We start from the raw sequence: 113918 nt of genomic DNA on the forward strand, positions 1-113918 counted from the left end.
GCGCGAGATCCTGTCGGTCGGCGGCAGCCGCCCCGCCATGGATTCCTTCGTCGCGTTCCGCGGCCGCGCGCCGCAGATCGATGCGCTGCTGCGCCACGGAGGCATGGCAGCATGAGCGCGGCGCTGCCCACCGCCGGCCCGCTGCGTATCGCAAGCTGGAACGTCAACTCGCTGAAGGTCCGGCTGCCTCAGGTACTGCAATGGCTGGCCGAGCAGGAGCAGGCCGGCGCGCCGATCGACGCGCTGTGCCTGCAGGAACTGAAGCTGCCGGACGACAAGTATCCGCTCGCGGAACTCGAGAATGCCGGCTTCCACAGCGTCTACACGGGCCAGAAGACTTACAACGGCGTTGCCATCCTCGCGCGCGATGCCAGCATGCCGGGCGCGACCGATGTGGTGCGCAATATCCCGGGTTTTGAAGATGCGCAGCAGCGCGTCGTGGCCGCCACGTACGGCGACGTCCGGTTGGTCTGCGCCTATTTCCCGAACGGGCAGGCGCCGGACTCGGACAAGTTCGCCTACAAGCTGAAGTGGCTCGACGCCATGACGGCATGGCTGCGCGAGGAGCTGGTCAAGTATCCGCGGCTCGCGCTGCTCGGCGACTTCAATATCGCCCCGGAAGACCGCGACGTGCACGACCCCGCGAAGTGGGAGGGCCAGAACCTGGTCTCGCCGCCGGAGCGCGCGGCTTTTGCCGCGCTGGTCGAACTGGGCCTGGCCGACGCCTTCCGCAAGTTCGAACAGCCCGAGAAGACCTTCTCCTGGTGGGATTACCGCATGTTCGCGTTCCGGCGCAACGCCGGCCTGCGCATCGACCATATCCTGCTGTCACCGGCCCTGGTCGACCATTGCTCCGGCTGCGTGATCGACCGCGTCCCGCGCACCTGGGAGCAGCCGTCCGACCACACGCCGGTCGTCGCCACGCTCCACTGCCGCTGACGCGCGCACCACGCGCACGCAAGTCCGGGCAAGCCCGGCTCGCAGCGCGTAGCGGGGGCGGCTACACTGCCGCCATGCCCTTGGCCCGCCCCCGCCATCATTCCCTTTTCAAGTTGCCACGGCCGACCCGCAACTCCGCACCGGCCGGCGTGCTCACGGCTCGGCACGGCGCCGTCGCCACCCAGTACACCCGCCCCGACCGATGACTGCCTCCGCAACCAGCCCCTTCCAGCGGCTGCAGCGCCTGCTGCCCTGGACCCAACGCGTGTCCCGCACCACCCTGCGCGCGGACGTGGTCGCGGGACTGCTCGGCGCCGTGCTGGTGTTGCCGCAGGGCGTGGCCTTTGCCACGCTGGCGGGGCTGCCGCCCGAGTACGGCATCTATACCGCGGTAGTGCCGTGCATCATCGCCGCGCTGTTCGGATCGAGCTGGCACGTGATGTCCGGTCCGACCAACGCCAACTCGCTGGCACTGTTCGCCATGCTGAGTCCCGTGGCGTTCGCCGGCAGCCCCGCTTATATCGGCCTGGCGCTGTCGGTCACGATCCTGGTCGGACTGATGCAGTTCGCGGTCGGCACGTTGCGCCTGGGCACGCTGGCCAACTTCATCTCGCCGTCCGTGCTGCTCGGCTTCACGTGCGGCGCGGCCACGCTGATCGGCCTCTATGCGCTCAAGGACCTGTTTGGCCTGGCCGTGCCCACCGGCACCAGCGCATTTGGCGTGCTGCGCTTCCTGTTTGACAACGTGGACGCCATCAACTGGGGCGCGGCCACCGTGGGCGCCGTCACGCTTGGCGCGACGCTGCTATGCAAGCGGCTCGGCAAGCGGCTGCCCTTCATGCTGCTGGGCCTGATGGCCGGCTATGGCGTGGCCTGGCTGCTGAACCGGACCGGCTGGGGCAGTGGACACCATGTCAATGTGGTGGGATCGATCCCGTCGGCGATCCCAAGCTTCCATGTGCCGGACATTTCCTGGCGCAGCGTGCCGGACCTGCTTGGCATTGCCTCGGCGCTGACGATCGTCGCGCTGGGCCAGTCCATCTCGATTGCCAAGGCGGTGGCCCTGCGTTCCGGCCAGCATATCGACGCGAACCGCGAGTTCATCGGGCAGGGACTCTCGAATATCGCGGGCGGCCTGTTCTCCGGCTATATCTCGTGCGGATCGCTCAACCGTTCGGTGCCCAATTTCGAAGCCGGTGCGAAGACGCCGCTGGCGAGCGTGTTCTCCGCCTTGTGGCTGGTGGCACTGGTGGCAGTCAGCGCGCCGTTGCTGGCGCAGATTCCGCTGGCCGCGATCGCGGCCATGCTGCTGCTCGTGGCGTGGGGGCTGTTCGACTTTGCACGCCTGCGCCGCATCGCCGCGCTGAGCCGCACCGAGTTCGCCATCGCGGTAGGCACCTTCGCCGCCACGCTGGTGATCCGCCTGGAGATGGCGGTGCTGCTCGGCACCATTCTTTCGCTGGTCGCCTACCTGTATCGCACGTCACGGCCGGCAGTGCGCAGCCTGGTGCCCAATGCCGACGACCCGGGCCGCCGTTTCACACCGCTGGACGAGCTGCAGCGGCCGCAGCCGGAATGCCCGCAGCTCAAGCTGCTGCGCATGGAAGGCGCCATCTATTTCGGTGCGGTGCAGTACGTGACCGATCGGCTGCACTGGCTGCGCACGGTCAACGCCAGCCAGACGCATCTGCTGGCCATGACCAAGAGCATGAACTTCATCGATCTCGCTGGCGCAGAGATGTGGGAAGCGGAACTGGCGGAGCGGCGCGCCGCTGGTGGCGACCTGTACTTCCACCGCCCACGCACGCAGGTGCTGCAGACCTGGGAACAAACGGGGTTCACCGCCAAGCTGGGAACGGATCACGTCTTCCTGACCAAGCGACAGGCGCTGCACACCATCATCGCGGAACTTTCCCCCGACGTCTGCGCGCAGTGCCAGGTGCGGATCTTCGAGGAATGCGCGCAGCGCCCCGGCGCGCCAACGCACGCGGAAGCGCTGTGACGGCAGCGTCAAAATGACAAGTCGATGAATTGAGGCGGGAAGGTAAGGCTTGGGGTCAGGCGGATTGGCAGCGGCGGAGGATCGCGCTACCGGAATGAGGCTGATGCGGGATGGGCGCCCGCGGCTTGCCTGTGGCTGGCCGGGGCATCCATCCGGATCAGACCGGCGCCACGTGCGCGCGCTTGACAACGACCGGCTGCGGGACGCCCTGCTCGATCAGGACCACCGCTGCACGCTCGATCGTGTCGCGGCCAGCGCGGAAGGCTTCCTCCAGCGACAGGACCTGGTCCGCGCTGAATCCTTCCCACAGTGCTTCGCGTGTCACGACGCACGTTACCTTTTCGCCATTGACGATCGCGTGGAACAACAAGCCTTCGTTATTGATGTCGTAGCGCTCTTGCTCTTGGAACTTGATTTCCATCGGTGCAGCCCTCCATATGCAAGTGGAGAAACATCCTAACATGGCCGGAGCGATATCGTACGCGCCGACCTTCGCTGATCCACTCAATCCAGTGACCTCCGAACCGGTGCACCGGTTCCCTCCGTCCATGGAGCGATGCCGACGCCGCAAGCGGCTTCGCTTGCTCGCACCAGAACTTCCCTGATGCACGCAGGTGTTTGACAAATTCGGAAATCATGTTAAAATCTTTTTCTTCGTTGGGGCGTTAGCTCAGTTGGTAGAGCAGCGGACTCTTAATCCGTAGGTCGAGTGTTCGAGTCACTCACGCCCCACCAGCGAATACAAGGCAAAAGGCCGGAAGCATCTGCTTCCGGCCTTTTGTTTTTGGGCGCGCGCTTTTGAAGCCACGCTTAGGCGCCCGCCGTAGCGCGCGCCGCGGCCCGCTCAGGTGCCGCTGTCGCGGGCGCGCTCGAACAGCGTCCGCGCGAGCACGCGATGCTGCGACAGCACGACCGGCAAATCGGTCGTCAGCAATTCGCCATCCCGAACCACCTCGCGCCCGTTGATGACGCTGCTCGCCACATTGGTCGGCGTGCAGAACACCAGCGCGGCAACCGGGTCATGCCCACCCCCGGCAAAGCCGACAGTCGACATGTCAAAGGCCACGAAGTCGGCCGACATGCCCGGCGCCAAAGCACCGATGTCATCGCGATTGAGCACGCGCGCACCGCCAAGCGTGGCAATCTCCAGGGCCTCGCGCGCACTCATGGCCGCGGGACCAAACCCGACGCGCTGCAGCAGCATGGCCTGGCGCGTCTCGCCGAGCATATGGGCGCCATCGTTCGAGGCACTGCCGTCCACGCCCAGGCCGACCTTGACGCCGGCATCGCGCATCGCGCGCACAGGCGCGATGCCTGATGCCAGCCGCATGTTGGAGCACGGGCAATGCGCGACACCCGTACCGGTGCGCGCGAACAGCGCAATCCCCTCGTCGTCGAGCTTCACGCAGTGGGCATGCCAGACATCGTGACCGACCCAGCCGAGATCCTCGGCGTACTGCGCGGGCGTCAACCCGAACTTCTCGCGCGAATAGGCAATGTCATTGTCGTTCTCGGCCAGGTGCGTGTGCAGCGACACGCCGTAGTGGCGGGCCATGACCGCGGATTCGCGCATGAGGTCGCGCGACACCGAAAACGGCGAGCACGGTGCCAGCACCATGCGCAGCATCGCGTGACGCGAACCGTCGTGGTACTGCTCGACCAGGCGCTGGCTGTCGCGCAGGATGGCAGCCTCGTCTTCCACCACGACATCCGGCGGCAGGCCGCCCTTGCTGCGGCCGACGCTCATCGAGCCGCGCGCTGCGTGGAAACGCATGCCCATCTCCTGCGCGGCGGCAATGGAATCATCGAGGCGCGATCCGTTCGGATAGAGGTAGAGGTGATCGCTCGTGGTTGTGCAGCCCGACAGCATCAGCTCGGCCATCGCGGTCTTGGTCGAGACGCGGATCATCTCCGGCGTCAGGTGCGACCACAGCATGTAGAGGTTGGTCAGCCAGGAAAACAGTTCGGCATCCTGCGCCGCGGGCACGGCACGGGTCAGGCTCTGGTACATGTGATGGTGCGTATTGACCAGGCCGGGAACCACCACGCGGCCGCGCATATCGATGACCTGCGCGGTGCCGTCGTCGACCATGCGGCGATACTGCGGCGGCAAGTCCGCCGTGGCACCAACCCACTGCACGGCGGGGCCGTCGGCCACCAGCGCGCCATCGGGGATTTCTCGCCGTTGCGCGTCCATGGTGACGAGCACATCGGCATTCAGGGCAATCAGGGTCATGGCGGCAGGCGTCTGGCAGGTGGATATGGCGCGAGTCTAAAACCCGTGCCGCCGAACCGAAAGCGCAGAATTCCGCTAATCCTGTCCACAAAATGTGGACACCCAGACCGCAACGTACGGACGCGCTAGCGCACCTGGGCGAACAGCGCCGCCAGCGTCGTGCCGATACTCCCCGCCATCAGCTCGGCCGCCGGGCTCGGTACGCCGTGCGCGCGACCGACCAGCGCCAGTGTCTGGCGCCGCAGGTAACGGTCTCGCAGCGGCACCAGCACCAGCGCACCGCGGGCTCGCTCCTCCATGATGTCCAGCGGGTTGAGCAAGGCAATGCCGCTGCCGAGCATGACCAGGCGCTGGATCAGCGCCATCGAGGTCGACTCGGCCGCCGGCGACACGTCGATGGCATTGCGCGCGAAGGCATCGTCAAGAATGGCGCGGATGGAGAGGGATGGCGCCGGCAGCACCAGGGGATAGCCGACGCATTCGCTGAGCAGCACGGACGGCTGTGCAGCCAGCGCATGGCCTGGCGGCACCACGGCACCGATCTGCCAGTCGCTCGTCGCCAGCACGCGCAAGGTTGGCGCGGCGGGCAGGTCGTAGCCGAGGCCAAGGTCGGCGTCGCCCTGCTCCACCGCCATGACGATCTCGGCGACAGGCAAGTCCACGACGCGCACCACGATGCCTGGGTACCGCTGGCGGAATTCATGCGCCAGCGACGGCAGCAGTGACCCGGCCAGTCCCGCGGTGGCCGCCACCGTTACCTCGCCGCGCCGCGCACCCTTGAAGTCCTCGATCCGCTCGCGCAGCGCTTCGTGCTCGCGCAATGTCTGCCGGACGTGGGCGAGAACCATCTCTCCAAGCGGCGTGAGGCGCAGACGGCGGTTGATACGCTCGAAGACTGGCGCCCCCAAGTCGGCTTCCAGGTCGAGGATCTGCCGGTTGATCGCCGTGGGCGCCACGTGCAGGTGCTCCGCCGCCTTGCGGATCGAGCCGCGACGTACGACCTCGTCTAGATATCGCAGAATCCGGGCATGCATGGCGGTGGTATGGGTCATCGCGCAAGGGCATGGCCCATGCGCATCAGGAAGCTCGGCATTGTAGCGGCGAGTGCCGGAAAAGAAAGTTCAACATCCCTATTGCGTCTTACTAGATACCTTGCTACAATCTTTTTCTTCGTTGGGGCGTTAGCTCAGTTGGTAGAGCAGCGGACTCTTAATCCGTAGGTCGAGTGTTCGAGTCACTCACGCCCCACCAGCGAATTCCCAAAAAGGTCAACCGCACGGTTGGCCTTTTTGCTTTGGGGCGCGTCCCTCCATACCCGAATTCCTTCACGGCGACACGGCAGCCTGCGTCATTTCTTGATACGCGGGTTCTTCCCGATATCCCTTTCCGCCCTTTCCCTGTTGAATTGCGCACGGCGCACAACACGGAACGTAGTTCCGTATCGCGGAACCAAAAATCTTTCGCGACGTTGTTTGGCTGGCTTCGCACAACGAGCCCCGCCCGCCAAGCCAGGACCGGGGAATTCACCGACAAGCGCAGGCGATACATAATCGCCCCGAAGAACGCCCCAGATGCCCGGCCCGGCACCAATCAGTGAATGAAGAACGGAGGCACTCCTTGAAAGCAGTTCTCAAAGCAGGCGCAGCAGCCTGCATCGCGGCCATCGGCCTGTTCCATAGCGGCGCGCAGGCGCAAAGCTACCCCACCAAGCCGATCCGCCTGATCGTGCCGTTCGCGGCAGGCGGCACCACCGACATCGTGGCCCGCGCCGTTTCGGACGCGCTCGGCCGCGAATTGGGCCAGCCCGTCGTGGTGGAAAACCGCGGCGGCGGCGGCGGCGCCATTGGCGCCGATGCGCTGGCCAAGTCCACGCCGGACGGCTATACGCTGGGCATCGCCACCGTCAGCACGATGGCCACCAACCCGGCCACCAATGCCCGCAACCCGTATGACCCGATCAAGGATTTCGCGCCGATCACCAACCTGGTGAACGTGCCGAACGTGCTGACGGTCAACCCGAAGGTCCCGGCCAAGTCGCTGAAGGAATTCATCGCGCTGCTGAAGTCCAACCCGGGCAAGTACAGCTACGCGTCGGCCGGCAAGGGCAGCATTTCGCACCTGGATGGCGAGCTGTTCAAGGACATCACCAAGACCGACATGGTCCATATCCCGTACCGTGGATCGGGTCCGGCGCTGAATGACACGCTGGCCGGCCAGGTCAATGCCCAGTTCGACAACTTGCCGTCCTCGATGCCGTTCATCCAGGCTGGCAAGCTGCGCGCGCTGGCCGTGGCCGCGCCCAAGCGCGTGGAGGGCCTGCCCGACGTGCCGACCTTCGCCGAAGCCGGCATGAAGGACATGAACAACATGGCATGGTATGGCCTGGTCGCTCCGGCCAACACGCCGGCCGCCATCGTCACGCGCGTGCACGACGCCGCCGTCAAGGCGCTGCAGGACCCGGCCGTCAAGCGCCGCCTGGCGGACAGCGGCGCGTACACCGACGGCAATACGTCGGCCCAGTACGCTGCCCAGATCAAGCGCGAACTGGACCTGCGCAAGAAGATCGCCCACGACCAGAACATCACGCTCGAATAAGGGTTATCCTGACCCAGCAAGAAGCCGGCTGCGAACCAGCCGGCTTTTTTGCGCCTTGTTACGCACAATTTCCCGTTATCGAGGACATGCAATGGTTATTCTGGGTCAAGCTTGACCCTGCACAGGACGGGGCTGGCCAAGAAGGCGTTCAATACCTTTAGAAGAAAGTTTCACTTTGCGGACCAGCGCCGACTCGGTACATTGCCGGGAAGGATCCGCTAAACTCGGCCCCAACCGGATCGCGCAGGCGCTGCGCGACCGCCACTCGCGAGGATGAAGATGCTCAAGAAAACCGTTCCGACCCTGATCGTTGCCGCGCTTGCTACCCTGGGTGCAACCCAGCTCGCGTATGCGCAGAAGAACTACACGGACGGCGGCGACATACACAGTGGCAGCCACACCAAGAAGAAGGCGAACCCGAACCAGAGCGCGGCCAAGTCGGGCAAGTTCGACCCGTACACGGACGGCGCCAAGCAATCGACGCAATCCGACCTGGCTGGCAAGAAGGTCGACCCGAATACCGATGGGGCCAAGTCGGGCAAGTTCGATCCGTACACGGATGGGGCGAAAGCCGGCAAGTACGACCCGTACACCGATGGTGCCAAGGCGCCCGCGGCAAAGTCGCAATAAGTTCGCATCGCCGGCTCCGGAGCCGGCCGCAAACAGAAACAGCCCGCGTATGCGGGCTGTTTGCTTTGGAATACTGGCCTTCAGGCGGCCATCGCCTCCTGCTTTGCGGATTCGCGCATGGTGCGCTGGTCGCGGTAGCGCACGTGCCAGGACAATGCCTCCTCCAGCAAGTGCGGCGTTTGGCCGCCAAGTCGGCTGGCGCGCCGGAAGTAGTCGTTCAGCACGTCGCGATAGATGGGATCCGCGCAGTTGTCGATCACCTGCCGCGCGCGTTCGCGCGGCGCCAGGCCACGCAGGTCGGCCAGGCCGTGCTCGGTCACGATGATGTCGACATCGTGCTCGGTATGGTCGACGTGCGACACCATCGGCACGATGCTGGAAATATCGCCTCCCTTTGCCACCGACTTGGTGACGAACACCGACAAATGCGCATTGCGCGCGAAATCGCCGGAGCCGCCGATGCCATTCATCATGTGCGTGCCACCAACGTGCGTCGAATTGACGTTGCCGTAGATGTCGCACTCGAGCGCCGTGTTGATGGTGATGAGCCCCAGCCGGCGCAGGATTTCCGGATGGTTGCTGATCTCCTGAGGCCGCAGCACCAGGCGCGACCGATACCGTTCCACGTTCGCAAGGAAATGCTGGTAGACCGGCTTCGACAGCGTCACCGACGATGCCGAAGCGAAGGTGAGCCGGCCCGAGTCGAGCAATTCGATCGTGCTGTCCTGCAGCACCTCGGAGTACATCTTGAGATCGTGGAACGGTGAATCGATCAGCCCATGCAGCACGGCGTTCGAAATCGTGCCGATGCCGGCCTGCAGCGGCTGCAGCGACGGCGACAGGCGCCCCATGCGCACCTCGCGCCCGAGGAATTCGCTCAGGTGGCCGGCGATCTGGCGCGTGCCTTCGTCGGGTGGCAGCGCGCTGGACGGGCTGTCGTCCTTGCCGGTGATGACGATCGCCGCAATCTTCTCGGGATCGATCGGGATATACGGCACGCCGATGCGCTGCTCGGCGGAAATCAGTGGGATCGGCTGCCGGTACGGGCGCTGCACCGGGAAATAGATGTCGTGGAGGCCTTCGAGCTCCAGCGGCATGTTCAGGTTGATCTCGACGATCACCTTGCGCGCGAGCATCGCGAAGCTCGCCGAGTTGCCGACCGAGGTACTCGGCACGATACCGCCCTGCTCCGTAATCGCGACGGCTTCCACCACGGCCACGTCGACGGGAGCGATCTGGCCCGAGCGCAGTTGCTCGACCGTCTCGGACAGATGCTGGTCGATGAACATGACTTCGCCCGCGTTGATCTTGCGGCGCAGCGTCTCATCGGACTGGAACGGCAGGCGACGTGCGATCACGTCGGCCTGTGCCAGCACCTTGTCGATGTCGTTGCCGAGCGACGCGCCGGTCATCAGCGTGATGCGCAGCGGCTCGGTGGCGGCGCGGCGCGCCAGGGCGAATGGCACTTCCTTGCAGTCGCCTGCACGGGTGAAACCGCTCATGCCCACCGTCATGCCATCGCGGATGAGTTCGGCTGCCGTATCGGCCGAGACCACCTTGTCCAGCAGCCTTGGCAGGCGAATGCGTTCCTTGTACATCTTCATCTCCGGTTGCCGGGCGGATCCGGTCCGTCCGTGCACCGCCTGTGCTCGTGGCACAGGGGTTGGAAAAGCAGTGTAGCCATGCCAATACATTCCCACCTCGATTTAAATTCATGAAAACCATTCAATTTTTTCATAGATTCGCCAAACGGAGGCGCGGCGTCTCATGCCCCTTTGCGAACCTGCCCGGAAAATGGAGCAACACCCGGCATAACAGGACAAACCCTATAGGACATACAAAAGACATTCGGTTCTGTTAGTGTCTGCGGCATCAGGAAAGACCGCCCCGAAATGACCCTGATTTCGAGGCGCGGCGCCTGTGCCGCCCGGGCCGGCCAAGCTCCGGCCCAAGAGCGTTGTAATGTCGGCGACAGACATCGGGAGACGCCAACTCATGCATACCAAACCACTCGAACCCAACGAGCCGGTGGTCCTTGCCCTGGTAGACGCGGTCATGGCCTGGCAAGGTGCTTTGGAACAGACCCTTTCGGCCTCGGGCCTTAACTACGGCAAATGGGTCCTGCTGCGGGCAATCTGGCAGAACGCGTTCGTGCGTCATGAACCGCTTGCCGGCGCCATGCTGATCGATGTCGCGTCCAGCGAACGCATGCTGGGCGAATTGCATGACGACGGCTGGGTGGAATACTCGGGCACCGGCGCGCCGCGCATCCCCGCAGCGGCGGAGGCGCGAGTCGAACGCGCGTGGGGAGCGGTAAAAGCCCTGCACTCGGTGTCGGTATCGCCCTTCAATTCGCATGAACGCGTGGCGCTGGGCACGCTGTTGCAGCGCATGAAGCTCACCCTGAGCGACCATTCCGCCCGCCGCAGCCGCGGCACGGCTGCCGACCCCATCACGCCGCCCTCTGCGGCCGTTCGCGCGACAGCGGTCAACGCCCCCGCCATGCAGTCTGTTTCCGCATGATCCACTGCCACTGAAGGCAGTGGAGGCCACCTGAAGGCGCCATCCGGCGCCAGTCGGTGCCATGATCGCGGGCGAACACGCCTCCGCAGACTTTTCCCTCGCACCGTGCAGTTTTTTCCTAAAGTATGAGCATGCACCGGCACATGCACCGCTTGCGTCCAGACGCGCGGCATCGGCCGCCCGCGCCTGATACCGCAAGGAGGCACCATGCCGCAGGAGAACGAAGAAAAAGTCGCACACCTGCAGGAAGAAATGCTGGCGTTCGCGCGGGAACGGTTGCCCGCGGCGGGGTTCGAGCTGCTCGAACCGATTCTGCGGCATTACTACGACCAGACCGATTCCGATGACCTGATCCATCGGGAAGTTGCCGACATGTATGGCGCCGTGATGGCGCATTGGCAAACCGCGCAGAAGTTCGTCCCGGGTACTGCGCGTATCCGCGTGTACAACCCCAACCTCGAAGAGCATGGCTGGCACTCGGACCACACCGTGGTCGAGATCGTCAACGACGACATGCCGTTCCTCGTCGACTCCGTGACCATGGAGATCAACCGATTGGGGCTGGTGCTGCACTCCGCGATTCACCCGGTGTTCCGCGTATGGCGCGGCGCCAAAGGCGGCATTGAGAAAATCGAGCTCGGCGGCGCCAACAGCGATGGCGATTCGCGCCTGGAATCCTTCATCCATTTCGAGGTGGACCGTACCGGCGAGCAAGCGCGGCTTGAAGCGCTGCGCACCGGGATTGCCCGCGTACTCGGCGACTTGCGCGCCGCAGTGGAAGACTGGCAGCGCATGCGCGACATCACCGAGGCCACCATCGGCACCATGGCGCAAACTTCGGACGCCAGCAGTGCCGACAGCATCGAAGGCCGGGCCTTCCTGCAATGGATGCTCGACAACCACTTCACGTTCCTGGGCCAGCGCGACTACCAGCTCATCTCCCAGGACCAGCGCTATTTCCTGCGCGGCGTGCCGGATACCGGATGCGGGATCCTGCGCGAAAGCCTGCGTCCGCCCGAAGCGGAAGACCTGACGCCGCTGCCGGCCGCAGCGACCTCCATCATCCAGGGCAGCTCGCCGATTTTCCTGACCAAGGCCAATTCGCGCTCCACCGTGCACCGGCCGGGCTACCTCGACTACATCGGCGTGAAGTTGCTCGACGCCAACGGCAAGCTGTTCGGCGAACGCCGCTTCGTCGGCCTGTACACGTCCACCGCCTACACTTCGCCGATCGCCGAGATTCCGCAGGTGCGGCGCAAGTGCGCGAACATCCTGGCCCGCGCCGGGTTCCTGACCAAGGGCCACCTGTACAAGTCGCTGGTGACGATCCTCGAACAGTATCCGCGCGATGAGTTGTTCCAGATCGACGAAGACGATCTGTTCGATATCGCGATCGGCATCCTGCGCCTGCAGGAACATCAGCGCACGCGCCTGTTCGTGCGGCGCGACCGCTTCGACCGCTTTGTCTCGTGCCTGGTGTTCGTCCCGCGCGACAAGTACAACACCGACCTGCGCCAGAAGATCCAGAAGATCCTGATGGGCGCCTTCCACGGCAATGCTTGCGAATTCACGCCGCTGCTGTCGGAATCGCCGCTGGCGCGCATCCAGCTGACCGTGCGCGGCGATCCCGGCAGCATGCCGCAGGTCGACACGCAGGAACTGGAAGCGCGCATCGTCCAGGCGAGCCGCCGCTGGCAGGACGACCTGGCCGAAGCGCTGCACGAAAGCCGTGGCGAGGAACAGGGCAACAGCCTGCTGCGCCAGTACGGCAGCTCCTTCCCGGCCGGCTATCGCGAAGACTACCCGGCCCGCACCGCGGTGCGCGACATCGAACTGATGGAGCAGGCCCTCCATGGCCAGGGCATCGCCATGAACCTGTACCGCCCGATCGAGGCCGTACCCGGCGCATTCCGCTTCAAGGTCTATCGAGCCGGCGAGCCGATCGCGCTGTCGCATAGCTTGCCGATGCTCGAACACCTTGGCGTGCGCGTGGACGAGGAACGGCCCTACCTGATCGAACCCGACAGCGGCGCACCGGTCTGGATCCATGACTTCGGACTGGAGATCGCAGACAGCGCCAGCGGCGCCGATTTCGATATCGAACGCATCAAGGCACTGTTCGAAAACGCCTTCGCCGGCGCGTGGAACGGCGAGATCGAGAACGACGACCTCAATCGCCTGGTCTTGCGTGCCGAACTGGCCGCGCGCGATGTGACCGTCCTGCGCGCCTATGCGAAATACCTGCGCCAGGTCGGCTCGACCTTCAGCGACGCCTACATCGTGGGCGCTCTGACCGGCAATCCCGGCATCGCGGCCACGCTGGTGGCACTATTCGCCGCACGCTTCGACCCGGCCGCGACCGCCACGCGCGAAGCGCGCTGCCAGCAGTTGCTGGCCGACATCGAGGCCGCGCTGGACCAGGTCCCGAACCTCGACGAGGACCGCATCCTGCGCCTGTTCCTCGGGGTGGTCAACGCGACCGTGCGCACCAACTACTTCCACCGCGATACCAGCGGGCAGCCGCGGCCCTACGTTTCGTTCAAGCTCAATCCCGCGCTGGTTCCCGGCCTGCCCGAGCCGCGCCCCATGTGGGAAATCTGGGTCTATTCGCCGCGCGTCGAAGGCGTGCACCTGCGCGGCGGCCGAGTAGCCCGCGGCGGCTTGCGCTGGTCCGACCGGCGCGAGGATTTCCGTACGGAAGTGCTGGGCCTGATGAAGGCGCAGATGGTGAAGAACACCGTGATCGTGCCGGTCGGTTCCAAAGGCGGCTTCATCGTGAAGCGGCCGCCGCCACCAACGGATCGTGACGCGTTCCTGCAGGAAGGCATCGCGTGTTACCAGACCTTCTTGCGCGGCCTGCTCGACCTGACCGACAACCTGGTGGCCGGCGCGCTGGTGCCGCCGCCAGACGTGGTCCGTCTCGATGACAACGATCCCTATTTTGTCGTGGCCGCCGACAAGGGCACCGCCACCTTCTCCGATTTCGCCAACGCGATCTCGGCCCAGTACGGCTTCTGGCTTGGCGATGCTTTCGCATCCGGCGGCTCGGTCGGTTACGACCACAAGAAGATGGGCATCACCGCGCGCGGCGCGTGGGAATCGGTCAAGCGGCATTTCCGCGAAATGGGCATCGACACGCAGGCGACGGACTTCACCGTGGCCGGCGTCGGCGATATGTCGGGCGATGTGTTCGGCAACGGCATGCTGCTGTCGCCGCATATCCGGCTAGTGGCGGCATTCGACCATCGCCATATCTTCCTCGACCCCGATCCCGATCCCGTATCCAGCCTGCAGGAACGCACGCGCATGTTCGATCTGCCGCGTTCGAGCTGGGCCGACTACGACACCAGGCTTATCTCCGCAGGCGGCGGCGTGTTCCCCCGCACGGCGAAGACCATCGCGCTGTCGCCGCAGGTGCAGGCCGTGCTCGGCATTTCCGCGAGCACGCTGTCGCCAGCCGAACTGATCCATGCGATCCTGATGGCTCCCGTGGACCTGCTCTACAACGGCGGCATCGGCACCTATGTGAAATCCAGCCAGGAGACCCATCAGCAGGCTGGTGACCGCACCAACGACGCCGTACGCGTCAATGGCGCCGAACTGCGCTGCAAGGTCGTCGGCGAAGGCGGCAATCTCGGCTTTACGCAACTCGGCCGCATCGAGTTCGCGCGCCGGGGCGGCCGCATCAATACCGATGCCATCGATAACTCGGCCGGCGTGGATTGCTCGGACCACGAGGTCAATATCAAGATCCTGCTCGGCCAGGTCGTGGCCGAAGGCGAGATGACCGAAAAGCAGCGCAACAAGCTGCTGGCCGAGATGACCGATGAGGTCGGCCTGCTGGTGCTGCAGGACAACTACTACCAGACCCAGGCCTTGTCGGTGGCCGGCCGCAACAGCGGCGCACTGCTCGATGGCGAAGCTCGCCTGATCCGCTCGCTCGAACGCGCCGGCCGCCTCAATCGCGCGCTGGAATTCCTGCCAGGCGACGAAGAGATTGCCGAACGCAAGGCCGCAGGCGAAGGGCTGACTTCGCCCGAGCGCGCCGTTCTGCTCGCCTATAGCAAGATGTGGCTCTACGACGAACTGCTCGCCTCGGATGTCCCCGAAGACACGCTGGTCGCGGACCTGCTGGTCGACTACTTCCCGGTGCCGCTGCGCCAGCGCTATGGCGATGCCATGCAACGGCATCCGCTGCGCCGCGAGATCCTGGCCACGCACTTGACCAACCTGCTCGTCAACCGGATCGGCGCAACGTTCGTGCATCGGATGCGGGAGGAAACCGATGCCCTCCCCGCCGATATCGTGCGCGCCTGCCTGATCGCGCGCGACGTGTTCGGGTTGACGGCCCTTTGGCAGGAGATCGATGCACTGGATAACCGAGTCGCCGATGCCGAGCAGGCGCGGATGTTCAGCGCCGTCGGCCAGCTGCTCGAGCGGGCCTGCCTCTGGTTCATCCGCTACTTGCGTACTGGCGGCACCGCCCAGGCGGGCATGGCTCGCTTCACGCAAGCGGCCCAATGGCTCACGCCGCAGTTGCCGACCGTGCTGCCGCAAGCGGATGCCGCGGCATTGGCCGAGCGTACGCAGGCCCTGACCGGTGCCGGCGTAGAGCCGGCGCTGGCCCAGCGGGTCGCCGGCCGCGATATCTCGGCGGCCGCGCTTGATATTGCGGAAGTGGCGGCTTCCTCCAACCGTTCGCTGGAACTGGTGGCGGGGGTCTATTTCGCGCTCGACACGCAACTGAGCTTCAACTGGCTGCGGGAGCGCGCGCAGGCCCTGCCCGCCGATACGCATTGGGACCTGCTGGCGCGCACCACCACGCTCGACGACCTGGGACGGCTCAAGCGCGCGCTGATGACCAGCGTGCTGGCGCAGTCGGGCGACTATGACACCGCCGAAGCGCTGATCGATGCCTGGCGCGCCAGCCGGCAAGGCGCGCTCGAACGCTTCACCCGCATGCTGACCGAGCAGCGTGCATCCGGCGCGACGGGACTGTCGATGCTGTCAGTCGCCATTCGCGAGATCGGCATGCTGGAATGACGCGGAAGCGGCGCGGCGCGCCGCTCAGTCTTCGTCCATACCCTGCATATCCGGCTCGCGCGGACGGAACTCGATGCCGAGCAGCACCAGCAGTTCGAAGGCATCCGCGAGCAGGTGCTTCTGCCTGGGCAGGAGGCTGGCGTACGGCATGTCATAAATCGACTGGTGCGCCGCACGCTGGCCCTTCAGCCCCCGGTCCCGGGCGATGTCCGAAAGCAGCGCCGCAAAGCCCGACAAGTCCTGGGCTGACAGCGCGGAGTTCAGCACCCTGGCAATGACCTCGGGTGATGCGCCTGCCCAGCCGATCAGTTCGGCGTTGGAGGCTGAATTGGGAGGGAGATCGGAAATTTCCATGGGCAGTCTAACGGTCCGTGCCGCAACTCCTTGAGCGCGAAGTGACGTAGAAATTTACCCTACATGCGTGGGGTTCAACCAATCCCTCCCCGCCTGCAAGGCCACGCAGCGGCCCCATCTTCGACATATCGATGGGACCGGACTCAGCCATTGTGCTGCACCCACTGGCGTGCCCACGCAATCGTTGCCAGCCGCGCCTCTTCTGCGGTGGGATAAGCGGCAGGCGGCCCACCTCCTTCCAGCACGACGGCTCCCGCCTCCCAGATATCGCACACAGCCTTGAACCGGCCGACACCCAGCGCGTGGCAAAACACGTGGACCATGAAGCCACCGTATTCGATGATATCGCTGGCCGCTTCAGGCAATGGCTCCGGGTCCAGCGCCGGCTCCTGCGCAGCGAGCGCGGCTTCGGCCGCCCTTGCTCCCGCCTGCCGGCACGCGCTTCTTGCCGCCCACGTACCGAGGCAAGCCAGCGCGGCGCCGGACAGCAAGCCCAGCCCAAACCAGCAAGCCCTGCTTTGACAATGCGCCATGGCAGCCCCCAGGGTAGGTAGAGCAACGCGCAGCGGCATTCCCGCCAGTATCTGGTTCAGGTTATACCAATGGCGGCAATACGGACGGCGCGATGGCACGTCAGCCACACCGGCACATTCTCGCCCGGACCGGATGACGCAGACGCGCCGGACCTTTATACTGTACATCCATACAGTATCGATAAGGGCACTGCCATGCCGCTCTACCTGTCCGATTCCATCTTGCTGGAAGCGCACTATTTCGGTGACGATGCGGAATTCATGCGCCTCAGTTGCGCACAGGTCAGCGTCGGCAACGGCGCCATCGTCGTGCAGGGCATCGAGCTGCGGCACCTGCAAGGCTTGCGCTGGACGCCCGACTTCCTGTCGTTCGACGCCAGCGGCGATCACCACCGATACCCGGTAGGCCGACCAGCCCTCATTGGTCCCGACCGCGCGCAGTTCGCGCTGCTCTGAAGGCTCCGGCCGCTGAACGCTGGGTCGGTGGAAGCTGCGCGCTTGCATGCTACGATGCCTCGCAGACTCCGGGAGAGATCCATGGTCCAGAAGCGCTATCACGAACTGCCCGTCGTGGAACGGGACGCCTTTGAAGCCGCGTGTGGCCGGCATGGTTTTGTCGCTGACGACTTTGAGGTGAGCGTGAAAGAAGATGCCGCCACTGCGCGCAGGATCATCAACGTCGGGCGTATTGTCGGCAGCCAGTTCGGGCAATACGCGACTGCGGATGGCATCGCATGGGTGGCCTTGTTCGAACGTGATCTGGCTGGCGATGCGTTTGGGTTTCCGTTGGCGGATTGAGCCGGGCAGCGACTTCAACCGGCACGCATCCGGCCCACGCATCTGGCCCACGCAACTGACCTGAGCAACGCGGCGACGGCTGCGAAAGATAAGCCGCCTAATCAACCAGCATAGAGAAAAGCATATTGACGGCGGCGGTCAGGTCCCACGAACGGCCGCTGTATGCGTCCGCGGCCAACAGGCCCACCACGCACACTGAGCGAGCCAGCGTCGTGTGATGCCCCAGCCAGCCCCGGCGCTCCGGGACGGACACCAGCATATCGTCGGCATAAAACGACGAATTGACCTGCGACACCTGCACGAGATAGTTCCGGAACCGTATAAAGGCGCCCATGTCGACCGCACCCGGGTCATTCCAGAAAGCATCCAGAGGACCCTGGAAGGTCAAACCCGGTTTGGCATAGAAGCAGCGCCCCAGCGCTATCACGGGCACGCGGTGAAACAGCGCCTGCAATCCGGTGGTCGAGTTGACCGTCACCAGACCCATGCAGCGATGCAGAAGCGAGGGTAGGTGCGCGTCATGGATGTAGAGCACCCGACCGGCGACGCCGAATCTTGCCGCACAGGCGTCAATGGCAGCCGCGTAGTCCGTATGCCCGCGATCCATCGGATGATGCTTGATCACCAGCAAGCTGTCCGCCGGCGCGCGCGCCGCAAAAGAGTGGATCGTCCACTCAATAAAGTCCCGCATGTGCCGCCACGGACTATGTACGCGGATCTGGCTATCGTTGTACACCTGCAGCGCGACCAGAAAGAAATGCGGGTGATCGCTGCTCAGCAGGCGCTTGCGCAGGCCCTTCTCCTGCCAGTGATAACGCGTCTTCCGCCAAGCGGCCTTCACCCACTGGGACAGTTCGTGCCATCCGAAGGGTTTGTGATGCCGGTAGCGCGGGTAGTGGCGAGCCCCTGCCATCCCTGCGGCAAAGTAGCCGAACGAGTACAAGGCCATGTTGCGGAAAGAGTGCGGAAACCTGCACGGCTTCGGCGGGCCTGGCACCCTGGGGATATCCGGGATCGCAAGCCGTCCCAGCGGCGAGTCTGCGTTGACGCCATCGCGCTCCAGCGTAATGTAGTCCGGACGGACATAGCCTTCCTCGAACGCCCAGAAAGCAATACCCATCGACGCGGCCACCTGCGCGGCGACGCGATGGTGGCGCCGGCACATGCCGAAGACCACCACTGCGTCGATGCGGCGATCGCCAAGCAGTTTGCGCAGGAAACTCCGCCAGGTCGCCATTGGCTCGGTAAACCGGACGATGTCGCCTTTGCGGTAGAACAGGTCGTCCCCGCCATTGAAGTTCACCTTGACGACCTGCCGCCCGGCTGCCAGCAGGCAATCACGCAGGCGCGCGAAGAATGGGCCGTTCGGGCCCTGGAGAAGCAAGACGCGGCGATACTGCGCAATCTGCGCGAACGACGCCTCTGCAGGCAATGCTTCACTGCGCAACATATGGCTATCGGGCCCAATATCGCAACAATGGCTGCATGATTCGTCGCCACGAGTTATTGCCGGCTGGTGGCCCCTCTGCCTTCCATGCCATGAGGTCGGCCACAGCCTGCTCCGCGCAAGCAAAGCCGGCTCCTTCATGGCGCGATATATAGCGGGGATACAAGATCAGCGTCCCCGCCACCAGCATGTCCAGCGATAGTGTTCGCCGCCGACGTGGCGCGTGGCAGAGGTCTTCGGTCAGGCCCCAACCGGCATAGAAAGGCAAGCCATGCGTCGTCACTGGTTTGCCTCGCAGCAAGGCCTCGAAACCAGCCAGCGAAGTCAGAACATGGATGCGGTCCACGGCTTCGATCAACTGGTGCATTGGGTAGCCGGGAACGATTTCATCGCACAAGGCGCGCAGCTCGAACTCCGCTGCCAGATTTTCCCGCAGGCCAGCCATCACATCCGGATGCGGCTTATAGAGAATGTAGGCATTGGGCTGGCGCTGGCGCACCGCCTCCAGCAACGCGCGATTGGTGGAAATGCGGACTGCACCGTAACGCAGCGAAGCGTCTGACTCGACCTGGCCGACGACCAGCACGACGTGGCTCGCCCCGGCTGGCCGTGCCCATGCGCCGCGCCCGACGTTGTACTTGGTGATCTTGGCGCGCACGATGGATTCACGCAACGCCGCAGCGCGCGCCAGCGTGTCGTGATCGAAGCCGGCATCGTTCAGCAGGGATTCGAGATCCGATGGCCGCGTCGCGTCGTAGTAAATGCCGCTTTGGTCAAACACCCATGACACGGGGCGAATCAATTGCGCCCCCAGACCCACGGAGCGCAGGAACCCGTCCTCGACTGTGATGACCGACAGGTCGGGCCTGTCAGCCGTGTCGATCGCCCTGCCCCAGCGCAAGATCGTTGCATGCCGCGGGACCTTTGCAAGCCTCCGATGGAAACGAATCTCGTGTCCTGCCAGGAACTGCCTCAGGAACGGGCGTTTCCAGCGCGAGAATCCGACCGCATGCAGACGAGCGGCAAACTGCAGGCGCAAGCGCCGCTGCAACGCCAGGTGCGAGATGGCATCTTCCACCTCGCAGCGCTGGCCGGTATCCGGCAGCACGTAGCGGGTGTACCGGATCAAGGCCGCATAAACCAGCTGCTCGAGCGGCACGGCCGTTCGCCGCGATGGCGCCGGCATCTGGTCGCGGGTCAGGCCCCAGCCGGCATAGAACGGCATGCCGAAGGCGTAAACTGCCTTGCCATGCATCAGCGCCTCGAAGCCGACCTGCGAGGTCACGACGAACACCGCGCTGGCATCTCGAAGCAGCGGAACCACATGCACATCGTCGCGCAGCCGCAAGACTTGCGGATAGCCTCCGGCATCGAGAATCTCGCCGAGATATCCGCGCTTGCGCCCGAGGGCGACCTCGGGATGCTCCTTGACCACGACCTGGCACGCCGGGTGGGCCTTCACCGCAGCGTCCAGCATGCGCCGAAAACTCGCGGCGTCCGCTTGCCCAAAGTGCACGGACGCATCGTCGACCGTCTGGTCGATGACAAGCAAATAGCCTTTCGCAGGCAATGCCTTTGAATCGGGAGCGTAGTTGTACTTGGAGACGCCGGCGGCACGCCACTGCCCGATCAGGCGCTGCGCTCGTTCATGCTCGGCCGCGCCAAGCGGCATCGCAATCATTTCTTCGAGTCGTGACGGCCCTGAAGCATCGTAGTAGATGCCCAGGTCGTCCACCACCAGCGAGCAGCTTCGCGATTTTGCGCCGGGATGCACGGATCGCAGGAAGCCGTCTTCGAGGCACAAGTAGCGATCGATGCCGCGTGACTTCGCGTAGGCCTGCGCCTTGAGTGCGCTCGGCCGCCGTCCCCAGCCGGCAACGCCGTTCAGGCGGCGCGTCGCGCGCCTCAATGGATGCACCGCCACCACCTCTTCGCCGAGGAAGGTGGCAAGGTGTTCAATGCGGCGTATGCCTGCGGAAAGAATGCCTATGGCACTCTCAGACGGCTGGTTCATCGCTTCCCAGGTCGTGGATCTGCAGAATGCCGACCACGCGGCCTGCGTCATTGCGGACCACGAGCGCGCTGATGCGCGCGGCATGGATGCGCGCTTCGGCGTCGGCGAAGCGTTCGTCGGGCGATGCCAGTTTCGGCTCCTTCGACATGATGTCGCGGGCCTGGATCGATTTGTAGTCGCAATCCGAATCGAAGGCGCGCCGGACGTCACCGTCCGTAATGACCCCGTGCAGCGATTCCCCATCCATCACCAGTGCCATGCCCAGGCGCCCGCGGTTAATCACGTGCACAACATCGCGGAAGGAAGAGTCGGAGCGGCAAATCGGCAGGTTTTCCTTGTGCATCACGTCCGCGACGCGCGTCAGCAGGCGCCGGCCAAGGCTGCCACCGGGATGGAAGCGCGCGAAGTCTTCCGGCTGGAAGCCGCGATTTACCGACAGCACCACGGCGAGCGCATCGCCCATGACCAAGGTTGCCGTGGTCGAGCTGGTCGGCGCAAGATTGTTGTTGCAGGCCTCACGGTCGACCGAAATATCGAGGACGACATCCGCGTGCCTTGCCAGGGTTGAACTGACCTTGCCCGTCATTGCGATGACGGGGTTCTTCTGGTGCTCCAGGAACGGCAGGATGCGAATCAGTTCCTCGGTTTCCCCGCTGTTGGAGATCATCAGCACCACGTCGATGGGCTTGATCATGCCGAGGTCGCCATGGAACGCCTCGCCCGGATGCACGGAAAATGCCGGCGTTCCGGTCGATGCCATGGTCGCGGCGATTTTCTTGCCCACCAGCCCGGACTTGCCCATGCCGACCAGCACGACACGGCCACGCGCGTTCAGGATGATGTCGACCGCCTTCCCGAATCCGGCATCGATGCGGCCGGACATGCGGTCCAGTGCCTGGATTTCCTGCGCAACCACATTGCGAGCGAGTCTGATTGCTTCTGTCATTTCTGTTCCTGCGTTCCAACTGCGTACTGCAACGCGATCCGTCTTTTCATTGGCCATGACGCCAGGTCATGGCATTCAACTTGCATGAGAAATTTCTGCGACTTTCCTTTCGGATCGAATCTTTTTTAGATCTTCTATTGCAAACGCCACATTATCAAATCTTACTGACGAAAGCTCAGTCATCGAAAGGCTCCACCAATCCAAAGACAAAAGTTGCTCAATTTCATTTGATGAAAATCTATACCTGATATGTCGCGCCGGCACCCCTGCGACAATGGAATACGGGGCAACGTCCTTTGTCACTACGGAATTAGCAGCAATAATTGCGCCATTCCCGATCGTTACCCCCGCAACTACGATAGCCTGAGCACCGATCCAGACATCATTCCCGATTACTGTGTTCTTATGGGCGATAAACCTGGCCCTTCTTTTCACATCCCGGTACTCTGGCCAACTCCGAAAAAGCGCGGAGTTATACTGAAACGAATGCGTAGACAAAAAATCAACCGGATGTGCGGCAACCCCAATTTCGCAATTTCTTGCAACACTGCAATATCGACCTATCTCGACATTTGGATAAACCACGCTTCTGATATTCAGATACGCGCAACGTCCGAGCCTCGATCCGTTGTGAACCTCACTTTGCGGGCCTAGATGCACCGGATGTTCCAAAACGGCCTGAGGTTGCACCGTCGCCGATGATGCAATGGATGACCACTCTTCATAACGCGGGTTTTCTTCATTCATGGACGGAAGCTCCTCAAGCCAGGTGCTTGCGAAGTGCATCAGCAAAGAAAAGCTTTGGATCACGAACCAGCTTGGCGAACTTCCGACTCGCATTGCCACGCCCAACTGCCCCGTTCCTGGGCGTGGCCGGTGTCGCTGGCACAGGCGCCGCAGCGACAACTGCCTTAGTCACCCCCACGGCGGCACTCTTTGAGTTACTGGACGTCGCTTTCCCCATATTCGAAATATAGGATCGATAGAAATCGTAGACGGGCGAATTCTTCTTGGCCGGCTCAGTACGCCAGACGAATACGCGTCTTTCCTGGCCCGGCAACCTGAGATGGGTAAAATCAAGATTCGTGGCAACATTTCTCGAAGAATTTTTCTCTGATATTTCTTTGTAATCCGTATCAGCAAATGAATAAAAGTCCTCGACAAGGTAGCGCGTGAAACGCAATACAGCTTCACGAGAAGGGCGCTGAAGCGCGAGCAATGCTGAAAGAGCACTGTCCACATCCCCGACTTGGGTGGAAAGCCCCTCGTGACAATAGAAAGCCCTCCCCATGTTCAGTGTTGGCTTCCCAAAGAGCAGCGATAACAGCCCAACCCCAGAATTAATGACAAGAACCGCATCAGCCGCCGCCAACGCATCATAGACATGAGTGGATGGATCGAGAATGGTTGCCCCGGGAGTCGGAGGCATCTCCGTCTCCAGCGGATGCCTTTTGACCACTATCTTCCAATCCGGCGGAAGCCTCAAGGACATCTGCGACAGAATGAAACAGAAATTCGCGACACTCTCTGCAGGGCCCGCAAAAAACTTTATGACTGAATCTCCGGGCCGCTGCATCGGCACGAAAAGAACCTTCTTGCCCTGTAAATTGTACTTTACGCGGAGATTGTCCGAGCCCACGCGATCGCCATTCTCCTCCAAAGTGCTCTCTGAAGAAATCAGCTCACTAATATAACGCTCGGTTCTTTCTTTTGCCGCAATGGAAATTTCATCATTCCATTTCGATTTCGAGTACGACTCACTGTCAGCGTTGAAGCCGCATGAATCGAAGAACCATGATCGGGGCAAGGCACCGCGGTCAAATACCAGATATGGGATGCCGTTCTCCCGACAGGCAACATAGAGCTCAAGTCGCCGTTCGTTTCCGTACGGAGTCAGGAAAAGCACCCGATCGACCCGGTATTCTCGCAAAAAGGCAAGGAATGAAGTCCCGTCTTCGAAGTCCGTCGGCTCCATGTAGATCACGTCCCCTAAATGCGCAATCGCCATGCGGATACTTTTCATCGGGATGGAGGTCCGACTGGATAGCGCTAACGTACGCACCCCTGATGTCCGGTCGCCCAGTGCCGGCGGAAGCTCCGAGTCACTGTCCAGGGCCTTCGCAAAGCGCTCAAAGAGGGCTCTATTGGCGGCGTTCCGCTTGGAGTACCCGACTACGGGCGGCGTCGGGTGATGCAGGTGGCTGAAGAACACACCCGCCGCCATGTTTTGGCGACCAAACAGAGAAAAGAACGTTCGATAACCCTTGTACTCAAGCGATGCGTATTTATGGTCATGAGAATAATAATCATGAGACCGAATGAACCGCCTCGACTTCCACGCAAGACGATTCATCATCTCAAAATCTTCATATCCATGGCCAAAAAACTCCTGCCGAACCCCGCCCATCGAAAGATAGAACGCTCGACGAACCACAAGCGCAGATGTGGCCGGGGCATACATCTGGATCCGGGCCGAATCAGACTCCACGAAGTACTGCTGAAAACGTGATTTTGCCGCCTCCGAATCCATCCCCACATATTCGTCCGTACCAGCCTCGGTGAGATAGAGGCAGGGAATACATTCGAGGTGATTGAAATACGGTGGAGCGGTCCGCAGATTCTCTAACAGTTGCATATACACAGAAGCTGGCGCGGTCAGGTCTACGTCCTGAAACGAGATGAATTCGGTTTGAGCATACTGAGCCCCAGCATTTCGGCAAGAACCAATCGAGAAAGGTTCGCCATGGCGGTTCAACGCAAGGAACTCCACATCGGTGACAGAACAGCGTTCGGCAAGTTCTTCGGCAATATGAGCGGGAGAACCAAAATCAACAATAAGCCTGCGAAGACCGGCGACGATCGGCTCTTTCCTAATGAATCGAAGCACTCTCTCGTAAAGATAGTCTTCCCGATTTCTGGTGTAGAACGGCGTAATGATGGTCAGCATGATTCTTCACTCTTAATTCAAAGACCCAGAACAACCTTCGCACTAATCGCAATCTGATAAAGAATCTGGAACACATCCTTCGCAAACTGCCGCGTCTTGAAGTCGATCTTCGGCAGAATCATGATCTCGTCGCCAGGGCGCACCGCATCATCCTTCTTGCCGTCCGAAAAGCTGCCGTCCCGATGGGCGATGATGACGCGCGAGGTATCGGCGTTTTGCGAGAACCCGCCGGCCTGCCTGATAAAGTCATCCAGGTCCATGCCCTTTTCATAGGCCACGGCGTTCGGAAAGAGCACTTCCCCGCTGATCAGCACCAACCCGTCCTTAACCGGCACGCGCAGCACATCCCCATTTTCGAGAAGCAAGTCGTTGCGGACCGCGGATTTGGCGACGAGGGTCTGCCCGCTAGGCTCGATCTTCCTGGCGCGCTCCACCCACTGCAGTACCTGCGCCGCTTCTTCCTTGCGCAGCTGGGCTTCCTCGACAGTGCCGGAACGCGCCGTCAGCACACTGGACTCCAGGCTTCTGAGCGTGGTCGCCAGCAACGTCCTCTGCCGCTCCTTGACGCTCTGACGGAACAACTGAATGCTCTCGGCGTCGGATTCCCGCGTGAACTCCACCTGGCTCAGCAGCTGGCCCATGCGGCTACCGTAGGGCAGCACATACTCCTGCGGCCCCGTATGCTCGCCTTCCACACGCACCGTGATCGTCCCTGGCCGCTTGTCCGCCGTGAATTCGATCTCGTCGCCGTCGCACAGGTTGATCTGGTTGCCCTGCGAGATCGGGAAATACTCGATATTCCTGATCGTCCCGGTATTGCGCGTGACGCGCACATTGGTCGCAGCGGGAAGCGGCTTCGCCAGACGCATGATCTGGTCAAACCTGGCTTCTTCACCCGGGAATTCAAAGCGCCTGGCATTCTCCGCAAGCCCGCTGACCTTGATGGTTTTCTTGCGTGACTGAACGAAGATGACGTCCCCGTTGTTCAGTTGCCGTGACGTCAGGTCGCCCTTCAGCAGAAAATCGTAGAGATTCACGATATCCAGCGTCTGGTTTCCTCGCTTGATCGCAACATCAAGGAAGGAGCCGCGGTCGGGATCAATGCCGCCGGCCTGATCCAGGTAGCGCAGCACGCTATCGCTGGAAGTTCCGTCGTACATGCCTGGCCGGCGCACCGCACCCGTCACGTAGACGCGCACGGGTTGCGCCGCCAGCAAGTTGGCATAGATTGACACCTTGCTGGCAAATACCCGGCGCAGTGCATCACCGATCGCCTTCTGCAAACTTCCGTTGGTAGTGCCTTGCACGCGGAAGGGTCCTACCTCGGGCAGGAGGATGTTCCCACCAGCATCGACGGTCAGTACCGTATCAACGTTGTATCCATTCCAGATGCGCAATTGAATGCGATCCCCAACGGAAATCACATGGCTAGGATTGAAAACCGACGCACTGTCGCGGCTGAACGCTCCCGTGAACAGTTGGGCGCCAAAGGCGTCGCTGTCCATGTTCGCCGAGTAATCATTATTCTGCGGCGCAGTGACCGGAAGTGGCTGATCCGTGTGCGCCGGCACGACCGCCGCATTCGCATTGGCAGGAACCGACGAAATGTTGGTAGCTGGGAGGAAATTCCCCTGGGCCGCCTGGACGGCAAAGTCCGGCTGGCTCATAGCCGCAAGCTGCGCGGCACGCATGCTGGACTGAGCCACGGCGCCATGACTGCACGAAAGGCCCATAAGAATGAATAAGGCAAGAAATCGGCGACACATGTTCAGTCTCGGTGATCGCGAATAATGGCGCTTAGCAGTTGCACGAGACCGGCCAGCATTGCGGTCACCAGCACGAACACCACGATGTTGTAGACGCGTCGCGGCTGGAGGGGATACTCCGGCCGAGTCGGGCTCTGCACCACCGCAACATTCTTGAGCTTGCGCGTCGCATCGATACGCGCCTTCTCCAGCGCGCCAAGCGCCGTCTTGTAGATGTCGAAGGCGAACTCCGCCGCCGCCTGCAGGCGGTCATGCTCTTCAACCACCTTGTTCAGCCCCTTACCCTTGCTGGAAACCATGCGTCCGCGCTGCGCTGCGATCTGCCGTTCCACGGCGGCGATCTGTGCGTCCAGTTGCTGGATCGCCGGAGATTGCGGCGTAAATACGTCCGTCAAGGCATTGCGCTTGACGTTCAGCTCAGTCAGCGTGCCCTCGGCATTCGCCACCACCGAAGAAAGGCTTTCCACCTCTGCACGCGGCGATACCAGTCCATTGGCATTCTCGAAAGCCAGTAACGCCTGGCGCGCAGCCTTGAGACGCTCACCCTGCTCGCGCGCCTGCTTTTCAATGTAGACGACCTGCTCGCTTGCGATGCGATGCGTCATCTCGTTCATGAATCGCTCGCCCTCGCTGACCAGTTCGCACGCGATCGCGTGCGCCATCTCCGCCGTGTAGGCTTCGGCACGAATCTGCAGAACGTGCGAGAAGTCGTCGTACTCGACGCTGACGCGCCGCAGGTAATAGTCATGGAAGCGCTCCATCGAGGCATCCTCGAACCACAGCCTGGACAGCGGGTCCCTGTGAGAGTCGGCGTAATGCGACCGCAGAGGGAGTCTGGCTTCGAGCTTCCTGAGCATGTCGACGGACTGCAGGTAGTCCCTTAACAGCAACAGGTCCTGCGGCGCAGTATTGCCCAGCAGCAGTGACGAGAAATCGCTGGCGTTGCTGCCCACACCATCACTGCGCTCCACTACCACGCGAGCTTCGGACACATAAAGATCAGAGGCGACCAAGCCCCAGTAGACAACGGCGGCCATGCATAGCCCCGCCGCGACCCGCCATACAAGGTTCAGCGCACGAAAGCGGCGGAGTCTTGCCGCGCTACCCAACTTCAACGTCTCGATCATGCTGCAATGCTTTCGCTGTATGCACGCAGGGCATCGTCAACCGAATCAAAGAAAGTTGCGTGTCCGTGGTGCAGCCATAGCGCCGACTGACAAAAATTTCGCAGCGTGGATTCACTGTGAGACACCATCACCAACCCTGCCCTGCCGGCCAGATCTTCAAATGCCTTTTGGGACTTTCGCTTGAAGGCCGCATCACCGACTGCAGTCAGTTCGTCGACGAGATAGGTATCGAAATCGAATGCCATCGACATGGCGAAGGCGAGCCTGGAACGCATGCCGGATGAATAGGCTTTCACCGGTTCGTCGAAGGCGTCGTGCAAATCGGAGAACGCTTGCACAAACTCCAGCTTTTCGGCCAGATCGCGATCGACGCCATGGATCCTGCAGACAAACTTGGTGTTCTGCCTGCCACTGAGCGAGCCCTGCAAACCACCGGACAGGCCGAGGGGCCACGACACACGGCAATTTCGGATAATGCGGCCGCTGCTGGGTTGATCGATGCCGCCCACCAGCCTCAGTAGCGTGGATTTTCCTGCGCCATTTGCACCAATCAAGGCGAGCCGGCTGCGCGCGGGAATATTGATCGTCACGCCATGCAGCACCCACTTCGAACCATGGGTGGTGCGATAGCGCTTATGGATATCGCGTATCTCGATCATTGCGAAACCAATCTGGCCGAGAAGCGCAGATGCAGCGCCAGGCCCAGGAACGTTGCCGTCAGGGCACAAAAGCCCAGATAGCCCAGGCTGACATGCTCATCGCCGCGATACGCGGCAAAGTAACCGGCCCGCATGGACTCCAGCCCATGCACGATCGGATTGGCTAGCACGGCATTACGCATGCCAACAGGCAAGCCGGATACCGGGTACATGACGGCGGAGAGAAAATACAGGGGCGTAAAGGTAAGACGGATGAGCTTGCCCGCTTCCGGAAGCAGTGTTCCCACTACGGAGAAGCTGAGCCCGAGGCCCAACCCCAGTGCCCACAACAGGAAAACTGCGCAAGCGACGAGAAGGGGGTTGCTCGGCAGCACATCGATGTGGAACAGCGCCAGGGCCCCGAGCAGCACTGCGCCGACAATCATGCCGAGAAAAGCCTCCAGCGCGGAACGTACCAGCACAGTGTCCACGGGCCTGACCTGGCGATAGGCAAACAGCGCATGATTCGCATTGATGGATTCCATGCAACGACCCGCCACATTGCGCACCAGAAAGAACCCCCACACGCCAACCAGAATGAACACCTCCATGTTTGCATCCGGCCTGGACTGATGCCGGATGACACCCAGCACAACCATCAGGAAAACGATGTGTGTGGCAGGCTCGAGCAAGATCCACAACCAGGCAGCACGCCTTTCCGCAAGCCGGGCGCCCGCCTCCCGCAGGAACAGCGCTTTCCATACCGACACCGCGACGAAGAGGTCGGACCGGACGGCCGTCCGGGTCATTGCCTGTAGCCCGGGCCGTCGAATCCGAAGACGGAGGCCCACCGGCTTGCGCCACAAACATTGCGCGCGTGAACTGCTCCGCGGCTGCAACGGGCACACGCAACGGAATTGCGAAATAGGGTCATGAAGGAAAGCAAACACGCAGTATTGAACAGAAAAGACTAGCGTCGGATCGGCTACGGATCCATGACACGAAGCAAAGATGCAGTGACTGGCAGAGATTAGCGGCGGATCGGCTGCTGCCAGATAGGAGGAATCCGAAACTCTGTGACGACGTGCTTACCGTATCAAATAGGTGCACGCCAACTGGTGTCAGCGCTATGGATTCCCGGCGCGAAGCCGGGTGGATGACATTTCGTCAACCTTGGGCCGTCCCACTTGCCACGGCACGTGCGTGCGCTGGGCGCTGAATTCACCGAAGAGATCGGGCCTAAAGGTTCGACCATGGCAGCCGAGGAAAAGCGCAAGCTCGGCACCTTCACGGAAGACCTGGCCGCTGCATCCCAAACTCGGTTCAGACTGGCTCCAGGGGATCAGGCGGGCGGCGCGCCGCGCGAACGTAGTGGTGTGCAGCCACCCGTATGGCCGCGGACGCGCATCCGCGCTACGAGACGATCCAGAAAGTATTGCGGGCGCTTCGCGCACGCATGAAGTTTTCGGCTGCGCATTGAGCACGGGGGGAAGAATCAAAACCCGGCCGCTGGTTTTCTAATTGGAATGGCGTCGCACCACCATAGGCAAGCTCCCCGTGTTGCGTGCCCCTCGCGAGACGCGAACAAGCTCATGAAAGCTCCTTGAGCGAACCATTCCGATCGTCATAGCAAGCGGACAAACACTCACTCACGAGTGCTTGCATTCGACCTTCTCTTTGTAGTCACCGTTGCTTTTCCACTCGCGCTCGATCATGCAAGGGCCTTCGCGGTACTTCTGCTTCTGCTCATAGCCAGGAGGACCGCCCTTGCATTTGCGCTCCTCCTTGTACTCGCCGTCTCGCTTTTGCTCGCGCTCGACCTTGCAGGGGCCGCTACGGAATTTTTCTTTGTAGTCGGCGCCGTCGGCGCGTGCAACTGGCGAGGCCAGTACGCAAGAGAGGACTAGCGACAGAGCGGCGATTGGGATTCGGGACATGAGGCAGTTGTGTTGCATTGAGAGGGCCAGAATAGCGACACCGACCTCGAACTTCTGTATCAAAGCGTTACGGTAACGCCCCTTCCTGGAACTCTGCGCGCGTGACGGATTCCGGCAACTATCACAAGGAGCTCTTCAACGCAGCAAGAAAAACGTGAAGACTCCGAGTGCGAACAGGATTAAAGCGACCCCGGAGATGCGTTCGAGCCAGGGCAGAGTCCGTGCGAAGCGACGCAGCACTTCCTGGCGGCCGATCAGGACGGCAATCACCACGTCCCATAGCAGCACGACACTGAACATCCACGTGCCGTAGAGCGTCTTCCATCCTGCACTGGCGTGAGGGCCTGTCAGCATCGCCGCCAGGCTGGCATAGAACAGCGCATTCTTCGGGTTGAGGATACCAGAGAGAAAACCCATGCCGGCGGCCCGCCGCCAAGCGTCGAGTGGATGCGTGGGCGGATTGTCCCGGCCTCCGGATGCTGCCATATTGAGGTCATTGCTGCCGGCATAGCGTACAAATAGCACGCCGAGATAGAGTAAATAGGCGCAACCAACCAGCTGCACGACGACGAACAATGTCGTGTCCGGCCGCAACGCGGCGGTGCCAGCAAAGGCAGCGGCGATGAACAACCCATTGGCAATGGCGACCCCCAGGCAGGCGCCGCTCGCGACGCGCCAGCCGGCGGACAAGGACGTTCTGGCGATCAGGAAAAAATCTGGGCCGGGAGAAAGCAGCGCCAGGAAATGCGCTGCGGCGATCATCAGGAACTGCTGCATTTAAGGTACACATACGAGTTTTTTTCGCAGTGTGCCCGGCGCCGCGCGTTCTGTATTGAAGGAAATTGCAGTCGTACCGTTTCCGACGCTAAGCGCCGAAGCATCCCGGTGTGACGCCCGCATACGCCTTGAACACCCGCTGGAAATGCGCTTGATCGGCAAAGCCGAGGTGCTGGGCCACGTCCGAGATGCGGTCTCCACCCCGGATCCGCTCCTTGGCGAGATTGATGCGCTGGTTCAGTTGCCAGGCATGCGGTGTCATGCCGGTGACAGCACGGAAAGCGCGGATCAACTGGTAGCGACTCATGCCAGCCAGCTGCGCCAGTTCGTCCAGAGCAATGCCGGAGGCAGGCGCGAAGTGAAGGCAATCCAGAGCCGGCCGGATTTGCCCGGCCAGGTTCGACGGAACGCCAGGCGCCTCAATGCGCAAGCCCTGCCTTGTGTCGCAGTCGCCGATGAACTCGATCAACGCTGCCTCCTTGTCGCATGGGCGGACCTCGGAGAACAGCAATGCGTTGAGCTGGCAGAAGCGCGCGTAGACCGATGGGTCGGTCACAACCCGTATCGGCTCGGCATCCAACGGACGGACCTGCGCGTACGCCCTCCGGACGTCCAGGAACCAGGCCGCGTCCAGGTGCAGCATCTGGTAGCTCCAGGCGGTGTCGGGAGACGGGTTGCAGGCATGCACGCGTGCCGCAGGCACGAATACGAGCATGCCGGGATGCAGCGCGACCGGACCGTCGGCGGTGCCGGTGAAGACGCTACTGCCTTCATCGACGGCGCCGATGGAAAAGGTCGGATGGTGGTGCGGCTTGTAGCAGGCTCGGCTATGACAGGCGCGGCGGCTCTCGACAAAGGGCAGGGCCGGGTCGCGCCAGAACGCTTGGGTTGGATCCCTGCGCAGCGCCGCACGAAAAGGCGAATGGGCTGACATTCAGTGCGCTTCGGCGTTGATTGAATCGCATTCCAGAAGATGCTCAATGTGCAGATGCTACTCTGCGCCGAAGCTTCACGGCAAGAATTCCGCCGGGTGCCAACGGCGCTTGATAGCGCCAAGGCCGGCAAGATAAAGGCAATGGCGCCGGTGATCTGCACGCATACCTGGAATCGGTTCACGTACAGCGGCGCAGAGACCGCTTGTAAGAGAACGTGCCAGCGAGCGCGGCAGCGGTATGAGAAACATTGCACGGAAGGCGACAAGACACTCGCCCTCAAATGAGACAAAAGGCCTGACAGGTAAAACCTGTCAGGCCTTCTATTTACTGGTCGGGGCGAGAGGATTTGAACCTCCGACCACCTGCACCCCATGCAGGTACGCTACCAGGCTGCGCTACGCCCCGAAGAAAAAGATTATAGCAGACGCATTTCGCGGATGACCAGCGGTTCCACTGAAATTTATGGCCGCCGCGCGATCTGCTGAAGTTGCGCAAGCAGGTGCTGCACCTCGACGAGTTCACTACGCAAATTGGCGATATCCACCGATGGCAGTGCGGTCTCGGCCGCAGCTTGCGCAGGCAATTCCTCTTGCTCCAGACTCGCCTGGTGATGAACATGCCGGCCCTCGTCGAGACGATTGCGCGCACCGTTGATCGTGAAGCCCTGCTCGTACAGCAACTCCCGAATGCGCCGGATCAGCAGGACTTCGTGGTGCTGGTAGTAGCGTCGGTTGCCACGGCGCTTGACTGGCTTGAGCTGGGTGAATTCCTGCTCCCAGTAACGCAGCACGTGCGGTTTGACCGCGCACAGTTCGCTGACCTCGCCAATGGTGAAGTAGCGCTTGGCTGGGATGGGCGGCAGCGCTACGCGCTCGCTGGATTTGTCCGACATGTGTGTTGGTGACAGGCGTCAGGCCATGCCGGCTGATTTGGGTTGGCGCGCCGACCAGCGCGCCATGAAGCATACAGAGGCCCGCTGCGGCAAGCAATCCGCCGTTCGGGTGGTGCCTCCGATCAACCGGGAACGCTCAAACCGGCGCGCTCTTCTACCTGGCTCTTGAGCTTCTGGCTGGCATGAAACGTCACCACGCGACGTGCGGTGATGGGAATCACCTCGCCGGTCTTGGGATTCCGACCGGGTCGCTGCGGCTTGTCGCGCAACTGGAAGTTGCCGAAACCGGACAGCTTGACGCTGTCGCCCTGCTCCAGCGCTTCACGAATAACGTCGAAGAAGGCTTCGACCATGTCCTTCGATTCGCGCTTGTTCAGGCCCACCTGGTCGAACAGCATCTCGGCAAGTTCGGCCTTGGTCAGTGTCGGCACTTCCGTGCCACGGATGTCCGGCATGGAGTCGTCGTCGCGGGAGGAAGGCTGCCGGTCGCTCATCTCGCCCAAAGCTGCTGCGGTCATGGAGTTCGCGTCTCGATCTGTCATGTCGATCGCTCAAGGAATGCTGTCTGGCGATCCGCCCGGGTGCATTGCCCGGGCGCCCTGTCTTGTATGCGTGGTGGCAGGCTGGTGGTCAGCCGCGCAGGCGAGCCTGGAAGGCTTCGCCCAGTGCGTCGACCATGCAGCGCACCGCGCTGTCGACGGTCTCGTCCTGCAGGGTCGACCCAGTATCTTGCAAGGTCACCCGGAACGCAAGGCTTTTCTCGTCGTCGCCAATCGAGGCCGACGCAGCCTTCGGACGGAACTCGTCGAACAGCACAAGGCTCTGGCAGAAGCGGCCATAGCCCTGCTTGTCGAGCGCTGCACGCATGGTGTCCAGCAGGTCCTGCACGCGCACCGACTGCTTCACCACCACGGCCAGGTCACGCACGACGGCCGGGAACTTCGAGATCTCGGTGTAGGCCGGCAGACCGGTTTCACGCAGCGCATCGAGCTGAAGCTCGAACACCACCGGAGCCTGCGTCAGCTCATACTCCTGCAGCCAACGCGGATGCAGTTCGCCGACCACGCCGACCGGCTTGCCATCGACCAGCACGCGCGCTGCACGGCCCGGATGCAAGGCCGGATGCGCGACCGGCTCGAAGCGCGCCACACGCGGATGGAACAATGCTTCCACGTCGCCCTTGATATCGAAGAAATCGACATTGCGCGTGGCGATGCCCCACTGCTCTTCGAACGCCGGTCCATAGGCGATGCCGGCAGCAACCATCGGCTGATGATAGCCGGCAACCGTCAGGCCACCATCCTTCACATCCGCGTCGCGATGGAACACGCGACCGACTTCGAACAGACGCACGCGCGCAGCCTTGCGGTTCAGGTTGTAGCGCACCTTGTCGAGCAGCCCGCCGATCAGCGAGGAACGCATCACCCCTAGCTGGCTGGCGATGGGGTTCAGCAGTCGGATCGGATTGTCGTTGGCCGCGAAGTCGCGCTCCCACTTCTCTTCGACGAAAGCGAAGTTGATGACTTCCTGGTAATCGCGCGCCGCGACCGCGTGCCGCACGACGTGCGTGGAACGACGGCCTTCGTTGGTCGGACGCATTTCGCTTTCCGCGACGGGCGGACGCGCAGGAATGCGCTCGAAGCCGTAGATGCGCGCGACTTCCTCGATCAGGTCTTCCTCGATCTCGATGTCGAAGCGGTAGCTCGGCGGCGTCACCTCGAACACCTCGCCTTCTGCACCCTGCTTACGCGTGAACGGCAATTGCAGGCGCTGGAACACGTCGGCCACCACAGCCGACGACAGTTCGATGCCCAGCACTCGTTCCGCCCGCGCGAGGCGCAGGCTCACGGGCTTGCGCTGCGGCAGGTTGACGACATGGTCATCGACCGGGCCGGCCTGGCCGCCGCAGATCTCGAGGATCAGCGCGGTGATGCGTTCGATATGCTCGACCGTCGTGGCATAGTCCACGCCGCGCTCGAAGCGATGCGCCGCATCGGTCGAGAAGTTGTAGCGGCGCGCGCGACCCTGAATGGCCGACGGCCACCAGAATGCAGCTTCCAGGTAGATGTTGGTCGTGTCCAGCGTCACGGCGGTGCTGTCGCCACCCATGATGCCGGCCAGGCTCTCGATCTCCCCAGCGCCACCCATGTCAGCAATCACGCCGACCTGCTCGTCCACCTCGATGGTGTTGCCGTTCAGCAGCTTGATCTGCTCGCCCTTGCGGCCCCAGCGCACGTCGAGTCCGCCGTGGATCTTGTCCAGGTCGAACACGTGCGACGGGCGGCCCAGTTCGAGCATGACGAAGTTGGAGATATCCACCAGCGCCGAGATGCTGCGCTGGCCCGAACGCTCCAGACGCTGCACCATCCATCCCGGCGTGGCGGCGTGGGCGTTCACGCCGCGAATCACGCGGCCCGAGAAGCGGCCGCACAGATCCGGCGCCGACACCTTCACCGGCAGCTTGTCATCGATGGTCACCGCGACCGGCTTCATGTCCGGCAGCGTCAACGCCGCGCCGGTTAGCGCCGCGACTTCGCGCGCCACGCCGTGGATCGACAGGCAATCGGCCTTGTTCGGGGTCAGCTTGATGACGAAGACCTGGTCGTCCAGGTCGAGGTATTCGCGGATGTTCTGGCCGACCGGCGCGTCTTCCGGCAGCACCAGCAGGCCGCCGTGTTCTTCCGACAGCTTCAGCTCGCGCGCGGAACACAGCATGCCGTAGCTTTCCACGCCACGCAGCTTGCCCACCTTGATTTCGAACGGCTTGCCATCGGGCTCAGCCGGAGGCAGCACGGCGCCGACCATCGCGCACGGCACCTTGATGCCGGGCTTGACGTTGGGGGCGCCGCAAACGATCTGCAGCGTCTCGCCGGTACCGACATCGACCACGCATACGTTAAGGCGGTCGGCGTTGGGATGGCGCTCGGTCGACAGCACGTGCCCGACCACGACCTTGTTGAACGGGGGCGCGACCGGGCCGACCTCTTCCACTTCGAGCCCGGCCATGGTCAGGCAGTGCGACAGCGCGTCGGTGGAAATCTTTTCAGGGTTGGCGAAGGTGCGAAGCCAGGATTCCGAGAATTGCATGGCGCTTCTGATCCGGTAAGTATTCTGTGATGTCTTTGACGAAGGGCTGGGCGGCGCTGCGTGTCAGGCGAACTGGCGCAGGAAGCGCACGTCGCCTTCGAAGAACAGGCGCAGGTCGTTGATGCCATAGCGCAGCATCGTCAGGCGCTCCAGGCCCGAGCCAAAGGCGAAGCCGATATAGCGCTCCGGATCCAGGCCCATATTGCGCAGCACGTTCGGATGCACCTGGCCGGAGCCGGAGATCTCCAGCCATTTGCCGTTGCCGAATGCCATGTCGATCTCGGCCGACGGTTCGGTGAACGGGAAATAAGACGGGCGGAAACGCACCTGGATATCGTCGCGCTCGAAGAACTTGCGCAGGAAATCGGTGTACACGCCCTTCAGGTCCGCGAAGCTCACGTCCTCGCCAATCCACAGGCCTTCGACCTGGTTGAACATCGGCGAGTGCGTGGCATCGCTGTCGACGCGGTAGGTGCGGCCGGGGCAGATTACCTTGATCGGCGGCATCGGCTTGCCCGCGTACTTCTCGACATGCATCTTCGCATAGCGCACCTGCATCGGGCTGGTGTGCGTACGCAGCAGCAGGAGCTTGTCGTCGCTGTCGCGGCCGTCGATATAGAACGTGTCCTGCATCGAACGCGCCGGATGGTTGTCCGGGTTGTTCAGCGCGGTGAAGTTCATCCAGTCGGTTTCGATCTCGGGGCCATCGGCCACGTCGAACCCGATCGAGCCGAAGATCTGTTCCACGCGCTCCCACGTGCGCATGACCGGGTGCAGGCTGCCGCGGCTGACGGCACGGCCCGGCAGGGTCACGTCGATCGCTTCGGCGGACAGGCGCGCGTTCATCAGCGCGTCGGCCAAGGCCTGGCGGCGCGCCGTCAGTGCGGCTTCGACTTGCTGCTTCACCTGGTTGATGCGCGCGCCTTCGCTCTTGCGCGTTTCCGGGTCGAGCTTGCCGAGGCCCTTGAGCAGCTCGGTCAGCGCGCCGGTCTTGCCGAGGAACCTGGCTTTCTCGTTTTCGAGCGTGGCGTTGTCGTTGGCGGCGGCGAAAGCGGCCTGGGCGTCGGCGACGATTTGATCCAGATCCTGGGACATGGCGGTCGTGGAAATAGCTTGGCGCCGTGACACGACGTCTGTCGCGGCGCAGGTTGGAGTTCGTTTCGAATGGCGTTTCGGCACTGCCCGTGCGGGGCGTTGGCACAATCGGGACAATCGCCGAAGCGGCATTCGAAAATGAAAACGGGGCCCCGTGAGAGCCCCGTTTCAGCAGACCTTGCGGTCGGTGCTTGCCCGGCAACCCTTACGGGTTGCCGCAGCCGGCATCAGGCAACGGTGGCTTTCACCTGGTTGACGATGGCAGCAAAGGCAGGCTTGTCGTGAATAGCCATGTCCGACAGCACCTTGCGGTCCAGTTCAATCGAGGCCTTCTTCAGGCCGTTCATGAACACGCTGTAGGTCATGCCATGCTCACGCGTCGCGGCATTGATACGCGCAATCCAGAGCGCGCGGAACACGCGCTTCTTGTTGCGGCGATCGCGGTACGCGTACTGGCCAGCACGCATGACCGCCTGCTTGGCGATACGGTAGACATTATTGCGACGGCCGCGGTAACCCTTGGCAGCGTCGATGACTTTCTTGTGGCGGGCCCGTGCAGTAACCCCACGCTTAACTCGAGGCATTGAATACTCCTTTCGCTGTCGTTAGAGGTTATGCGTACGGCATCATTGCGCGCACCGACTTGACGTCCGACTCATGGACGTCCAGGGTGCCACGCAGGTGACGCTTGTTCTTGGTGGTCTTCTTGGTCAGGATGTGACGCTTGAAGGCCTGGCCGCGCTTGAACGAACCGTTCGGACGGGCAGTAAAGCGCTTGGACGCGCTTTTCTTCGTCTTCATCTTCGGCATGAAAAACTCCAGCTCTATGACATGCATGCAGGTGGACGGCTGTCGCCGACGCTTGCAAGACCCGCATCCACTTGTTTTTGCACGGTTCCCAGAAAGGGTTCCGCGCTACTTCCACGCGACACAACGCCGGAATGCCTTGGCATCCCGGCCGCCGCATCGCGCAAAAATTACTTCTTCTTCTTGGGGGCGAGCACCATCACCATCTGGCGCCCTTCCATCTTCGGCATCTGCTCGACCTGGCCGATTTCCTCCAGGTCCGCCTTCAGGCGTTCGAGCACGCGCGCGCCGATTTCCTGGTGCGCCATCTCGCGGCCGCGGAAGCGCAGCGTGATCTTGGTCTTGTCGCCGTCTTCCAGGAAGCGCTTCAGGTTGCGCAGCTTGACGTTGTAGTCGCCGTCATCCGTGCCAGGGCGGAACTTCACTTCCTTGACCTGGATGATCTTCTGCTTCAGCTTCGCCTCGTGCGCGCGCTTGGCTTCCTCGTACTTGAACTTCCCGTAATCCATGATCCGGGCGACGGGCGGAGTCGCGTTCGGGGCGATCTCCACCAAATCCAAGTCCTTATCCTCAGCCAGGCGAAGCGCGTCCATGAACTTGACGATGCCAAGCTGCTCGTTATCAACCCCTACCAGGCGCAGTTCGGGCGCGAGGATCTCACGGTTGATGCGGTGACCTTTGTCCGTAGCGATGTTCCGTTACCTCAAGAAGACAAAAAAACAAGCCGTGCTTCCGACCCATCAGGCTTTGCTGGCAACGTCCTGTTGCAGACGCTCCACAAACGCGGAGACGGGCATCACACCCAGATCCACGTTGCCTCGGGCACGCACGGCCACTTGATTTCCATCTCGCTCCTTGTCGCCCACCACCAGCAGGTAGGGAATCTTCTGAAGCGAATGCTCGCGGATTTTATACGTAATTTTCTCGTTACGCAAATCGGCCTTCGCCCTAAACCCTTGTTTTAGCAGCGATTGCACGACGTTTTCGGCATATTCAGCCTGGGAATCCGCGATATTCATGACCACCACCTGCTCCGGCGCCAGCCAGGCGGGCAGCGCACCTGCATGGTTTTCCAGCAGGATACCCAGGAAGCGCTCGAACGAACCCAGGATCGCCCGGTGCAGCATCACGGGACGCTTGCGCGAGTTGTCCTCGGAGACGTACTCGGCATCCAGGCGCTCCGGCAGGACCAGGTCCAGCTGCAGCGTGCCGCACTGCCACGAACGGCCAATGGCGTCCTTGATGTGGTACTCGACCTTCGGGCCGTAAAAAGCACCTTCGCCTGGCAGCTCTTCCCACTCCACGCCACAGGCGCGCAGCGCCAGGCGCAGGCCGTCTTCGGCGTGATCCCAGACTTCGTCGGAGCCAGCGCGCTGATCCGGGCGCAAGGACAGCTTGACCGCCACATCCTTGAAGCCGAAATCGTCGTACACCGAGAACGCCAGTTCGTTGAAGGCCTTCGCCTCGGCCACGATCTGCTCTTCCGTGCAGAAGATATGCGCATCATCCTGCACAAAACCACGCACACGCATCAGCCCGTGCAGTGCACCAGACGGCTCGTTGCGATGGCAGGCGCCGAATTCGGCCAGGCGCAGCGGCAGATCGCGGTAGGAGCGCAGGCCGTGGTTGAAAATTTGCACATGGCCCGGGCAGTTCATCGGCTTGATCGCGTAGTCGCGCTTTTCCGATTCCGTGACGAACATGTTTTCCTTGTAGTTCTGCCAGTGGCCGGACTTCTCCCACAGCGAACGGTCCATCACCTGCGGCGTACGCACTTCGTCGTAGCCAGCTTCCGTCAGGCGGCCGCGCATGTACTGCTCGACGGCCTGCCAGACCTGCCAGCCCTTCGGGTGCCAGAACACCATGCCGGGCGCCTCTTCCTGCAGGTGGAAGAGGTCGAGCGATTTGCCGAGCTTGCGGTGATCGCGCTTCTCGGCCTCTTCAAGCATGTGCAGGTAGGCTTCCTGGTCTTCCTTCTTCGCCCAGGCCGTGCCGTAGATGCGCTGCAGCATCTCGTTGTTGGCATCGCCGCGCCAGTAGGCGCCGGCCACCTTCATCAGCTTGAAGACCTTCAGCTTGCCCGTCGACGGCACGTGCGGGCCGCGGCACAGGTCGACGAACTTGCCTTCGCGGTACAGGCCGATCTCCTGGTCCGCCGGAATCGAAGCGATGATCTCGGCCTTGTACTTCTCGCCCATCGATTCGAACAGCGCCACCGCTTCGTCGCGGTTCCACACCTCGCGCGTGACCTTCTCGTCCTTGCGCGACAGCTCCGTCATCTTCTTTTCGATGGCGGCGAGATCTTCCGGCGTGAAGGGGCGCTTGTAGGCGAAGTCGTAGTAGAAGCCGTTCTCGATCACCGGCCCGATCGTCACCTGCGCTTCCGGGTAGAGTTCCTTGACCGCATAAGCCAGCAAGTGGGCCGTCGAGTGGCGGATGACATCAACGCCGTCGGCATCCTTGTCCGTGATGATGGCCAGCGCCACATCGCGATCGATCGAGTAGCTCGTATCGACCAGGTTGCCATCCACCTTGCCAGCCAGCGCGGCCTTGGCCAGGCCCGTACCGATGCTCTGCGCCACTTCGGCAACCGTTACCGGGCCGGGAAACTCGCGACGGGACCCATCCGGCAGCGTGATTGCGATCATTTCGACTCTCCAGGATTCCACCCCGGCGCCTGACGCTCGCGGGCGGATCAAACTGCATCTTTTGTAGCACCGGCCCGCCCTGAAACAGGCGGCGTGCCGGCAACGTTCTTGGTGCTGCCCACAGCAGGCGGCAAGCTTATCAGGCAGCTGGCAGGCGACAGACGAAAAAAAACGCGGCCAAGGCCGCGTTTCTCTTTGTCAAATCCGGATTCAACCGGGACGGAGGCGCACCTCGACTACTGTCGCTTGCCAGCGGTAGTAGTTCGCGGTGTCATGAACATGATGCCTTTCCGTTCCTTGCGAGGTTGAATCGGACTTGCCGCACTGTGTTGTTGTACTGCTGTGGTACTGCCGTACTGCAATTCGTTGGTAGGCTCGATTGGACTCGAACCAACGACCCCCACCATGTCAAGGTGGTGCTCTAACCAGCTGAGCTACGAGCCTAGCGAAGCAGCAATTATAGCCTTACTTTCTTCGCGCTTGCAATACCCCCTGTACATCTTCGATCAGGGACAGTGCGCGCTGCAGTTGCGTGGCCTCCGATACCTCAGCCGTGAACTGCATCCGCGCCACGCCCTTGCTCGACAGCGTCTTCACGCCCGTGACGTTGATCTTTTCCCGCGACAGCACTTCGGAGATATCGCGCAGCAGCCCCTGGCGATCCACGGCCTCGACCTGGATGTCGACGGGATACACCGCATCGCTCTTCTTGCCCCACTCGGTCTGGATCACGCGCTCGGGCGCGCGCGCCGAAAGCTGCTGGAACGTATGGCAGTTGCGCCGATGGATCGATACCCCGCGCCCGCGCGTGACAAACCCCACGATCTCGTCCGGCGGCGCAGGCTTGCAGCAGCGCGACATCTGCGTCATCAGCGAATCCACGCCGACCACCAGCACGCCGGTCTTGGCGCCGCGCGCCACGCTGGTGGCACGGCTCTTCTTGGTGACGGCGTCTTCTTCGCTGAGGGGCGCCTGCACCTCGCCCTCGGGATGCCGCAGCGCCTGCTCGACATGCCGCAGGCTGAATTCGTCCTTTGCCACGGCAGCGAACAGATCGTCCGGGGCCTTGAAGCCGAGCCGCGTGGCCAGGTCTTCGAGCTTGACCGCAGTCTTGCCTTCGCGCTGCAGGGTCTTGTCGATCAGCGCGCGACCCTGCGAGATGGTCTCCTGCGAGTCCAGCGCATTGAACCATGCGCGCACCTTGGCACGGGCGCGGCTGCTGGCCAGGTAGCCCAGCTCGGGGTTGAGCCAGTCACGCGATGGCCCGCCCTGCTTCACGGCGATGATCTCGACGGTCTGGCCGTTTTTCAGCGGCGTATTCAGCGGCACCATGGTGCCGTCGACGCGCGCACCGCGGCAACGGTGGCCGAGATCGCTGTGCAGGTAGTAGGCAAAGTCCAGCGGCGTGGCCCCTTGCGGCAGCGCGATCACGCGCGCCTGCGGCGTCAGGACGTAGATGTGGTCATCGATCGCCGCATGCTTGAGCTGCTCCCACGGCGATTCATCGTGGGTCACGCTATGGTCGGCGTCGTCCTTCCACGCCAGCAACTGCCGCAGCCACGCGATCCTTTCGTCGTAACTGTCGCTCGCCGCGAACTGTCCGCTATAGCCCTTGCTGCCCGCCTCCTTGTAGCGCCAGTGCGCCGCCACGCCGTATTCGGCGAAGTGGTGCATTTCATGCGTGCGGATCTGCACCTCGAACGCGCGGCCGTCGTCGCCGATCACCACCGTGTGCAGCGACTTGTAGCCATTGGACTTCGGCCGCGAGATGTAGTCGTCGAACTCGCGCGGAATCGGCTGCCAGATATGGTGGACGATGCCGAGCACCGTGTAGCAGTCCTTGATGTCGTCCACGATCACGCGGAACGCGCGCACGTCATACAGGTCGGCAAAGTCGAGCTCCTTGCCGCGCATCTTCTTCCAGATGCTGTAGATATGCTTGGGCCGCCCGCTTACCTCGGCGCGGATGCCAGCCTCGGCCAGCTCCGCTTGCAGGCGTGCGATGGCGCTGGCGATATACCCTTCGCGCTCGATGCGCTTTTCGTCGAGCAGCTTGGCGATGCGCTTGTAGGTCTCGGGCTGCTCGAAGCGGAAAGCCAGATCCTCCAGCTCCCACTTCATCTGCCAGATACCCAGCCGATTGGCTAGCGGCGCGTAGATGTCGAGCGTCTCGCGCGCCAGGCCGGGCAGCGGCTCGCGCTTGTGCTGCGCCAGCCAGCGCAGCGACTGCAGCCGCGACGCCAGGCGCACGAGTACCACGCGGATGTCCTGCGCGAATGCCAGCAGCATCTTGCGCAGCGCTTCCACCTGTTCGTGCCGGGCCTGCGCCACGTTGCGCGAAGCCTCCTGCACGTCGTGGCCGCCGGCGATGGCGCCGATGCGCAGCAGCTGTCGCACGCCCTTCACCATCCTGCCGACGTCTTCGCCGAATCGCGCTTCGATGTCCGCTTCCGCCGCGGGCGCGAACTCGGCTAGCGGGAACAGGCAGCAGGCGGCGCGCGCAGCGTCGTCCACGCGCAGGCCGTCGAGGATGCGCAGCATCCCTTCCGCATGCGAAAGCACCGGCTCGCCGGTCGGCAGCAAGGCATCACCCGCCTGCTCGCGCACGTACGCCAGCGCACGCCCGACCATGTCGGCGTCCGGGACGCCGGCAACCTGGCCGGCCAGGTCGGTAGACGTCACCATAGGATCACCATGTCACGACGCCGTCTTCAGTTGAGCGCAGCGGTCACCACCACTTCGATCAGGTAGTCGGGATTGGCCAGCTTCGCTTCAACGGTGGCGCGCGGCGGCGTGTTGCCCTGCGGCACCCACGCGTCCCACACGTCGTTCATCTCGCCGATCATCCCGATGTCGGTCAGAAAGATCTGGCACGACAGGATGCGCGTCTTATCGCTGCCGGCCTCCGCCAGCAGGCGATCGATGTGGCCCAGCACTTCGCGGGTCTGGCCCTGGATATCGGCCTTCGGGTCGACTTCGGGGACTTGGCCAGCCAGATAGACCACGCCGTTGTACACGGCGTATTCGGACAGGCGCTTGCCCACGTGGGCGCGCTTCAGTTCATTGCTGCTCATGACAAATCAAACGAATTCAGGTTGATACGACCGATCCGGCTTCGCGCCGCTCATGCACCGCCCAGGAAAAACTGGCGGGCCACGGCGATCTGCGCCGGATCGACAAAAGTCGGTGCGTGCCCCACATCGGGGATTTCCACCGAACTGACATGCTTGCCACGCGCCACCATTTCCGCCACGGTGTCGCGCAGCAGCAGATCCGATTGCGCGCCACGTACGACGAGCACCGGCGCCGTGATGGCCTCGAACATATGCCACAGGGAGGCCTCGCCCGCGACAAGCTGTTCCGGCGTGGCAGCGCGAAACGGCACGGCCAGCGCCGGATCGTAATGCAAGCCCCATTCCAGGCCCTGTGCGCCTTGCACGGGCTTAAGGATCGCGCCATTCAGTTCGCGCCACTGTTCCGGCGTATGGCGCCCGAATGAAGCGCTGATGGTCTGCAGGTAGGCCAGGCCTTCTTCAAAGGTCTTGAAGCGCACCGGCAGCCCGAGATAGGAGCCGATCCGCTCCACGGCCGACGCCGTGATACGCGGCCCCACGTCGTTGAGCAGCAGCTTGCGCACGGGCGAGTTGGGCAACCCCGCCAGGCCCATGCCGATCAGGCCGCCCATCGAGGTGCCGAACCAGTCGACCTTCTCCACGTTGAGCCTGGCGATCAGCGTCACCATGTCCGCCACGTACTTCGGCACCACGTAGTTGCTGGGATCGGGCAACCAGTCGGAACGCCCGCGGCCCGCCACGTCGGGACACACCACGCGGTACTCGCCGCACAGCGACTGGGCCAGCATGTCGAAGTCGCGGCCCGTGCGCGTCAGGCCATGCACGCACATCAGCACGCGTGGATTGGCCGGGTCGCCCCATTCGTGATAGGCCATGCGGTGCAGGCCCGCCGGACTGATGCACTGAACGAAGCCGAGGCGCGGAGTGGCAGACATCTGAACTCCCTGACGAACCGGCCGCCGCACGGGGCGTTGCCGGAGGTTGAGCAAAGCAGGATTGTACGCCGCAGCGGTTACAATGCCACAGCACTACGCGCGCTACGACGCACGCCGCCGCCCCGCCTCGCGCAGCCATCCGCGCAGCGTCGTATGGCACGGGCGGAGCGGTTCGGCCGGCCGTGTCCGGCCATCCATTTTCTCGACTCTCGATCTCGACGGAGGCTTACATGCTCAAAGGCAAGACGGCACTGGTGACTGGCTCGACCAGCGGCATCGGACTCGGCATCGCGCAGGCGCTGGCAGCGCAAGGCGCCAACATCATCGCCAACGGCTTTGGTGACGTGGAGGACGCAAAGCGCGAGATCGCGCAGGCTGGCACCGGCATCAAGGTGGGCTACCACGGCGCGGACATGAGCAAGTCGGCCGAGATCGAAGACATGATGCGCTATGCCGAGTCCGAATTCGGCGGCGCCGACATCCTCGTCAACAATGCGGGCATCCAGTTCGTGGCGAATATCGAGGACTTCCCGACCGATCGCTGGGACGCCATCATCGCCATCAACCTGACTTCGGCCTTCCACACCACGCGCCTGGCCTTGCCCGGCATGAAGCAGAAAAACTGGGGCCGCATCATCAATATCGCCTCGACCCACGGGCTCGTGGCATCGGCGCAGAAGTCTGCCTATGTCGCGGCCAAGCACGGCATCGTCGGCCTGACCAAGGTCACGGCGCTCGAAACCGCGCAGACCGGCGTGACCGCCAACGCGATCTGCCCGGGCTGGGTGCTGACGCCGCTGGTGCAGAAGCAGGTCGACGCGCGCGCGCAGAAGGAAGGCATCCCGGTCGAGCAGGCCAAGCGCGAGCTGGTGATCGAGAAGCAGCCGTCGGGCCAGTTCGTCACGCCCGAGGAACTCGGCGCGCTGGCGGTGTTCCTGGCTTCCGAGGCGGCGCGCCAGGTACGCGGCGCGATCTGGAACATGGACGGCGGCTGGGTCGCGCAGTAAGTCCGGCCCGCCCGAACGAAAAAGCCCCGCTTCGCAGCGGGGCTTTTTGCATCCAGACGGCGACGCTTACAGCAGCGTTGCGCCGGTCTTGCTCTGGATTTCCTCGCGGCTCACGCCCGGAGCGGTTTCGACCAGCTTCAGCCCGTCCGCCGTCACGTCGATGACGCCGAGGTCGGTAATGATGCGGTTGACCACGCCCAGGCCGGTCAGCGGCAGGTTGCATTCCTTCAGGATCTTGATGTCCTCGGTGCCGTCCTTCTTCTTGGCGGTGTGTTCCATCAGCACCACGACGCGGCCCACGCCGGCGACCAGGTCCATCGCGCCGCCCATGCCCTTGACCATCTTGCCCGGAATCATCCAGTTGGCCAGGTCGCCCTTCTCGCTCACCTGCATCGCGCCCAGGATGGCCAGGTTGATGTGGCCGCCGCGGATCATCGCGAAGGAATCGGCCGACGAGAAAATCGACGAGCCCGGCAGCGTCGTCACGGTCTGCTTGCCGGCGTTGATCATGTCGGCATCCACTTCGTCCTCGGTCGGGAACGGGCCGATGCCAAGCAGGCCGTTTTCCGACTGCAGCCACACTTCCATGCCTTCCGGCACCCAGTTGGCCACCAGGGTCGGCAGGCCGATACCCAGGTTCACGTAGAAGCCGTCCTGCAACTCGGTCGCGGCGCGCGCGGCCATTTCGTCACGTGTCCATGCCATGATGTGTCTCCCTCTTACTTGGCGGCACGCACGGTGCGCTGCTCGATGCGTTTCTCGGGGTTGGTGTTCAGCACCAGGCGCTTGACGAAGATGCCGGCCAGGTGGATTTCATCCGGGTCCAGTTCGCCGGTTTCAACGATGTGCTCGACCTCGGCCACGGTGAATTTGCCGGCCATGGCGCACATCGGGTTGAAGTTGCGCGCGGTACGGCGGAACACCAGGTTGCCGGCCTTGTCGGCCTTCCAGGCCTTGACCAGCGACACATCGGCGGTCAGCGAGCGCTCCATGACGTATTTTTCGCCATCGAATTCGCGGATTTCCTTGCCTTCGGCCACGATCGTGCCGACGCCGGTCTTGGTAAAGAAGGCCGGGATGCCCGAACCGCCGGCGCGCAGCTTCTCGGCCAGCGTGCCCTGCGGCGTGAATTCCAGCTCGAGTTCGCCGGCCAGGTACTGGCGCTCGAATTCCTTGTTCTCGCCCACGTAGGACGAGATCATCTTCTTGATCTGGCGCGTGGCCAGCAGCTGGCCCAGGCCGAAGCCGTCCACGCCGGCGTTGTTCGAGATGCAGGTCAGCTGTTTGACACCGGTGTCGCGCAGCGCGGCGATCAGTGCCTCGGGAATGCCGCACAGGCCGAAACCGCCCACGGCGATCGTCTGGCCGTCGCGGACGACGCCTGCAAGCGCCTCCGCGGCGCTGGCGTAGACCTTGTTCATGCTTCGCTCCTTCCTCGGTAGTCCCCTGTCGCCTGGTCCGCCGCCGGGTTGTGCGGCGGACGACGCAAGGAAATTGTAACGGTACAATCGGCGGCGGGCGCCGCGCTCTCGTCCGACCGAAAGGATACGCAACCCGCGCCAGCTACGCCATTACGTAAAAATACATAAGTAGATGCCCGCCATCGATTACCAGACCGCCTTCCAGCTCGCCCCCGTGGGCCTGGTGCTGTCGCGCGAACGCATGATCGAGGACTGCAACGACGAGGTCTGCCGCATCTTCGGCACCACGCGGCAGGCCCTGATCGGCGAATCGTTCCAGGTGCTATACCCCACCCCAGACGAATTCGAGCGCACCGGCGCACGCATCGTACCGATCATGAACAAGCGCGGTATGTACTCTGACGAACGGATCATGAAACGGGCCACTGGGGAACTGTTCTGGTGCCACGTCACGGGCCGGTCGCTGGAGCGCTCGCAGCCGCTCGGCGCAGGGATCTGGACGTTCGAGGACCTGTCGCAGAAGCGACAGGTCACGGCCGAGCTGACGGCACGCGAGCGCGATATTGCAGCGCAACTTGTGGAAGGCAAGACCAGCAAGCAGATCGGCAAGCTGCTGGCGATCAGTCCGCGCACCGTCGATATCTATCGGGCGCGGCTGATGAAGAAGTATGGAGCGAGTACGTCGGTGGATCTGGTGCAGCGCCTGGTGAACCACTGACTTGGTAGCGAGGGGCCTTATTTCCTCGCAAGCCTCAACGCGTCAGTCTTCAACGATCGCCCGGATCTCCGGCGGCACCGGCACCGACTTCTCCACCGCGTAGTCGCACCACACCACCTTCGCCCCGCCTTCGGCCCACACCACGTCAGGCATATCGGTACGCACGATCTCCATGCGCGTCTCGAAGCTGGTGCGCCCGAGTTGCCCCGCATAAACGCGGCATTCGATCGTCCCCGGATAGCGCAACTGCTTCAGGAACGTCATGTGCGCATTGATGATGACCGGCCCCTGCCCCTTCGGATCCTTGCCGCCGCGCCCGAGCGATGCAAACCACTCGATGCGCGCCTGCTCCAGGTACTGGAAGTAGACGGTGTTGTTGACATGGCCCATCGCGTCCATGTCGCCCCAGCGGATCGGCATGACCGCCGTATAGACGTGCTTCATCACGGGTCTCCAACGCAGCAGGCCCGCCGTCGCGGGCGGGCCTGTCCGATGATTTAGCGCTTGGCGATCGAGGCTTCGGCCTTGGTCACGAGGTCAGCGCCGATCTGCTTCTTCCACTTGTCGTAGACCTTGGCGGTCGCCTTGCGGAAGGCATCGTGCTCGGCCGGCGTCAGGTGCGTGACCTTGACGCCGTGACCTTCCATGTCCTTCCAGGCGGGTGCGCCCGGCTCGGACAGGCCCTTGCGGGCCAGCGCGATTTCCTGCTTGCCGGCGTCGATGGCGGCCTGCTTCACGATTTCGCGGTCAGCCGGCGTCCAGCTTTCCCAGATCTGCTTGTTGACCACGAAGATCAGCGGGTCGGCCACATAGCCCCAGGTGGTCACGAACTTCTGGCCCACCGTGTACAGCTTGGCGGCGGCGAACACCGACTGCGGGTTCTCCTGGCCATCCACGGCGCCCGAGGCCATGGCCGGCTGCGCATCGGCCCAGCTCATCTGGGTCGGGTTGGCGCCCAGCGCGTTGAAGGTCTCGATGTACAGCGGCGAACCCACCACGCGCAGCTTCATGCCCTTGAGGTCGTCCGGCTTGCGGATTTCCTTCTTGGAGTTGGAAACTTCGCGGAAGCCATTCTCGCCCCAGGCCAGCGGCACCACGCCCGCCTTTTCCAGCGTCGTGAAGATCTGCTTGCCGACGTCGCCCTGCGTCAGCGCATCGAGCGCCTTGTAGTCGGGCATCAGGAACGGCAACGAGAACAGGTTCAGTTCCTTGACCTGCGGCGACCAGTTGATGGTCGAGCCCACGGCCATGTCGATCACGCCCTGGCGGATCGCCGAGAACTCGCGCGTCTGGTCGCCGGCCACCAGCGAGGTGCCCGGGTACAGCTTGATGTTGATGCGGCCGTTGGTGCGCTGCTTGACCAGGTCGGCCCAGATCTCGCCGCCCTTGCCCCACGGGAAGGCCGGGCCGAGCACCAGCGACATCTTGTACTCGGGCTTGTAGGTCTGGGCCATGGTGGCGGCGGGCGCGAAGGCGGAAGCGGCGATCGTGGCAGCGATCGACAGCATCAGGGCACGGCGTTTCATCAGGTCTCTCCTCTTGGATCGTTGTTGGTTGCGTGTTGCTTGTTGTTTTGTAGTGGCTACGCTTGAATCAATAGCCCAGGTAGTTCGGCAGCCAGGTCGCCAGCGGCGGATAGGCCAGCACCATCAGCATGGCGACGAACATCGCCAGCAGCATCCAGATCACCCAGGGCACGGTCTCTTCCATGCGCACGCGGGCAATCCGGCACGACACCATCAGGTTCACGGCCAGCGGCGGCGTGAACTGGCCCAGCGCCACCTTCAGCGTCAGCACCACGCCGAACCACACCGGGTTCCAGTGGAAGGCGTTGGCGATCGGCAGCAGCAGCGGCACGAAGATCAGGAAGATCGAGATGCCGTCCAGGAACATGCCAACCGTCATCAGCAGCAGCACGATCAGCGCCAGCACGCCGTACTCGCCGAGCCCGGAGTTGGCAATGGCGTGCGCCAGCGGATCGATCACGCCCAGCGTCGACAGCGCATACGCAAAGATGCCCGCCAGCGCGACCACGAGCAGGATCACCGCCGACGTTTCGGCCGCTTCCTGGAAGATCACGAACAGGTCCTTCATGCCGATGCTGCGGTAGATCACCATGCCCACGAACAAGCCATAGACCACCGCCACCACCGCGGCTTCGGTCGGCGTGAACCAGCCGGCGCGCATGCCGCCCAGGATCAGGAACGGCGCCACCAGGCCCCAGGCCGCCTCGCGCAGGCTCTTCCAGAACGGCGGACGCGGCAGCGAGGCTTCGATCGCGCCCATATTGTGCTTGCGCGCGAGCCACACCGCCGGCACGATCAGCGCCACGCCGGCGAGCACGCCCGGGATCATGCCGGCCGCGAACAGCGCCGGCACCGATGCGCCCGGCACCAGCACGCTGTAGATGATGAAGGCCACCGAGGGCGGGATCAGGATGTCGGTCGCCGCCGCCGCGCCGACCACCGCCGCGCTATACGAGCCCGGATAGCCGGCCCGCGACATCGCCGCGATCATCACGCCGCCGACCGCCGCCGCATTGGCGGGGCCGGAGCCCGAAATGCCGCCCAGGAACATGGCCACCAGGATGGCCACCAGCGGCAGCATGCCCGGCCCCCGCCCGACGATGGCGATGGCAAACGTCACCAGCCGCTGCGCCACGCCGGAACGGTCGAAGATCGAGCCGACCAGCACGAACATCGGAATGGCCAGCAGCGGATACTTGGCCAGGCCCGCGTAGAAGTTCTGCGGCACGGCCAGCAGGCCGAACATCTGGGTATCGAGATTGGACAGGCCGATGGCGATCAGGCCGCCCATTCCCAGCGATACGCCAATCGGCACGCCCAGCAGCATCAGGCCGATAAAGACCACGAACAGGATAATGGCGATCAGCGTCATGGCTTTTGCCCCTGTCCGTTGCGGCCGGCATGCAATGCCTTGAGCGCGCGCACATTGCGCATCATCAGACCGAATGCGCGCAGCGCAATGCCGGCCGACAGCAATGGCAGCCAGACCGAATACCACCAGCTTGGCACGCCAATGCCCGGCGAGGTCTCGCCGTAGGTGTACTCATCCCACGTAATGCGGGCGCCCAATATGGCCAGCGCGATAAACATCACGGCGACGACCAGCGCCGACAGGATGGCCAGCCGCTTCTGCCGCGCCTGGCTGCCGCGCTCGAAGAAGAACTCGATTCGGATATTGCGGTCGCGCGCCACCGCGGCACTGCCGGCGACCAGCGCCAGCACGATCATCAGGAAAACCGAAAATTCCTCGGTCCAGGCAAATGACTCGTCGGTGAAATAGCGGACCACCACGTTGGCGAAGGTGATGCAGACCAGCAGCACCATCACGACCACGCCGATCCAGTCCTCGATGCGGGGCGAAACCCGGAATTCGGCGTCTTGCGCCTCGTCTGCCGCCTGCGGGATCACCGCGGAATCGACGACGTGTTGCGGCACGGCGTCGCGCCGTGCCTGCTCTTGTTGCTCCATCTCCCCGGCCTCCGGTCCGGGCTGCTCGGGCCGGACGGCCGCCACAGCTTATTTGTATGTAAAGACTTAATCTGAAAACATGGCGGATTATGCCAAGACTGGCGCGCCCTGTATCGGGTTTTATTGCCACCTGCGTGGAAGCCGCGCTCGAATATCGCCCAAGGGGACCGGATAAGCCCTGGGCGATGCAAAAACAAAGCGCTGCCCTTCGGCTTTTGGCCTTGGGGCAGCGTGTGCCGGCGCGGTGCCGGACGGCCGTCGATCCGGCTCAGACCATGCCGTCGTCGGCGGTAATGACTGCGCCGTTGATGAACTGCGACTGGTCCGAAGCCAGCAGCAACAGCAGGCCGTCGAGGTCTTCGGGCTTGCCCAGGCGCTTGCGCGGCAGCATCTGGATCAGCTTCTGGCCGGCATCGGTGTCCCAGTGATGGTGGTTGATGTCGGTGTCGATATAACCGGGGCAGACCGCGTTGACGTTGATGCCATGGCGCGCCCATTCGAGCGCCATGGCCTTGGTCATATGCACCACGGCCGCCTTGCTCATGCAGTAGATGCCGATTTGCGACAGTACCTTCAGGCCCGCAACCGACGCGACATTGATAATGCGCGCCTGCGGCAGCGGGTTGCCGTTTTTTTCGGCCCCCTTGGCGCGCGCCATCATGCGCTTCGCGACTTCCTGTGCAACGAAGAAGGCGCCACGGGTATTGGTGTCGAAGACGAAATCGAAATCTTCGGCGGTGACATCCGTCAGCTTCTGCGTCGTCGAGACGCCCGAATTGTTGACGAGAATATCGATGGCGCCCGCCTCGGTTTCCGCGTGCGCAACTGCCGCGCGAATGCTGACCGGGTCGGTCACGTCCAGGCGCACCACATGGGCACTGCCGCCTTCAGCCTCGATCGACGCGCGCAGCTCCTTCAGGCGCTCCGTGCGGCGCGAAGCCAGCACAACCTTGGCGCCGGCGGCCGCGAGAACCGTTGCAAAACGCGAGCCGAGCCCGCTTGAAGCCCCGGTCACGAGCGCGACCTTGCCTTCCAGATTGATCGACAAACCCATATCTACCCCGCGTGCTGGCGTGACCGTGTGGCGCACCCTGCCCAATGAGAATCGGAAGGCAGAATACCAAAAAAAAGAACGACCGTTCCAAAAAAATCCTTGCCTGAGGGTGACGAGTCCCGGACAATGCCGGAGATTCTAAGAACTTGGCCCGTAAAGGGAAAGAGGGAAAACGCGCGGAACGGCGCGTCCTGGCGACCTTTCGATGCAAGCCGGTTCATTCGAACAAACAAGGCATTTCCCACAATTGCAGGCAAGGCGCCAAGAAACAGAGGGTTAGAGACAATGGATCAGCAGCAACTCCTGGAGCAGTTCGGGCCACGCGAGGCCATGGAATACGATGTGGTCATCGTCGGCGGCGGCCCTGGCGGCCTGGCTACGGCCATCCGCCTGAAGCAACTGGCACAGGAGAAAGGCAACGACGTCAATGTGTGCGTGCTTGAAAAGGGCTCGGAGCCCGGCGCGCACATCCTGTCGGGCGCCATCATGGACCCGCGCGCGCTCACCGAACTGTTCCCCAACTGGAAGGAACTCGGCGCGCCGCTGAACCAGCCCGTCACCGAGGACAAGTTCCTGTTCCTCAACGAAGGCGGTTCCAAGGGCACCCCGAACGCGCTGCTGCCGGAATGCTTCCACAACCACGGCAACTACATCGTCAGCCTGTCCAACGTCACGCGCTGGCTCGGCCAGCAGGCCGAGGCGCTGGGCGTGGAAATCTTCCCCGGCTTCCCGGCCGCCGAAGTGCTCTACAACGAAGACGGCTCGGTCAAGGGCGTGGCCACGGGCAATATGGGCATCGGCAAGGACGGCGAGCCCACCGAGAATTTCCAGCTCGGCATGGAACTGCATGCCAAGTACACCATCTTCGCCGAAGGCGCGCGCGGCCACCTGGGCAAGCAGCTGATCGCGAAGTACAAGCTCGACGCCGGCAAGGATCCGCAGAGCTACGGCATCGGCATCAAGGAACTGTGGGAGATCGACCCCGCCAAGCACCAGCCCGGCCTGGTGGTCCACACGGCCGGCTGGCCGCTCGATCCGGCGACCTACGGCGGCTCCTTCCTGTACCACATGGAAGACAACAAGGTCGCGGTCGGCTTCGTCGTCGGCCTGGACTACACCAATCCGTGGCTGTCCCCGTTCGAGGAATTCCAGCGCTTCAAGACCCATCCGGAGATCCGCAAGTACTTCGAAGGCGGCAAGCGCCTTAGCTACGGCGCGCGCGCCATCACCGCCGGCGGCCTGCTGTCGCTGCCCAAGACCGTGTTCCCGGGCGGCGCGCTGGTCGGCTGCGACGCCGGCTACCTGAACGCCTCGCGCATCAAGGGCAGCCATGCCGCGATTAAGACCGGCATGATGGCCGCCGAAGCCGCCTATGACGCGCTGCAGGCCGGCCGCCAGGGCGACGAGCTGACCGCCTACCCGGCTGCGTTCGAGCAGAGCTGGCTGTACAAGGAACTACTGCAGGCCAAGAACTTCAAGCAGTGGTTCAAGAAGGGCCGCACCACCGCCACGCTGATGACCGGTATCGAGCAGTGGCTGCTGCCGAAGCTCGGCATCCGCAACCCGCCCTGGACGATCCACCGCACCAAGCCCGACCACGTCTACCTGAAGCCGGCGGCCGAGTGCGAGAAGATCGTCTACCCGAAGCCGGACGGCAAGCTGACCTTCGACCGCCTGAGCTCGGTGTTCATCAGCAACACCAACCACGAAGAGAACCAGCCGGCCCACCTGACGCTGAAAGACGCCAGCGTGCCGGTCAACGTCAACTGGGAAAAGTTCGCCGGCCCCGAAAGCCGCTACTGCCCGGCCGGCGTGTACGAGTTCGTGCAGGACGAGACCTCGGGCAAGGAACGCCTGCAGATCAATGCGCAGAACTGCGTGCACTGCAAGACCTGCGACATCAAGGACCCGACGCAGAACATCGTGTGGGTCACGCCGGAAGGTGGTGGCGGTCCGAACTACGTGAACATGTAAGACACCCGCCCGGCCATGCGCCGGGCACCATGCAAAAGAGGCACCTACGGGTGCCTCTTTTGTTTCGGCTTGTACGGGTAGAGCAGCGCCGCGCTAGACCGACAGGCCGCTGCCAAGCAGCAATTGCTCGTAGATATAGCACTGCAGCAGCGTCATCTCGCGTTCGGCGAGCACATCGAATGCAATGCCGAACGCCGGATAGTCGGCGTCCCCGTGACTCTCCGCCACGACCAGGGCATCGGCAAGGATCTCGCTGTCGATCGACGTGGTGCGCAAGCGAAAGCGCAGCTGGACCCGGCTGCCGACCGCCGGCGCCGGGCCGGCTGCGTGCACCAGCGCGCCGCCGGTGCTGAGATCCGACACGATCACCAGGCGCGCGGCACCGTTCGCCAGATCGCCGGAAGCATCGTGGCCGACATCCTGCGACTGCGTCATGTAGGCAGCCAGCCGGGTCGGCACGCGGGCGGCCTTGCGCACCGGCATCTGGTCGAGCTGCGCCGGCGCCGACAGCACCAGGTAGCGGAACGGACTGCGGCACACCGCCGTGATGGTCGACGTAAAGCTATGGATGACACGCCCCGAGAAGCCGCGCAGCAGCAGCGTGTCGCCGGCCTGCACCATCAGGTCCCGCCCGCCCAGCTGTGGCCACGTCACGAACAGGCCTTGCTCGACGAAGCCGATCAGCCGGCTGGCCGCGGCGCGGCTGTTGTCCTCCGGCAGCTTGACGTGCAGCAGCGTCCCGACCTGCAGGCCCAGCGGCCCTGGCGGCGGCAAGTCGGCTGGCGGATGCTCGCCCGAGTCGGCATCCTGACGGCATAGCAGGCCGTGGCGGAACACCAGCGCGAGGTCGCGCGAATCGGGGATCACGTTGCCGATGCCCAGCACCAGATTGCCTTCGCCGTCCAGCAGCGACCAGGGCAACGGCGCTCCCACGGGGAGATCGTTGGGAGAGAGATGGATCATGATGGTTCCGAGGACTGGTCAATTTGGTCTGGCAGTTCACCGCTGGGCAGCATTCGCCATCTGATTCATATCGACGGATATCGGCAAATTTTGAGCGGCTTTTTTCAAGCCTTGACGCGCGCGCAGCTGAACGGCAAAATTCCGCCAAATCTGTCTGACAGCCTGACATCTCAATACCATGGTGGACGTCCTTCCCCGCCCGGCCTCGCTGGCCAACCGGATCGCCCAGTCACTGCGCGAAGACATTGCCGCCGGCCGCTTCCTGGCCGGTGCACGGCTGCCAGCCGAATCCGCTCTCGCGGGCACGTTCGGCGTCAGCCGGCCGATCGTGCGCGAGGCCATCGCCCTGCTCAAGGCGGACGGCATTCTGGTGACGCGCAAGGGCGCCGGCGCCTACGTGTCCGACACGCCGGGCGGACAGGCATGGCGCGTCGCGAGCGCGCCGGACGGCGGCCCCAGCCTGCCGCAGCTGTTCGAACTGCGCATGGTGGTGGAAACCGCCTGCGCCGAAATGGCGGCGGCGCGCCGCACCGACGCCGACCTGCGGCAGATCCGCGAGGCGCTCGCCGCCATGCAGGATCACGCGGGGGATTTCGCTGCCGCGGCCGCCGCCGATATCGCCTTCCACCACGCCATCGCCCAGGCCGCGCACAACCCCTGCTTTACCGGGCTGACCGACTTCGTCAGCCAGCAGATGCTGGCCGCGCGCCAGCGCGCCTGGGAAAACACGGCCCGGCTGCGGGCCGACAGCGGCACGGCGCGCGCCGCGGATGCCGAACATGCAGCCTTGGTCGAAGCGATCGCCAGCGGCAGCCCGCCCGCGGCGCGGGAAGCCGCGCTTCATCACCTGAGTGCCGCCGCACAGCGGCTGGGCCTGCCGCTGGCCTGATCGAGGCCGGGCGGCAACCGGATACAGCATCAACCAGAATCGAGGAAAGAACATGGAGAACGTGGATTGCGTGGTGATCGGCGCGGGTGTCGTCGGACTGGCCGTGGCCAGGGCACTGGCGATGAGCGGACGCGAAGTCATCATCCTGGAGGCCGAGAACGCCTTTGGCACCATCACGAGCGCGCGCAACAGCGAGGTCATCCATGCCGGCATCTATTACCCGGCCGGCTCGCTCAAGGCCGGGCTATGCGTGCGCGGCAAGGAAATGCTGTACGAATACTGCGCCTCCCACCATGTCGAGCACCAGCGCTGCGGCAAGCTGATCGTGGCGACCAGCGAGGCACAGGTGGCCACGCTCGAAGGCATCCGCGCCAAGGCCGCGGCTAACGGCGTCCATGACCTGCGCTTCCTGACGCGCGCCGAAGCCCAGGCGCTGGAGCCGCAGCTGCAATGCCACGCCGCGCTGCTCTCGCCGTCCACCGGCATCATCGACAGCCACGGGCTGATGACGGCGCTGCTCGGCGATGCCGAAAACGCCGGCGCGATGCTGGCGGTGCAGTCACCCGTATTGCGCGGCGCGATCACGCCCGCAGGCATCAAACTGGAAGTCGGGAACGAGGACGGCGGCAGTACCACGCTGCTGGCCCGGACGGTTGTCAACGCGGCCGGCCTGACCGCCCCCGAACTGGCCCGTCGCATCGATGGCATGCCCGAGGCCCATATCCCGCCGCAGTACTACGCCAAGGGCTGCTATTTCACGCTGGCGGGACGCGCGCCGTTCTCGCGGCTGATTTATCCGGTGCCCGAAGCGGCCGGGCTCGGCGTACACCTGACGCTCGACATGGGCGGCCAGGCGCGCTTCGGCCCCAATGTGCGCTGGATCGACGATATCGAATACAGCGTCGATCCCGCCGAGGCCGACAGTTTCTACGACGAAGTCCGCCGCTACTGGCCCGGACTGGCCGACGATGCGCTGCAGCCGGGTTATGCCGGCATCCGCCCCAAGATCAGCGGCCCGCATGAAACTGCCGCGGATTTCCGCATCGACGGCCCCGCCACGCATGGCGTGCCGGGCCTGGTTCACCTGTTCGGCATCGAGTCGCCGGGGCTGACCTCGTCGCTGGCTATCGCCGAGCGCGTGGCCGCCGAACTGGCCTGAGCCGAGCCCGGCACGGCCGGGTTGCGGAAGCTCATCAGCGCGCAGACCGCGCCCGCTGCCGCGGCGGCCGCCGCCAGGCCGAACGTATGCGCGGGTGCCAGCACCTTCCACGTCCAGCCCATTACCAGGCCGCCGAGCGTGCCGCCGACGCCGTAGGAAATCCCCGTGTACAGCGCCTGCCCCCGCCCCTGCAGCGGCCCCGCGAACCAGTGCTGCAGGCGCTTGAGGCTGGCGCTGTGGTGCGCGGCGAAGGTGGCTGCGTGCAGCACCTGCACGGCGGCCATCAACCACAGGACCTCGGGGAAGTAGCCGGTCAGGCCGAATCGCACCGCGGCCAGCACGAACGTACCGGCCAGGATCGTCGCCAGCGGCACACGCGCGAACAGCCGGCCCTGGAAGTAGAAGAACACGATCTCCGCGACCACGCCGATGGTCCACATCACGCCGATCGCGAACTTGCTGTAGCCCAGCCGCTCCAGGTAGAGCGAATAAAACACATACAGCGCCGCGTGCGCGAACATCATCAGGAAAGCGGACGCGAAGAACCATGCCACGTCCGGCCGGCGCAGCAGCGGCAACGCGGGCGGCGGACGCACGCGCGGCCCTTCGTCGGGCGCATCGCGCATGCCGAACACCATCGCCATCAGGATCGCCAGCATGGTGCTGGCCACCCATGGAAAGGCCTGCATGCCGAGCTGCTGGAACAGCGCGCCGCCCGCCAGCACGGCGGCAATGAAGCCGACCGAGCCGAACATGCGAATGCGGCCGTAGCGGTGGTCGAAGGCGCCGTAGCGGCGCAGCGTGGAAATGGTCAGGGCATCGCCAAGCGGCGACATCGCGCTGGTGATGAGGCTGATGGCGACCATCATCGCCATCATGCCGCCGTAGCTCTCCACGGCCGGCAGCATCAGGAATGCCGCGAGCGCGCCAACCGCCGTCACCCGCAGGATGCGCACGCGCGTGTGCATCGTGTCCGAGAGCCAGCCCCACAGGTAGGGGCCGAGGATGCGGCTGAACTGGAACGACGCCATCAGCACGCCGATCTGCACGGCCGTGAAGCCGCGCGCCGCGAAGAACAGGCTCACGAACGGCGAGATGACGCCGACGTAGCCGTAGTACCCGAGGTAGAAGAGACCGAAGCGGCCGTAGTCAGGCCGCGCCGCAACGGCGGTGACGGTCTCGGGCGCCGCGCCCAACTCAGCCCGGCTGGCCGGGGGCCTGCGCGGCAATGCGCGGCGTGTCCACCTTGACGTCGCCGCACTGGGCGCGGTGGCGCAGCGCGTGGTCGACCAGCACCAGCGCCAGCAGCGCCTCGGCGATCGGCGTGGCGCGGATGCCCACGCACGGGTCGTGGCGGCCGAAGGTCTCGACGGTCGCCGCATTGCCCGACTTGTCGATGGACTCGCGCGGCGTGCGGATGCTGGAAGTCGGCTTGATCGCCAGCGACACGGTGATGTCCTGGCCCGTGGAAATACCGCCCAGGATGCCACCGGCGTTATTGCTGCGGAAACCCTGCGCGGTCAGTTCGTCGCCATGCTCGCTGCCGCGCTGCGACACGCTGTCGAAACCGGCGCCGATCTCCACGCCCTTGACTGCGTTCAGGCCCATCATGGCATGCGCGATATCGGCGTCGAGCCGGTCGAACAGCGGCTCGCCCAGGCCCACCGGCACATTGCTGGCAACCACTTCGATGCGCGCGCCGACCGAATCGCCGTCGCGGCGCAGCGCGTCCATATACGTTTCGAGTTCCGGCACGATATCGGCATTGGCGGCGAAGAACGGGTTCTCCGGCACCTGCGACCAGTCGCTGAACGGCACCTCGATCTCGCCGAGTTGCGACATGTAGCCCCGGATCTCCGTGCCGAAATGTTCACGCAGCCATTTCTTGGCCACGGCGCCCGCGGCCACCACCGGCGCGGTCAGGCGCGCCGACGAGCGGCCGCCGCCGCGATAGTCGCGGATGCCGTACTTCTGCCAGTAGGTGTAGTCGGCGTGTCCCGGACGGAAGGTCTCGACGATATTGCCGTAGTCCTTGCTGCGCTGGTCGGTGTTGCGGATCAGCAGGCAGATGGGCGTGCCGGTGGTCTTGCCTTCGAACACGCCCGAGAGGATCTCGACCTGGTCCGGTTCCTTGCGCTGGGTGACATGCCGCGACGTGCCGGGCTTGCGGCGGTCAAGATCGGCCTGGATATCGGCTTCGGTCAGCGCCATGCCCGGCGGGCAGCCATCCACCACCGCGCCGATGGCGGGCCCGTGCGATTCGCCGAAGGTAGTAACTGTGAAGAGCAGGCCAAGGGTATTGCCGGACATGATGGAAACCGCACAGGAATTGGGGACGGCCTACATTGTAAGGCCAATGCCGGCCCTTCTGCGCCCGGCCTGGCGCTCAGCGGCGCGGCAGTTCGCCCTGCGCGGCTTCCGGATCGAAATCCGGATAGAACTCCTCGCGCATGCGCGCCACGTAGGCCACGAGGTTGGCATGTCCTTCGGCGGCGGTGCGGATCGGCGTGTCGAACAGCGGGCACAGCAGGCTGCCGGCGAAGGCGAACAGCGTGGCATCGGCGCCGCACGGCCGATCGCCCATCAGGTACGGACGGTCGCCAAGAATGTCGGCAATCGACGTCACACCCTTGCCGGCCAGGGCGACCAGTTCGTCTTCGCTATGCCGCCCCAAGCCCTGGTTCCAAAGCGTGCGGCGCACCTTGTGGCGCACCAGGCGCTCGGCCAGGCCACGTACCGGCGCCGGCACGGCGCGGAAAAACTGCGCCGGGCCACGCTCGAAGTTGGCTTCGTCGAGCCAGCGTACGCGCGCCACAGCCCAGTACAGGTTGTCTTCCATAAGCTTTTCCGCCGCCCAGGCGATGCCGCAATCCGCAGGCGTCAGGCCGGCGTCGAAGTCGATGTGGTACGTCTTCTCGATATGCCAGCGGATCAGCGTGGAGTCCGCCACGATGCGGCCCATGTCGTCCAGGTACGGCAGCTTGCCCTTGGGCGCGCGCCGCAGGCTGCCGCGCCGGGTCTGGTAAGGCAGGCCGGCCAGCTTGAGCAGCATTTCGGCCTTGGTGACGAAGGGGCTGGCGTCGGGCAGGCCGAACGCGGGGCCAAAGGTGTAGAGCGTGAGCATGGCAGTACGCGAGCGCGGGCTAGCGCCATTCGCCGCGCAGGGCGGTGACCATCTGCTGCAGGCCTTCCGGCGTGGCCTGGTCCGGCGGTACCGGTTCGCCCACGACCAACTCCAGCCGGCTCAGGACGCCGCGCCGGAACGGTCGCGTCATGGCCGACCCGCCCTTGCGCGAGAAAAAGCTGCCCCACAGCCCGCGCAACGCCATCGGCACCACGGTTACCGGCGTGCGCTGGATGATCTGCTGCACGCCCTGCTTGAACGCGTTGATCTCGCCAGTCGCCGTGATCTTGCCCTCCGGGAAGATGCAGACCAGATCGCCGTCCCGCAACGCAGTGGCCACGTCGTCATAAGCCTTCGCCAGCAGCGCGGGGTCCTCATGCGCGGGCGCGATCGGAATGGCTCGGGCCTGGCGGAAGAACCACGACATCAGCGGTACCTTGAAGATGCGATGGTCCATGACGAAGCGCACCGGGCGCGGGCTGGCGGCCATCAGGACCACGGCGTCGGCAAAGCTGACGTGGTTGCAGACCAGCACGGCCGGGCCATCGGCGGGAATCCGCTCGGCGTTCACGCGCCGCAGCCGGTAGACCGTATGCACCAGGATCCAGGCCACGAAGCGCAGCAGGAATTCCGGCACCAGCGAATAGATGTAGATCGCCACCAGCGCATTGAGCAGGCCCACCGCCAGGAACAACTCGGGAATGCTGAAGCCCGCCTGCGCCATCGCCACGCCCAGCAGCGAAGCGCCGATCATGAAGAAGCTGTTCAGGATGTTGTTGGCGGCAATGATGCGCGCGCGATGCGTGGGCGCGCTGCGGCTCTGGATCAGCGCGTACAGCGGCACGCTGTAGAAGCCGCCGAACATCGCCAGCAGCAGCAGGTCGACCAGCACACGCCAGTGGCCCGGCCCGGCGAGGAAGCCGCCAACTCCGGTCAGCGTGCCGCTCGCCTGCCCGTGGCTGGCGAAGTACAGGTCCACCGCGAACACCGTCATGCCGATCGAGCCGAACGGCACCAGGCCGATCTCGACATGCCGGCCCGACAAACGCTCGCACAGCAGCGAGCCGATGCCGATGCCCACCGAGAACACCGCCAGCAATAGCGTCACCACGTTCTGGTCGCCGCCCAGCACGTCCTTGGCAAAGCTGAAGAACGAGGTCAGGAAGGTTGCGCCCAGGAACCACAACCACGAGATGCCCAGCAGGCTCAGGAAAACCGTGCGGTTCTCGCGCGCCAGCATCAGGTTGCGCCAGGTTTCCGTGAACGGGTTCCAGTTGATGCGCAGGTCGGGCTGCGGCGCCGGCGACACCGGCACGCCGCGCGACACCACGCGGCCAGCCACGGCAAGGCCGACGCAAGCCACGCCGACATAGAGCGGCCCGATCAGCTTGCCGCCCTGCTCCAGCCCGGCCAGTTCGCCGCCGAGCAGCGTGCCAAGCAGGATCGCAACAAAGGTCCCCATCTCGACCAGCCCGTTGCCGCCGACCAGTTCGGATTCCTCGAGGTGCTGCGGCAGGTAGGCGAACTTGACCGGCCCGAACAGCGTGGAATGCAGGCCCATCAGGAAAGTGCCCGTATAGAGCAGCGTGGCGTTGTGCCAGGCGAATCCGGCGCAGCCAAGCGCCATGATGGCGATCTCGAGCGACTTCACCAGCCGGATCAGGCGCGATTTTTCGATCTTGTCGGCGATCTGCCCGCTGGTCGCGGAGAACAGCACGAACGGCGCGATGAAGATCGCCGAGATCAGGAAGGCGGCGCTGCGGGCGTCCACGCCCTCGAACAGCGCCGTGTGATAGGTCACCAGCGAGGTGAAGGCGACCTTGAAGACGTTGTCATTCATCGCCCCCAGGAACTGGGTCCAGAAGAACGGGGCGAAACGGCGCGCGCCGAGCAGTCGAAACTGGCTGTTTTGGCTCATGTTGGCAGGCTTGGGGCCCGGATGGGTTGGCCCCGGGATTCTGCCGGGGCGGCGTTCCGGCCGCCATCATGCCATCACGATGGCCGGACTGCACCTGGCCAGGACACTCCCGGCCCGGCGTTGCTCAGTCTGCGCGTTCCTGTTCTTCGGGCCAGTCGCGGATATAGGCCTTGAGCATCTTGTTTTCGAAGCTCTGGTCTTCCACCACCGCCTTGGCCACGTCGTAGAACGAAATCACGCCCATCAGCGTGCGGTTGTCGAGGATCGGCAGATAGCGGGTGTGACGCTCCAGCATCATGCGGCGCACCTCGTTGACGTCGGTCTCCATGGTGCAGGTGAGCGGCGCATCGTCCATTACCTTGCGGATGCTGGTGTTGCCGACGCTGCCGCCATTCCTGGCCAGCGTCTCGATGATCTCGCGGAAGGTCAGCATGCCGACCAGGTCGCCATACTCCATGACCACCAGCGAGCCGATATCGTGCTCCGCCATGGTGTGGACGGCTACCAGCAAGGCGGTGTCAGGCGTCACGGTGTAGAGCGTATTGCCCTTGATCTGGAGGATGTCGCTGACTTTCATGGTTGTCTCCGCTACCGGTGCCTGCGGCATGGCGCCCTGCCGGAGGCCCGGGGCCGAATGCCTTTTTATTTGTTCATGGGATGTCCGGGCAGGGGTTGCCCGTGCGCCGATGCTAGCCCAGATCGCCCGGATAAGTAAAGCACAGGCCGGTTTCCGGGCGGATGACCCCATCGCCGCACGGGCGATGCTACGATGCAGCCCGGAGACAACTCTCGCTCGAATCCTCATGTCCGGTACCCGTTTCGACACGCTGGCGCTGCACGCCGGCGCCGCGCCCGACCCCGCCACCGGGGCCCGCGCCACGCCCATCCACCTGACCACCTCGTTCGTGTTCAAGGACAGCGAGCATGCGGCTTCGCTGTTCAATATGGAACGCGCCGGCCACGTTTACTCGCGCATTTCCAACCCCACCGTGGCGGTGCTGGAAGAGCGCATCGCCGCACTGGAGAACGGCGCGGGCGCCGTCGCCACCGCCTCGGGCCAGGCCGCGCTGCACCTGGCGGTGGCCACGCTGATGGGTGCCGGCTCGCATATCGTTGCTTCCACCGCGCTGTACGGTGGCTCGCACAACCTGCTGCACTACACGCTGCGCCGCTTCGGCATCGAGACCACGTTCGTCAAGGCGCGCGACATTGACGCGTGGCGCGCCGCCATCCGCCCGAACACGCGCCTGCTATTCGGCGAGTCGCTGGGCAACCCCGGCCTCGACGTGCTCGACATCCCGACCCTGGCGCAGCTCGGCCAGGACAACGGCATTCCGCTGCTGGTCGATTCCACCTTCACCACGCCCTACCTGCTGCGCCCGTTCGATCTTGGCGCGGGCCTGCTCTACCATTCGGCCACCAAGTTCCTGGGCGGTCACGGCACCACCATCGGCGGCGTGCTGGTCGAAGGCGGCACGTTTGATTTCGAAGCCTCGGGCCGCTTCCCGGAACTGTCGGAGCCGTATGAAGGCTTCCACAACATGGTCTTCACCGAGGAGAGCACGGTCGCCCCGTTCCTGCTGCGCGCCCGCCGCGAAGGCCTGCGCGACTTTGGCGCCTGCATGAACCCGATGGCCGCGTGGCAGCTGCTGCAAGGCGTGGAAACGCTGCCGCTGCGCATGGCGCGCCATGTCGAGAACACGCGGCGCGTGGTGCAGTTCCTGGCGTCGAACCCGATGGTCGAGTCCGTCGCCTACCCGGAGCTGGAGTCGCACCCCGACTACGAACTGGCCAAGCGCCTGCTGCCGCGCGGCTGCGGCGCCGTGTTCAGCTTCAATCTGAAGGGCAATCGCGAAGCCGGCAAGCGCTTTATCGAAAGCCTGTCGCTGTTCTCGCACCTGGCCAACGTCGGCGATGCGCGCTCGCTGGTGATCCACCCGGCCTCGACCACGCACTTCCGCATGGACGCGGCGGCGCTGCAATCGGCGGGCATCACCGAAGGCACGATCCGCCTGTCGATCGGCCTGGAAGACGCCGACGACCTGATCGAAGACCTCAAGCGCGGCCTGAAGTCCGCAGAGAAGGCCATGAGCGGCAAGGGAGGGCAAGCCTGATGGAACTGAAGATCGCAGGCCAGCCGGCCTACGCCTACACCGGCGGCAAGCCGTTCGACCCCGCCCTGCCCTGCGCCGTGTTCGTACATGGCGCCCAGAACGACCACAGCGTCTGGGGACTGCAGACGCGCTGGTTCGCCAACCATGGCTTCTCGGTGCTGGCAGTTGACCTGCCCGGCCACAACCGCAGCAAGGGCGCGCCGCTGGCCACTGTCGAAGAGATGGCCGACTGGGTCATGTCGCTGGTGGCCGCTGCCGGCGTGACGGCGCCGGTACTGGTGTTCGGCCACAGCATGGGTTCGCTGATCGCGCTCGAATGCGCGGCGCGGCATGCGCCGTCCGTGCGCGGCATTGCCATGCTGGCAACGGCTTATCCGATGAAGGTATCGGATGCGCTGCTCGACGCCGCGCTCAACCGCGAAGGCCAGGCCATCGCCATGGTCAATGCGTGGTCGCACTCGAGCCTGGCCAACAAGCCGTCATCCCCGGGGCCTGGCGCGTGGATGCAGGGCGGCAGCCAGCGGCTGATGGAGCGCGTCGCGCGCAACAACCCGTCGGTCCATGTCTTCCATAACGACTTCACCGCCTGCAACACCTACGCGCATGGCGAGGAAGCCGCGGCGGCACTGTCCTGCCCGGCACTCTTCATCACGGGCAGCAAAGACATGATGACCCCGCCCAAGGCCGCACAGGCACTGGCCGCGAAGATGTCCCATGCCAGCATGGTTTCGGTGCCGTGCGGCCACGCCATGATGGGCGAACGGCCGGACGAAGTCCTCGATGCACTGTCGGGCTTCGCGCGCAAGGTCGTAGCGGCGCGCTGAGCCGTCGCACCGGCGGACGGCCCGCGTGGCGCCGTCCGCGGCTTTTGGCAGTTGCGTCTGGCAGACGCAAGCCATGGCCAGGAGGCGTCAAGGGCGGCAACCGGCCATCTACGGCCGCTCAATCAAAGTCGGCAAGGAACAATCGAGCGTCAGCAGTGCGCCCGTGACGTGACGCACACAGTCCATGCCGCGAGCGCTACCGAACCCGCCCGATCGCCTTTCGCTGCCGGGTGGAGATGCCTGCCGGCCACCCGAAACAAGCCTACACTCATCGATGCCCCGCGCTACCTGAATACTGGCCGCCACATCGGTTCGCCGGGCGCGGGCGGACACGTTCGTTCCTCATGGCGCCGGTCATTCGCGGCAAAGGAGAGGCCATGGAAAAGATCCCAAGAGCAACGGCCTTGTTCATCGCGGGCTTTGGCCCGGTTGTGATAGAAGCCCAGGCAAGCCGCGAGCTCTACAGTCGGGCCTTCCGTATCCCCTTCAAGGAAGAGAAAGGCGGCTACCTCCATACGGAGAGTCTGAAAGGCGCAAACACTTTCGCTTTGTGGCCGCTTTCTCAGGCCGCTCAGTCGTGCTTCGGCACGGATTCGTGGCCTCGTGACGTACCCATCCCACAAGCCTGGATTGAGTTTGATGTCGACAACGTCGAAGCGGCTACGGCAGAACTAGAATCACGAGGGTATCGGATGCTGGTCAGGAACCGGAATGAGCCGTGGGGCCAGACCGTCAGTCGCTTCATCGGGCCGGAAGGATTGCTGGTAGGAATCACCTTTACGCCATCGATGCGGGAAGAGAAATGATGGCGGCCAAGTGAAAGACCTGCGTGCGGTGACTGGTCTGGCTGGCTAGCAGCACACGCTTCCCCACGTGAATGGCTGATGAAGTACAGATAACGGTCCTCGCCGTCCTTGTGGAACGGGAGAATAGAGCGCGCTCCCTTTTGGGAGCGGGCTTTATGCCGCGCGGTTCGCCACGAGCTGCTTCATCAGCCTGCTCGACATCGCACTTGAATACGGCCGTAGGCGTCGGGAATTCAAATGAAAAATCCTCTGCTACTCTTCCTTCTGCTCTTGGCAAGTGGAAGTGCAACGGCCGCCTCGTACGCATGGAATTGGTGTGAAGTAGCCCGGGACGCTAACGCCTGTTTGAAAACGTGCGCCTTAAAAGATGATGCGTGCCAAGCAAATTGGCTCGAGCGAGATGCAGACGCGGCCAAAAATATTCTAGATATGGCGCGCGCATCCAACGAAGACTATCAAGAAATCTGTTCTCGGGCACGTCGGCCGAGAACCTGCACACTTTGTACTGAAAAGACTCGAGAATGTGCCCTTGAGGTCTTGAAGCTGGAAGCCGAGGAATTTGCGGAGCAGGCCGCTACAAAGCGGCAACTCACCAGGATAGAAGAACTCAAAGCGAATCCTGGCTACACCGATAAATCTCTGAAACGGTCCGACCCTCGTACGCCAATAGATAGACGTGAGCATCCGGAGTATAACCCGATCGGAATTGTACGTCTTCCTAACCTAAAAGAGTCAGGCTTCAATCGAGGGACAGGATGGCTAACAAGCGACTGCTTGGTTGTAACTGCTAAGCATGTGATTACAGGCTCGGATGATAGACCGGGGAGATCTGCTATTGGCGTCCAGGTTTCGTTTTATGTCGGAAATTCTCCATCGCATGATAAAAGTTTCGCCTATCAGTCTACGGGCGTCGTAGTAGACGCTGGGGAATCAGGAAACTCCATAAGCGATGATTGGGCATTGATAAAACTGGACGACCCGCTAGGGAAAAAGGTTGGAACGATTGCTACATGGCAGTACACCGTAGAGGAAGCGCTAACTTGTACTGCTCTCGAAGTTGCGGGCTATCCGGGAAGCAAATCCGTTGATCAACTGTGGTGGCAGTCTCGTTGCCCCTTGGAGAAGGATCTGAGCAGCGAATGGCAGTTTATATTGCGGTGTCCAGCAACCCCCGGGAATTCTGGTGGTCCGCTTTTATGCAGGGAGAGCAACGGAGATCTTCTTGCGATAGGAATCATAGCGTCGCGATCTTTCGGAGCTAACGCAGAGGCCGTGAATTTCTCCAAGCATTGGTGGCATGCCATACAGCCAGCACTTAAAAAGTTCGCAAACACTTGTCCGAAAAATTAACCAGTTACAAGCGTTATCCAAAAATGTTTCCAGGGTGAAAAATGCCGCACTCCTTTCGGAGGTGCGGCGCCGCGGCGTCGGCCAGCCGCAGCCTACGGATTGGCGGCCGGGTAGGCATATGACTGTGTTTGTGACTAAAACGAAGCAGGACTTGGTGGAAGTGTTGACGGGATCGGAGCGCAGGATGAAGCCATCGTTAACGTCCGACGAGATGTCGCTGTTTTCCACAGAAAGCTGACCACGCGGCCCCCGTATCGCTCAGCCTTTTGGGTCGTCGGAGGTCGCATGAAGCGCATATGCGCGCCACGCGCCGATCGTCCATCGCGTCCAATGGCGTGGCGCGGACGCCATCGTTTCATAGCTAGGCAGGCTGTACAGGATCTTCCTCAGACCAGGCTCCTCGATGAAGGCCGTGCGTATCCGGTGGATCGCATAGACGCGCGTGAGCAACACCAAGCCCGTTGCGGCGAGCGCGGTGCACCAAATCTCCAGCACATTCATTTGAATTCCCCAAGCGCATTCCTGTGTAGCGCTGCCAACCTGACGATACCGGCCGTGCGAAAATCAGCGTCTCACTGACTACCGTTATGCTGCAAATAGCCGATTCTTGAACATAGTGTCCTGAGGAGACTTTCAATGTTCGGCCCCCCCCCCCCCGGAGAATCACCTCGCGACGCATGACGTCGAATGGTTAGCTCGGCCGTACGTGCTTAATGCGGAGCCGCTGTTCCCTCCATCACACCGTGTGGTGATTGAGGCGCGCGCAGCCGGAGCAGCCCTCGCTATAGCGTGCCGCCTTAATCAGGCGCAACGGGCACGGGCCGCAAAACTCGAGAGTGTTGGACTTCCTTCGGCCAGCGCGGTCCACCTGCAGAATACTTTGCAACTCAGTCTGGACCTGCTCGAGCGCTATCGGACAACGCTGCTGGGCTTAATCGATAGCATTGAATCGTCTCACATTGCCCTGGTGAAAAGCCGAGAACTGCTGGCCCGTGGTCCATTCGATCGGGTCCGCCCCGAGCATAGGAGGGGTCACATGGCGCTTCACACCGCGGAGCCGGTGACTTTGGACGGATGAATCCGCAGTTTGCGACGGCGTCTACGCGGACCAAGGGAAACGCCTGGTTGTCCTCGGCATCGCGCCGCAGTGGGGCCTAGGGAGGATAAAGGCTCGATTGCGAGAACTCGCGGCGGATTTCTTGACCGCCGCGGCATCGAGCAGTATTGCAGGAGCCGCCATGACTGAGTTGCAAACGTTGGACGGACTGGCCACCGGTGTGCCAATCGTCGCGGTCGGAGCATCGGCCGGCGGCATCACTGCCATGCAGAAGCTGTTTGAGGGATTCCCTGCGTCGGTCCCCTTTGCACTGGTTGTGCTGCAGCATCTGCCTGCCGGCCAGCCCAGCGGCCTAGCGGACTTGATCGCGAGATGCACGCGCTTGCCGGTCAGAGCCGCAGACGACGGGGTCCGACCCGAAGCCAACTGCGTGTACGTGCCGTCGCCGGATCACATTTTGACGCTGGAAGACGGCGAATTTCAAACGAGACCGGCTGAAGGCGGCTCCCGACGCCCCGGCATTGATACGATTGATTCGTTCCTCGAAAGCCTGGCGCTGCGAAATGAGCCACGATCAGTCGCGGTCATCCTCTCGGGCACGGGCATGGACGGTACCGCCGGCGCAATCCGGATCCGCCAGGCAGGCGGCGTTGTCATCGTTCAGGATCCGCTCACCGCCTTGCATGACGGTATGCCGAACGCGGTAATTCAACGGGGTATTCACCACCACATCCTCCCCTGCCGGGCCATCGGCCAGCAGCTCATGGCCTGCGTCGATCCTGATTACGTGCGCCCCATGTCATCAGCCAATGCGGCCGAAGGAATGTCCGAAGCGCTTGCCCGGATTATCGATCTGGTTCGCCAACGAGCCGGATTCGACCTCGGCGGCTACAAGCCTTCGCCGTTGCTATGGCGTGTCCAGCAGCGGATGGATATGCGTAAGGTTTGGTCCTTCCATGACTATGCTTTGCTCCTTGAGGATGATCTGGTCGAATTGGACGCACTGACGCGCAATATTCCGATATACGTAACGGAATTCTTTCGCGATGCTGCCGCATGGGAAGCCTTGCGTGACGTGCTCAAACCACTCGTTGCCGAAACCGGGAGCCGGCGTACGTTGCGAGTCTGGACGCCGGCGTGTTCGACCGGCGAGGAGGCGTACTCAGTTGCGATGCTTCTTGACGAAATCTCGCATGAAAGAGGTGAGACAACCGACTTTCAGATATTCGCAACCGATGCCGCACCAGAGTTGGTGGCCAGGGCCAGTCGTGGATTTTTCCGCACTGAGTCCATGAGTGGGGTTTCGGATGCCCGGCGGAACCGGTATTTTTATGAAATCGATGGATCGTTTCGCGTCAAACGATTCCTGCGTGAAAAGCTCGTATTCGTTCCGCAGGATTTAATTTCTGATCCACCTTTTGCCGGGCTCGATCTTGTCACTTGTCGCAACCTCTTCATTTACCTGACGCGCGAGACGGTAAAGGACTTGGCTTCTATTTTTCACGGCTCGCTGCGCGAAGGCAGTTTCCTTTTTCTCGGCCGGAGCGAGGCCTACCCTCTCGATGGGGAGGGCTTTGAGCCATTTTCTAGAAAATGGAATATCTACCGCAAGGCTGGTCCCGTGGTCACGAAGCTGCCGGCAAAACTGCGATCGGCTGATAACGTAGAGGTGCGGTCCGCGGCTGCACTTCGCGTCGCGTATGAACGATTTGGCATTCCATCGGTGCTGACAGACGAAAAAGGCAATGTCCTGCGTACATACGGCCAAACAAGCGGGATCCTTGGCCTGCCTGCGGGAGAACCTTCACTCAATGTGGCCGATTTGGTCCCGCTGCAATGGACAGCACGCCTTCGGCATGGCATCCGGCAGGCGCTCGACGAACAGCGATCACTGATCCTTACGCCCTTGCCAGCCGCCGACCCAGTGACGGATTCGATCAGCATACGACTTACGCCTCTGCAAACATCCAGCAGTGACGCGTGGGACCGTATGCTAGTGTCATTCATACGGCAGCAGGATGATTCTGATGCGCTCGGCGCAGACAACTCCTCCCTCCTGCAAGGCGACCTTGGCATTGCCGAGAGCGTCGATTGGAAAGACCAAGCCCGGATTTCCCGCGAAGAAATGGACGCGTCACATGAAGAATTGCTGGCGCTCAACGAGGAGCTCAAAGCATCTAACGAACAGCTCGCCCGGAGCAACGAAGATCTCGATGGCTCGAACAAGCAATTGCAGGAAAATATCGACCAGTTGGCCATGCAAAATCACGTCCTGCTGTCCGCCGGGATAATGACCGTGTTCCTCGATCCGGATCTGAAACTTCGGTGGTTTACACCTTCAATGCGAGACGTGTTTCCGCTTAGGTCCGGCGATATGGGCCGGAGTATCGCCGACCTCGTCCCCATCTTCCACGACGAGGCCTTCTACAAGGACATCGAGCGGGTGCTTCACGCCAGCGAGCCGCTCGAAGCTGTCATACGCGATGACCACGGCCACTGCTTTCTGCGCAAGATCTTTCCCTACCGTTCCGCGGCAGACGAAATAGTCGGCGTGGCAATCACATTTATCGACATGGTCAGCCACGGGTTCGAGGATCCGCTGACTCGCCATTAGCAAAGCCGCCGCCAAGACGAAACGGTCCACTGGTCATCAGGTCATCAATGGCAGGTAGCCATTTCTGGCGGCTACAGCCCTACGCGGACCGGTCGAGCAGGACCGCTCGGCCCTGCCCGGCAGTTTCGGACCTTTAGCGCGCACCTCTCTACACACAACTACTGACGGCCCGTGCCCGGCAGAATGTCGTTTGCGGTCGCTTCGGACTAGTCTACTTTCGCACCATTAGCAACCAGCAAATCTGCTGCCAGCTTGCCCTCGCGTTCGGCGAATCGCTGAAATTCGGCCGGCGATTCCGATACGGAAACTTCGTCGCCCTGGTTGATGAATTTCTTCCGCAGGCCTGCGTCGCTCATTACCTTGCGGCTAGCGGCGAATAACTTCTGGATGACTTCTGGCGGCGTGGCCGCCGGCGCGAACAGCCCGTACCAGGCAGACATGTCATATCCCTGGAGTCCGCCCTGCGCGATAGTCGGTAGTTGAGGATTCGCGGGCGAGCTGGCAGCAGACGTCACCGCGATCGCCACCACCTTGCCAGCGTCGATCATCGGCCTGACCGAAGGTGCAGTGCCAAACGTCAGCTCCACATCGCCAGCGGCAACGGCCTGGGCGGACTGCGCACCGCCCTTGTAAGCGACATGTGTCATTTGGACGCCAGCCCGTCTCGAAAAATAGAGGCCCGCCACGTGTGTGAAAACACCGTTTCCGGAGGACGAGTAGTTTAGCTTTCCCGGCTGTGCCCTGGCCCGAGCAACAAGCTCGGCTACGCTCTTGATGCCTGTACTCTTGTTGACCACAAGTATCATCGGCGCCGCGACCAGCCGCGTGATCGGTGCGAAGTCCTTTGGCTGGTACTTGATGTTCCTGAAGAGGACCTTGTCGCTACCCATGACGCTGGCGGTTCCAAGGTAAAGCGTGTATCCGTCAGCAGGCGCCTTGGCGACCATGTCCGCCGCGATGGTGGTTCCTGCACCAGGCTTGTTGTCAATGATGACCGGTTGGCCGAGCTCGCGCGCCAGCGCGTTGCCATAGAGACGCGCGGTATTGTCAGCGCCCCCGCCGGCGGGGAATCCGACCACGAGCCGGATTGGCTTGGCCGGATAGAGATCTTGAGCGCTGCCGTGGGCCGCGTGTGGCAGCGCGCTGATGCCTAGCAAGATCAGGAATGTCCAAGTTGCTTTCATGAATATGGTCTCCTCAGTTGTGTTATTTCTACCTTCCCTTGAACACCGGCCGCCGCTTCTCCTTCCACGCCGCGGCGCCTTCCTGCAAATCCGACGACAACTGCGATCGACGCAGATCGCTCTCCAACGCGAGTAGATCTGGCGTGCCGCGCGCAATGTCGTTGAGGTGCTTTTTCATGCCGAGCAGTGCGATCGGTGCCATGCCGGCAAGCTGTAACGACAAGGCGTCGACGCGTGCATTCAGTGTTTGCTCAGGAACAATCTCGGTGAGAAAGCCGATATGGAGCATCGCCTCGGCATCGAGTCGGTCTGCGGTCAGGAACAGCCGCTTGGCATGGTCGAGCCCCAACCGCGATATGTAGCGCTCCATACCCCCCTGATAAAAGTGCAACCCCAGGCGAACCGCCGGCATGAACATCTCGCATCCGGGCACGCCGACACGGAAATCGCAGGCAAGGCAAAGATCGGTGGCCCCGCCGTACACCCCGCCGTTTACCGCGGCGATGGTGACGGGTCGGCAGGCCTCCACGGCGTCCATGACCTCGCCGAAGTCCAGAGCGCCTTCGCCGGAGCTGCCCGCAAGCGCACCAATGTCGTACCCGCTGCAAAAGTACTTTCCGGTACTGGTCAGACGGAGCACCAGCACTTTTTCCATGTCGTTGACCCTGGCAATGTGGTCGCGCAGGACTTGAAGGTCGGCCGGGCTAATGCGGTTAGCCACCTCCGGTCGACGCAGGGCAATGGTGGCAATGGCGCCATCCGTGGTGAGATATGGGGCGTGCGGGTCCATGTCGGGGTTTCTCTCAAGCAGTCGGAAGTTTGATTTCAAGGGTTATGCGAGGGATCGCCGGGCGTGGGGCGACGATCGCTCGGGTCGGTCTGCCGTCTCGCCGGCAGACAGGGCGGATCAGCCGACCATGGCGTGTATGCAGATTGGCGTGCCGACCATTACGAAACCGGTCACGCCTGGAACGCTGCTTTTTGAGTCAAGAGCGCATGGATCGACGCGACACCTGCTTCCCGCAAGATTTCCAGCGTGTGTTCGCCAAGGTCTGGCGGCGGCCTGCGGGTCATGCGGTGCGCCACAGTCGTGTCCCGCGCGTATGTGGAAATCGGCGTCACTACTTGCAACAGATTGCCCAGCAAAGGATGATCGACCCCCTCGACCAGTCCGCAACTATCGAGTTGCGGATCTTGGAACACTTCGGCCGGCGAATGGATCGGCCCGGCAGGTATGCCCGCGGCAACGAGAAGCTCGGTCCATTCGCGCTTGCCGCGGGTCTTCAGGCGTGCTTCGAGAATGGCTTTGAGTTCGATCCGATTGCGGGCACGTAGCTCATTCGTCAGGAATCGCGGATCCTCCGGCAAAGCAAGCAGATCCAGTAGCTGACACAGGCGAACCCACATATCAGTGGTGATTGGTGCCAGATTCAAGGGGCCATCAGCCGTCTCGAAAACGCCGTAGGGAGCGATCACGGCATGCTGGTTGCCAGTCCGATTCGGCACCTCGCGCAGGCTCAGGTAGCGCTGTCCGTGGACGCTCAGCAATGAAACCAGGCTTTCGAACAATGATGTCCCGACGCGCTGGCCACGCCCGGTACGCTCGCGCTCGTAGAGGGCGCCGAGGATCGCCATGGCGAGCCACATGCCCGAGCTCAGATCACCAATAGCGGTGCCGGTCCTGGTTGGCTCCCCATCGGGGAAGCCTGTCAGGCTCATGAGCCCGGAATAGCCCTGTGCAATCTGATCGAATCCGGGCGAGCCGCTCAAGGGGCCGGACGGACCGAAGGCACTGATGCTTCCCATGATCAGGCGCGGGTTGCGCGCGCTCAGGACGTCGAAACCAAGCCCCATGCTCTCCATCGTGCCCGGCTTGAAGTTCTCGATCACAACATCGGCGCCGTCGACAAGTTTCAGCAGCGCCTCGTGCACGAGGGGGTGCCGGAAATCGAGGCAGACGCTGCGCTTGTTGCGGTTGCAGGACAGATAGTATGTGCTGACACCACGGTCGAACGGTCCCCATGTCCGGCTCATATCGCCCTTGGGGCCTGCCTCAACCTTTATGACGTCGGCCCCGAGGTCAGCCAGCACCATCGCGCAAAACGGGCCGGACAAAGCCCGGCTGAAGTCGACGATCCTGATCTTGTCTAACGCTTGCATGCAGAAGTCTCCGCCCGCGGTGTAATGGACAAATGGCGTACAGGCGGGATCTGTCGCCCCTACTTGCGATAGCCGCGGTGGCGCCCTTGGAATTGGCGGCACGCCGGCTGCCTTGCCAAAAGGCCTGGCGTCATATTCGCTGGGACATCGCGCCATCGCCGACCATCTGGAGACGTAGTGTACGAAGCCGTTTCATATTAAAAAAATATGATATTGTTATCGCGGCATACACTGAGCTTATGGTGAAGAATGGATCTCCGGCAGCTTCGGTACTTCGCCAAGGTGGTTGAACTTGGGAACGTCACACGCGCCAGCGAAGCGCTGCATATCGCGCAACCCGCAGTGAGCCAGCAGATGCGCGCCCTCGAACGCGATCTCGGCATGCAACTGCTCACACGCAGCGTCCACGGAGTGATGCCGACCCCGGCCGGGCGCACGCTCTACCGGCACGCGCTTGGCCTGCTGATGGAAGCCGACCGGACGCGCGAACTACTGCGGCAGGATGCCGAAGAGCCCGCAGGCCGCGTATCGGTCGCCATGCCGTCGAGCACGGCGCGATTGATGGCAATACCACTGGCCCGCCGAATCCGGGATCGCCATCCCGGCATCACGCTGGAACTGATCGAGGCGCCCACCGCCGATCTCCCGCAATTGGTGGACAGCGGGCGCGTGGCACTGGCCGTCATGGCCGATGCGGACAGGAGCCGATCGACGGTCGTCCAGCCACTGCTCACCGAGGAGCTTTACCTTGTGGCGTGGCCGGAGTTTCCACTGGAAGCCGAGGTGGTGTCGCTATCGCGGCTTGCACAAATGCCGCTCGTCATGCCAAGCGCGCCCAATACAATCCGCAGGCGCGTCGAATGGGCACTGCGCGAAGAAGGCGTCGAATGGAACGTTTTGTTCGAAGCGAGCTCGACAGCGCTGCTGTTCGCTGCAGTGCTGGAACGGCTTGGTGTCACCATCCTGCCGTGGTCGGCGGCCTACCTTGAGATCGAACAACGAAAACTGAAGATTGCCAGGGTCGACCACAACTTGTTCGCGCGGGAACTATCCCTGTGCTGGAAGGAATCGGGACTCATCAGCAACGCTGTGGTGAAGGTAAAGACCACTATGCTCCAACTTTTTGAGGAGTATGGGAGCCGCCCCGGCTGGACGCATGCCCCGTCAAATTGACGTCTGGCACCACATCAAATCCTGGTCGGCCGGGCTATGCGATGAACCCCAACTCGCCGGATTCCGCTGTCAGCAGTTTCCTGCTGAAGGCTAGGTCGTCCACGTAGCTGACGATGGCGTGCTGCACCACGCCTTCCTTGCGGTTGATGCGGGGATGCTTGTCCAGGTAATGGTGCGTGGCGTACAGCCTGGGTCAAAGTGGCCCCCTGCGAGTGATCGAAGTCGAAGGCGGCTCCCATGACACGGCCGAGCAAGCGGAGCGTGATGTATTGAAAAATAGCATCCTGGCCACGGCGGAAGAGCTGCCGACCGCGTTCGGCCAGGGCAGCCCTTGGGATAGTCGCCTGAATCCGTTACGCGCGCTGGCCGCTTACGTCAAGCACTCTGGTGGAGACGTACGTGCGGGCCCCGTCTGGCCATTCCACGCGCACCTCGGTCGGGCTCACGACGCGGGTAACGGTCAGGCGCTTGCCGCGAAACACCCAACTGGTGCCGGGCTTGTACAGGCTCGCGCGGCATGCCGTGCGGCGTTGTCTGCTATTCATGGTTGGGGCGGGCCGCCCTTCGGGCGGCTGGTGGTTTTCGTCAAGTGGGTGCCGCGTCGGCCGCGCGCTCGATTCCAGGGGCAGCGTCACGCAGGCGAAAGCTTACACGACCACGCTCGGGCCTGCCGGTGTCGGAGTCCGGCCATGGGCAACCGCTCTGCACATTTCGTACGGCCGCTCAGGGTCGGCTCCGCCCCTCGGCTAGCCGGGATTTTCGGCCCTCGACGTCTTGAGCACCACCCGGCGGCGGCTCGCCCATAGCATCAGTTGCTGGCCACTGCGGCCTATTCCGCCACGATCCTGCGCTCGGTCGCAATGCGCTTCCACAGCGCCAGATCCCGCTTCATCCGTTCGCCAAACGCCGCCGCACTGGCGCTCGAAGGCTTGGCTCCGTCCTGAGCCAGCGTTGCCTTCAGGTCATCGGAAGCCGCCACCGCCGCGATCTCGCGATTGAGGCGCTCGACCAGCGGCGCGGGGGTGCCGGCCGGTGCCAGCACCCCGACCCAGATATCGGCGGCATAACCAGGAACCGATGCAGCAAGCGCCGGCAGGTCCGGAAAGGCCGGATTGCGCTCGCGCGAAGTCACGGCAAGCGGACGTACCTTTCCGGACTTGATCAGCATAGCCAGCGAACTGTAGTTGGAGATCATCACGTCAATCTGCCCCGCCGCCAGGTCCACGAGGGCGCCGGATGCGCCCTTGTAGGGCACGTGCATCATGGTGACGCCCGACGATGCGCACATCAACTCGGTGGCAAGCTGTCCGAGCGATCCCACGCCGGCGGACCCATACGTGATGCCGCCCGGCTTGGCACGCGCAGCGGCCAGCAGCTCGGCCGGTGTGCGCGCCGGCATTGCCGCCGACACGGCCAGCAGCATCGGACCATCGGCCACCATCGCTACCGGAGCAAAGGCAGTGAGTGGGTCGTACGGCGAGCTTGGCTGTGTCGCCGCCGCCGTCAGCAGCGTGGACGAGGTCAGCAGCAGCACCGAGCCGTCATGCGGAGATTTGGCCACGAAATTGGCCCCCAGCGCACCCGCTGCGCCCGGCCGGTTTTCCACGATCACCGTCGTGCCAAGTCTCCTGGCCAACCCAGGCGCAAGTCCGCGTGCGATCACGTCGTTGCTGGCGCCGGCCGAAAACGGCACCACCAGCCGCACCATCGGCGGCACGGCGCCCGGCGGCGCGGGCGTGGAAGACTGGGCCCGCACCGCGCCGGACTGGCCCGCCAGCAGCGAGGCCGCCAGCATCGCCGCACGTACGGCGCGATGGACAATACCGGGCGCGGCGCCGGCCGCATTGGTCCGGCTGCCGGGTTTTTGGGAGCACGTTGTTCGATACCAGCACATGGCGGCACCTCCGAATCATCGAGTCATGGGGAACACAAGAATGGATGACGTTGCCATCCGGACGGATGGGCCGCGCGTCAGCCCGGAACGTCCAGATCCAGCAGCGGCGCGTACTGCTGGGCGCCGAAGATGTCGCCGTCGCCCGCACTACCGCTGGGGCGTTCGCGATAGATCGTGAACTTGATGGCAAGCGCCGGATCGTATTCGACGAAGTCGGAAATCCGCTCCATCGGAATGCGATACAGCGCGGCCATCGACTCGCGCGTGATCACGCGCGCGCGCTTCACCCGCGCATACTGGGCAGGTTCGCGAAAGATGATGTCAAAGGTGATCTTGTTGACGCCGGCGTTCTTGCTGCGGATCGTCTTGGCCAGCTCATGGAGTTTCTGCGTGGACATGTCGGGGTTCCGGTTATGCGTGCGTCAGACGCCTGCGTCGACGATGTGGGTGGGAAACAGCGCCAGCGGATCATGCACGGCGATGGTGTGGTTCAGCGTCCAGCGGTAGGCGGGGCTAGCGTGCAGTACCTCGTCCAGCGGGAACGATACGGAGCCCGCCGTGCCCTTCACGTCGGGCAGGCGCGCATAGAACATCTGGCGCAGGCCGATCATTGCCACCTCCTCGGCCATCTCGCGCGTGGGCGCCACAGCCTGCACCAGCACCCCAAGCTCGTGACCGGGCTGGTCACGCAACGGCTCGAGCGCGCCCATCACGCCATCGCGGCCATAGACGTTGTAGTGCAGTTCGTAGCCTTCGTCGCCAAACCGCAGACGCACCTGCTCACGCGCCCAGGCGATGACGCGATCGATGTTGGCAATGGTGTACGGGTCGCGCACGCCACACAGGCCGACGTATCGTTCACCGACCTTGCCCGCCCCCTCCAGCTTCACACGCACCTCGTCTGCAGCATGGAAACGCGACCCCGTGATGCGCGTGGTGCGCGGGTCGATCTGCTCGTAGCGACAGTCGCGCATGTCCAGCCGGCCGCCCGCCACGAACTCGTCGTAGGGGTTCGAGCGCTCATACATCGCGTGGCCCGCCACGGACGCAACGGTGCAGCGCTGCTCAGGATGCATGGCGGTCACGCGCACATCATCTTGCGAGATCGTGCCCATGACTGTTTCCTTCCCGCCATAGGGCTCGGCGCAGAACGACGCGCATTCCAGTACCTTGCCCAGGTAGTACGCATGGTCTGCCGAAAAACCGTGGTGAAGCGCCGGCGCGGCAAAGACCGCGGCGTCCGAGCTGCGTCCGCCGATGATGACTTCGGCCCCCCGCCGGAGCAGCTCGACATAGGGATGCACGCCCGCCATGGCCACGATGCGGTCGGTGGCGTCGAGCTCGTCCCGCGTCAGATTGGCAAAGCCATCCAGCCCGGCGATGACGTCGCCATCATCGAGACGCGCCTTCAACTGCGCCTTGTCGACCTCCGAATAGAAATAGCCCAGCTTGAAACGCTTGAGGCCGTGCCGGTGCGCCAGTTCCTGGATGATCCGCACGTACAGGTCCACACGACTGTTGCTGCCGGTATCTCCCGCCGAGCCGATGATCATCGGCACGCCAAGCCGGCGCGATGCCAGAAGCATCTGCTCCAGGTCGTGGCGCTGCCACGTTTCGGGGCTGGTCGATGTGTCCGAGCCCAGCGGCACCGGGCCCACGTCGTCACTGCCCGAATCCGCGGCGATATAGTCGGGCCCGGCCTCCACGCCAAGCTCAAAGCTGGCCGTGCGCAGCGGCGCAAAGCCGAGATGGCCGTTGGGGCAGATGATCTTCAAGGACTGCATGTGTCAGGTCTCCGAAATGTCCGCAGGCACCCTGCCTCGGACACGACACATTCAGCGAAACCCGTGCCAGGTGAGCACTGGGATTTTTTTGTTTTGTTTTCAATGAGATAGCATTGACACCCTATGCTGCCGCGTGAGAATCACGCAACGTTCCCGCGCGGACCGCGCGAGATTCACACATCCGGGATGTGCAACTTGAGCATCTGGTGACGCAGCGCATGACGTGTCAGACCCAGCCTGGCCGCGGCCATGCCGATATTGCCGTGGGAGTCACGCAGGGCCGTACGCACGAGCTCAGTCTGGAATCGGGCGGTGGCGCCGTGGTAATCGAGGCCGCTGTCTCCCTGCCCATCGGCACCGCACAACTCGGGCGCCGCGTCGGACCCGGTATCAGACTTCTGTGCAGGCGAGTTACGGTGAGACGCCGATACTTCCCGGAGGATGCGCGCGGGCAGATGCCCGGGCTGCACCGTATCGCCCGCTTCCAGCAGGCAGATCCGCTCCAGCAGGTTCTCGAGCTCGCGGACGTTGCCGGGCCAACGGTAGCTGCGGAAAATGCGTGCCACCTCCGGATCGAAATGGCGCATGGCGCTGCCGTACTGGCGGTTGTACCGTTCCAGCGCCGCGTGAGCCAGCATGAAGACATCGTCGCCGCGTTCCCGCAGCGGCGGGATATTGATGGCGATGACCTGCAACCGGTAATACAGGTCTTCGCGAAAATGCCCGGCATTGACTTCCCCGAGCAGTATCCGGTTCGTGGCCGCGATGAAGCGCACATCGACGCTGATCGGCTTGACCGCGCCTACCCGCCTGAAGCGCCGGGAGTCCAGCAGTGTCAGGATCTTCGACTGCATGACCGGGTCCAGTTCACGCACTTCGTCGAGAAACACGGTGCCGCCGTTGGCCGCCTCGATCAGTCCCTCTTTCTTGATCACGGCCCCGGTGAACGCGCCGCGTTCGTGGCCGAACAGCTCCGATTCGAGCAACTGGGCGGGAATCGCCGCACAATTGATATCGATGAAATTGCCGGCGGCGCGTTGCGATTGCTCGTGGAGCATTCGGGCCACCAGGCTCTTGCCGGTCCCGGTTTCGCCATAGACCAGTACGGTGCGCGCCTGGCTGCGCGCCACGCGCAACACCAGCTCGCGCAGGGCAACGATGGATGGGTGATTGCCAACGAGTGCGGAAGATTGCGGCTGCATGACTGAGGAGCCGCGCCGGCAGCGCCGGCCCGCGGCGGCAGGACGATGGCAGCGATTCTACCTGTCGGCAGCACCGCTCGTGCCACCCGTGCCGCCCGTGCCGCTTGCCACCGTGCTAGCTACGCCTCCCTCGATGCGCGCCTTCACACAACACCGAATCGCTGGCGATGGCCGGAGGAGACGGGTACCTGACCGTCAATCTCCCCATGATGCCTGAGTCCACCGCAACGCTTATCTCGGCTTGGCTAACCTGGTCGACTGGGATCACTGCGAAGTGCGGGGCTTTCGGCAAATCACGGCTTGCGCAAGGCAACCCACAGTCGTGTCGGCAGTCTCGGGCGGCGGGAATCGGCCATTAAGAGACAGAAGGCCATCCGTTGCCAATGGCAGCGTTTGGTCCGACTTCCGACGTTGGGATGCCGCTGCGAATCCGTCCAATCTAGGGGTAGTAGCCGCGCGCGCCTTCGATACCGGCGCAGGGGCCACAAGAGGAATCCACTGGAGATCGCGACCAACGATCACCTTCCCCGAGAAGCCATGGCTGGCTGCTGTCCAACGGCGAGGATCACTGTCGGCGGGGGCCAGATGCGACAGGACGAGGGTCTTGACGTGGGCTGCTTCGGCGACGGCTCCGACATCCGATGCAGCGGTATGCGCATGCACAAGATGGTGCGCCTTGGCTTCCTGCGCCGGGCTCCTTGGCTTCGGGTACAGGGCATCCACCCAGGCGGTGTCGATCACCTCATGCACCAGCACATCAGCGCCTTGCGCCAACCGAATCAGATTCCGGTTGGGGCTGGTATCGCCAGAGAAGACAACGGACCCATTCGAGGTGTCGAACCGATACGCGAATGCCGGATAGACGGGGGCATGGTTGACCAGTGTTGCCGTCACCCTGACGTTCTCGTCCCGGTAGATCTCGAACGGTGCCATCGTCGGCGCGGGATCGCGATCAGGATCCACATCAAGGCCGGCGGGCAACGTGATATCCATGACATCCACGCGGCTATGAGGATTCGGCTTGCGGCTATCCAGGATGTTGTCGTTGATGTCCGCCGCGAAGGCGCGGTATAGCGCTTCGGTCATGGCAACGGTGCCAGGCATTGGCTGCTCGGGCGCCACGATGTCCGCCAGCCCGACCGTGCCCCCGCTCGCAGGCGGCACTTTACCGCGTGAGCCAGGCCCGATCACCTTGAGTGTCTGACGCCGTTCGGCTAAACCGTCCGACGCACCAAACAGGACGAGCGACGGATAGTCGACGATGTGGTCCGCGTGCATATGGGTGATGAACGCCGCTCGCAATGTCTCAAGGCCTCGTCCTGGTGGCGGTGAGCCCAATCCCGCCTGGAAGTAACGCCGCAGCCAGCCCGCGCCGAAATCGACAAGGTAGGCCTGGCCATTGACCACCACCGCGGAGGCGATCCCGGCAGACTCGGAACCTCGCCACGAGGTCCGACCGCCTGCCGTTCCCAGCAGCACGAGGCTGGGGACGGACTGCGCCAACGAGGGCCGGGGCGGCTGCCCGACCGGCTCTGCATGGGACGCCGAAGCCAGGACGGCGAGCGCCGCGCATGCCCCCGCACAAAGCAGGCGAACGCCATTAATCGGGCCAGCTTTTGCCCGGGAAAGAATGTCACGCATGTGTGCTCCAAAGGAAGGCCAGGACCGAGCCCCATCATTTCGGCCGTGAGATGGGGAACGGAGCCACGGGTAGGGCATCAGAAGGTGTGGCGCATCCCGATCACGGCGCCAAACTGGTTTGAACCCGCAATCACGGAGCCGTCATACCCGTTCGCGCCCAGCGCGGAACCGCCCTTGTTCAAGGTATATGACGCCGTCAGATAGGCGTCGGTGCGCTTCGAAAACCGGTAGTCGGCAGACACCACCAACGACATCGGATCCTTTGCCGATGTACGGTCGTTGGTCTTGTACACGGCCCCAGTCAGCGCAAGCGCTTGCTTGAAGTTGTAGGTGGCGCCAGTCCAGAACAGGTCCGTACGGGTCATCGAGGTCAGGATCTGGCTGACCAGCCGCCGATAGCCAAAGTAGGCCGACACCGGCCCGAAGTCAGCCGCTGCCGATGCCACGTAACGCCGCTCGGTCCGCCCCGCCGTTGCGGCGGAGGTGCCATTGAGCTGATCGTAGACACCGGCAAAGCGGAACTTCCCCATGTCGTAGGAAAAGCCCGCGCTCATTTCCCTGCCCACGCGGCTGTTGCCTGGGACTTCGCTGCCATTCGCAATCGTCGAGTCCACGCCGAAGCTGTAGAGGGCCGAAGCCGTCAGCGCACCGAACTTGCCGGTGTACTTCACCGCGTTGTCGGTACGTCCTGCCAGCCAGGTGTCATGCGAGTACGACGAATATTTGGGTGCGAAGTACATCGGATCGAAGCCGATGATCAGGTCGAACGTCAGATTGTGGTGACGTCCCATCGTGACCTGCCCGTACGGTGTGTCCAGGCCGACATAGGCGCGACGGCCAAACAATCTCCCGCCTTGTGCGGCCATGCCGGAATCGAGCACCATGCCGCCTTCAAGCAGGAACACGCCCTTCATCCCACCACCCAGGTCCTCCACGCCACGCAGGCCCCAACGGCTGCCAGCGATGTTCCCGGACGTCATGCGCATGAGGCTCGACGACTGCTTGGCGGCGTTCGGTACGTGATTCAGATATTCGATCCCCGCGTCTGCAACGCCGTACAGCGTGACAGACGATTGGGCGTGCGCGGTCGCGCCGGTCGCTAGCAGCGCACCGGCGATGGCCAGGCTTCGTTTCATTGCTCCTCCGTAATTTGTCTTCGATCGCGGCCAGAAGAGGCCTGCGACGTGCTGTCCTCGCGCGGCTGGCATGGGGGCATGCGCTACGGCACCGCATTAATTGACATACACACAATTAAAGGTACGGAATTTTTGACAGCCAGTCAAATAATGGTTTTCCCGGAGCGAGTGAATGCGGTGGGTGCCGACTAAGCGACGCCGGACTACCGACACGCGCTGTCGGCCATACTGGCCGAGCAGCCACTGGGTTGTACCTTGGCCGCATGGCTGGAGGCGGCCGCTATCGGCAGGCCCCGGCCACGGGCGCTGCAGTCGACCGAGTTGCCCTCGGAGCAAGACACCTGCATCCGCCTTCGCATGCTTCGCAAGCGTGCCGAGCAGGAGCGCGACGATGATCGGGAGCAGCAGCAGTCCTTTCATCGCGCCACGCCAGTCAGCGTCGTCTGCAGGGCCGTCAGTCGATCGCGACAGATGCGCTCGAACAGGCATGAAGCGTCTTCATCGCTCACGCCTGCCGGGTCAAACTGGCCCGACTTCAACGCGCGAGGCGTGAGGTGCGGTCGATGCCGCTCTCCCATTCCACACTACTCACCGAATGGCTTTCACCGCATCGCGCGTGAAGACGCCCTCCACCAGCCGATGAATACCCAGCGGGTTGGCATCCCGCAGCGCTTCCGGCAACAGCGCATCGGCCACATTCTGATAGCAGACCGGGCGCAGGAAGCGGTCGATCGCCAGTGTGCCGACCGAAGTACCACGCGCATCGGAAGTGGCCGGATACGGGCCGCCGTGCACCATCGCGTCGCACACCTCAACGCCGGTCGGATAACCGTTGATCAGCAATCGCCCGACGCGCTCCTCCAGGACCGCAACGATCGGCGCGGCCACTTCGAGGTCAGCCGGGTCGGCAATCAGCGTCGCGGTCAACTGGCCTTGCAGCGCGGCCAGGGCCGACAGCAAATGCGCTTCGTCGTCGAGTTCCACAACCACGGTCACCGGGCCGAATATCTCATGCTGGAGGATCGGATCGCCGTCGGTCAGCAGCGACGCATCGGCGCGCCAAACCTGCGCCTGCGCCTGTTTTCCCGCTTGCGGTGCGCCCGCAAGCTGCGTGATGCGGGGGTGCCGTGACAGCGCGGCCACGCCTTCGCCATAGTGATGCAGCCCCGCCGCGTTGAGCATCGTCTGCGCCGGTTGCTCGTTGATGCGTGCGCAGAGCCCTGCCAGGAACGCATCGAAGGCCGGCGATTTCACCCCCAGCAACAGACCCGGATTCGTGCAGAACTGCCCTGCCCCCAACGCAACTGATGCCGCCAATTCCTGAGCGATGGTTTCACCACGCTGCGCCAGTGCATGGGGCATCAGCACCACCGGGTTGACGCTGCTCATCTCCGCGAACACGGGAATCGGCTGCGGTCGCGCCGCCGCCATGTCGCACAGCGCACGCCCACCGCGCAGCGAGCCGGTAAACCCGACCGCGCGAATCGCGGGATGCTTGACGAGGCGTCCGCCAACTCGGTCACCGAAGATCATGTTGAACACGCCAGCGGGCATGCCGGTCGTGCGGGCGGCACGCTCGATGGCCTCGGCCACCGCTTCCGCGGTGGCCATGTGCCCCGGGTGCGCCTTGAAGACGACCGGACAACCCGCTGCCAGCGCCGATGCGGTATCGCCGCCGGCGGTCGAAAACGCTAGCGGGAAATTGCTGGCGCCGAACACGGCTACCGGACCGATGCCGATCCGGTACTGGCGCAGGTCGGGCCGGGGCAGCGGCGTGCGCTGGGGTTGCGCCAGTTCGATCCGCGCGCCGAGGAAATCGCCGCGCCGCAGCACGGTTGCAAACAACCGCATCTGGTTGCTGGTACGCGCGCGCTCGCCGCGAATGCGCGCAGGCGGCAGCGCGGTCTCCTTGCAGACGATCTCGATGAACGTGTCATCGAGCGCGTCGATCTCGGCGGCAATGGCGTCAAGAAACGCTGCCCGCGCCGCCGGCGACGTTGCGCGGAATGCAGGATAGGCGCGAGCGGCAGCATTCGCGGCGGCGTCTACCTCGTCCGGCGTCGCTTCGATAAAACGGTGCGGCAACAGCTCGCCGCTGGTGGCGTCCACGCTGTGCAGCACGGTCGTGCCGGCGGCGCGGCGCTCGCCGCCAATGAACTGGTACCCCGATACATCGATGGACACAGTGGTCTCCCTCAATATGAACAATGTCACAAAAAAGCTATAGTCGCGGCTTTGGTTCCATCGTCACCATGAAGCCGCTGGCTGTCCCTTCCCTCGCCAACATCGCATCGCGCCTGCGCCTCAAGCAGTTAAGGCTGCTGATCGCGCTCGAAAACCACGGCTCGCTGCACAAGGCCGCCGAGGAAATCGCAATCTCGCAACCGGGCGCCACCAAGGTGCTGCGCGAGATCGAAGACATCCTCGGCATGCCGCTGTTCGAACGGCAGCCGAAAGGGCTCGTCGCCAATGACCTCGGGCGCTGCGTCACCCGCTATGCCCGCTTGATCTACAGCGACCTGGAACACCTGCATGCCGAAGTCTCGGCCATCACGCAGGGGCACGGGGGCCATCTTGCCGTCGGTGTCATCATGGGCGCAGTGCCGCTGCTGACTCGCGCGTTGACTGACGTGCGCGCTCGCCAGCCGCATCTTTCCGTCGAGATCGTTGAAAGCACCAGTGCCAGCCTGCTGGCGCTGATCGACGAGGGGCGCCTTGACCTCGCCGTGTGCCGCAGCGGCAGCAGCCGGCGCCCGGAGGCTTACGACTACGTGCCGCTCGAGCCCGAACCGCTGGCCGTGGTGGCTGCGCGCACCCATGCCCTCGCCCGTCGGAAGACGCTCGCGCTGCGCGATCTGGCCGATGCGCCGTGGGTTGCGTATCCGGTCAACACGCCGATGCGGTTCGCACTTGAACGCGCACTGGCGGATGCCGGCGTCGACGTGCCGCGGTACCCGATCGAAACCGCATCGACGTTCGCGATGCTGACCATGCTGCAGGAGAACCCCGAGCTGGTGGCGGTGATTCCGCGCGAGGTGGCGGCGTTTGGCGAGCAGTTCGGCCTGCTGGCCCGCCTGCCCGTCACGATCCCGCCCCTTGACGAGCCCTACGGCGTGGTGACCCGCGCCGGCGCGCACCTCTCTCCAGGCGCGCGGCTGCTGGCCGAGGCGCTGCAGGAACACTTCACCTGATCGGCGAGAACGCGGCCGGCCTCAACAGCTTGGACTCCATCTTTTCCAGCATCGGAAAGGCCACGGGGACGAACTTCTCGAGCCAGTCGCGATCCTCATACAACGCCGTGCGCCGCGCGATGCGGTCATCCAGGCTTTCGTACGCCCAGATGTGCACGACCTGGTTCAGCTCACCGATTTCGGTGTACCACCAGCCGACGAGCGTCGCGTAGCGGGAGATCACCGGCAGGCCTTCCTTTTCGAAGTGCTGCAGGTATTCCTTCATCTTGCCGATCTGGACCGTATAGGTCCGCATTTCGTAGTACATGGTGATTCCTGGTTGAGATAGCGTACGGTTGTCGCTGGATCACAGCTTGCCGGCGTGCGCGGCAACGATGATGGCCTCCACGTCGCGCGCGGTAGTCAGGCGCGGGTTGACCAGCACATTGCCGCTGCGCATCGAGTCGGCCACCATCTGCGGCAGGTGATCCAGGTCGACGCCGAGTTCGCGGATATTGGAAGGAATGGCCAGCGCGCTGTTGAGTTCGACGATCGCGCCCACCAGATGGCGGGCGGCGGCGCCCGCATCGAGGCCCGCCACATCAACACCCAATGCCTCCGCGATGTCGCGGAAACGCTCGGGGCAGGCAGGCACATTGAACGCCACTACATACGGCAGCAGCGCCGCATTGGCGATGCCGTGAGGGATGTTGAATACGCCGCCCATCGTGTGCGAGATCGCATGCACGTTGCCCAGCTTCGACTGCGAGAACGCCACGCCGGCCAGGAACGAACCGAGCAGCATGTCCTCGCGGGCCGCCACATCGGCGCCCACGTAGAATGCCTTGCGCAAGCTGCGCCCGATCAAGCGCACCGCGCCAAGCGCCAGCGACTGGCTGACTGGATTGGCCTGCTTCGATACGTAAGATTCGATCGCGTGGGTGAGTGCATCCATGCCGGTGGCTGCGGTGATGGGCGCAGGCAGCTTCAACGTCAGTTCGGCATCGAGAATCGCCAGTTGCGGGAAGATCTTCGGGCTGACGATCACGGTCTTGAACAGCGTCTCCTTGTTCGTGAAGACGGTCGATGCGGTGCATTCGCTGCCCGTGCCCGACGTGGTCGGGATGGCGAAGATCGGCAACGGCGCGTGGGGAATCTTGTCGTAGCCCTCGTAGTCGAGGATGGTGCCGTCGTTGGTGGCCATGGCAGCCACGCCCTTGGCGGTGTCGATGCTGCTGCCACCGCCGACGCCGATCACCGCCGTGCAGCCGTGGTCTTTCAGGAAGTTCAGCGCGCGCTCGAGCACCGTCGTGCTGGGGTTGGCCTCGACGCCCGAGAACACGTCGTAACCGAGATCCGCAGCTTTCAGGGAGGCGAAGAACCCCTCCAGCACGCCGCTCTTGAGCAGGCCTTCGTCGGTCACCACCAGCAGCCGGCCGCTGAACAGCGGCTTGAGTAGCGCGCCCGCCTGGTTGGCAAGGCCATTGCCGAACTTCAGGGTGGTCGGAAAGAAATATTGGAATGCGTTCATGGGGCAGTTCTCCGTTCGATGTCTCCGGCCTGAACAGTACAAAGCCCCCAGCCGATTCCGGTAATGAAAAAACTGGATTGACCGATAACGGCCGCTTATGCGCCCCATCCCGACGATTCGCCCCGATCCGGTTGGTTATCACGTAATCACGAAGCGTCATTAGGCAAGACCTGCGGGCAGCCCTACAGTCGCCCCCTGGGACGACCCGTTCGCCCTGCACAACCACAACGACGCGGAGACCACCATGCCTTCCTTAGACTCCCCTGCCCTGTCGTCGCCCGCGCTCAGCGGGGCGGCGCGGCCTACCACCGTGCGCTGGCGCATCTTCGTGATCATGCTGCTGCTCACGGCCATCAACTACATCGACCGTGCCTCGCTGTCGGTCGCGCTGCCCATGATCGGGCCGGAATTCAACCTGTCGCCGGCGCTCGAAGGCCTGATGCTGAGCGCGTTCTTCTGGTCGTACGCGCTGGCGCAGATTCCCGTTGGCCTGCTGCTGGACCGGTATCGCGCACGCGGCATCATCGCCGTGGCCACGGTGGCGTGGGGCGCATGCCAGGCGCTGGGCGCGGTGTCCCACAACTGGATCGTGCTGATGCTCACGCGCATGGGGCTTGGGATCTCCGAGTCGCCTATCTTCCCGGCCGGCGCCAAGCTGATCGGCCTGTGGCTGACGCCGCATGAGCGCAACCGCGGCGCGGTGTTGATCGACGGCGGCGCGGCGCTGGGCAGCGCGCTGGGCGCCATCCTGATCTCCGGCCTGATCGCCTGGCTCGGTTCGTGGCGCATCGCGTTCATCATTGCTGGCCTTGGCACCATGCTGGCGGGCGTGGTGGCGTGGCGCTATATCCGCAACCACCCGTCGGAGCACCCGGCGGTCAACGCGGCGGAACTCGAGCACATCACCAGCGGTAATGCGCGCCCCAGCGCTGCCGCCGAGCGCGTGCCCCTGCGCGAACTGGTGAAGGATCGCTCGGTACTTGCCATGTTCAGCGGCTACGCCTGCATTCTCTCGGTGTTCTATGGCTTGCTGACCTGGATGCCCAGCTACCTGCACAAAGCGTTCAACTTCAGCATCACCACCACGGGCGGCGCTACGTTCCTGATTTTCATGGCGGGCTTCGTGGGTGAACTGATCGGCGGCACCATCGGTGACCGTTGGAAGGCCACCGGTGCCTCACCCAACATGGTCATGCGCACGATGTTCGGCGTACCGGCGCTAATCGCGGCAGGCTGCATCCTGACTGTGGCCTACCTCTCCGACGCCGGCACGGCCGTGGTGCTGCTGTGCGTGGCGATGTTCTTCCTGCGCTTCTGCGGCATGTACTGGAGCCTGCCGGCCATCATCGGCGGCCCTGAGCGCGCGGGTGTTCTGGGCGGTGCGATGAACTTCTGCGGCAACATGGCCGGCGTGGTGGTGCCGATCCTGATCGGCGTGATCGTGCAGTGGTCGGGCTCGTATTTCCTGGCGCTGATGTTCTTCGTCGTCATGGCTGCACTGATCGCGCTGTTCTCAAGCCTGATCGACTACCGGCCACGCGCACACATCTGACCGTGACATGGCCTGCCTTCCCGCAGGCCCTTCCAAGGCGCGCAAAGCTCGATGAGCGCGATGGGATGCAGGAAACAACTTCAATGAATCCTTGCCGATTCGCGGGCGAACACTGTATATTTATACAGTTGTCGTCGCATCCGGGAAAGCTGGCTCCTGAAGTCAAGCCCGTGCTGCGCGCTTTCCCTTCCCCAGCTCGAAAGGCAATCATGTTCGTGGACCGCACCGAAATCATCAACGCCGCCAAGGCACTGCGCGCCAGCCAGGAAGAATCCAGGTACAGCAAGCTCGTCGCACTTGCCAACAAGCAACTCAAGGCAATGCAAACGGCAATCCAGCGGGGCAAGGAAGAATTCGAGACCAGCCTGGTCCTTGACATCAACGAAGACAATCCGCAAGCAGCGCTGGAAGCGCGCGCGCAACGGCTGGCCGACGACCTCAGGGCGCAGGGCTATACCGCAACGGTGACCACGTTTGCCGAGGCCAGCACCGACCGCAAGAACTGGACGCCGAATATCACGGTCGCCATCGGTCTGGGCGACCTGGCTTCCGAAGCCGACAGCGAGATAGCGCAAGGCACGGTGACCGACGAGGCAGAGGCCGCGCTGGCTGGCGAAGCCGTCAGTGAAATGGCCTGACGGCAGGCGGGCAATCCGAGATGAGGCACGGCATCCGCGGGCTTCGCGGCTTCAGTGAGTATTCGACCTTTGAGTTGAAATTCTCAAGTATTCTGGGAGCTCACAGCGACACAGGCTCGCCAGAACAACATTCGGAGACAGCCATGGCCCGGGCCCACGCGCGCGAATTCGAAAGTTTCGCGGCTTTCTATCCCTACTACCTGAGCGAACACCGCGATCGAACCTGCCGGCGGCTGCATTTCGCCGGCTCGACCGTAGCATTGCTTTGCCTGCTGATGATCGTCATCACCGGCAATGCATGGTGGCTGTTGGGTGCGGTGGTGTCAGGCTATGCGTTTGCCTGGGTCGGACATTTCGGCTTCGAGAAGAACCGGCCCGCCACCTTTCGCCATCCGCTCTACAGCCTGATGGGAGACTGGGTCATGTATGCGGATATCCTGCGCGGGCGGATTCCGTTCTGAACCGTCAGCCCTGGCTTATCCGTGTCGCCCGGGCGGCACCATCTCCAGCGCCGGCCTCGACGGTTCGGCCGACTCGGCCGCCGTGGGATCGGCAGCGCCCTGCTCCCTGAACACGACCTCCAGCGGCTGATCGAGCTGCGGATTGATCAGGATCGATTTCAGCGATTCCGCTCCTTGCAGTTGCTGCGCCAGCGCCGTGCGCGGCAAGCGCGGCAGGTTGAGCACCAGCCGGTCGTACAACGTCCGCAGCGTCACCTGCGACGGGTCGCATAGCAGCGCCCAGTGCGCCTGTCCGCGATCCTGCTGCAGCTTGCCGATCAGGTGCATGGCCTTGAGCTTGCCGAGCAGCACGGCAAGGTAGTCGGCCTCGACACGAAGCTTGCGACCCAGGTCCAGCTCCCCGACGCTGCGCGGCACCTCCTCGCGTGCCTTGTACAGCAGCAGCAGCACGCCCAATGCATCGAAGAACTCGCTGCCGGCAAACGTGCGCCGGCGCCAGTGCCCTTGCCGTACGACGGGCAGGTTCGCGGCGATGGTGGCGCCCAGCAGTGTCACCAGCCAGCTCAGGTAGATCCACAGCAGGAAGATCGGCAGCGCCGCGAAGGTCCCGTAGACCGCCGTGTAGGTCGGGATATGCGTGATGAAATACCCGAAGCCGCGCTTGGCGAATTCGAACGCGATGGCCGCCACAAGACCCGCGGCAATCGCGTCGCGCCATTCGACATACGCGTTCGGCACCGCGGTATAGAGAAAAGCGAACGCCAGGGCCGACAGCACGACCGGCGTCGCGCTCACGAGCAGCCCGAGCCCAATCGGCATATTGCCGACATAGCCCGCCGAGACCGAGATCAGGTAGGAACTGATCGACAGGCTGGCACCGATCAGCACCGGACCGAACGTCAGCACGGCCCAGAACACCAGCACGCGCTGCGCCAGCGGCCGGCGCTGCTTGACGCGCCAGATCCCGTTGAGGGCGTCCTCCACCGTCAGCATGGTCAGCACCGACGTCAGCATCAGCCCGCCCAGGCCCATCGCCGTCAGGCCGCGCGCGCTCTTGGAAAACTGGCCGAGGTAGCGCGAGATCGATTCGCTGACGTTGCCCGGAATCAGGTTCTGGAACAGGAAGGCCTCGATATCCGCGCGGAACTCCCGGAACACCGGGAACGCTGCCAGCAGCGCGAACGCCACCGTCAGCACCGGCACGACCGACAGGAAGGTGGTGAAGGTCAGGCTGGCGGCAACCTGGGGCAGGCGGCCCTCTCCCGCGCGGCGCAGCGCATAGCGCGAGAGGGCGCGCAGTTTCTGCAGATTCCATTCCCTGCGCAGGCGGGCAAGGCGGGTTCCATACATGCTGCGGGGGACTCCTGTGATGGGATGTGGCGATCGGTCGGGGGCCGCTGAGGTGGCGGGGGCACAACTATAATACGCGGATTGTTCCGGCCCCATTGCCGGGCCCGACTGTTCCGGACCTCATGCCGCCCATCGCAGGCACGGGCCGCCATCTCGCCTCATGACCGACATCCTCGTCCTGTATTACAGCCGCCACGGCAGCACCCGCAAGCTGGCAGAACTGATTGCCACCGGCATCGACCGAGTCCCCGGCGCCCAGGCGCGCCTGCGCACGGTGCCGCCGGTCTCCACGGTATGCGAGGCCACCGCGCCCGATATCCCGGCCGACGGACCGCCCTATGCCGAACTGCGCGACCTGGAGGAGTGCGCCGGCCTGGCGCTGGGCAGCCCCACGCGCTTCGGCAATATGGCCGCGCCGATGAAGTACTTCCTCGACGGCACGGTCGCCCAGTGGCTGTCGGGCGCGCTCACCGGCAAGCCGGCGTGCGTGTTCACGGCTACCGGCAGCCTGCATGGCGGCCAGGAAACCACGCTGCTGTCGATGATGCTGCCCCTGCTCCACCACGGCATGCTGATCATGGGCCTGCCCTATTCCGAGAAGGCGCTGATGACGACCACGGCCGGCGGCACGCCCTACGGCCCGAGCCACCACGCGCACGGCGACAACCGCGGCCCGGTCACCGACGACGAAGCCGCCCTGGCCATCGCCATGGGCAAGCGGCTGGCAGAAGCCGCGCTGCGCCTGGCGGGAGACCGCGCATGAGCGCCGCGCCGGCCGACGGCAACCACAGCGACAGCGCCTTGCACAACGCCACGCTGTACCGCCTGAGCGTGGGCAGCCTGATCGCACTGATGGTGCTTTGCATCGCGTGGGAATGGTTCCTGGCACCGCTGCGTCCCGGCGGGTCATGGCTCGTCATCAAGTTCCTGCCGCTGCTGCTGCCGCTGCGCGGCGTGCTGACGCGCAACCGCTACACCCTGCAGTGGTCGTCGATGCTGATCCTGCTGTTCTTCACCGAAGGCATCGTGCGAGCCACCAGCGACCGCGCGCCGTCTTCGACGCTGGCCTGGGTCGAGGTGGCTCTGACCCTGCTGTATTTCTTCAGCACCATCCTTTATCTGCGCCCGTACAAGCGCCGCGCCAAGGCGGCGAAGACCGCCTCATCCGGCAAGTAGCCGCATTCCAGGACCCGACATGCCCGCTTCGCACCACGACTCCTTCCTCGATCTCTGCCGTGCGGCACTCGGCCCCCAGCATGTGCTGACCGACGCCGCCGACAAGGCGCCCTATCTGACGGACTGGCGCAAGCGCTACACCGGCGAGGCTATCGCCGTGCTGCGCCCGGGCAATACCGAGGAAGTGGCGGCCGCCGTCCATGCCTGCCATGCGCACCAGATCGCCGTGGTGCCGCAGGGCGGCAATACCGGCCTGTGCGGCGGCGCAACGCCGGCCACTTCGGATTGCGTGGTGATGTCGCTGCAGCGGCTGAACCGCGTGCGGCAAGTCGACCCGCTCAACAACACCATCACCGTCGACGCCGGCGTGGTGCTGCAACACCTGCAGGACGTGGCGCATGAACACGGCCGGCTGTTTCCGCTGAGCCTGGCGGCCGAAGGCAGCTGCACCATCGGCGGCAACCTGTCCACGAATGCGGGTGGCACCGCGGTGCTGCGCTATGGCAATACGCGCGAGCTATGCCTGGGGCTCGAAGTCGTAACACCCAAGGGCGAGATCTGGCACGGCCTGCGCGGACTGCGCAAGGACAACACCGGCTACGACCTGCGCGACCTGTTCATCGGCGCGGAAGGCACGCTCGGCATCATCACGGCCGCGGTCATGAAGCTGTTCCCGCTGCCGCGCGCCAGCGTCACCGCGCTGGCGGCCGTGGCAAGCCCGCGCGCGGCGCTTGCACTGCTGGCCATCGCGCAGTCGCATGCAGGGGCCATGCTGACCGGCTTCGAACTGATGTCGGCATTGAGCATGCAACTCGTCACCACGCATTTCCCGCAGCTGCGCTATCCGTTTGCGGAGGTGCATCCGCAACTCGTGCTGATGGAACTGTCCGACAGCGAAGGTGAAGACCATGCGCGCGCCATCTTCGAAAAGCTGATGCAGGTCGCCTTCGACGCCGGCGTGGTCATCGACGCCGCGGTGGCGGAATCCGTGCAGCAGTCGCGCGATTTCTGGAACCTGCGCGAGCACATTCCGCTTGCGCAGGTAGAGGAAGGCAAGAACATCAAGCACGACATTGCGGTGCCCGTGTCGCGCGTGGCCGATTTCATCGAGACCACCGACGCGCTGCTGCAGGTGTCGTTCCCGGGCGCGCGCATGGTGACGTTCGGCCATCTCGGCGACGGCAACCTGCACTACAACGTGTCGCCGCCGGCCGGCGTGGACCATGACGCGTTCCTGGTCAACCAGGACGCCGTCAACCGCGTCGTCCATGACAGCGTGCATTCGCATGGCGGCTCGATCTCCGCCGAGCATGGCCTGGGCCAGCTCAAGCGCGACGAGAACCGTCTCTACAAGAGCGAGGTGGAACTGGCCATGATGCGCGCGATCAAGCAGGCCCTGGACCCGCAGGGCCTGATGAACCCCGCCAAGGTCATCTGAGCGCGGCCACCTCCGCGCGCACATACGCCGCCACGGCTTCCAGCATCTGGTCGAGGTGTCCGCGCAGCGTCGCAAACCCCGCGTTGCGCGCAAAGCGGTCCTCATCCAGATAGAGCGCGCGGTTCACCTCGACCTGCAGGCTGTGCCGCCCGCGCGCAGGATCGGAGTAAGCCTGGATCAGTTCCGCCCCTTTGTAAGGCCAGTTGACCGACACCGTGTAGCCCAGCTGGCGCAGGCTGCCCGCCACGACCTCGATGAACGCCGCCGAGCAGGTCTCGCCATCGCGGTTGCTCACCACAAAGTCGGGCCGCATGTTGCCGTTGTCGATATTCATCGCATTGCCGCGCGACTTCATCGAATGGCAATCGATATGCCAGACCGCGCCGAAGCGCGCGTGCTGCGCGTCGATCAGGCCGGACACGGCAGCGTGATAGGGATCGTAGTACCGCTGCAGCAGTTGTTCCGCGAAACTCGCCGGCAGCTTGCACGCATAGACCGGCACGCCCGGCAGCGCCAGCCGACGCAACACGCCCATGCCGCGCCGCGCCTTGTCGCTTGGCCGCAGCGGATACGGCAAGCGCCCTTCCAGCAGATCCGGATCGATATCATCGCGCGCACGGTTGGCATCGACCAGCCAGCGCGGAAAACGCGCGTGCAGCAGCGTGCCGCCCACCTGCGGCGCATGGCCGAACAGTTCGTCGACATAGGCGTCCCAGCCGCTCAGCAACTCTTCTGGCGTGGCCGACATCGGCAGGATTTCGTCGTGATGAAGGCCACTGTGGGGAGAATCCACCACCAGAGGCAAAGCCGTGACGGCAGGTTCGATGAGGGTGTAAGGGTCGGACATGGAACAGGCGGGCGGAAACGAAATTGGGGGCGCGGTGCGCGGCGGGTCAGAACTTGTGCTGGATGCCGATGCCGTAGGTGATCACGGTATCGCCCGATTTGCGGCTGTTGCCGTCCTCGTAGTCGACGAAGACATAGGGCAGCGTGCGCTTGCTGAGCCGGTAGCCATAACCGGCCTGTGCCTTGCGCAGCTTGCCGCTGGTGCTGTTCTGCACGTCGCGTTCCATGTAGTTGACCGTCAGGCTGTGCGGCCCATAGGGGACGGTCAGGCCCGCCAGCCAGTAGCGCACGTCGGTGCGGGTGCTGGCCGTGCCGACATAGCGGTCGCGCCCGTACACGCCGTACACGTTGACAACCTTGAAGTCATACGCGGCCGTGGCCTGGATCTTGTCGCGGAAGTCGTTCGCGACGAGCCCACCGGTCTTGGCATCGCGTGAATAGCCGAGGCCTGCCGAGAAGTTGCCCGAGGCATAGTTCAGTCCGGTGTCGTACTGCCGGAAGTCATCCTCCGCCTTCACCGGCGAATTGACATTGGGCGTGGCAGGATCCGGCCCGGCCAGGTTGACCCGGGCGCGCAGCGAGAAGCCGCCGAAGTCCGGCGTCACGTAGCCCAGCGCGTTCGACACGCGGTTGCGCGCGTTCAGCACCTTGGTGCCGATGGCCGTGGCGCCGGCATCGTGGATGACGAAATCCACGTTCTGCGTGATCTGCGAATAGATCGGGGAGCCGACCGAGGTTGCGGAGTCCAGCCGGCCCAGCGCAAAGGCACCGAAGGCGCCGCTCAAGCCCACAAAGGCATTGCGGAACTGCGGATTGGTGGCGACGCCGTTGTCGGCCTGGAAGCCCTGCTCCAATCCGAAATCCGCACGCAGCGAGCCTCCAAGGTCCTCGTTGCCGCGCATGCCCCAGCGCGACGCGTTGTCCACCATCTGCCCGGCATTGCCGCGCGGGCCACGCTGGTACTCGATATCCGTGTCGAGGCGGCCATAGAGCGTCAGGCTGGCCTGCGCGCCGGCCGACGCCGCGAGCAGCGCGCCGCCCATGCACGCTCGCCCGATAAGACTGAATGACTTCATGCTGTTCTCCTTCTCCTCTGCGAAACAACCCGCCGCCATGCGCCCGTGCGAAAAAAGTGCGAGCGCCGCCCTCCGCGCCGTGGACCGGAGCGGATGCCATGCGGCTATCCCGTGGTAAAGCGCCGCCTCTGGCGGCGCGCGATCAGGCCGCCGTGATCTGGCCTGTTTCATTGAGGTGGCACGCCGACAGGCGGCCGCCACCGATATCGCGCAACAGCGGCACCTCGGCCGCGCAACGCGCGCTCGCATGCGGGCAGCGCGGATGGAACGCGCAGCCGGATGGCGGCGCCAATGGACTCGGCAGTTCGCCCTGGATCGGCTGGTGGCTCGCGGAACTGCCGTCGAGCCGTGGCGCATCGGCCAGCAATGCGCGCGTGTAGGGATGGCTGGGCTCGGCGAAGATCGCGCGCGCATCGCCCATCTCGACCACGCGGCCCAGGTACATGATGACCACGCGGTCCGACATATGCTCCACCACCGCGAGGTTGTGGCTGATGAAGACGTAAGTCAGGTCCTGTTGCCGGCGCAGGTCCATGAACAGGTTGATGACCTGCGCCTGCACCGAGACGTCGAGCGCGGACACGGCCTCGTCGCAGACCACCAGGCGCGGCTGCAACGCCAGTGCGCGTGCAATGGCCACGCGCTGGCGCTGGCCGCCGGAGAATTCATGCGGATAGCGTTCGGCATAGGAGGCATCAAGACCGACCATCGCGAGCATCTCGCGCGCGAACTCCGCAACCTGCGCACGCCCGATCAGACCGTGATGCAGCGCGCCTTCCGTAATCGTCTGACCGATGCGCAGGCGCGGATTGAGCGACGCATATGGGTTCTGGAACACCATCTGCACCGCAAGGTGATACGACGCGGCGGCTGTATCGGCACGTTCGCCTTCCCACAGCACGTCGCCGCTACTGGGGGCAAGCAGGCCAGCAAGCATGCGGCCCAGCGTGGATTTGCCGCAGCCGGATTCGCCCACCACGCCCAGCACTTCGCCTTTGCGGACTTGCAGCGAAACATCATTGACGGCATGCACCGCCTGACGCGTGCGCGGTTTGCGGACCATGCGGTCAAGCAGGCCCGGCTTCGGGGCGAACTGCTTCTGCAGATGGCGTGCTTCGAGCAGGACAGTCATGCCGCCTCCAGTGGGTGAATACAACGCAGCAACCGGCCGCGCACGGAAACTTCCAGTGGCGCCTGCGCGCAACGGTCGCTGGCTCGCGCGCAGCGCGGCGCGAACGCGCAGCCCGGCGGCAAGGCCGACAACGCCGGCGCCGCACCAGGGATCGCCCGCAAGGTGCGCCCGCGCGTGTCGTGCGCGGGCAGCGAATCGAGCAGCCCGCGCGTATAGGGATGCATCGGCTGGCGGATGACGTCCGCAACCGGCCCCTGCTCGACCACGCGGCCGGCGTACATCACGCAGACGCGGTCGACCAGGTCCTTGACCACGGCCAGGTCATGGCTGATCCAGATTACGGCCGCGCCGGTCTCGCGCACGAGCTGCTTCATCTCGAACAGGATCTGCGCCTGGATGGTCACGTCGAGCGCGGTGGTGGGCTCGTCGGCGATGATCAGGTCGGGCTGGTTGACCAGCGCATTGGCAATGGCCACGCGCTGGCGCATGCCGCCCGACAGTTCATGCGGATAGGCCTGCATGCGCTCCTGCGGCGCGGGAATGCCGACCTTCTTCAGCGCATCGACAGCGCGTTCATGCGCTTCCCTGTGCGTGCAGCGATGATGCACGCGCACCGTCTCGATCAGCTGCGCGCCAATCCGCATGACGGGGTTGAGCGACATCATCGGGTCCTGGAACACCATCGCGATACGGTCGCCACGCAGCGCCTGCCACTGGCGCGGCGTACACCTGCGCAGGTCCTGTCCCTTGAAGCGGACTTCCCCACCGGTCACCCGGCCCGGCGGGTCGAGCAAGTTCATCAGCGAAAACGCCGTCACCGACTTGCCCGATCCGGACTCGCCCACGATGCCGAGGATCTCGCCCGCATCGAGCGAGAAGGAAACATTGTCGACGGCGGTGACCGCGCCGTGCTCCAGTGCGAAGCGCGTCGTCAGGCCATTTACTTCCAGCAGTGCCATGGTTCTCTCCTCAGCCCTCGTTGCGCGGGTTGAGCACGCGGCGCAGCCGGTCGCCCACCAGGTTGATGGCGCCGATCAGCAGCACCAGGGCCACGCCCGGGAAGATGCTGATCCAGTATTTGTTCGACAGCATGTACTCGAAGCCGTTGGCAATCAGCATGCCCAGCGACGGCTGCGTGCGCGGCAGGCCGATGCCGAGGAAGCTCATGGTGGCCTCCAGCGTGATGGCGTGCGCGATCTGCAGCGTGGCGGTGACCACCAGCGGCGCCATGCAGTTGGGCAGGATGTGCCGGAACATCACGCGCCACGCGGGCAGGCCCTGGCCCAGCGCGGCTTCGACATAGTCCTTGCGCCGCTCCACCTGCGCCGACCCGCGCACCGTACGCGCGAAGTAGGCCCACTGCACGATCACCAGCGCCATCAGCGTCTTGTCCACGCCCTGCCCCAGCACCGCCAGCAGGATCAGCGCGACAAGAATCGCCGGCAAGCTGAGCTGCAGGTCGACGATGCGCATGATCACCGCATCGACCGCGCCACCGCAGTAGGCGGCGACCAGCCCGATGGCGGCGCCGACCAGCAGCGCCACCACGGCGCTGATCACGCCGACGGCAACGCTGATGCGGATGCCGTAGAAGATCGCGCTGACGAGGTCGCGTCCGGCGCCATCGGTGCCGAGCCAGTAGTGCATCTGGGCGTCATAGCCAACCGCGCCGGGCGGCAGTTCGGAATCGATCACGGACACCGTGGCCAGGTCGTAGGGATCCTGCGGGCTGATCACGCCCGCGAATACGGCGACCAGCATGAGCACGAGCAAGAGCGCCAGCGCTGCCGCCGCCACGCGATTGCGCGCGAAACGTGCGAGGAACGACGGACGTCGCGGCCGGCTCGGCGGCGCCGTGCCCTCTGGGGGCGCTGATGCCAGCGGTGCAGCCGTGGCGCGCGGTTCGGTAACGGGAAGGGACATCGGGAAACTTGGCGAAAGTCAGGTTCAGGATGAAAGACGGAAAAATTCAGGCCGCCTTGTGTCGCAGACGCGGATCGAGCACCACGTACAGCAGGTCGACGATCAGGTTGAGCACCACAAACAGCACCAGCGTGACCAGCAGGTAGGCCACCACGACCGGGCGGTCCAGCGCGAGCACCGAGTCGATGATGAGCTTGCCCATGCCGGGCCACGAGAACACGGATTCCGTCACCACCGAAAACGCGATCAGGTGGCCGAATTCAAGCCCCACCACGGTCACGATCGGAATCAGCACATTGGGCACCACGTGGCGCAGCACCAGCCGCGCGCCGCCCACGCCCTTGGCGCGCGCGAACTTGATGTACTCCTGCCCGGCCACCTCGCGCGTGCCGGCCTCGGTCAGGCGCGCCACCAGCGAGATCTTGAACAGCGACAGCGTCAGCGCCGGCAGCAGCAGGAAGCGTATGCCCTCCCAGTTCGTCACGGACAGCGGCATGCCGAGCACCGTGGTGACCGGCCCGCGGCCGCCCGACGGCAGCCAGCCCAGGTTCACCGAGAACACCAGGATGCCGATCATGCCGATCCAGAACGTGGGCATGATCACGCCGCCGAGCGAACACGCCATCAACAGGCGCGACAGGCGGCTATCGGGCTTGAGCCCCGCGAAGATCCCCATCGGGATGCCGATCGCCAGCGACAGCAGCAGCGCGGTCACCGCCAGTTCCAGCGTCGCCGGCACGCGGCTGACGATCAGTTCGATGGCGGGCCGGTTGTAGATGAAGGAGTCGCCGAGATCGCCGCGCAGCGCGCCCTGCACGAAATGCAGGTATTGCTGCTGGACCGGCTGGTCGAGCCCGAGCGAATGGCGCGCTTCGGCAATCTCTTGCTCGGTGGCCGTCGGGCTCACCAGCAGGTGCACCGGGTCGCCGATCAGGTTCACGGCGCAGAAGGTCAGGACCGACATGATCCAGAGCACCACAATGCTCTGCAGCAGCCGTTTGAGTAGGGTTTCCAGCATGGTGGCTTCCGGAATGGGAATAGCCGACGCGCGTCAGGGACGTGCGGCCGGTCGAATATTGGTGGCGTAGGTAAAACCGTCGCTGCGCGGCTTCACCAGCAGCCCGTTGCGGTAGGCCCATGTGGCGCGCAGGTGGTGCAGCGGCACCACGCCGACGTCTTCGGCCAGGGTGATGGCAGCCTGGCGCTGCACTTGTTCACGCGCCGGCGGCTCCATGGTGCGCATGGCCTCGTCGACCAGCGCATCGACCGAGCGATTGGCGTAGCCGCTGCGGTTGTTGGCGCCCAGTCCGGCCTTCTTGTCCTGCGAATGCGCGGCGGCCACGAGCGGTTCGAGCGAATCGCCGCTGACCGCGCCGATGCCGAGCATGAACGCGCTGAACTCCGGCTTGCCGCCCTCCCCGCCCGAGGTGGCGCGCGTGATGTACACCGAATAGGGCAGCGTGCGCACCTCGGTCCGGATGCCCGCGCGGGTCAGCATCTGGCCGATGGCCTCGCAGGTCTTGGCATCGTTCAGGTAGCGGTCATTGGGGCAATGCAAGGTCAGGCGGAAGCCTGCCGGATAGCCGGCTTGCGCCAGCAGCCTGCGCGCCTGCGCGGCGTCCCCCTGCGGCGGGGACACGGCACGCGCAAAGCCGAAGAAGCCTTGCGGCACAAGCTGGCCGGCGGGCACGGAATCGCCCTTGGTGACGCGCCCGGCGATCAGGTCGCGGTCGATCGCCACGCTGATGGCCTCGCGCACTTTCACGTCGCGCAGCGGATTGGTGGCCAGCGGGCGCCCTTCGTTGTCGCTCACGTACCGCGACACCTGCCGCGCCTGGTCGAGCTGCAGGTAGTTCAGCATGTACGACGTGGCCGATACCGTGCGGATGCGCCCTTCGGTGCGGGCGAAGGCATCGGCAATGTTCGCCGACGAGGCGTCGATCACGTCCACCAGCCCCGACAGCAGCGCCGACGCGCGCGCGGGTTCCTTGGCGATGAACTGGAACACCACGTGGTTCCACGGTTCCGGTGCCCCCCAGTACGTCGGGTTGCGCGCGAAGGTCAGCTGCTGGCCGTGCTCCCACGAGATGAAGCGGTACGGCCCGGTGCCGATGGCCGCGCGGCCCGCCGCAAAGTCGGCCTCCTTGACCTTGTCGCCGAGCGAGCGCGGCAGCATGGCCACCAGTCCCACGTTCTGCGGCAGCACCGGGTTCGGCGTGCGCGTCACCACGCGCAAGGTCAGCGGCCCGGTCACCTGCACCTCGGCAATCGATTTCAGGTAGGTGCGGAAGGTCCGTGCGCCGGCAAGGTGGCGCGCGCGCTCGATCGAGTACCGGGCGTCTTCGGCCGTGAACGGCTGGCCATCGGTGAAGCGCACGCCGGCGCGCAGCTGGAATTCCCACGTGCGCGGGTCGACCTGGCGCCAGCCGGTAGCGAGTTGCGCCACGGGGCGCAGGTCATTGTCGAGGCCGACCAGCGTCTCGTAGACGTGTCCCCAGAGATTGCGCCCCGCGGCGTCGAGCACATGCGGGTCGGCCGCGCTGATTTCAGCCTTGTAGCCGATGCGCAGGTCCGCCGCGCGCGCCGCGCCGGTGCCGGCCAGTGCCAGCACGGCGGCAAGAATGAGCGCGGCCGCCGGATGGCGGCCTCTTGCAGGGGTAGTTTTCGTTGGCTGAAACATTGTTTCGTTGAGTGATACTGTGTATCGAAGAATAAGACAAAGCGGTGTCACGGGTAAGCAGGGTTTACCCGCTCCCGTCATGCGAAGGAACAAGAAGCGACGGCCGCGTTGTCACGGCGCAAATCAGCCACAAGGCGTGACGGCACGCCTGCGGCGATCCGTTGCCGGCTCGGAAGGGAAATTTCGGGGGGACGCGGGGAAAGAAGTTGCCGCGGACGCGGCAACCCGGTGGCCTGGCGGCCGGAGTATCAGGCTCAGGCGCCCGTGTGGCCGAGCGAGCGCGACAACGCGGCCGCCTGTTCGACGACCATGGCCACGTGGCGGTCCAGCACTTCCTGCGTGGTACGGCTGGCCGGGCTGGCAATGCTCAGCGAGGCCACCGTGGCGCCGGTATGGTCGCGCAACGGCGCGGCCGCCGACACGGCATCGGCCTCGCGCTCGCCCAGCGAGACCGCATAGCCCGCGGCTCGGATGCTGGCCAGTTCGTCGCGCAGCGCTTGCGGATCGACGATGGTCTTGTCGGTAAAGCGCTGCGGCGACGTGGCCAGCACCGCGTTGACCAGCGTCTCGCCGCCGAAAGCGAGCAGCAGCTTGCCCGATGCGCCCACATGCAACGGACGCCGGTTGCCGACCTCGGTATGCACGCGCACCGATTGCGAGGACTCGTGGCGCGCCACGCAGACCGATTCCAGTCCGTCGCGCACGCGCACGATCACGTTTTCGCCGCAGGCAGCGCCCAGCGCGGCCAGGCTCGGCGCCACCAGCTTGATCAGGTCGAGCTGCTCGCGCGCGGCATTGCCGACCAGCAAGGCGTTGTAGCTCAGCTTGTAGACCGCCGCCGGCGCCTCGCGCGCGATCATGCCGCGGTGCTCCAGCGTGCTCAGCAGCCGGAACGCGCGCGCCTTGGTCAGATCGGCGCGGCGCGCCAGCTCGGTGACGCCCAGCGACGGGTGCTCGGCGACCAGCATCAGCAGGCCCAGAGCCTCGTCCACGGCATCGACGATATAGGTCGTCGGCTTGGTGTCTTGCACAGTTTCGGAAACGGAGTTCATAACGAATTGTAGCGGCCTGGCTCGTGAAGGCGGGGACGCCGCACTCTGGGGCGCGCAATGTAACGCAATGCGCATGATCTCGCCAGTTTGCGGGCGTGGTCCGGGCCACCCTCGCAAGGTGCCGGAACCATGACATCGCGCGAACCTCCAACAAGGTATGCGGCCAGGCCAGCGCATTGGCCAGGCCATGCTTCGCACCGACAAGATTCGGGACTGCCGTGGCTGCCTTGATCGAGGACTACGCACTGATCGGCGATTGCGAAACGGCTGCACTCGTCTGCCGTGATGGCAGCATCGACTGGCTGTGCCTGCCGCGCTTCGACTCCGCCGCCTGCCTGGCCGCCCTGCTGGGCACGCGCGATCACGGACGCTGGCGCATCGCGCCGGCCGGTCACGGCGGCAGGAGCCGGCGCCACTACCGGCCCGGCAGCCTGGTGCTCGAAACCGTCTTTGTCCATCCGGACGGCGTCGCCACCGTGATCGACTTCATGCCGATCCGCCAGGGCGCACCGAACACCGGCGAGCGTTCGGATCTTGTCCGGATCGTCTGCGGGCGTAGCGGCAAGCTCGACATGAAGATGGACCTGACGCTGCGCTTCGATTACGGCGCGACGGTGCCATGGGTCACCCGGCTCGAAGAAGGCAACGGCATCCGCGCCGTGGCGGGCCCCGACATGGCCGTGGTGCGATCGCCCGAGCCGCTGCGCGGAAAGGATCTCGCCACGACTTGCGAGTTCACGATCGAGGCCGGCGAGATGAAGCCATTCGTGCTGACCTACAGCCCTTCGCACCTTGCCGCGCCGGCCCCGGTCGATGCCCTGCAGGAACTCGAACGCACGGAGCGCTGGTGGCGCGAATGGTCCGGCCGCTGCCAGGCCGGCGGCGACTGGCGCGGGCCGGTCAGGCGTTCGCTGGTGACCCTCAAGGCCCTGACCTACCGGCCCACCGGCGGGCTGGTCGCCGCGCCGACCACATCCCTGCCCGAAGCACCGGGCGGCGTACGCAACTGGGACTACCGCTACTGCTGGCTGCGCGACGCGACCCGCACCCTGCTGGCGCTCATGGCCGCCGGCTACTACGACGAAGCCCAGGCCTGGCGCGCCTGGCTCACGCGCGCGGTCGCCGGCAGTCCCGAGCAGGCCCAGATCATGTATGGCGTCGGCGGAGAGCGGCGCCTGTGGGAATGGGAGCTGGACTGGCTGCCCGGATACAAGGGCGCCAGGCCGGTACGCGTGGGCAACCTTGCCGCGACCCAGCTCCAGCTCGACGTCTACGGCGAAGTCATGGATGCGCTGTACCAGGCGCGCCTGGGCGGCCTGCCGCGCGACCCGGACTCATGGGCATTGCAGCGGTCGCTGGTCAACCACCTGGCCGCCATCTGGCAGCATCCGGACGAGGGCATCTGGGAAGTACGCGGCGGACGGCAGCCGTTCACCTTTTCGAAGGTCATGGCCTGGGTGGCGCTGGATCGGGCCATCAAGACCGTGGAAATGCATGAATCGCCGTCCTGCGCATCGCGCTGGCGCAAGGTGCGCGACGCTATCCGTGACGACGTGCTGGCCAACGGCTTCAACAGCAAGCGCAACTGCTTCGCGCAGGTCTACGGCGGCAGCACGACCGACGCCAGCCTGCTCTTGCTGCCGATCGTTGGTTTCATCGACGGCAAGGACCCGCGCATGCTGGGCACCATCAAGGCCGTCGAAGAAGAATTGCTCGTCCACGGGCTGGTGCGCCGATACCTGCCATCCCGCACGGAGGACGGCCTGCCCGGCGACGAACCGACCTTCCTCGCCTGCAGCTTCTGGCTTGCGGACGCCTATGCCGCGGCCGGGCGCCGCGAGGAGGCTTGCGAACTGTTCGAGCGGCTTCTGTTGCTGCGCAACGACGTCGGCCTGCTGTCGGAGGAATACGATCCGGCCACGCGCCGCATGGCCGGAAATTTTCCGCAGGCGCTGTCGCATATCGCCCTGGTCAATACGGCCTTGCTGCTCGACAAGGGCGTCAAGCGGGCATGAGGCCAGTCAGCTCCGGACACGTCCTAGCGTGTCGGCAAGCTGCCAATCTCGTTGCCCGGCCCCTTGCCCATCTCGATGCGCGGATCGCGCCGTGCCGGCACGATGCCGTCATCGGCAAGCCGTTGCTGCAGGTCGTTGTTGCCGAGTTGCCGATAGTCCTTGTCGAGTTCGTGCGTCACCACGTTGCAGACCGATTGCGGCAGGGCCTTGCGCAGCAAGCCAAGAAAGCGCGGCGGCGCGATGACGACCAGTTCGTCGAAGCGCTGCTTGTTGCGGGCGTCTTCAAGCATCTTCGCCACCCGGCGCGCAAACAGTTGCGCTTCCAGGTGGATTTCGTCCTCGCCCGCGGATGACGTGACGGTTGCGACGCGCCCCGCGTGTGCGCCCGGATGGCCCGCGTCGCCTTGCATGCTGGCCTGTGTCCGGCGTCCATAGGCATCGTGCCGCAGGTCGGCATTGTGCGCGTGCGCTGCGGCGTCCGTGATTTTCTCGACGTCTTCCAATGGCGTGGTGCCGCCTTGCGAGGCAAGCACCCTTGCAATCCCCTCATCCGCAACAAGGATCCAGATTGTCTTCATGAGTTCTCTCCGTTCGTTGGCCCGGACACCGGATACCGGACCGCGTGGAGAAGACCTGCAAGGCGCACGCCATCGCGCCGGTTGATGTGCCGGCGCAGCGCCATGTGGCGCAGGGCATGCGTGATTGCAGCTTTGACGCGAAACGCTGCAAGTATTGCAAGGCGTCAGCGCGGCGTGCCGGCGTCCGGAGCGCCCCTGCCGGGCGATGTCGTGCCGCCAAATGAATCGGCGCCGCCGCCCGCGTTTCCCTGTCCGGTTTCCAGGCCGCCGGCATAGCTGCTGGCCGAAGACCCGGTGGCGCTACCGCTGCTGCTCACGCCGCCCACGTGCCCGGCGCCGGCTACGTTCTGGCTCGCCGTTTGGCCGGCTTTGCCCAACTGTCCGGCCAGGCCCTGTGCTGTCGCCCGGGCATAGGGATCGTCAGGGCGAGCCACACGGATGCGATTTTCGACATTCGTGACACCGAGTACGTTGTCCGCAATCTCTTCGATGCAGTACTTCTGCCAGCGGTCCTGCACGGTCCCGCTGAGCGCCACGACGCCCGCATTCACGGCCACCTCGACGTCACGTACGTCGAGCCGGTCGGAATAGGCCAGGCGGCCACAGACATCATCGTGAATGCGCTCGTCCGGGCGTACATAGCCCTTCGGACCTGCGCGTCGCTGTTGGTGTTCCATACCTGTTTCTCCGGGTTGGGTGGACGTCACGCTGCGTTCAGCGCTGGCGCTTGCGAGGCGACTCCGCGTTGGCCTGGTGCTGCCTGCGCGGGTCCTCGTTCCGAAACCCGCCATAGCTGCTCTGCCCCGGATCGGCGCTGCGGCTGCGTATCTCGTCGGCTTTCCGGTCCGTGCGCACGCCCGCTTTGTCATGCGCGGCCGCACCGCGCTTTTCATGCTTGCGGTCTTCCTTCGAAGTCACGGGTGTCTCCGCTGTTGGACATTGACAGCAGAGGCAGCAAGGAGTGTGCCGGTGTGTCGTACGGATGGGATGTACCGCTGAGGAGATGCCCGATGCTGTAAAAGGTTGCGTCAGCGGACGGGTGCAGTTCGTGCGGTCATCCAGAGCGCGATGCCTGCGCCGACCACAGCGGCACCGGCGCTAACGAGGAACACGCTCGGCAGGCCGGCGTGGCCGCCGACGACGCCGAGGAGCGGGCTGCCAACGCCGAGCGTGAGATCGAGGCAGGCGGTGTAGCTTCCCATAGCCAAACCCTTGCTTTCCGGCGGCGCCTTGCGCACGACCTCCGTGCCGAACGCCGGATAGACGAGCGAATAGCCGAGGCCCGTAAGCGCAGCGCCGAGGAGCGCGACCGTGGCCGAGGACGCCATCCAGAGCAGCAGTTGGCCAGCGCCTTCGATGAGGATGCTCACCATGGCGACCTTGGGGCCGCCCAGCTTGTCCGGCAGATGGCCAAACAGCGCACGCATCAGGATGAGGGCCACGGCAAATGCCGTGAACGCCTGCCAGCCAGCCCCCCAGCCGTTGCGCATGTAAAGAAGCGAGACAAACGCGGTGATGGCGCCGAAGCCAAGGCTGCTTGCGGCAAGGCCAAGGCCCGGCAGAAGGATGGACGAGAGCACCAGCGAGGCGGAGGCCTGCTTCGCCTGTCTGGCGTAGTAGACGCTGCCGTGAAGCTGGATGTTCGTTGCCATTCGGGTTCTCACAGGTACGGCGTAACACCTGCGCGGCATAGGTACCGCCCGAACCCCGCCCGAAAAAAACAAAACCCCGGAAGACCGCGATCTTCCGGGGTTCGCCGCCATTGCTGGCGGAGACGGAGTCCGCCGACATATGGCTCAAGCCAGTTCAGGCCACCTCAAGCCATCCCAGCGTATCCCTTATACAACAAGGGATTGCGGAAACTCTGAGCCATTTTGAATTGATCTGATCCATCCTGAAGAAACTCCGGTATTGTAGGAAACGTTGTAGGAACGGATCTGAGGAAGGAGGGCAAATGGCTGGCAAGGCGATCACCACGGACAAGCAGGTACAGGCGGCTGGCGTGGGCCGGTATGGGTTGGGCGACGGGCTCATGCTCGACGTGAAGGCGGCGAAATCGGGCGGTGAGCCGGGCAAGTACTGGACGATGCGCTACACCGCCCCCGCCACCGGAAAGGCCCGCTGGCTGGGGCTCGGTGCCTACCCGAAGGTCTCGCTGGCCGGCGCACGCAAGGCCCGTGACGCCGCGCAGGAGCTGCTGAATCAGGGCATCGACCCGCTGGAGCATCGCGCGGCCGACAAGGCGGCCCGGCGCGTCGCCGCCGCTGAGGCCGATACCCGCATCTTCGACAAGGTGGCGCAGGCATTCATCGAGGCAAAGTCATCCGGCTGGTCGAATCGCAAGCACATCGCCCAGTGGACGGCCACGCTGAACACCTACGCCAGCCCGATCATCGGCGCGCTGGATGTGGCAGCGATCAACACCGAGCACATCCTGACGGTGCTGACCCGCCAGCAACCCGACGATCCCAACTCAAAAGGCATCTGGAACGACAAACCCGAAACGGCCTCCCGTGTGCGTGGGCGCGTCGAGTCCGTTCTGGCCTATGCGGCCGCGCGCGGGCTGGTCAACGGGCCAAACCCGGCCACGTGGCGCGGCCATCTATCCGCACTGCTGCCCTCACCGAGGAAAGTTCGGAAGGTAGAGCACCATGCCGCGCTCGACTTCCGCGATATGGGCGCTTTCATGGCCGAGTTGCGACAGGCCGAAGGCATGGGTGCTCGTGCGCTCGAATTCGGCGTTCTGTGTGCCTCGCGTAGCAGCGAAATCCGACTCGCCACCTGGGGGGAAATCGACTTGCAGGCCGCTGTCTGGACGATCCCTGGCGAGCGGATGAAAGCGAAGCGCGCGCACCGCGTGCCGCTGTCGGAGCCGGCGGTGGCGCTGCTGCGCAGCCTAGGACCTGGCGAGCCTGACACGCTGGTGTTCGAGAGCACGCTGCGCGCAGGCCGGCCCATGTCCGACGCCACGCTGAACGCCGTGATCGAGCGCATGGGCTACGACGTGACGCAGCATGGCTTTCGCTCGACGTTCCGCGACTGGGCTGCCGAGACGACCAACTACCCGAACATCGTCTGCGAAATGGCGCTGGCCCATACAGTCGGCAACGCCGTGGAGGCGGCATACCGCCGTGGCGACCTGCTGGAGCGCCGCAAGGCGCTGATGACCGACTGGGCGGCCTACTGCGCGCAGGTGCCCGAGGCGGCGACCGTGACGCCGATTCGGGGAAGCGCGGAGAGCGCAGCGTGAGCAAGCGAGAGCAGGTTAGCGAACAAGAGCTGGCTGCTGCGCTGGCGCATCCCAACACCGTCTCGGCGGTGAACACCTACCGCGTAATCCAGCGAACGGTCGAGCTCCAGCGAGCAGTGGAACAGAACGCCTGGCTGGACGACATGGCCCGCGAGGCCGACCGCAAGCACATCGAGCCGTTCCTTAATTATGTCGCCTCCGTGGAGGCCGGGGACACGAAGAAAATTGCTGAATGCCGGGCCCAAGTAGCCAGGGCGCTTGCCATGTTGCACAAGGCACAGCAGGAACACGCTCCACCCATCAAGCGGCGCGGCCGACCGGTCAATCCTGACCTTTTCCGGCTGATTGCCCGGCTGTCCACCGTATGGCGCGAGGTAACTGGCAGGCAGCCAAAGGTCGGGCATAAGCAAGATGATCTGCTGCCCGATGGCTCCCGGTCGCTGCACTACACGGGTGCGGTGCTGGACTTCGCCTGCGCGGCCGTCGCTTCGTTGCCAGACTCCGTGCGCCCCTCGCGCGAACGCCTGTACTACGCCTTCAAGACCCTCCCCAAATTTCTCGGCTTCGTCTAGGCGCTGAGTCAGCAGCGCCGGTCCAACTATGCGTGCGCCGCAACAAGCAGGCGGCAAGCCGCCTCTGAACGCTGACAGACTACCCTGAACGCTGACAGACTACTCTGAACGCAAAGACGAATTTCTCCCGCGATCCGAATGAAAAATACGAAATTCGGGTTGAATTAAGAATCCGGAATTCCAGCCTGACGCGCACTACGCTGACCTGCACGAGTTTGAGCAGGAGCAGCCCATGACATATCCCACCCGGATTGTGCGGTTCAAGCAGATGCAGCGCGAGTTTGGCCTAGGCAGTCCGAACACCGTCCGAAAGCTGATCAGAGAAGGCCTGCTGCCGCCGCCATTCTCAATCGGCAGCCACGCTGTCGGATGGTTGCGTGAGGACGTGGAGGCGGCGATTGCAGAAATGGCAACGCGGCGTTCATGAGCTCGCGTGCCCGCTGACGTGACCACCTGACGCATCGCGCCAAATCAAACGGCCCCGACACGCGGAGCCGCAGAATCCAACCCAAGGAGACCATTATGTCCAAATCCGGACAGAGGCGCGCTTGTGCCCGTTCGCGCCAAAAGCAGCTCATCCAATGCGCCGGGCGCTGTCTCGACAATCCGACGATGCCGTGCCCGAAGTGGGAATTGCGCTGCCACGCAGGAGATCTCGCTGTTGTCACGAATATTACCGGTGGTGGGTGGAATCCATATTCGAATGGCATGTCGTCCTGGGTCGATTTCACGCCCCTGCTCGGCCGCGTCGTTCGCGTTGTCAGGCTTGACCCCCGCTATGCGCAGTGTGTTCCGGTGTGGTGGCTGACGGAAACGATCATCCTGCCCGACGCAAATGGCAGGCCCTGCCCGGTAGCTTCACTCCCCGACGCTCGCCTGAACCCGTTGCACGGTTGGGGCGTTGCGGAGGATGTGCAGGAAGGCGACGTGTTGCCAGTTGAAGCCGAAACAGCCAGCGTCGGCTGCCGCCCATAAAAGAAAAACGCCGGCCGTTGAGTGGCAGGCGTCAAGGGCGCGGCGGTCGCGCGCCCCAGAGGACAAAACAATGTGCAATGTCATTATGCCCGCGCGCGGTACGAGGCGCGCTGACACCGAAGCGGAGGCCGGGCAATGAACACCGCCGCCGACTTTGTCCCGAACCACATCCCACCCGATACCACGATCGGAGATTTCGCGCGGCTGCTCGTGGCCGCTGGCACCTCACCGCTGGAAGTACAGCGGCTTCTCGGTTGCCAGTCCGCTCGGGCGCTGGTGAATAGCACCATGCCGCTGCTCAGCGAGAAAATGCGCCAGTATTGGCCTGCGCAGGACGGGTGGTACGCGGCAAACTGGCCCGCCCATTTCCGCCCTCGCCACATCCCGGCGGATCTTACCGTCTGCGCCTTGGCTCAACTCTTGATCAACGCACGCGCCAGCCAGCAGGACGTTCAGCGCCTACTCGGCTGTCATATCGCAGCCCCCTTGCTCAATGACCACCGTCCACTGTTGGCAGCGGCCGAACTGCACGCTCGTCTGCCACCCATCGACGAATGGCTCGGCCGCCACGCACAGACCACCATGCAGGCACTCGGCGCCGAACCCGATGCGCCGGCCGCCACGGCCACCGTCAGCAGCACGCATGTGCGAGCAGAGCTCAAGGCCGGCCACCCAAAGCAAGCCGGCCGAAAGACAGCGTGCAGGCGGGCGGCGCCTCCGCCCCGGGAAACTGATACAGCGAAACCGGTTGCCGAATCCCCCGGCAATAGCGCCGACGCAGCTCAGCCGGTACCCGGCCCTGACGCGAACACGGCCGGTAGCGCTCCGCAGGCGAACCCGACCGCCGAAGGCGACCTCATCACAGGCGTGCAGCAACTCGCTGTCGATCAAGGTATCCCAGACGCCTTCCTCGCCAAGCACCTATGCCGCTCACCAGCACAGTTGGTAGCAATGAAAACCAGCACGGCGCTGGCCAGCGAGGAACTGTTGAGCAAAGTCATGTCGCTGGAAACGGCCTGGTCGCACGTGATGACGGCAGCCGGCGGAGTTATCGTAAGGCCGGGCGACTGGCCAGGCCTCTCGTCCGCGACGGCAAGTCCTGATGCTCCGCTGTCGGAGTGCATCACGGTCTTCGTTGCCGACGAGCCTTGCGGCAAATTCTTCACGCTGGCCGCGGATGGGACTGTAACCAAGCAGACTCAAGCCACCATCTCTGTCGCCACCGCCCGCATGCTACACGTGCCCGACGCCAGCGCTCTGGCTGACGTCCTCGTGCGGGTCAGCAAGCTGCCCAATGCCTGCATCATCCTCGGCGCCGTGAAGGGAATGGCGCCGGGCGAAACTTTCCGGATCGTCACGATGGACTTGCTTGCCGAAAAGCTCGGAGTGGACAAGGCAGACCGCCCGAAGCTGGTCGGCGTGCGCACCATCAACGGCGGGAAGTTCATCGCCCGGATGAAAGAGAATTTCCTGCCGTGCCAGTGGGTGCTGTTGGATCGAGACGTCGACGCGCATACACCCGAACGGTTCGATCACGCGCATCTGCCATACGCAAACTGGCTGGCACTGGTAGATCAGCACCTACTGCCGGGGGCGATAGCCTGCGAGCGCGTTCACGCGCCCTCTTCTTCGGCACGCGTAATCAAGCCTGACGGCACCCCGGTGAAGGCTGGCAATGGCCACACGTTCATCCGGCTGACCGGCGACCTGGCTCGGCTCGACAAAATCGGCCGGGAGCTCTTGCACAAGGCAAACCTTGCCGGCATAGCCTGGGGCAAGCCGATGCAGTCTCGCAACAGCGGCGAGCAGATTGGCACGCGCGACGCCACGATTATCGACCCGAGCGTTCTCTCGCCCGGGCGGCCGGTATTCGAAGGCGCACCGAATGTTGGCGCAGGACTGTCTCTAGCTCCGGCCGATATTCAGGTACATACGGGGCCGGCGCTCGACCTTGACAAGATTGCCGGCCTCACGGATGCCGAGGTTGCCAGGCTCAATGCCAACTCGACCGTTCAACTGCACCGGGACAACAACGGACAGCTTGTAGCGCACGACGACAAGACGTTGACCTGGGACACGCCGATCGATCCCGGGACCGGCGACACCACAACCGTGCGAAACTGGTACGACGCCGGCGCAAAGCGAATGCGCATCCAGGCACCGTTCCGCGATTCGAAATCGATGGCGGCATTCATCGACCTGGACGGTGTCGGGCGCCCTCGCGTTTTCGACAGCGGCACCCGCACAAGCTACCGGATCCCAGTCCCAAACCCCGACCCGGCTACCGTATTCCAGCCAGTGGCGCCTTTTCCCGGTGCCACGACTGGGAGCAGTACAGTGACGGCGGCCCCAAACTTCGTCATTCTGGCCGACGAGCCAGACGAGCCGCCGGAGGGACAGTGGCTCGTACGGGGACTCATTGACCAAGGAGACTTGGCTACCGTATATGGTGCCCCCGGTGCCGCCAAGACCTTTTTGAGCGTCGATGCTGGGCTGCACATCGCTGCCGGGCTGGAGTGGTTTGGCCATGAGGTCGCGGCCGGCGTCGGAATCGTCTATGTAGCCAACGAAAACAGTCGCGGCGTGCGACGGCGTTTTCGGGCGGGCGCAAAGAAGCTGGGGCTGGACTTGGCCATGCTGCCGATTGCTGTGACGAGGAAGCCGATCGATATGCGTGGCAATTTCCCGGCTGCACACGCGCTGATCGAAGCGATGGTCAAAGATCTGAAAGAGCGGTATTGCATCACCAACGCTGTCGTCGTGTTTGACACGCTGGCGCGCGTATGGGGCGGCCTCAACGACAACGCCGCCGAAGACATGAATGCCGTAATCGGTCACTGCGACAAGCTCCGGGCGCAAGGTCTCACGGTCATCCTGCTCCACCACACTGGCAAGGACGCCTCGAAGGGTCTGCGCGGACACAGCTCACTTGAAGGGGCGGTGGACGTCGCAGTGCTGGTAAAAATGGAAGAGGCAACGGGATATCACAGCTACAAGGTCACCAAGCTGCGAGACGGGGAGACGGGCGAATCGCGCGCATTCCGGCTGGAAAAGATCGTGATGGGCCAAGACGCGCAAGGGCGTCTCTTGGAATCGGCTGCAATCGTGGATGAAGGGC

Annotated in this window: 104 protein-coding genes and 4 tRNA genes (2 of these 108 cut by a window edge); 36 read left to right on the forward strand and 72 right to left on the reverse strand. The window is 63.9% G+C overall.

Going from position 1 to position 113918, the window contains the following annotated elements; genetic code table 11:
• The 3 genes from AC3FKH_RS17340 to AC3FKH_RS17350 all read left to right on the forward strand — a co-directional run.
• On the forward strand, positions 1-115 hold the final stretch of the coding sequence (locus AC3FKH_RS17340) for a M3 family metallopeptidase (protein ID WP_488677101.1). It extends 1961 nt beyond the left edge of the window; 115 of the gene's 2076 nt are visible here — the last part of the coding sequence; the start codon falls outside the window, past its left edge; its stop codon occupies positions 113-115.
• Entirely contained in the window at positions 112-939 is an 828-nt protein-coding gene (gene xth, locus AC3FKH_RS17345) for an exodeoxyribonuclease III (RefSeq protein WP_488677102.1), read from the forward strand. The genes AC3FKH_RS17340 and xth overlap by 4 nt, the downstream gene beginning before the upstream one ends.
• A 202-nt stretch (positions 940-1141) precedes the next feature.
• Entirely contained in the window at positions 1142-2941 is a 1800-nt protein-coding gene (locus tag AC3FKH_RS17350) for a SulP family inorganic anion transporter (RefSeq protein WP_488677103.1), read from the forward strand.
• Between the two features lie 157 nt (positions 2942-3098).
• On the opposite strand, the gene AC3FKH_RS17355 is transcribed toward AC3FKH_RS17350, so the two are convergent.
• Positions 3099-3362, reverse strand: a complete 264-nt coding sequence (locus tag AC3FKH_RS17355) for a DUF1488 family protein (RefSeq protein WP_211947938.1) — start codon at positions 3360-3362, stop codon at positions 3099-3101.
• Positions 3363-3600: 238 nt separating this feature from the next.
• Here AC3FKH_RS17355 and AC3FKH_RS17360 point away from each other — a divergent pair.
• A tRNA-Lys gene (locus AC3FKH_RS17360) sits at positions 3601-3676 on the forward strand.
• 109 nt (positions 3677-3785) lie between these two features.
• Here AC3FKH_RS17360 and AC3FKH_RS17365 read toward each other — a convergent pair.
• On the reverse strand, positions 3786-5177 hold the full coding sequence (locus AC3FKH_RS17365) for an 8-oxoguanine deaminase (protein ID WP_488677104.1): 1392 nt from the start codon (positions 5175-5177) through the stop codon (positions 3786-3788).
• Positions 5178-5302: 125 nt separating this feature from the next.
• Entirely contained in the window at positions 5303-6211 is a 909-nt protein-coding gene (locus AC3FKH_RS17370) for a LysR family transcriptional regulator (RefSeq protein WP_488677291.1), read from the reverse strand.
• A 141-nt stretch (positions 6212-6352) separates the two neighbouring features.
• Here AC3FKH_RS17370 and AC3FKH_RS17375 point away from each other — a divergent pair.
• The 3 genes from AC3FKH_RS17375 to AC3FKH_RS17385 all read left to right on the forward strand — a co-directional run bounded on the left by AC3FKH_RS17375 (position 6353) and on the right by AC3FKH_RS17385 (position 8402).
• Positions 6353-6428: transfer RNA gene (locus AC3FKH_RS17375), tRNA-Lys, on the forward strand.
• Positions 6429-6794: 366 nt separating this feature from the next.
• On the forward strand, positions 6795-7772 hold the full coding sequence (locus AC3FKH_RS17380) for a tripartite tricarboxylate transporter substrate binding protein BugE (protein ID WP_488677105.1): 978 nt from the start codon (positions 6795-6797) through the stop codon (positions 7770-7772).
• A gap of 279 nt (positions 7773-8051) precedes the next feature.
• Entirely contained in the window at positions 8052-8402 is a 351-nt protein-coding gene (locus AC3FKH_RS17385) for a hypothetical protein (RefSeq protein ID WP_488677106.1), read from the forward strand.
• An 80-nt stretch (positions 8403-8482) separates the two neighbouring features.
• Here AC3FKH_RS17385 and scpC read toward each other — a convergent pair whose 3' ends face one another.
• Positions 8483-10000, reverse strand: a complete 1518-nt coding sequence (scpC, locus tag AC3FKH_RS17390) for a succinyl-CoA:acetate CoA-transferase ScpC (RefSeq protein WP_488677107.1) — start codon at positions 9998-10000, stop codon at positions 8483-8485.
• A 397-nt stretch (positions 10001-10397) separates the two neighbouring features.
• On the opposite strand from scpC, the gene AC3FKH_RS17395 reads away from it, so the two are divergent.
• A complete protein-coding gene (locus tag AC3FKH_RS17395; protein WP_488677108.1) occupies positions 10398-10925 on the forward strand; it encodes a MarR family transcriptional regulator in 528 nt (175 codons plus the stop codon).
• A 207-nt stretch (positions 10926-11132) separates the two neighbouring features.
• Positions 11133-15968 (forward strand): NAD-glutamate dehydrogenase, encoded by a 4836-nt coding sequence (locus AC3FKH_RS17400; protein WP_488677109.1) that lies wholly within the window; start codon positions 11133-11135, stop codon positions 15966-15968.
• A gap of 24 nt (positions 15969-15992) precedes the next feature.
• Here AC3FKH_RS17400 and AC3FKH_RS17405 read toward each other — a convergent pair whose 3' ends face one another.
• On the reverse strand, positions 15993-16322 hold the full coding sequence (locus tag AC3FKH_RS17405; RefSeq protein WP_488677110.1) for a hypothetical protein: 330 nt from the start codon (positions 16320-16322) through the stop codon (positions 15993-15995).
• 143 nt (positions 16323-16465) lie between these two features.
• On the reverse strand, positions 16466-16855 hold the full coding sequence (locus AC3FKH_RS17410) for a hypothetical protein (RefSeq protein ID WP_488677111.1): 390 nt from the start codon (positions 16853-16855) through the stop codon (positions 16466-16468).
• Between the two features lie 195 nt (positions 16856-17050).
• Here AC3FKH_RS17410 and AC3FKH_RS17415 point away from each other — a divergent pair, with 195 nt between their 5' ends.
• Positions 17051-17311 carry a hypothetical protein gene (locus AC3FKH_RS17415; RefSeq protein ID WP_488677112.1) on the forward strand — a complete coding sequence of 87 codons (261 nt, stop codon included), beginning with the start codon at positions 17051-17053 and terminating at the stop codon, positions 17309-17311.
• A gap of 81 nt (positions 17312-17392) precedes the next feature.
• Positions 17393-17653, forward strand: coding sequence for a hypothetical protein (locus AC3FKH_RS17420; protein WP_488677113.1), 261 nt, complete (start codon positions 17393-17395; stop codon positions 17651-17653).
• Between the two features lie 97 nt (positions 17654-17750).
• Here the strand turns inward: AC3FKH_RS17420 and AC3FKH_RS17425 are convergent, their stop codons facing one another.
• From AC3FKH_RS17425 to AC3FKH_RS17545, 25 genes are all read right to left on the reverse strand, one after another.
• Positions 17751-19103: a capsule polysaccharide biogenesis protein gene (locus AC3FKH_RS17425; RefSeq protein WP_488677114.1), complete on the reverse strand. Its 1353-nt coding sequence runs from the start codon at positions 19101-19103 to the stop codon at positions 17751-17753.
• A gap of 4 nt (positions 19104-19107) precedes the next feature.
• Positions 19108-21165 carry a capsule polysaccharide biogenesis protein gene (locus tag AC3FKH_RS17430; RefSeq protein ID WP_488677115.1) on the reverse strand — a complete coding sequence of 686 codons (2058 nt, stop codon included), beginning with the start codon at positions 21163-21165 and terminating at the stop codon, positions 19108-19110.
• Positions 21098-22060, reverse strand: coding sequence for a KpsF/GutQ family sugar-phosphate isomerase (locus AC3FKH_RS17435; RefSeq protein ID WP_488677116.1), 963 nt, complete (start codon positions 22058-22060; stop codon positions 21098-21100). Before AC3FKH_RS17435 ends, AC3FKH_RS17430 begins: the two co-directional genes overlap by 68 nt.
• Positions 22061-22135: 75 nt before the next feature.
• Positions 22136-22807, reverse strand: coding sequence for a xenobiotic acyltransferase family protein (locus tag AC3FKH_RS17440; RefSeq protein WP_488677117.1), 672 nt, complete (start codon positions 22805-22807; stop codon positions 22136-22138).
• Between the two features lie 13 nt (positions 22808-22820).
• Positions 22821-25007 (reverse strand): capsular polysaccharide export protein, LipB/KpsS family, encoded by a 2187-nt coding sequence (locus AC3FKH_RS17445; RefSeq protein WP_488677118.1) that lies wholly within the window; start codon positions 25005-25007, stop codon positions 22821-22823.
• 17 nt (positions 25008-25024) lie between these two features.
• The gene (locus AC3FKH_RS17450; protein ID WP_488677119.1) at positions 25025-26698 is read right to left on the reverse strand and encodes a polysaccharide biosynthesis/export family protein; all 1674 of its coding nucleotides are present in this window, start codon (positions 26696-26698) and stop codon (positions 25025-25027) included.
• Positions 26699-26775: 77 nt separating this feature from the next.
• A complete protein-coding gene (locus tag AC3FKH_RS17455; protein ID WP_488677120.1) occupies positions 26776-27900 on the reverse strand; it encodes a KpsE/RkpR family capsule polysaccharide export protein in 1125 nt (374 codons plus the stop codon).
• On the reverse strand, positions 27897-28559 hold the full coding sequence (locus AC3FKH_RS17460; RefSeq protein WP_488677121.1) for an ABC transporter ATP-binding protein: 663 nt from the start codon (positions 28557-28559) through the stop codon (positions 27897-27899). The genes AC3FKH_RS17455 and AC3FKH_RS17460 overlap by 4 nt, the downstream gene beginning before the upstream one ends.
• Complete coding sequence (locus AC3FKH_RS17465; protein ID WP_488677122.1) at positions 28556-29347, reverse strand: ABC transporter permease; 792 nt, start codon at positions 29345-29347, stop codon at positions 28556-28558. The genes AC3FKH_RS17460 and AC3FKH_RS17465 overlap by 4 nt, the downstream gene beginning before the upstream one ends.
• Before the next feature lie 840 nt (positions 29348-30187).
• The gene (locus AC3FKH_RS17470) at positions 30188-30475 is read right to left on the reverse strand and encodes a hypothetical protein (RefSeq protein WP_488677123.1); all 288 of its coding nucleotides are present in this window, start codon (positions 30473-30475) and stop codon (positions 30188-30190) included.
• 135 nt (positions 30476-30610) lie between these two features.
• On the reverse strand, positions 30611-31252 hold the full coding sequence (locus tag AC3FKH_RS17475; protein ID WP_488677124.1) for a LysE family translocator: 642 nt from the start codon (positions 31250-31252) through the stop codon (positions 30611-30613).
• 88 nt (positions 31253-31340) lie between these two features.
• Positions 31341-32186 carry a helix-turn-helix transcriptional regulator gene (locus tag AC3FKH_RS17480; RefSeq protein WP_488677125.1) on the reverse strand — a complete coding sequence of 282 codons (846 nt, stop codon included), beginning with the start codon at positions 32184-32186 and terminating at the stop codon, positions 31341-31343.
• Between the two features lie 329 nt (positions 32187-32515).
• Positions 32516-32592, reverse strand: a tRNA-Pro gene (locus tag AC3FKH_RS17485).
• 55 nt (positions 32593-32647) lie between these two features.
• Positions 32648-33079 (reverse strand): MerR family transcriptional regulator, encoded by a 432-nt coding sequence (locus AC3FKH_RS17490; RefSeq protein WP_488677126.1) that lies wholly within the window; start codon positions 33077-33079, stop codon positions 32648-32650.
• 122 nt (positions 33080-33201) lie between these two features.
• Positions 33202-33621 carry an integration host factor subunit alpha gene (locus AC3FKH_RS17495; protein WP_488677127.1) on the reverse strand — a complete coding sequence of 140 codons (420 nt, stop codon included), beginning with the start codon at positions 33619-33621 and terminating at the stop codon, positions 33202-33204.
• 88 nt (positions 33622-33709) lie between these two features.
• Complete coding sequence (pheT, locus tag AC3FKH_RS17500; RefSeq protein WP_488677128.1) at positions 33710-36166, reverse strand: phenylalanine--tRNA ligase subunit beta; 2457 nt, start codon at positions 36164-36166, stop codon at positions 33710-33712.
• 63 nt (positions 36167-36229) lie between these two features.
• Complete coding sequence (gene pheS, locus AC3FKH_RS17505) at positions 36230-37261, reverse strand: phenylalanine--tRNA ligase subunit alpha (RefSeq protein ID WP_211950268.1); 1032 nt, start codon at positions 37259-37261, stop codon at positions 36230-36232.
• A gap of 227 nt (positions 37262-37488) precedes the next feature.
• Positions 37489-37845: a 50S ribosomal protein L20 gene (rplT, locus tag AC3FKH_RS17510; protein WP_008650487.1), complete on the reverse strand. Its 357-nt coding sequence runs from the start codon at positions 37843-37845 to the stop codon at positions 37489-37491.
• Positions 37846-37873: 28 nt separating this feature from the next.
• Positions 37874-38071 (reverse strand): 50S ribosomal protein L35, encoded by a 198-nt coding sequence (rpmI, locus tag AC3FKH_RS17515; RefSeq protein ID WP_483711122.1) that lies wholly within the window; start codon positions 38069-38071, stop codon positions 37874-37876.
• A gap of 167 nt (positions 38072-38238) precedes the next feature.
• Positions 38239-38760, reverse strand: a complete 522-nt coding sequence (gene infC, locus AC3FKH_RS17520) for a translation initiation factor IF-3 (protein WP_483711473.1) — start codon at positions 38758-38760, stop codon at positions 38239-38241.
• Positions 38761-38808: 48 nt separating this feature from the next.
• A complete protein-coding gene (thrS, locus tag AC3FKH_RS17525; protein WP_488677129.1) occupies positions 38809-40716 on the reverse strand; it encodes a threonine--tRNA ligase in 1908 nt (635 codons plus the stop codon).
• A gap of 367 nt (positions 40717-41083) precedes the next feature.
• Positions 41084-41160, reverse strand: a tRNA-Val gene (locus AC3FKH_RS17530).
• A gap of 21 nt (positions 41161-41181) precedes the next feature.
• Positions 41182-43401, reverse strand: coding sequence for a RelA/SpoT family protein (locus tag AC3FKH_RS17535; RefSeq protein ID WP_488677130.1), 2220 nt, complete (start codon positions 43399-43401; stop codon positions 41182-41184).
• 26 nt (positions 43402-43427) lie between these two features.
• Positions 43428-43790 carry a RidA family protein gene (locus AC3FKH_RS17540; protein ID WP_488677131.1) on the reverse strand — a complete coding sequence of 121 codons (363 nt, stop codon included), beginning with the start codon at positions 43788-43790 and terminating at the stop codon, positions 43428-43430.
• 50 nt (positions 43791-43840) lie between these two features.
• Entirely contained in the window at positions 43841-44725 is an 885-nt protein-coding gene (locus tag AC3FKH_RS17545; RefSeq protein WP_488677132.1) for an alpha/beta fold hydrolase, read from the reverse strand.
• A gap of 230 nt (positions 44726-44955) precedes the next feature.
• Here AC3FKH_RS17545 and AC3FKH_RS17550 point away from each other — a divergent pair, with 230 nt between their 5' ends.
• Positions 44956-45732 (forward strand): 3-hydroxybutyrate dehydrogenase, encoded by a 777-nt coding sequence (locus AC3FKH_RS17550; RefSeq protein WP_488677133.1) that lies wholly within the window; start codon positions 44956-44958, stop codon positions 45730-45732.
• A gap of 66 nt (positions 45733-45798) precedes the next feature.
• Here AC3FKH_RS17550 and AC3FKH_RS17555 read toward each other — a convergent pair whose 3' ends face one another.
• Positions 45799-46437 (reverse strand): CoA transferase subunit B, encoded by a 639-nt coding sequence (locus AC3FKH_RS17555; RefSeq protein WP_483731905.1) that lies wholly within the window; start codon positions 46435-46437, stop codon positions 45799-45801.
• A gap of 14 nt (positions 46438-46451) precedes the next feature.
• Positions 46452-47153, reverse strand: coding sequence for a CoA transferase subunit A (locus AC3FKH_RS17560; RefSeq protein WP_488677134.1), 702 nt, complete (start codon positions 47151-47153; stop codon positions 46452-46454).
• Positions 47154-47325: 172 nt separating this feature from the next.
• On the opposite strand from AC3FKH_RS17560, the gene AC3FKH_RS17565 reads away from it, so the two are divergent.
• Positions 47326-47871: a PAS domain-containing protein gene (locus tag AC3FKH_RS17565; RefSeq protein WP_488677135.1), complete on the forward strand. Its 546-nt coding sequence runs from the start codon at positions 47326-47328 to the stop codon at positions 47869-47871.
• A gap of 42 nt (positions 47872-47913) precedes the next feature.
• Here AC3FKH_RS17565 and AC3FKH_RS17570 read toward each other — a convergent pair whose 3' ends face one another.
• From AC3FKH_RS17570 to AC3FKH_RS17590, 5 genes are all read right to left on the reverse strand, one after another.
• Positions 47914-48315: an acyl-CoA thioesterase gene (locus tag AC3FKH_RS17570; protein ID WP_488677136.1), complete on the reverse strand. Its 402-nt coding sequence runs from the start codon at positions 48313-48315 to the stop codon at positions 47914-47916.
• 53 nt (positions 48316-48368) lie between these two features.
• Positions 48369-49397: a DctP family TRAP transporter solute-binding subunit gene (locus tag AC3FKH_RS17575; RefSeq protein WP_488677137.1), complete on the reverse strand. Its 1029-nt coding sequence runs from the start codon at positions 49395-49397 to the stop codon at positions 48369-48371.
• Positions 49398-49464: 67 nt separating this feature from the next.
• Positions 49465-50769: a TRAP transporter large permease gene (locus AC3FKH_RS17580; protein ID WP_488677138.1), complete on the reverse strand. Its 1305-nt coding sequence runs from the start codon at positions 50767-50769 to the stop codon at positions 49465-49467.
• Positions 50766-51365, reverse strand: coding sequence for a TRAP transporter small permease (locus tag AC3FKH_RS17585; RefSeq protein WP_488677139.1), 600 nt, complete (start codon positions 51363-51365; stop codon positions 50766-50768). The genes AC3FKH_RS17580 and AC3FKH_RS17585 overlap by 4 nt, the downstream gene beginning before the upstream one ends.
• 268 nt (positions 51366-51633) lie before the next feature.
• Positions 51634-52419 carry an SDR family oxidoreductase gene (locus AC3FKH_RS17590; protein WP_483711109.1) on the reverse strand — a complete coding sequence of 262 codons (786 nt, stop codon included), beginning with the start codon at positions 52417-52419 and terminating at the stop codon, positions 51634-51636.
• A 285-nt stretch (positions 52420-52704) separates the two neighbouring features.
• Here AC3FKH_RS17590 and AC3FKH_RS17595 point away from each other — a divergent pair, with 285 nt between their 5' ends.
• The gene (locus tag AC3FKH_RS17595) at positions 52705-54393 is read left to right on the forward strand and encodes an electron transfer flavoprotein-ubiquinone oxidoreductase (protein WP_488677140.1); all 1689 of its coding nucleotides are present in this window, start codon (positions 52705-52707) and stop codon (positions 54391-54393) included.
• 93 nt (positions 54394-54486) lie between these two features.
• On the opposite strand, the gene AC3FKH_RS17600 is transcribed toward AC3FKH_RS17595, so the two are convergent.
• Positions 54487-55356 (reverse strand): flagellar brake protein, encoded by an 870-nt coding sequence (locus tag AC3FKH_RS17600; protein WP_488677141.1) that lies wholly within the window; start codon positions 55354-55356, stop codon positions 54487-54489.
• Positions 55357-55537: 181 nt separating this feature from the next.
• Here AC3FKH_RS17600 and AC3FKH_RS17605 point away from each other — a divergent pair, with 181 nt between their 5' ends.
• Together AC3FKH_RS17605 and AC3FKH_RS17610 are read left to right on the forward strand one after the other, a co-directional pair.
• Positions 55538-56245, forward strand: a complete 708-nt coding sequence (locus AC3FKH_RS17605; protein WP_488677292.1) for a FadR/GntR family transcriptional regulator — start codon at positions 55538-55540, stop codon at positions 56243-56245.
• A gap of 52 nt (positions 56246-56297) precedes the next feature.
• Positions 56298-57404, forward strand: coding sequence for an NAD(P)/FAD-dependent oxidoreductase (locus AC3FKH_RS17610; protein ID WP_488677142.1), 1107 nt, complete (start codon positions 56298-56300; stop codon positions 57402-57404).
• Here the strand turns inward: AC3FKH_RS17610 and AC3FKH_RS17615 are convergent.
• The 5 genes from AC3FKH_RS17615 to AC3FKH_RS17635 all read right to left on the reverse strand — a co-directional run bounded on the left by AC3FKH_RS17615 (position 57326) and on the right by AC3FKH_RS17635 (position 63023).
• Positions 57326-58600 (reverse strand): MFS transporter, encoded by a 1275-nt coding sequence (locus tag AC3FKH_RS17615; protein WP_488677293.1) that lies wholly within the window; start codon positions 58598-58600, stop codon positions 57326-57328. The genes AC3FKH_RS17610 and AC3FKH_RS17615 overlap by 79 nt on opposite strands.
• A gap of 1 nt (position 58601) precedes the next feature.
• Positions 58602-59714, reverse strand: coding sequence for a chorismate synthase (gene aroC, locus AC3FKH_RS17620; protein ID WP_488677143.1), 1113 nt, complete (start codon positions 59712-59714; stop codon positions 58602-58604).
• Between the two features lie 76 nt (positions 59715-59790).
• Positions 59791-60528 (reverse strand): glutathione S-transferase C-terminal domain-containing protein, encoded by a 738-nt coding sequence (locus AC3FKH_RS17625; RefSeq protein ID WP_488677144.1) that lies wholly within the window; start codon positions 60526-60528, stop codon positions 59791-59793.
• A gap of 19 nt (positions 60529-60547) precedes the next feature.
• Positions 60548-62446: an MFS transporter gene (locus tag AC3FKH_RS17630; RefSeq protein ID WP_488677145.1), complete on the reverse strand. Its 1899-nt coding sequence runs from the start codon at positions 62444-62446 to the stop codon at positions 60548-60550.
• 124 nt (positions 62447-62570) lie between these two features.
• Complete coding sequence (locus AC3FKH_RS17635) at positions 62571-63023, reverse strand: CBS domain-containing protein (RefSeq protein WP_483711102.1); 453 nt, start codon at positions 63021-63023, stop codon at positions 62571-62573.
• Between the two features lie 226 nt (positions 63024-63249).
• On the opposite strand from AC3FKH_RS17635, the gene AC3FKH_RS17640 reads away from it, so the two are divergent.
• The 5 genes from AC3FKH_RS17640 (at position 63250) to AC3FKH_RS17660 (ending at position 67778) form a co-directional block, all read left to right on the forward strand.
• Positions 63250-64560, forward strand: coding sequence for an O-acetylhomoserine aminocarboxypropyltransferase (locus AC3FKH_RS17640; protein ID WP_483731893.1), 1311 nt, complete (start codon positions 63250-63252; stop codon positions 64558-64560).
• Entirely contained in the window at positions 64560-65384 is an 825-nt protein-coding gene (locus tag AC3FKH_RS17645; protein WP_483731892.1) for an alpha/beta fold hydrolase, read from the forward strand. Before AC3FKH_RS17640 ends, AC3FKH_RS17645 begins: the two co-directional genes overlap by 1 nt.
• A 377-nt stretch (positions 65385-65761) precedes the next feature.
• Positions 65762-66190, forward strand: coding sequence for a VOC family protein (locus AC3FKH_RS17650; protein WP_488677146.1), 429 nt, complete (start codon positions 65762-65764; stop codon positions 66188-66190).
• Between the two features lie 429 nt (positions 66191-66619).
• A complete protein-coding gene (locus tag AC3FKH_RS17655) occupies positions 66620-67540 on the forward strand; it encodes a trypsin-like serine peptidase (RefSeq protein WP_488677294.1) in 921 nt (306 codons plus the stop codon).
• Positions 67488-67778, forward strand: a complete 291-nt coding sequence (locus AC3FKH_RS17660) for a hypothetical protein (RefSeq protein WP_488677300.1) — start codon at positions 67488-67490, stop codon at positions 67776-67778. The genes AC3FKH_RS17655 and AC3FKH_RS17660 overlap by 53 nt, the downstream gene beginning before the upstream one ends.
• A 20-nt stretch (positions 67779-67798) precedes the next feature.
• Here AC3FKH_RS17660 and AC3FKH_RS17665 read toward each other — a convergent pair whose 3' ends face one another.
• Positions 67799-68041, reverse strand: a complete 243-nt coding sequence (locus tag AC3FKH_RS17665) for a hypothetical protein (RefSeq protein WP_488677147.1) — start codon at positions 68039-68041, stop codon at positions 67799-67801.
• A 737-nt stretch (positions 68042-68778) separates the two neighbouring features.
• Between AC3FKH_RS17665 and AC3FKH_RS17670 the strand changes: the two genes are divergently transcribed.
• Positions 68779-71211 carry a chemotaxis protein CheB gene (locus AC3FKH_RS17670; RefSeq protein WP_488677148.1) on the forward strand — a complete coding sequence of 811 codons (2433 nt, stop codon included), beginning with the start codon at positions 68779-68781 and terminating at the stop codon, positions 71209-71211.
• Between the two features lie 206 nt (positions 71212-71417).
• On the opposite strand, the gene AC3FKH_RS17675 is transcribed toward AC3FKH_RS17670, so the two are convergent.
• From AC3FKH_RS17675 to AC3FKH_RS17685, 3 genes are all read right to left on the reverse strand, one after another.
• Positions 71418-72395, reverse strand: a complete 978-nt coding sequence (locus tag AC3FKH_RS17675; RefSeq protein ID WP_488677149.1) for a tripartite tricarboxylate transporter substrate binding protein — start codon at positions 72393-72395, stop codon at positions 71418-71420.
• A 28-nt stretch (positions 72396-72423) separates the two neighbouring features.
• Complete coding sequence (locus AC3FKH_RS17680) at positions 72424-73185, reverse strand: enoyl-CoA hydratase/isomerase family protein (RefSeq protein WP_488677150.1); 762 nt, start codon at positions 73183-73185, stop codon at positions 72424-72426.
• A 170-nt stretch (positions 73186-73355) separates the two neighbouring features.
• Positions 73356-74555, reverse strand: coding sequence for a CaiB/BaiF CoA transferase family protein (locus AC3FKH_RS17685; RefSeq protein ID WP_488677151.1), 1200 nt, complete (start codon positions 74553-74555; stop codon positions 73356-73358).
• 249 nt (positions 74556-74804) lie between these two features.
• On the opposite strand from AC3FKH_RS17685, the gene AC3FKH_RS17690 reads away from it, so the two are divergent.
• Positions 74805-75728 (forward strand): LysR substrate-binding domain-containing protein, encoded by a 924-nt coding sequence (locus AC3FKH_RS17690; protein WP_483731861.1) that lies wholly within the window; start codon positions 74805-74807, stop codon positions 75726-75728.
• Positions 75729-76081: 353 nt separating this feature from the next.
• Here the strand turns inward: AC3FKH_RS17690 and AC3FKH_RS17695 are convergent, their stop codons facing one another.
• The 9 genes from AC3FKH_RS17695 to AC3FKH_RS17735 all read right to left on the reverse strand — a co-directional run bounded on the left by AC3FKH_RS17695 (position 76082) and on the right by AC3FKH_RS17735 (position 85569).
• Positions 76082-76273 (reverse strand): hypothetical protein, encoded by a 192-nt coding sequence (locus AC3FKH_RS17695; RefSeq protein ID WP_488677152.1) that lies wholly within the window; start codon positions 76271-76273, stop codon positions 76082-76084.
• Between the two features lie 284 nt (positions 76274-76557).
• Entirely contained in the window at positions 76558-77622 is a 1065-nt protein-coding gene (locus tag AC3FKH_RS17700; RefSeq protein ID WP_488677153.1) for a tripartite tricarboxylate transporter substrate-binding protein, read from the reverse strand.
• Positions 77623-77699: 77 nt separating this feature from the next.
• Positions 77700-78020 carry a DUF4387 domain-containing protein gene (locus tag AC3FKH_RS17705; protein WP_488677154.1) on the reverse strand — a complete coding sequence of 107 codons (321 nt, stop codon included), beginning with the start codon at positions 78018-78020 and terminating at the stop codon, positions 77700-77702.
• A gap of 24 nt (positions 78021-78044) precedes the next feature.
• Complete coding sequence (locus AC3FKH_RS17710) at positions 78045-79406, reverse strand: acyclic terpene utilization AtuA family protein (RefSeq protein WP_488677155.1); 1362 nt, start codon at positions 79404-79406, stop codon at positions 78045-78047.
• A gap of 173 nt (positions 79407-79579) precedes the next feature.
• Entirely contained in the window at positions 79580-80608 is a 1029-nt protein-coding gene (locus tag AC3FKH_RS17715) for a sigma-54 interaction domain-containing protein (RefSeq protein WP_488677156.1), read from the reverse strand.
• A 264-nt stretch (positions 80609-80872) separates the two neighbouring features.
• Positions 80873-82249, reverse strand: coding sequence for an MBL fold metallo-hydrolase (locus tag AC3FKH_RS17720; RefSeq protein WP_488677157.1), 1377 nt, complete (start codon positions 82247-82249; stop codon positions 80873-80875).
• Between the two features lie 77 nt (positions 82250-82326).
• Positions 82327-83385: a porin gene (locus tag AC3FKH_RS17725; protein ID WP_488677158.1), complete on the reverse strand. Its 1059-nt coding sequence runs from the start codon at positions 83383-83385 to the stop codon at positions 82327-82329.
• 96 nt (positions 83386-83481) lie between these two features.
• Positions 83482-83805, reverse strand: a complete 324-nt coding sequence (locus AC3FKH_RS17730; protein ID WP_488677159.1) for a hypothetical protein — start codon at positions 83803-83805, stop codon at positions 83482-83484.
• A 168-nt stretch (positions 83806-83973) separates the two neighbouring features.
• Positions 83974-85569 (reverse strand): aldehyde dehydrogenase (NADP(+)), encoded by a 1596-nt coding sequence (locus AC3FKH_RS17735; protein ID WP_488677160.1) that lies wholly within the window; start codon positions 85567-85569, stop codon positions 83974-83976.
• A 68-nt stretch (positions 85570-85637) separates the two neighbouring features.
• Between AC3FKH_RS17735 and AC3FKH_RS17740 the strand changes: the two genes are divergently transcribed.
• Entirely contained in the window at positions 85638-86576 is a 939-nt protein-coding gene (locus AC3FKH_RS17740; RefSeq protein ID WP_488677161.1) for a LysR family transcriptional regulator, read from the forward strand.
• On the opposite strand, the gene AC3FKH_RS17745 is transcribed toward AC3FKH_RS17740, so the two are convergent.
• Both AC3FKH_RS17745 and AC3FKH_RS17750 read right to left on the reverse strand, forming a co-directional pair.
• On the reverse strand, positions 86569-86883 hold the full coding sequence (locus AC3FKH_RS17745; protein WP_483731855.1) for an NIPSNAP family protein: 315 nt from the start codon (positions 86881-86883) through the stop codon (positions 86569-86571). The two genes, AC3FKH_RS17740 and AC3FKH_RS17745, sit on opposite strands and share 8 nt — an antisense overlap.
• A 39-nt stretch (positions 86884-86922) precedes the next feature.
• Positions 86923-88086, reverse strand: coding sequence for an iron-containing alcohol dehydrogenase (locus tag AC3FKH_RS17750; protein ID WP_488677162.1), 1164 nt, complete (start codon positions 88084-88086; stop codon positions 86923-86925).
• Positions 88087-88330: 244 nt separating this feature from the next.
• Between AC3FKH_RS17750 and AC3FKH_RS17755 the strand changes: the two genes are divergently transcribed.
• The 3 genes from AC3FKH_RS17755 to AC3FKH_RS17765 all read left to right on the forward strand — a co-directional run bounded on the left by AC3FKH_RS17755 (position 88331) and on the right by AC3FKH_RS17765 (position 90737).
• Complete coding sequence (locus AC3FKH_RS17755; RefSeq protein ID WP_488677163.1) at positions 88331-89638, forward strand: MFS transporter; 1308 nt, start codon at positions 88331-88333, stop codon at positions 89636-89638.
• Positions 89639-89847: 209 nt separating this feature from the next.
• On the forward strand, positions 89848-90276 hold the full coding sequence (locus AC3FKH_RS17760) for a hypothetical protein (protein WP_488677164.1): 429 nt from the start codon (positions 89848-89850) through the stop codon (positions 90274-90276).
• A 143-nt stretch (positions 90277-90419) separates the two neighbouring features.
• Positions 90420-90737, forward strand: coding sequence for an Mpo1-like protein (locus AC3FKH_RS17765; protein WP_483731848.1), 318 nt, complete (start codon positions 90420-90422; stop codon positions 90735-90737).
• 15 nt (positions 90738-90752) lie between these two features.
• Here the strand turns inward: AC3FKH_RS17765 and AC3FKH_RS17770 are convergent, their stop codons facing one another.
• The gene (locus tag AC3FKH_RS17770) at positions 90753-92087 is read right to left on the reverse strand and encodes a YihY family inner membrane protein (protein WP_488677165.1); all 1335 of its coding nucleotides are present in this window, start codon (positions 92085-92087) and stop codon (positions 90753-90755) included.
• A 160-nt stretch (positions 92088-92247) separates the two neighbouring features.
• Here AC3FKH_RS17770 and wrbA point away from each other — a divergent pair, with 160 nt between their 5' ends.
• From wrbA to AC3FKH_RS17785, 3 genes are read left to right on the forward strand one after another with little or no spacing between them, the layout of a single operon-like run.
• Positions 92248-92850, forward strand: coding sequence for an NAD(P)H:quinone oxidoreductase (gene wrbA, locus AC3FKH_RS17775; RefSeq protein WP_488677166.1), 603 nt, complete (start codon positions 92248-92250; stop codon positions 92848-92850).
• Positions 92847-93263 (forward strand): DUF2069 domain-containing protein, encoded by a 417-nt coding sequence (locus AC3FKH_RS17780; RefSeq protein ID WP_488677167.1) that lies wholly within the window; start codon positions 92847-92849, stop codon positions 93261-93263. The genes wrbA and AC3FKH_RS17780 overlap by 4 nt, the downstream gene beginning before the upstream one ends.
• A gap of 19 nt (positions 93264-93282) precedes the next feature.
• Positions 93283-94701 (forward strand): FAD-binding oxidoreductase, encoded by a 1419-nt coding sequence (locus AC3FKH_RS17785; RefSeq protein ID WP_488677168.1) that lies wholly within the window; start codon positions 93283-93285, stop codon positions 94699-94701.
• Here AC3FKH_RS17785 and AC3FKH_RS17790 read toward each other — a convergent pair.
• From AC3FKH_RS17790 to AC3FKH_RS17825, 8 genes are all read right to left on the reverse strand, one after another.
• Positions 94694-95548: an N-formylglutamate amidohydrolase gene (locus tag AC3FKH_RS17790; protein ID WP_488677169.1), complete on the reverse strand. Its 855-nt coding sequence runs from the start codon at positions 95546-95548 to the stop codon at positions 94694-94696. The genes AC3FKH_RS17785 and AC3FKH_RS17790 overlap by 8 nt on opposite strands.
• A 46-nt stretch (positions 95549-95594) precedes the next feature.
• Entirely contained in the window at positions 95595-96623 is a 1029-nt protein-coding gene (locus tag AC3FKH_RS17795; RefSeq protein ID WP_488677170.1) for a porin, read from the reverse strand.
• A gap of 142 nt (positions 96624-96765) precedes the next feature.
• A complete protein-coding gene (locus tag AC3FKH_RS17800) occupies positions 96766-97755 on the reverse strand; it encodes an ABC transporter ATP-binding protein (protein WP_488677171.1) in 990 nt (329 codons plus the stop codon).
• Entirely contained in the window at positions 97752-98714 is a 963-nt protein-coding gene (locus tag AC3FKH_RS17805) for an ABC transporter ATP-binding protein (protein ID WP_488677172.1), read from the reverse strand. The genes AC3FKH_RS17800 and AC3FKH_RS17805 overlap by 4 nt, the downstream gene beginning before the upstream one ends.
• A 10-nt stretch (positions 98715-98724) precedes the next feature.
• Entirely contained in the window at positions 98725-99678 is a 954-nt protein-coding gene (locus AC3FKH_RS17810; protein ID WP_488677173.1) for an ABC transporter permease, read from the reverse strand.
• Between the two features lie 46 nt (positions 99679-99724).
• Positions 99725-100696 carry an ABC transporter permease gene (locus AC3FKH_RS17815; RefSeq protein ID WP_488677174.1) on the reverse strand — a complete coding sequence of 324 codons (972 nt, stop codon included), beginning with the start codon at positions 100694-100696 and terminating at the stop codon, positions 99725-99727.
• Positions 100697-100729: 33 nt separating this feature from the next.
• Positions 100730-102358, reverse strand: a complete 1629-nt coding sequence (locus AC3FKH_RS17820; protein WP_488677175.1) for an ABC transporter substrate-binding protein — start codon at positions 102356-102358, stop codon at positions 100730-100732.
• A gap of 254 nt (positions 102359-102612) precedes the next feature.
• A complete protein-coding gene (locus AC3FKH_RS17825) occupies positions 102613-103389 on the reverse strand; it encodes an IclR family transcriptional regulator (RefSeq protein WP_488677176.1) in 777 nt (258 codons plus the stop codon).
• Positions 103390-103628: 239 nt separating this feature from the next.
• On the opposite strand from AC3FKH_RS17825, the gene AC3FKH_RS17830 reads away from it, so the two are divergent.
• Complete coding sequence (locus AC3FKH_RS17830) at positions 103629-105425, forward strand: glycoside hydrolase family 15 protein (RefSeq protein WP_488677177.1); 1797 nt, start codon at positions 103629-103631, stop codon at positions 105423-105425.
• Positions 105426-105448: 23 nt separating this feature from the next.
• On the opposite strand, the gene AC3FKH_RS17835 is transcribed toward AC3FKH_RS17830, so the two are convergent.
• From AC3FKH_RS17835 to AC3FKH_RS17850, 4 genes are all read right to left on the reverse strand, one after another.
• Positions 105449-106003, reverse strand: a complete 555-nt coding sequence (locus tag AC3FKH_RS17835) for a host attachment protein (protein WP_483711084.1) — start codon at positions 106001-106003, stop codon at positions 105449-105451.
• Positions 106004-106167: 164 nt separating this feature from the next.
• Positions 106168-106680 (reverse strand): BON domain-containing protein, encoded by a 513-nt coding sequence (locus AC3FKH_RS17840; protein ID WP_488677178.1) that lies wholly within the window; start codon positions 106678-106680, stop codon positions 106168-106170.
• Positions 106681-106717: 37 nt separating this feature from the next.
• Positions 106718-106921 (reverse strand): hypothetical protein, encoded by a 204-nt coding sequence (locus tag AC3FKH_RS17845; protein ID WP_488677179.1) that lies wholly within the window; start codon positions 106919-106921, stop codon positions 106718-106720.
• A gap of 110 nt (positions 106922-107031) precedes the next feature.
• Entirely contained in the window at positions 107032-107655 is a 624-nt protein-coding gene (locus tag AC3FKH_RS17850; RefSeq protein ID WP_488677180.1) for an MFS transporter, read from the reverse strand.
• Positions 107656-107957: 302 nt separating this feature from the next.
• Between AC3FKH_RS17850 and AC3FKH_RS17855 the strand changes: the two genes are divergently transcribed.
• The 5 genes from AC3FKH_RS17855 to AC3FKH_RS17875 all read left to right on the forward strand — a co-directional run.
• On the forward strand, positions 107958-109253 hold the full coding sequence (locus tag AC3FKH_RS17855; RefSeq protein ID WP_488677181.1) for a tyrosine-type recombinase/integrase: 1296 nt from the start codon (positions 107958-107960) through the stop codon (positions 109251-109253).
• Positions 109250-109825 (forward strand): hypothetical protein, encoded by a 576-nt coding sequence (locus tag AC3FKH_RS17860; RefSeq protein WP_488677182.1) that lies wholly within the window; start codon positions 109250-109252, stop codon positions 109823-109825. Before AC3FKH_RS17855 ends, AC3FKH_RS17860 begins: the two co-directional genes overlap by 4 nt.
• A 232-nt stretch (positions 109826-110057) precedes the next feature.
• A complete protein-coding gene (locus AC3FKH_RS17865; protein ID WP_488677183.1) occupies positions 110058-110252 on the forward strand; it encodes a helix-turn-helix transcriptional regulator in 195 nt (64 codons plus the stop codon).
• Between the two features lie 95 nt (positions 110253-110347).
• On the forward strand, positions 110348-110800 hold the full coding sequence (locus tag AC3FKH_RS17870; protein ID WP_488677184.1) for a hypothetical protein: 453 nt from the start codon (positions 110348-110350) through the stop codon (positions 110798-110800).
• A gap of 135 nt (positions 110801-110935) precedes the next feature.
• On the forward strand, positions 110936-113918 hold the 5' portion of the coding sequence (locus AC3FKH_RS17875; protein ID WP_488677185.1) for an AAA family ATPase. 308 nt of this gene lie beyond the right edge of the window; the window shows 2983 of its 3291 coding nt (coding positions 1-2983); the start codon lies at positions 110936-110938; its stop codon lies off the right edge, out of view.

Source organism: Cupriavidus sp. 21MJTG02-4, assembly GCF_057798975.1.

Bases quoted from the DNA above. Each gene is read 5' to 3' on its own strand.
- xth (WP_488677102.1), top strand. From the start codon at position 112: ATGAGCGCGGCGCTGCCCACCGCCGGCCCGCTGCGTATCGCAAGCTGG.
- AC3FKH_RS17350 (WP_488677103.1), top strand. From the start codon at position 1,142: ATGACTGCCTCCGCAACCAGCCCCTTCCAGCGGCTGCAGCGCCTGCTG.
- AC3FKH_RS17355 (WP_211947938.1), bottom strand. From the start codon at position 3,362: ATGGAAATCAAGTTCCAAGAGCAAGAGCGCTACGACATCAATAACGAA.
- AC3FKH_RS17365 (WP_488677104.1), bottom strand. From the start codon at position 5,177: ATGACCCTGATTGCCCTGAATGCCGATGTGCTCGTCACCATGGACGCG.
- AC3FKH_RS17370 (WP_488677291.1), bottom strand. From the start codon at position 6,211: ATGCATGCCCGGATTCTGCGATATCTAGACGAGGTCGTACGTCGCGGC.
- AC3FKH_RS17385 (WP_488677106.1), top strand. From the start codon at position 8,052: ATGCTCAAGAAAACCGTTCCGACCCTGATCGTTGCCGCGCTTGCTACC.
- scpC (WP_488677107.1), bottom strand. From the start codon at position 10,000: ATGTACAAGGAACGCATTCGCCTGCCAAGGCTGCTGGACAAGGTGGTC.
- AC3FKH_RS17395 (WP_488677108.1), top strand. From the start codon at position 10,398: ATGCATACCAAACCACTCGAACCCAACGAGCCGGTGGTCCTTGCCCTG.
- AC3FKH_RS17400 (WP_488677109.1), top strand. From the start codon at position 11,133: ATGCCGCAGGAGAACGAAGAAAAAGTCGCACACCTGCAGGAAGAAATG.
- AC3FKH_RS17405 (WP_488677110.1), bottom strand. From the start codon at position 16,322: ATGGAAATTTCCGATCTCCCTCCCAATTCAGCCTCCAACGCCGAACTG.
- AC3FKH_RS17410 (WP_488677111.1), bottom strand. From the start codon at position 16,855: ATGGCGCATTGTCAAAGCAGGGCTTGCTGGTTTGGGCTGGGCTTGCTG.
- AC3FKH_RS17415 (WP_488677112.1), top strand. From the start codon at position 17,051: ATGCCGCTCTACCTGTCCGATTCCATCTTGCTGGAAGCGCACTATTTC.
- AC3FKH_RS17420 (WP_488677113.1), top strand. From the start codon at position 17,393: ATGGTCCAGAAGCGCTATCACGAACTGCCCGTCGTGGAACGGGACGCC.
- AC3FKH_RS17425 (WP_488677114.1), bottom strand. From the start codon at position 19,103: ATGTTGCGCAGTGAAGCATTGCCTGCAGAGGCGTCGTTCGCGCAGATT.
- AC3FKH_RS17430 (WP_488677115.1), bottom strand. From the start codon at position 21,165: ATGACGCAGGCCGCGTGGTCGGCATTCTGCAGATCCACGACCTGGGAA.
- AC3FKH_RS17435 (WP_488677116.1), bottom strand. From the start codon at position 22,060: ATGACAGAAGCAATCAGACTCGCTCGCAATGTGGTTGCGCAGGAAATC.
- AC3FKH_RS17440 (WP_488677117.1), bottom strand. From the start codon at position 22,807: ATGAATGAAGAAAACCCGCGTTATGAAGAGTGGTCATCCATTGCATCA.
- AC3FKH_RS17445 (WP_488677118.1), bottom strand. From the start codon at position 25,007: ATGCTGACCATCATTACGCCGTTCTACACCAGAAATCGGGAAGACTAT.
- AC3FKH_RS17450 (WP_488677119.1), bottom strand. From the start codon at position 26,698: ATGCGTGCCGCGCAGCTTGCGGCTATGAGCCAGCCGGACTTTGCCGTC.
- AC3FKH_RS17455 (WP_488677120.1), bottom strand. From the start codon at position 27,900: ATGATCGAGACGTTGAAGTTGGGTAGCGCGGCAAGACTCCGCCGCTTT.
- AC3FKH_RS17460 (WP_488677121.1), bottom strand. From the start codon at position 28,559: ATGATCGAGATACGCGATATCCATAAGCGCTATCGCACCACCCATGGT.
- AC3FKH_RS17465 (WP_488677122.1), bottom strand. From the start codon at position 29,347: ATGACCCGGACGGCCGTCCGGTCCGACCTCTTCGTCGCGGTGTCGGTA.
- AC3FKH_RS17470 (WP_488677123.1), bottom strand. From the start codon at position 30,475: ATGTCCCGAATCCCAATCGCCGCTCTGTCGCTAGTCCTCTCTTGCGTA.
- AC3FKH_RS17475 (WP_488677124.1), bottom strand. From the start codon at position 31,252: ATGCAGCAGTTCCTGATGATCGCCGCAGCGCATTTCCTGGCGCTGCTT.
- AC3FKH_RS17480 (WP_488677125.1), bottom strand. From the start codon at position 32,186: ATGTCAGCCCATTCGCCTTTTCGTGCGGCGCTGCGCAGGGATCCAACC.
- AC3FKH_RS17490 (WP_488677126.1), bottom strand. From the start codon at position 33,079: ATGTCGGACAAATCCAGCGAGCGCGTAGCGCTGCCGCCCATCCCAGCC.
- AC3FKH_RS17495 (WP_488677127.1), bottom strand. From the start codon at position 33,621: ATGACAGATCGAGACGCGAACTCCATGACCGCAGCAGCTTTGGGCGAG.
- pheT (WP_488677128.1), bottom strand. From the start codon at position 36,166: ATGCAATTCTCGGAATCCTGGCTTCGCACCTTCGCCAACCCTGAAAAG.
- pheS (WP_211950268.1), bottom strand. From the start codon at position 37,261: ATGTCCCAGGATCTGGATCAAATCGTCGCCGACGCCCAGGCCGCTTTC.
- rplT (WP_008650487.1), bottom strand. From the start codon at position 37,845: ATGCCTCGAGTTAAGCGTGGGGTTACTGCACGGGCCCGCCACAAGAAA.
- rpmI (WP_483711122.1), bottom strand. From the start codon at position 38,071: ATGCCGAAGATGAAGACGAAGAAAAGCGCGTCCAAGCGCTTTACTGCC.
- thrS (WP_488677129.1), bottom strand. From the start codon at position 40,716: ATGATCGCAATCACGCTGCCGGATGGGTCCCGTCGCGAGTTTCCCGGC.
- AC3FKH_RS17535 (WP_488677130.1), bottom strand. From the start codon at position 43,401: ATGGTGACGTCTACCGACCTGGCCGGCCAGGTTGCCGGCGTCCCGGAC.
- AC3FKH_RS17540 (WP_488677131.1), bottom strand. From the start codon at position 43,790: ATGAGCAGCAATGAACTGAAGCGCGCCCACGTGGGCAAGCGCCTGTCC.
- AC3FKH_RS17545 (WP_488677132.1), bottom strand. From the start codon at position 44,725: ATGTCTGCCACTCCGCGCCTCGGCTTCGTTCAGTGCATCAGTCCGGCG.
- AC3FKH_RS17550 (WP_488677133.1), top strand. From the start codon at position 44,956: ATGCTCAAAGGCAAGACGGCACTGGTGACTGGCTCGACCAGCGGCATC.
- AC3FKH_RS17555 (WP_483731905.1), bottom strand. From the start codon at position 46,437: ATGGCATGGACACGTGACGAAATGGCCGCGCGCGCCGCGACCGAGTTG.
- AC3FKH_RS17560 (WP_488677134.1), bottom strand. From the start codon at position 47,153: ATGAACAAGGTCTACGCCAGCGCCGCGGAGGCGCTTGCAGGCGTCGTC.
- AC3FKH_RS17565 (WP_488677135.1), top strand. From the start codon at position 47,326: ATGCCCGCCATCGATTACCAGACCGCCTTCCAGCTCGCCCCCGTGGGC.
- AC3FKH_RS17570 (WP_488677136.1), bottom strand. From the start codon at position 48,315: ATGAAGCACGTCTATACGGCGGTCATGCCGATCCGCTGGGGCGACATG.
- AC3FKH_RS17575 (WP_488677137.1), bottom strand. From the start codon at position 49,397: ATGAAACGCCGTGCCCTGATGCTGTCGATCGCTGCCACGATCGCCGCT.
- AC3FKH_RS17580 (WP_488677138.1), bottom strand. From the start codon at position 50,769: ATGACGCTGATCGCCATTATCCTGTTCGTGGTCTTTATCGGCCTGATG.
- AC3FKH_RS17585 (WP_488677139.1), bottom strand. From the start codon at position 51,365: ATGGAGCAACAAGAGCAGGCACGGCGCGACGCCGTGCCGCAACACGTC.
- AC3FKH_RS17590 (WP_483711109.1), bottom strand. From the start codon at position 52,419: ATGGGTTTGTCGATCAATCTGGAAGGCAAGGTCGCGCTCGTGACCGGG.
- AC3FKH_RS17595 (WP_488677140.1), top strand. From the start codon at position 52,705: ATGGATCAGCAGCAACTCCTGGAGCAGTTCGGGCCACGCGAGGCCATG.
- AC3FKH_RS17600 (WP_488677141.1), bottom strand. From the start codon at position 55,356: ATGATCCATCTCTCTCCCAACGATCTCCCCGTGGGAGCGCCGTTGCCC.
- AC3FKH_RS17610 (WP_488677142.1), top strand. From the start codon at position 56,298: ATGGAGAACGTGGATTGCGTGGTGATCGGCGCGGGTGTCGTCGGACTG.
- aroC (WP_488677143.1), bottom strand. From the start codon at position 59,714: ATGTCCGGCAATACCCTTGGCCTGCTCTTCACAGTTACTACCTTCGGC.
- AC3FKH_RS17625 (WP_488677144.1), bottom strand. From the start codon at position 60,528: ATGCTCACGCTCTACACCTTTGGCCCCGCGTTCGGCCTGCCCGACGCC.
- AC3FKH_RS17630 (WP_488677145.1), bottom strand. From the start codon at position 62,446: ATGAGCCAAAACAGCCAGTTTCGACTGCTCGGCGCGCGCCGTTTCGCC.
- AC3FKH_RS17635 (WP_483711102.1), bottom strand. From the start codon at position 63,023: ATGAAAGTCAGCGACATCCTCCAGATCAAGGGCAATACGCTCTACACC.
- AC3FKH_RS17640 (WP_483731893.1), top strand. From the start codon at position 63,250: ATGTCCGGTACCCGTTTCGACACGCTGGCGCTGCACGCCGGCGCCGCG.
- AC3FKH_RS17645 (WP_483731892.1), top strand. From the start codon at position 64,560: ATGGAACTGAAGATCGCAGGCCAGCCGGCCTACGCCTACACCGGCGGC.
- AC3FKH_RS17650 (WP_488677146.1), top strand. From the start codon at position 65,762: ATGGAAAAGATCCCAAGAGCAACGGCCTTGTTCATCGCGGGCTTTGGC.
- AC3FKH_RS17655 (WP_488677294.1), top strand. From the start codon at position 66,620: ATGGCGCGCGCATCCAACGAAGACTATCAAGAAATCTGTTCTCGGGCA.
- AC3FKH_RS17660 (WP_488677300.1), top strand. From the start codon at position 67,488: ATGCCATACAGCCAGCACTTAAAAAGTTCGCAAACACTTGTCCGAAAA.
- AC3FKH_RS17665 (WP_488677147.1), bottom strand. From the start codon at position 68,041: ATGAATGTGCTGGAGATTTGGTGCACCGCGCTCGCCGCAACGGGCTTG.
- AC3FKH_RS17670 (WP_488677148.1), top strand. From the start codon at position 68,779: ATGACTGAGTTGCAAACGTTGGACGGACTGGCCACCGGTGTGCCAATC.
- AC3FKH_RS17675 (WP_488677149.1), bottom strand. From the start codon at position 72,395: ATGAAAGCAACTTGGACATTCCTGATCTTGCTAGGCATCAGCGCGCTG.
- AC3FKH_RS17680 (WP_488677150.1), bottom strand. From the start codon at position 73,185: ATGGACCCGCACGCCCCATATCTCACCACGGATGGCGCCATTGCCACC.
- AC3FKH_RS17685 (WP_488677151.1), bottom strand. From the start codon at position 74,555: ATGCAAGCGTTAGACAAGATCAGGATCGTCGACTTCAGCCGGGCTTTG.
- AC3FKH_RS17690 (WP_483731861.1), top strand. From the start codon at position 74,805: ATGGATCTCCGGCAGCTTCGGTACTTCGCCAAGGTGGTTGAACTTGGG.
- AC3FKH_RS17695 (WP_488677152.1), bottom strand. From the start codon at position 76,273: ATGAATAGCAGACAACGCCGCACGGCATGCCGCGCGAGCCTGTACAAG.
- AC3FKH_RS17700 (WP_488677153.1), bottom strand. From the start codon at position 77,622: ATGTGCTGGTATCGAACAACGTGCTCCCAAAAACCCGGCAGCCGGACC.
- AC3FKH_RS17705 (WP_488677154.1), bottom strand. From the start codon at position 78,020: ATGTCCACGCAGAAACTCCATGAGCTGGCCAAGACGATCCGCAGCAAG.
- AC3FKH_RS17710 (WP_488677155.1), bottom strand. From the start codon at position 79,406: ATGCAGTCCTTGAAGATCATCTGCCCCAACGGCCATCTCGGCTTTGCG.
- AC3FKH_RS17715 (WP_488677156.1), bottom strand. From the start codon at position 80,608: ATGCAGCCGCAATCTTCCGCACTCGTTGGCAATCACCCATCCATCGTT.
- AC3FKH_RS17720 (WP_488677157.1), bottom strand. From the start codon at position 82,249: ATGCGTGACATTCTTTCCCGGGCAAAAGCTGGCCCGATTAATGGCGTT.
- AC3FKH_RS17725 (WP_488677158.1), bottom strand. From the start codon at position 83,385: ATGAAACGAAGCCTGGCCATCGCCGGTGCGCTGCTAGCGACCGGCGCG.
- AC3FKH_RS17730 (WP_488677159.1), bottom strand. From the start codon at position 83,805: ATGAAAGGACTGCTGCTGCTCCCGATCATCGTCGCGCTCCTGCTCGGC.
- AC3FKH_RS17740 (WP_488677161.1), top strand. From the start codon at position 85,638: ATGAAGCCGCTGGCTGTCCCTTCCCTCGCCAACATCGCATCGCGCCTG.
- AC3FKH_RS17745 (WP_483731855.1), bottom strand. From the start codon at position 86,883: ATGTACTACGAAATGCGGACCTATACGGTCCAGATCGGCAAGATGAAG.
- AC3FKH_RS17750 (WP_488677162.1), bottom strand. From the start codon at position 88,086: ATGAACGCATTCCAATATTTCTTTCCGACCACCCTGAAGTTCGGCAAT.
- AC3FKH_RS17755 (WP_488677163.1), top strand. From the start codon at position 88,331: ATGCCTTCCTTAGACTCCCCTGCCCTGTCGTCGCCCGCGCTCAGCGGG.
- AC3FKH_RS17760 (WP_488677164.1), top strand. From the start codon at position 89,848: ATGTTCGTGGACCGCACCGAAATCATCAACGCCGCCAAGGCACTGCGC.
- AC3FKH_RS17765 (WP_483731848.1), top strand. From the start codon at position 90,420: ATGGCCCGGGCCCACGCGCGCGAATTCGAAAGTTTCGCGGCTTTCTAT.
- AC3FKH_RS17770 (WP_488677165.1), bottom strand. From the start codon at position 92,087: ATGTATGGAACCCGCCTTGCCCGCCTGCGCAGGGAATGGAATCTGCAG.
- wrbA (WP_488677166.1), top strand. From the start codon at position 92,248: ATGACCGACATCCTCGTCCTGTATTACAGCCGCCACGGCAGCACCCGC.
- AC3FKH_RS17780 (WP_488677167.1), top strand. From the start codon at position 92,847: ATGAGCGCCGCGCCGGCCGACGGCAACCACAGCGACAGCGCCTTGCAC.
- AC3FKH_RS17785 (WP_488677168.1), top strand. From the start codon at position 93,283: ATGCCCGCTTCGCACCACGACTCCTTCCTCGATCTCTGCCGTGCGGCA.
- AC3FKH_RS17790 (WP_488677169.1), bottom strand. From the start codon at position 95,548: ATGTCCGACCCTTACACCCTCATCGAACCTGCCGTCACGGCTTTGCCT.
- AC3FKH_RS17795 (WP_488677170.1), bottom strand. From the start codon at position 96,623: ATGAAGTCATTCAGTCTTATCGGGCGAGCGTGCATGGGCGGCGCGCTG.
- AC3FKH_RS17800 (WP_488677171.1), bottom strand. From the start codon at position 97,755: ATGACTGTCCTGCTCGAAGCACGCCATCTGCAGAAGCAGTTCGCCCCG.
- AC3FKH_RS17805 (WP_488677172.1), bottom strand. From the start codon at position 98,714: ATGGCACTGCTGGAAGTAAATGGCCTGACGACGCGCTTCGCACTGGAG.
- AC3FKH_RS17810 (WP_488677173.1), bottom strand. From the start codon at position 99,678: ATGTCCCTTCCCGTTACCGAACCGCGCGCCACGGCTGCACCGCTGGCA.
- AC3FKH_RS17815 (WP_488677174.1), bottom strand. From the start codon at position 100,696: ATGCTGGAAACCCTACTCAAACGGCTGCTGCAGAGCATTGTGGTGCTC.
- AC3FKH_RS17820 (WP_488677175.1), bottom strand. From the start codon at position 102,358: ATGTTTCAGCCAACGAAAACTACCCCTGCAAGAGGCCGCCATCCGGCG.
- AC3FKH_RS17835 (WP_483711084.1), bottom strand. From the start codon at position 106,003: ATGAAGACAATCTGGATCCTTGTTGCGGATGAGGGGATTGCAAGGGTG.
- AC3FKH_RS17840 (WP_488677178.1), bottom strand. From the start codon at position 106,680: ATGGAACACCAACAGCGACGCGCAGGTCCGAAGGGCTATGTACGCCCG.
- AC3FKH_RS17850 (WP_488677180.1), bottom strand. From the start codon at position 107,655: ATGGCAACGAACATCCAGCTTCACGGCAGCGTCTACTACGCCAGACAG.
- AC3FKH_RS17855 (WP_488677181.1), top strand. From the start codon at position 107,958: ATGGCTGGCAAGGCGATCACCACGGACAAGCAGGTACAGGCGGCTGGC.
- AC3FKH_RS17865 (WP_488677183.1), top strand. From the start codon at position 110,058: ATGACATATCCCACCCGGATTGTGCGGTTCAAGCAGATGCAGCGCGAG.
- AC3FKH_RS17870 (WP_488677184.1), top strand. From the start codon at position 110,348: ATGTCCAAATCCGGACAGAGGCGCGCTTGTGCCCGTTCGCGCCAAAAG.